A 115343-nucleotide genomic window follows, 5' to 3' on the forward strand; every position below is an offset into this window, starting at 1 on the left:
CCAAAATATCTCTAATATAAACTAAGTTAACCCCAGCTTGTAACAGATGCATTGCCTTACTATGCCTAAGACTATGACAGCTTATTTTCCCCTTCATTAACGTGGGATGAAGTAGCTTTGCCTTTTTGATGTATCTATCCAGTATATTCGCCACCCCTGCTCTTGTCAGCTTTTCGCCCCAACAGTTTGTAAATAGCGGATGTTGTAGACATTCTGATCTCAACAATCCATTCTCTTTCATATATATTTTCAGTATATCCAACTGTTCTTCAAGCATTGGTACAACTCTATTTTTATTCCCTTTTCCCGTGATTATTACAGTATATGGTTCATCTAATCGAACACATTGCGGAGTTAGGCTTATTACTTCTGACACTCTACACGCTGTATCATACATAAGTGACAATAACGCCAGATCCCTACGACCTTTAGGTTTGGTCGTATCTGGTTGTTGCAGAAGAATCTTCATCTCTTCTACCGTTAGATAGTTCATAATAGGCTTGACACTCTTTTTATTATTTATAGCCATTATTTCTTGATATTCGTATAGATGGTCTGAACTCTGATATTGGAGGTACTTAAAAAATGATTGTATGGCAGCAAGGCGAAGATTACGTGTTGATGTACAGCAACTTCTTTTTGTTTCCAACCAATCAAGGAAGGACAAGATATTCTCTTTTGTTATACTTTCCATTGTCAGTTTTTCAGCTTTTACACCTTTACTTTCCATGTATACCAGATATAAGGTAAATGTGTCCCTGTATGAATGGATCGTATTAGTACTTGCTCCTCTTTCATGGGGCAAATACCGGAGAAGGAAGTCTGTTAGATATTTTGAAAAATTTGTAGGTTTCATAAATGTCACATTTTAGGGAAAATATCAAAACCAATGATATCTATTTTTCTAATTAATTCGGGATACATCTCTGACGTAAGCCGAACATAGTTATTCGTCGCCCGCAAAGATTGATGTCCAAGGTAAGTTGATAGGATCGGCAAAGAACAATATAAATCCATACCTTCTTCAGCCATTTTAGCAAGAGAGTGAACGGCAAATGTATGTCTCAAGTCATGCAGACGTATGCGGTCTTTGGGAATGTTTGCTTGAATGAGTATTTTGCAAAATCGACGATATATGCTATCCCTGTCACAAGCCCTTCCTTTAAGTGTGATAAAAAAGGGAGTAGTATCTGATATCTTTACGGGTAATCTGTTTCTATGTACAACATAATCTTTAAGAACCTCTGCTAAAGAAGTGGAAAATGGGACAATCCTGTCTTTGCCGTTTTTTGTATCTCGTAAAATGAAGTATTCTTCCTCAAGATTAATATCTTCATTGAGCAGAGACAAGGCTTCACCTATGCGTATTCCTGTTCCGTATAACATGCGAAGCAGTGAAGGCATTATAAAAAAAGAGGATCTCATATCATTATTTCCACTTTGCATATTATCACATGTCGTAAAAATTCGTTCTATCTCTTTTGATGAAAAGATATGAGGGATAAAGGTATTTCTCAATGACGGGGTTCTTGGTATATATGAGCGGATTCCTTTTTTGTTAAGAAACGAAGAGAAAGCACCTAAAATATAGCACCTACGATAATGGTAACTATTGGATTCATTGTCACGTTCCTTGCACCATGCATCTGACAACTCCTTGGTAATACCTATTGCAGTCTCATTTCTTTCAATAGTAAATCTATCAAATAAAGTCAGGACAAACTCTCCCCCAATATACTTAAATCCCATACTGCGCTTCAAGCTCACAAACTCTCTTATCAATGAGGCGTAAATGCCTTTAAAATTTCTATTCATAAAAATAGCCTCCTTTCTGGGTATAAAAGTTTTCACATACAGGTGATACATCAAGGGAGCATTTTTTCAGTGATTGGATATCTATTCTTAGATAATAACTTGTTGATTCCGTGTTCTCATGCCCTAAAACTTCGCTTATAACAGGGAGCTTTACCTGCTCTTCTAAAAGAAGTGTCGCTAAGGAATGTCGAAGGGCATGTGCGCCATGATGCTTGTTCTTTATATTTACGTTGGCTTTAAGAAAATATTTCTTGGCTATCTGGGATATGACCGGTTGGTTTATGTGAGTATAGGGAGAACGTGCCAAGAGAAATATATATGATGACTGGGACTTTGGACGTCCATACCGTAGATATTCAATAATAGCATTGCCTATTTCCGGTAGAAGTGGCAGTTCTAATTCCTTATTTGTTTTATGCTGGATTAAACGTATGGCATTATCCTCCCACAATATATTTTCAAACTTTAAATTTGCTATATCAGAAGCCCTCAAACCAAGCATTGTGGCTAATAGAATAATTGAGTAATTACGTTTTCCTGTAGTCGTACTTCTATCCACAGAAGACACTATCTTTTTTATTTCTTCAGAAGTGTAAGCTGACGGTAGCTTAGGCTGTTTCTTATAATTATCTTTTGGAATAAATGCCGCTAAATCCATATCTATAATTTTGTGTTCATATAGATATCGGAAAAAGTTACGTAGAATATGGATGGATATACTTGCTACAGATTTATATTTAGTACCAATGGTATTAAGATATTTAATGATGTGGGTAATCTCAACTTGTTCTATGGAGGCTACTTTTGCAGATGTTAGAAAATCAAGGAAACGATGGAATATTTGTTTGTGATTGTAGATAGTGTGTCCGGACAAGCGTTCTTGACTTCGAGATAATATATATTGCATCATCAAACTGCCAATCTCTCCTTTCAATTCTACCGGAACTTTTCTTGGAATAACTTGGCCTGTAATGAGGTAATTTTTCAGGAGTAAGATAGCGGATAAAAATTTCTTGTCACCAGATTTTAATGAAGTTAAATCTTTAGAACCATAAAGAGAAGATAAAAAATCATCGCAGACTTTAGGGGTGAGGGAATGCAAATCATTGTTCTCCATGAACTGCCTTAATTGATTCCATTTCCATGCATAGCCTTCCAATGTACTATCTGTACGAGAAAAATCCTCTTTTAAGATTTTCAGCATAGAGGATGTGACTGCTTCAAAAGTTGTTGAGTGATCATTCATACGTCATTAATTTAAGTTGTGGCAATATCACCGCACTTAAATTAATGAAATTCTTATGTAAAGAAATAAATGATTATATTTTTATAATTACTTTTGTAGCTGCGATTTAGTTTAAGTCACTTTGCATAATAAATTTGTTGGCATAAGAGTTTGAGTATGGATATGACATAGACGTGCTGACGAATGACGTGCGTGATAAACTGGACATGGTGAGCTCCATGCTGCCCGATGAGGTCGAAACTCCCATCATCTTCAAGTTCAGTACGGACATGATTCCTATCCTGCTGCTCTCCGTGCAGGCGGAGGAGAGCCAGCCGGCTCTTTACAAAATATTGGATGACAACGTGGCGAATCCCTTGGCGCGTGTGCCCGGTGTGGGTACGGTGTCCATTTCGGGTGCCCCCAAGCGTGAGGTCAATGTATATTGCGACCCCAATAAACTGGATGCCTACAACCTTTCTGTAGAAACTATCAGCTCTATTATCAGTGCCGAAAACCGGAATACGCCGGGCGGTACGTTCGATGTGGGTAGCAATACCTATTCGCTGCGTGTGGAAGGTGAGTTCAAGGATCCCAAAGAGATGGAGAACATCGTGGTAGGTACGCACAACGGTGCTTCCGTCTATCTGCGCGATGTGGCAAAAGTTGTGGACTCTGTGGAGGAACGTGCACAGAAGACGTATAGCAACGGTGTGCAGGGCGCCATGATTGTGGTGCAGAAACAATCGGGTGCCAATTCTGTAGCTATTTCGCAGAAGATAATTGATATGTTGCCGCAGTTGCAGAAGTCACTGCCGAGCGATGTGAAGCTGGGGATCATTGTCAATACTTCCGATAACATCTTGAATACAATAGACAGCTTGGAGGAAACCATTATGTACGCTATGCTGTTCGTTATCTTGGTGGTGTTCGTTTTTTTGGGGCGTTGGCGTGCCACGGTCATTATTTGTATCACCATACCGATGTCACTGGTTGCCTCGTTCATCTATCTGGGTATCATCGACGGCGGTTCACTGAATATCATCTCGCTCTCTTGTCTCTCTATTGCTATTGGTAACGTGGTGGACGACGCCATTGTGGTACTCGAGAATGTAACGACCCATATTGAACGGGGTTCCGAACCGAAGCAGGCAGCGATACATGCCACGAACGAGGTGGCCATCTCCGTAATTGCATCTACGCTGACTATGATTGCGGTATTCTTCCCATTGACGATGGTAAGTGGTATGTCCGGTGTGTTATTCCGTCAGTTGGGATGGATGATGTGTGTGATTATGACGGTTTCCACAGTTTCAGCCTTGTCATTCACCCCGATGATGTGTGCGCAGCTTCTGCGTTTGCAGAAAAAGCAGAGTAAGATGTTCGTTACGCTCTATACGCCGATTCAGCGTGCGCTGGACGGTCTTGACGTGTGGTATCAGAACCGGTTGAACTGGGCTGTGCGCCATCGTCTGACGGTTATGGCAGGCTGTGCCGCATTCTTTGTGGCAAGTCTGTTCTGTGCCAAGTACATCGGTACCGAGTTCTTCCCGGCAGCAGACAATAGCCGCATCGGTATCAACCTTCAGTTGCCCATCGGGGCCCGTGTGGAGCGTGCGGAAGCATTGGCTTCGGAACTGACAAACAAGTGGATGACGCGCTACGGAGATATGATGAAAGTTTGCAACTACACTGTGGGGCAGGCGGACTCTGACAATACGTTTGCTTCCATGCAGGACAACGGTAGTCATATCATTAGTTTCAATATCAGTCTGGTGAGTCCGGGAGACCGTGACGTGACACTGGAAACCGTTTGCGACGAAATGCGTGAGGACTTGAAGGGGTATCCTGAATTGGACAAGGCGCAGGTTATTCTGGGCGGTAGCACAGGCGGCATGAGCGCCCAGGCAAGTGCCGACTTTGAGGTTTATGGTTACGACTTCACCGCGACGGACAAAGTGTCAGCCGAACTGAAAGAGAAATTGTTGCAGGTGAAAGGTGTGAGTGAAGTGAACATCAGCCGTCAGGATTATCAGCCCGAATATCAGGTGGACTTTGACCGTGAGAAGCTGGCATTGCATGGCTTGAATCTTTCTACTGCCTCCAACTATCTGCGTAATCGTGTAAATGGTGCTTTGGCATCTTATTATCGCGAAGATGGTGACGAGTACGACATCCGTGTGCGTTACGCTCCCGAATTCCGTACAAAGATTGAAGATTTGGAGAACATCCTTATTTATACGCCTTCCGGTGAGGGTATTCGCGTGAAAGACCTCGGCAAAGTAGTCGAGCGTTCTGCTCCTCCTACCATCGAACGTAAAGACCGTGAGCGTATTGTTACTGTATCTGCGGTTATTTCGGGAGCACCTTTGGGCGATGTGGTGGCCGATGGTAATGCTATAATTGATAAGATGGACCTACCAAGTGGTGTTTCTATCCAGATTTCGGGTTCGTATGAGGACCAACAGGATTCATTCTCCGACTTGGGAACGCTGGCTGTATTGATTGTTATTCTCGTATTCATTGTGATGGCAGCTCAGTTTGAGTCTTTGAGTTATCCGTTCATCATCATGTTTTCCATTCCATTTGCATTCAGCGGTGTGTTGATGGCATTATTCTTTACGGGAACCAATTTGAATGTGATGTCGCTTTTGGGTGGAATCATGTTGATTGGTATTGTGGTGAAGAACGGTATCGTACTCATCGACTACATCACGCTTTGCCGCGAACGTGGTCAAGCGGTGCTTCACTCTGTAGTCACGGCAGGCCGCAGCCGTTTGCGTCCGGTATTAATGACTACACTGACCACTATCCTCGGTATGGTGCCGATGGCTGTAGGGCAGGGTGAAGGTGCCGAGATGTGGCGTCCGTTGGGGGTTGCCGTAATTGGCGGTCTGACGGTATCTACCATTCTGACATTGATTCTTGTCCCTGTACTCTATTGCTCGTTTGCAGGTGTTGGTATTCGGCGCACACGTAAGAAGATTAAGAAAGACCGTGAGCTGAATGATTATTACCAGTTGCATAAGGAGAAGATGACGAAACCACGTAAACAATGATTAATCATTATCCGTTAATCATTAAACATTAATCACTAAACATTATATAGCGTGAAATCAGTATTTATAACATTCGACCAAGCGTTCTTTGAACGTATCATGGCATTGCTTGATCGTCACAACTGCCGCGGCTTCAGCTATTGGCAGCAAGTACAGGGGCGTGGCAGTAAGACGGGAGAACCGCACTATGGCAGCCATGCCTGGCCCAGTATGTGTTCCGCCATCATCACTATCATAGATGAGGCTAAGGTGGCTCCGCTGCTCGAAGCGCTCCATCGGATGGACAAGGAGACCGAGCAACTCGGACTCCGTGCTTTTGTTTGGAATATCGAACAGACCATTTAATCGGGTCTGCTCTGTCTATAACCGTTATCCCCGGAGAAAAAATCTTGTTTCTTCGGGGATAATTCTTTTTTGTCCGGAGAGATTTTTTCAACCTATATCTATATCTTTGCGGCCACATTAGGTATGGAAAAGAATTCATTGAAATATACGGGTCTGTTGGCGTTTATCGTATGGGGTGCATTGTTGCTGATGCATCTGTTGCCAAGTATTACGATGGGTGGCCGTGTGCTGAGGCGTGTGGATATCTTGGGGGACGTGCGTCGTCCTTCCAAGCCGGTGAGTGAGCCGGACAGCCTGCTGCCTCCGCCCCCGAAGGTGAAGCCCGCCTTTGTGGACACCTGCCGTGCGGGCATGACGTGCATTGAAGATTACAGCGATTCTACCATGCGTGGCATGACGCGGTTCTATCAGGCACTCGACGAGCTTGCCAAAGCACCCCGTCCGGTTCGTATCGCCTACTTCGGCGACTCCTTTATCGAAGCGGATATTCTGACGGCTGATTTACGCGAGATGCTTCAGCAGAAATATGGCGGTTGCGGAGTAGGTTTTGTCACCATTACGTCCATGACCAGTGGCTTCCGCCCTACAGTGCGTCATTCCTTCAGCGGATGGGAGAGTCATTCTGTCATGGACTCCGTGTTCTTTGACCGTAGCAAGCTGGGAGTCTCCGGACATTACTTTATTCCGAATACCGGTGCTTATGTGGAACTGCGGGGGCAGAAGAACTATGCCTCCCGTCTGGACACCTGCCAGCGTGCCAGTATTTTTTTCTATAACCGTGGCACAACCACCCTTTCTGTCCGCGTCAATCGTGGCGAAGCAACTACTGAGACTTTTGAGCCGATTGATGATTTGCAGGAGATGACGGTAGAGGGAAATATCGGTTCTGTCCGTTGGACGGTGGAAAGTGCGGACTCCACCTTGTTTTATGGCCTTGCCATGGACGGTACTTCCGGCATTGTGCTGGATAACTTCTCACTGCGTGGCAGCTCCGGCCTCTCCCTCCGTTCTGTTCCCGTGTGGATGATGCGCGAGTTCAACGAACAGCGTCCTTACGATTTGATAATCCTGCAGTACGGACTGAATGTGGCTACAGAGCGCGGACGGAATTACGACAAGTACATTGCCGGCATGCAGACAACGGTGCAGCATCTCAAGGAGGCCTTTCCGCAAGCAGCCATCCTCATAGTCAGCGTGGGCGATAGGGACTATAAGACCGAAGAAGGGGAGCTGCGTACCATGCCTGGCATCAAGAATCTGGTTCGTTATCAGCAGAATCTGGCAGCGGATGAGGCTGTCGCTTTCTGGAACATGTTCGAGGCCATGGGTGGGGAAGGCAGCATGGCAGACATGGTGCATGCCAAGCCGTCACTGGCCAATTATGATTATACGCACATCAACTTCCGTGGTGGAAAGCATCTTGCGGGATTACTTTATGAGTCTTTGATTTATGGCAAGGAACAGTATGACAGAAGGAGGGCCTACTATGAAGAGGAGCCATAAGGAGGATTTACGATTGTACGATTTACGATGTATGATTTGCTGCGCGGTGCTGGTACTGATTGCGGCGATACGGCCGCTCCATGCACAAGACATACTGCCAGGCAGCCTTTCGTGTCATACCGGTGGAGCGGATTGTGATACTCTCTGCCTCTATTCCCAACGTACGGATACGGTGTCTGTCCCTTTGATAACTTTTCCCGCCGCATTCCGGCAAATGAAGGAGAATGTACTTACCGACAGTCTGGGTATTCTTAATCCTTTCTGGGAGAAGTTGCGTCTGTCCCGGCTGGGCGCTTCCGCTGATACGCTTCGCATCGTACATGTGGGCGACAGCCATATACGCGGCCATATCTTCCCCCGTACCACCGGTGCGTTGATGCAGGACACTTTCGGGGCAGTCTCTTATACCGATGTAGGTATCAACGGTGCATTTTGTACTACTTTCACCCGTCCGGACCGTATTGCTGATATTGCGGCTCTACATCCCGACCTGCTTATTCTTTCCTTCGGGACGAACGAAAGCCATAACCGCCGTTACAATACAATGCTGCACTATCGCCAGATGGACGACCTTGTACGCATGCTTCGCGAGAAACTGCCGAATGTACCGATGTTGATGACCACTCCTCCGGGCTCTTACGAGAGTTTCCGGCAGCGTCGCCGTCGTCGGACCTATAAGATTAATCCGCGTACTGCCGTTGCCGTGCAGACCATCCGCCGCTATGCCGATGAAAACGGATTGGCGGTATGGGACATGTACGAAATACTTGGCGGTACCCACCGTGCCTGCCTCAACTGGCAGGAAGCCGGATTGATGCGTCCGGACCATGTACATTATTTGCCGGACGGTTACCGCCTGCAAGGCGAGCTGTTCTGCCAGGCCTTGTTAAAAGCTTATAACGATTATGTGGAATATTGAAGAATTTTTATCCGGATTGAATATAGACTTGGACCGTTTGCGCGATGTCTTCACTTATGACCCGCAAGCCCCGATGATATTCAGCAGTGGTATTTTCCTCTGGCTGTTTGTCGCTTTTATATTGGTTTATCTGTTGTTGCAACGCCGGACGACGGCGCGTTTGCTGTTTGTCACCTTGTTTTCCTATTACTTCTATTATAAAAGTAGTGGCACTTATTTCTTCCTGCTTGGACTGGTGACGGTCTGTGACTTTTTCATTGCACGTTTGATGGCACGCGAGGCTATTCCCTGGCTACGTAAGGCATGGGTTGTGTTGAGTCTGTTCATCAATTTGGGATTGTTGTGTTACTTCAAGTACACCAATTTCCTGGGCGAAACTTTTGCCTCGCTGACGGGAGGAACGTTCACGGCAATGGATATTTTCCTTCCGGTGGGCATCTCTTTTTTCACTTTTCAGTCGTTGAGCTATACGATAGATGTGTATCGTCGCCAGATAACGCCTCTGGGCAGTTTATTGGATTATGCTTTTTATGTTTCCTTCTTTCCCCAGTTGGTGGCGGGGCCTATTGTACGTGCCCGTGATTTCATTCCGCAAATCCGCCGTCCACTGTTTGTCTCCAGGGAGATGTTCGGGCGTGGAATCTTCCTCATCGTGAGTGGACTCTTCAAGAAAGCGGTCATATCGGACTATATCAGTGTCAACTTCGTAGAGCGTATCTTTGATAATCCTACTCTTTATTCGGGGGTGGAGAATCTGATGGGTGTCTATGGCTATGCCTTGCAGATTTATTGCGACTTCTCCGGTTACAGTGATATGGCTATTGGCATTGCCTTGTTGCTGGGTTTCCATTTCAATATCAACTTCGATTCTCCCTATAAGTCCGCTTCCATTACGGAGTTCTGGAGGCGGTGGCACATCTCGCTTTCCAGTTGGTTGCGCGACTATCTTTATATCTCTTTGGGAGGCAACCGGAAGGGGAAAATCCGCCAGTACGCCAATCTCATCATTACCATGTTCCTGGGTGGCTTGTGGCATGGAGCTTCGTGGAATTTTGTCCTTTGGGGGATGATGCACGGTGTTGCGCTTGCAGCCCACAAGTGCTGGCTGACGCTCACCGGACATAAGAAAGGTGCGGAAAGCCGTGGCATTCGCCGGTTCTTCGGGGTGCTTATTACTTTCCATTTTGTTTGTTTCTGCTGGATATTCTTCCGTAATGCGGAGTTTTCCACATCAATGGATATGCTGAGGCAGATATTCACTACTTTCCGTCCGCAACTCTTCCCGCAGTTGGTGGCAGGCTATTGGGAAGTGTTCGCATTGATGGCATTGGGATATTTCCTGCATTTTGTGCCCGACAGTTGGGAACGTGCCTGCACAAAAACAGTAATCCGCCTTCCCTTGTTGGGAAAGGCGGTACTGGTGCTTGCTGTAATCTATCTGGTCATTCAGATGAAAAGTTCGGAGATACAGCCGTTTATTTATTTCCAGTTCTGATTACTTCTTCTCGGTAGCAGTGGAGTCTGCCTGCTGTCGGAAGGGTTCCCGGTAGTTGAGCCCGTCTCTCCGGTAGAGGCTGATGAGTCCGGCCAGTCGGGTAGTAAAGTTTGTATAATCTTTCTTTTCCTGTTGTGTCCATTGTACTTCGGCAAGGGCGGCCATACGGGGGAGAACCATATACTCTACCTGCTCGCTGGTCGGGATGTATTCTGTCCAAAGGTTGGCTTGTGCGCCGAGTATGTGCTTGGCTTGTTCTTCGGTCAGTGAGGCGGTAGGATTCAGACTGTATACTTTTTCCAATGGGACAAAGCCTCCGATGGCAAATGGTTCGTGCCGGGTATCCTCACTTTGGTAATAATCAAAGTAGCAATAGTCGTTGGGTGTCATTATCACGTCGTGTCCCAGTTGGGCCGCTTTGATTCCTCCTGCCGAGCCACGCCATGACATAACAGTTGCGTTAGGAGCGACGTCGCCTTCCAGAATCTCATCCCAGCCGATAATCCGGCGTCCTTTACTATTGAGGAACTTTTCGATACGTGTCATGCAATAACTCTGCAGACGGTCTTCGGCTGTATGGTTCTTGTCGGATTTCAATTTTTCGGTTCTGATACGCGCCTGGCATTTGGGACACTTTTCCCAACGGGTGCGGGGAGCTTCGTCACCGCCGATGTGGATGTATTTGGAAGGGAATATGTCAATGATTTCGGCCATGACATCTTCGAGGAACTGCATGGACTTTTCGTTGCCGATGCACAGCACATCTTCGAATACTCCCCAACGTGGACACACTTCATACGGTCCACCGGTGCATCCCATTTCGGGATAGGCGGCCAGTGCGGCAAGCATGTGTCCGGGCAGGTCTACTTCGGGGATGACCGTGATATAGCGCTCCTCGGCATATTTTACGATTTCCTTGGCTTGTTCCTGCGTATAGAAACCGCCATATCGGGTATTGTCATACTCTTCGGTATTCCGGCCGATGACGGTACGGTCGCGCCAGGCGCCAATTTCCGTCAGCTTGGGATATTTCTTTATTTCTATTCTCCAGCCTTGGTCTTCGGTGAGGTGCCAGTGAAAGGTATTCATATTGTGAAGTGCCAGTAAATCTATGTATTTCTTGATGAACTCAATGGGGAAGAAGTGGCGGCCCACATCGAGGTGCATGCCTCGGTAGCTGAAGCGGGGTTCATCCTGGATGCTGCCGGCAGGCAATAGGATAGAGGTGGCTTTGGTTTCGGCAGGGATTGATTTACGCAGGGTTTGTATACCGTAGAACACTCCGTTCTCGGTCTGGCCGTTTAGGGTCACCCGGTCGGCTTTGACGGTCAGCACATAGCCTTCCCGGTTGCGGATAGCCGGATCCAGTCCTAATGTGATGGCGCCTTTGGGCGCTTCGCTCCCCGGGGCAAGGGCTTCTGTCTGGAGGGTGTGGCCGGTGGACTGGCTGATATATTCAGCCAGAAACTCAGCATTACGTTTCAAAAGTTCATTGTTTTCGGGGTAGGCGATGATGGTACCGGCATTCAGGTTGAAGGGAGATTCCTGACTCAAGGCAACTTCCTGGGGCAGGGGGATGACTTGATAGTTGGCTGTTGTTTCTACCCCGCATGAAGAGCAGGCCAGGACGAGGGTACCTGCAAGGAGCATGTGTGTAAGTTTTCTCATGGCATTGAATTGATTAAATTAGTGTCTGACAAATATACGCAAAAAATACTAAAGAGGTAGAGGATAAGGGGGATTTATGTATGCTTATGCTTCAGTTCTCTTTGCTCTATACTCCTTGGGTGACATTCTCGTGTGTTTCTTGAAATATCGTCCGAAAAAAAACTGGTCGGGAAAACGGTATTTGTCGGCAATCTCTTTCAGTATTAGCTGTCGCCGGCTTGGTACTGACCAGTTGCGGCATCTATACCAAATACCAGCGCCCGGAGGACATCACAACCGATGGACTTTATGAACACGATTTGGACGGGCAAAGTTTGGATAGCCTGAGTCTGTTTGCGGCATCGGACACTGTCTCCATCGCCTCCCTTTCCTGGCTCGAGCTTTTTACGGACACGCAATTATAGTCGCTCATCGAGCAAATCTTGCAAGGCAACACCGACTTGCTTTCCGCCCAGCAATGCATCAGGGAGGCAGAAGCCACGCTGATGTCGGCCAAACTTTCGTACCTGTCTTCGTTTATGCTCACTCCGCAGTGTGGCGTCAGCAGTTTCGACAATTCCAAAGGTTCGTGGACCTATTCCGGTATTGCCTCGGCAAGTTGGAGAGTCGATATTTGGGCTAATTTGACCAGTGCCATGCGCTGCTCCAAAGCGCTCTACCTTCAAAGTTTGGAGTACGAACAAGCCGTCAGCACTTCGCTGATAGCTATGTGGCCAACCTTTACCTTGCTGATACTTGACGAGCAATACCGCATTTCCGAAGAAACAGCCGCCAGTTGGCGCGAAAGTGCACGCACCATGCGAGCCATGATGGCTGCAGGCATGACGAACGAGGCGAGTGTTTCGCAATCCGAAGCCAACTGTCGCCCAGGTGGAAGCTTCGCTGCTCGACCTCCGGCAGCAGGTAAGGGAAATGCCGCCCGTTCTGCTTTCTACCCCTCCATCACCCTGAGCGGTACAGCTGGCTGGACCAACTCGGCAGGAAGCATGATTGTCAATCCCGGAAAACTTCTTCTGTCTGTCATCGACTCGCTGACACAACCCTTGTTCAACAAAGGGCTGAACGTGGCACAGCTCAAGATGCCAAAGCACAGCAGGAAGAAGCCAGGCTCGCTTTTCAGCAAGTTTTGCTTAATGTCGGCAGCGAAGTGAACAATGCTCTGACCCAAGTGCAGGTAGCCCGTGGAAAGACGGAGCTCTGCACAAGGCAGATAACTTCACTGGAAACTACCGTCCGCAGCACCCGGTTACTGATGCGGCACGGCACCTCCACCTATCTGGAAGTGCTCACTGCCCAGCAGGGGCTACTCTCTGCCTAACTGACACAGGTAGCCCACCGCTTTGATGAAATACAAGGTATCATCAACCTCTATCAAGCCCTCGGTGGAGGGCGGGAGTAAAATATACTCTTTCTCATCTTCATTCTCTTGCTCCTCTATCAATCCGGCATTTCCTTTTTTGTGGAAATCCGGCGGTAGAGGAACTTTCATATAAGCGGGCTATGGCAAAAAAACTACGGTCTCCTGCCGTCAAACCGGGACAAACTTTATAACTTTGCGGCATACGACATAAAAATCTATTGATTATGAACTGCAAATCCTTGTTTTTTCTGGCTATTTTCTCCCTGCCCCTTATATCAGGGGTGTTTGCTCAAAAGAAAGTTTCTATTCTTGGCGATTCCTATTCCACTTTTTACGGTCATGTCTCTCCTGCCGCCAATCTCTGCTGGTATGGAGTTCCCGGCGAAAAGAAAGAGAATGATGTGACAAAGGTGGAGGAAACCTGGTGGTACCGTTTCATCCATGAGCACGGCTTTCAGTTGGAACGCAACAATTCCTATTCCGGCTCCACCGTCTGTCATACCGGTTACGAGAAAGCCGATTACTCCGACCGTTCTTTTATCACCCGTATTCACAACCTCGGCACCCCCGACATAATCCTTGTTTTTGGCGGTACCAATGACAGCTGGGCAGGTGCCCCCATTGGCGCATACCAATATGATGGCTGGACGAAAGCCGATTTGTATAGCTTCCGTCCTGCCTTTTGCTATCTGCTTGCATCTCTCAAGCAGCTCTATCCTGCGGCCAGGATTTATAATATTACCAATTCTGAATTATCCGAAGAGGTAACTGATTCCATGGATGAAATTTGCCGGCACTATGGCATCGAGAATATTCGTTTGCACGACATTGATAAACAATGGGGGCATCCTTCTGTGCAAGGAATGCAGAGTATTGATGCTCAGGTTTGGGAGTCTGTCTCCCCGATATTGGAGGCTTCTGTTTCTTTGCCTGCCAAGAACTAAAGACAGACCCATTGGGAGTTATCCTTTTCTATCCTAGATGCTAATCTTTCCACTGCCGTATTCTTTTCTTTCCACAGCTGTGGAAAGAAAAGAATACGGCAGTGGAAAGAAAGTAAAATCCTTGTGGCAAGAAAAATAATTAGTACCTTTACTGCCAGCTTCTGCCGATTTCGAGAACATTTCTTCCCCAAGTTTGCTGCAAGTTTCCCTCAATTCTCTATAAACCATTAATTTAAATTATTTTATGAGTGCTTATTATGACCTTTATGAAACGCCCGTCCCCGAAGGCGAGGAACCGAAGTCGCTACATGCCCGTGTCTGTTCCAAGGGAACCATTTCCGGTAAAGAGTTCATGGAACGGGTTTTTCGTGAAGAACATATGCCCCACGCCATGGTTGTGGGTATTGTGCAAGCTATCACCACTACGCTTGGAGACTGGCTGGCAAAGGGCTATACGGTGGAGATAGAGGGACTTGGCTTCTTCAGCACCACGCTGAAGTGTACCCATCCGGTGATGAATAAGAAAGAAGTACGTGCGGAGTCGGTCAAGATGTCCACGGTGAAATTCCGTCCCAGCATCGAATTCAAACGTTATGTGGCAGGTAAGATGGAGTTGGAACGTGCGGATAAACGCTTCTTTCCGGATAAACCGAAAGCAATGGGCGACATGGCTGCCCGTGAAAAAAGCATGATGGACTTTCTGGAGGCTAATATCTGTATCACTCGTGCAGAATATTCCCGCCTTGTCCACGTCACCGCCCGCCGGGCTTCGAGGGATTTGCAGACATTTATCGATTCCGGCGTGATTCGCAAGCGCGGTGCCGGCCGTTCAGTGGTCTATGTCAAGGTATGAATTGGAGCTTGTATTGCGCGCGCGTATATATATAATGTGTCCCTTCCTTTCCTTATCCCAGTTTCCTTTAAAAAACATGCTTTAAAACATATCTATCAATCAGTGAGTTATGAAAAAGTTCATGGAATCTCTCAAAAAAAACCGTGTATAAATTTTGCAGATGTCCATAAAAGGCCTACTTTTGCATCCGCTTTCGGGAACGAAGGCGGCGATGTTTTGACATTCTGACAGTAAAACGGAGCGGTAAGCTTCCATTTTTCTCTTCTTTGCCATCGGTTTCTTCCGGAACTTCGGCCTTGGAAAAGAAAAATGAAAAAAAAACTTCTGAAAATATTTGGAAGTTATGCTTTAAAGTTCTTACCTTTGCACCCGCTTTTGAAAATGAAAGCAGCGCGAGTTGACATTCTTTTAAAAGAAACGGTGCCTGGTTCTTCTTTCTTTTTCTTTTTGCCTCCCTTTCGACAAGAGAGACGACGAGGAAAGAGAAAAGAGAGAAAAAAAAGAAAAAAAACTTCCGAAAATATTTGGAGGATATACTTAAAAGTTCTTACCTTTGCATCCGCTTTCTGAAAAGAACAGCAATCGTGAAACGAGCGATCTTTGAACAGATTTACATAAACAATACAAGTAGTACAAGAGCAAGGCTTTTTTATCAATGGGGAATTGCCTTGGGTAAAACAAGAGAACCGTCAATACTTATTTTATATAGGTAAAGATAAACTTTTGAATTCGAGCGTCCTGAACAGATAACAAGCTGTCGCATTTTGATTTTTTTAATTTGCGCAGTCACGATACTTTTACAATGAAGAGTTTGATCCTGGCTCAGGATGAACGCTAGCTACAGGCTTAACACATGCAAGTCGAGGGGCATCAGGAAGAAAGCTTGCTTTCTTTGCTGGCGACCGGCGCACGGGTGAGTAACACGTATCCAACCTGCCGATGACTCGGGGATAGCCTTTCGAAAGAAAGATTAATACCCGATGGTATATCTGAAAGGCATCTTTCAGCTATTAAAGAATTTCGGTCATTGATGGGGATGCGTTCCATTAGGTTGTTGGCGGGGTAACGGCCCACCAAGCCATCGATGGATAGGGGTTCTGAGAGGAAGGTCCCCCACATTGGAACTGAGACACGGTCCAAACTCCTACGGGAGGCAGCAGTGAGGAATATTGGTCAATGGACGAGAGTCTGAACCAGCCAAGTAGCGTGAAGGATGACTGCCCTATGGGTTGTAAACTTCTTTTATACGGGAATAAAGTTAGGCACGTGTGCCTTTTTGTATGTACCGTATGAATAAGGATCGGCTAACTCCGTGCCAGCAGCCGCGGTAATACGGAGGATCCGAGCGTTATCCGGATTTATTGGGTTTAAAGGGAGCGTAGGCGGATGCTTAAGTCAGTTGTGAAAGTTTGCGGCTCAACCGTAAAATTGCAGTTGATACTGGGTGTCTTGAGTACAGTAGAGGCAGGCGGAATTCGTGGTGTAGCGGTGAAATGCTTAGATATCACGAAGAACTCCGATTGCGAAGGCAGCTTGCTGGACTGTAACTGACGCTGATGCTCGAAAGTGTGGGTATCAAACAGGATTAGATACCCTGGTAGTCCACACAGTAAACGATGAATACTCGCTGTTTGCGATATACAGTAAGCGGCCAAGCGAAAGCGTTAAGTATTCCACCTGGGGAGTACGCCGGCAACGGTGAAACTCAAAGGAATTGACGGGGGCCCGCACAAGCGGAGGAACATGTGGTTTAATTCGATGATACGCGAGGAACCTTACCCGGGCTTAAATTGCAAATGAATGTTCTGGAAACAGATCAGCCGCAAGGCATTTGTGAAGGTGCTGCATGGTTGTCGTCAGCTCGTGCCGTGAGGTGTCGGCTTAAGTGCCATAACGAGCGCAACCCTTATCGATAGTTACCATCAGGTTATGCTGGGGACTCTGTCGAGACTGCCGTCGTAAGATGTGAGGAAGGTGGGGATGACGTCAAATCAGCACGGCCCTTACGTCCGGGGCTACACACGTGTTACAATGGGGGGTACAGAAGGCAGCTACACGGCGACGTGATGCTAATCCCTAAAACCTCTCTCAGTTCGGATTGGAGTCTGCAACCCGACTCCATGAAGCTGGATTCGCTAGTAATCGCGCATCAGCCACGGCGCGGTGAATACGTTCCCGGGCCTTGTACACACCGCCCGTCAAGCCATGAAAGCCGGGGGTACCTGAAGTGCGTAACCGCGAGGAGCGCCCTAGGGTAAAACTGGTGATTGGGGCTAAGTCGTAACAAGGTAGCCGTACCGGAAGGTGCGGCTGGAACACCTCCTTTCTGGAGTGACGTCTCGACTCGATCGTTGGTTCTTGAAGTTATGCTTCCATAAGAACCTCTTGTACTGCGCGTACTTGTTTATTAAAATATACGAGAAAAGTAGAAGCCGAGCCGTAAGGCGAGGGTTTGACTGACAGTCCTATAGCTCAGTTGGTTAGAGCGCTACACTGATAATGTAGAGGTCGGCAGTTCAACTCTGCCTGGGACTACTTCTCAGTTGGTGACCGACCGGTTACGATTTAGCGGGTCTTTCATCAATGGTGAAGGGGGATTAGCTCAGCTGGCTAGAGCACCTGCTTTGCACGCAGGGGGTCAACGGTTCGAATCCGTTATTCTCCACTTCTCAAGATTAGGCATTATTTTAAATTCTTAATTCCTAATCCTTGACAACGATCTTTGACATGATGTGACCAAAAAAAGTAAAGTTGAAAGCTGAAAGTATATATCGACCATACGTGATCGGTAAGACAAAAAGTAAGTAAGGGCACATGGCGGATGCCTTGGCTCTCGGAGGCGATGAAGGACGTGATAAGCTGCGATAAGCCGCGGGTAGGTGCAAATGACCTTTGATCCGCGGATTTCCGAATGGGACAACCCGATATCCTGAAGGGATATCATCCCGCAATGCGGGAGGCTAACGCAGGGAACTGAAACATCTTAGTACCTGCAGGAAAAGAAAATAAATAATGATTCCCCCAGTAGTGGCGAGCGAACGGGGAACAGCCCAAACCATCCATGTTACGGCATGTGTGGGGTTGTAGGACCACGTTGTGGCAAGAAAGTTGGTGAGCAGAATGTTCTGGAAAGTACAGCCATAGAGCATGATAGCTGCGTATGCGAAGCCAACCGAAGCCTAGTGGTATCCTGAGTAGCGCGGAGCACGAGGAATTCTGCGTGAATCTGCCGGGACCATCCGGTAAGGCTAAATACTCCCGAGAGACCGATAGTGAACCAGTACTGTGAAGGAAAGGTGAAAAGCACTTCGAACAGAAGAGTGAAATAGTTCCTGAAACCATGTGCCTACAAGCGGTCGGAGCACTTTTAGTGTGACGGCGTGCCTTTTGCATAATGAACCTACGAGTTACTTTTTCCGGCGAGGTTAAGGATCTCAGATCCGCAGCCGAAGCGAAAGCGAGTCTGAACAGGGCGTATAGTCGGAAGGAGTAGACGCGAAACCAAGTGATCTACCCTTGGGCAGGTTGAAGGATGGGTAACACCATCTGGAGGACCGAACCAATAAGCGTTGAAAAGCTTCTGGATGACCTGAGGGTGGGGGTGAAAGGCTAATCAAACTTGGAGATAGCTCGTACTCCCCGAAATGCATTTAGGTGCAGCCTTGACTTATACTGACATGAGGTAGAGCGACTGATAAGATGCGAGGGCTTCACCGCCTATCAAGTCTTGACAAACTCCGAATGCGTGTCAGTTCTATGTCAGGAGTGAGGGCATGGGTGCTAAGGTCCATGTCCTAAAGGAGAACAATCCGGACCAACAGCTAAGGTCCCGAAATGAATACTAAGTTGAACTAACGAAGTCAGATTGCTAAGACAGCTAGGATGTTGGCTTGGAAGCAGCCATTCATTTAAAGAGTGCGTAACAGCTCACTAGTCGAGGAGTTTGGCGTGGATAATAATCGGGCATAAGTATTCTACCGAAGCTTTGGGATGAGAAATCATCGGTAGGGGAGCATTCCACTCAGCGTCGAAGGTAAGGCGTGAGCCTTGCTGGAGCGTGTGGAAAAGCAAATGTAGGTATAAGTAACGATAAAGGGGGTGAGAAACCCCCTCGCCGAAAGACTAAGGTTTCCTGATCAACGCTAATCGGATCAGGGTAAGTCGGGTCCTAAGGCTCAGCCGAACGGCGAGGCCGATGGCAGAACCGGTTAATATTCCGGTACTACCTTAAGGAGTGACGTGGAGACGGAGTCGTGACAGCGCCGCGGACTGACGGAATAGTCCGTTGAAGGGTGTAGATGTTGATTGTTCCAGGCAAATCCGGAATGAGAGTCGAACCTGACAGTATGGAGCGTCCTTCTGGACAATCCAATAGTGCGTGTAATCATACTTCCAAGAAAATCCGCTAAACTTAATCCTTACGGTACCCGTACCGCAAACGGACACACGTAGTCGGGTTGAATATACTAAGGCGCTTGAGTGATTCACGGTTAAGGAACTAGGCAAACTGACCCTGTAACTTCGGGATAAAGGGTCCTCAAGCAATTGAGGCGCAGAGAATAGGTCCAGGCAACTGTTTAACAAAAACACAGGGCTGTGCAAAATTGAAAGATGAAGTATACAGCCTGACACCTGCCCGGTGCTGGAAGGTTAAGAGGAGACGTCATCGCAAGAGAAGCGTTGAATTGAAGCCCCAGTAAACGGCGGCCGTAACTATAACGGTCCTAAGGTAGCGAAATTCCTTGTCGGGTAAGTTCCGACCTGCACGAATGGTGTAATGATCTGGACGCTGTCTCAACCGTGAGCTCAGTGAAATTGTAGTATCGGTGAAGATGCCGATTACCCGCGATGGGACGAAAAGACCCCGTGAACCTTTACTATAGCTTAACATTGAATTTGGGTAATTGATGTGTAGGATAGGCCGGAGGCTTTGAAGCGGGCACGCCAGTGTTCGTGGAGCCGCTGTTGAAATACGGCCCTTTGATTATTTGAGTTCTAACCCGCTGTTGCGGGGACACTGTTTGGTGGGTAGTTTGACTGGGGTGGTCGCCTCCAAAAGCGTAACGGAGGCTTCTAAAGGTGCCCTCACGACGATTGGTAACCGTCGGCAGAGTGTAATGGCATAAGGGCGCTTGACTGGGAGACTCACAAGTCGATCAGGTAGGAAACTAGAGCATAGTGATCCGGTGTTTCTGTATGGAAAGGACATCGCTCAAAGGATAAAAGGTACTCCGGGGATAACAGGCTGATCCCTCCCAAGAGCTCATATCGACGGAGGGGTTTGGCACCTCGATGTCGGCTCGTCACATCCTGGGGCTGGAGAAGGTCCCAAGGGTTGGGCTGTTCGCCCATTAAAGTGGCACGCGAGCTGGGTTCAGAACGTCGTGAGACAGTTCGGTCTCTATCTATCGTGGGCGCATGAAATTTGCGTGGCTCTGACACTAGTACGAGAGGACCGTGTTGGACTGACCTCTGGTTTACCGGTTGTGCCGCCAGGTGCATTGCCGGGTATCTAAGTCGGGATTGGATAAGTGCTGAAAGCATCTAAGTACGAAGCCAGCCACAAGATTAGATTTCTCAGGGTCGTTGTAGACTACAACGTTGATAGGACGCAGGTGTACAGGCAGCGATGTCATAGCCGAGCGTTACTAATTGCCCGTTCACTTTTTGCCTTGCCTTGTATGGAGGTATATACGTTCAGCCATAAATGAATGCTTTGCTTTTTTCGCATCATGTCTACCTTATTCAGGTGACTACAGCACCGGGGTTCCACCTCTTCCCATTCCGAACAGAGAAGTTAAGCCCGGTCACGCCGATGGTACTGCGTAACAGTGGGAGAGTAGGTAGTCGCCGTTTTTCAGAAGAAGCCTCCGTGTCTGATAAGGATACGGAGGCTTCGTTCGTTTTAGATACCTCTCTTTTAATATTCCGTTTCTACCACTAATCACTATTTATTATATATAATTATTCATCAGATTAACTCCTGAATTAAGGTGCTAAATAAATGATTAAAAGTGTTTAAAATCAGCGTTTTATATATTATTCCCACTTTCGTATTTCATATATTCTTCGTACCTTTACAGTGTATTAAAAGGTATAGTAAATCCTTTAATCAGTGAACAATTTAATCTTTTTACAAAAGAAAGTAATATAGTTGTAAAACAAATAAGAGAGACATCTGTTATTTATTGTAGAATCATTAGACGACATGAAAACAACTGTAAAGACATTCTGGATATGCATGCTACTAATGTTGACTTGCAGCATTAGCGGTAAAGCCATTGGCCTGGTGCAGGTGGATGACAGAATGGCAGGAACTGCCGAAGTTTCCGCTTCTTTATCTTCATGTTCTTCCACTTCCGACAATAGCATTGACAAGAAGAATTCATTGTTCACGAATACCAAGTTCACATGGACTACAGATGTCGAACTGGGAAACAAACCGGTTTCTGAAACTTACTCTTCTCATCAACAGCGTTTGCGCAGGGTGATTGAAGACAATCTTTTCCTCAGAAACATTCTTCTGATGTTATCCAACTACGAGGATCTACTCGTGCAAGGCCGTTCTAAATTATACTACTCAGATAAAGCCCCCTACTATGCATTGACGGGCAGTGATTACTATATCTATACGCTTCGGCGGATTTTGATTTAGCCAACTTTTCTTCTTATTGATTTCCCCCCTTTTCTCCTTCTTGTCTTGAAGAGACTGAAAGCAGGCGACCTTTAGTGTACATATATGCTAGCTAAGGTTGCAAGGATGATTACGCCCTATCGGTTCGTAAGCGGGAAGTCGTATCCCTATGCTTTATTTTCAAAACTCTATTTAAATACCAACAATTAAACTTTTCATCATGGAAACTACTCAAAAAAAAGCAGCCTCTTTTAAAGGCATCAGATCCGCCGGTTGGGTAATCGTAATCTGTTTTATCATCGCCGTGCTTATTTTTCACTTTGTGTTGGGAAATCCCTCCAACTTTATGAACAACGACCCGAACAACCATCCGTTGCCGGGTAACTTCCTCGGTACCATCTATAAAGGTGGATTCATTGTTCCTGTAATTCAAACGCTTTTGCTGACTGTCATCGCACTGAGTATTGAACGTTATATTGCCATTGGCGCTGCCTTTGGTAAGGGGTCATTGGTGAAATTCGTAGCTAACATCAAAGCAGCCTTGGCTGAAGGTGATATGAAGAAGGCACAACAAATCTGCGATTCACAACGTGGTTCTGTAGCCAATGTGGTAAATGCCACTTTGAAGAAGTATGCCGAGATGGAGAATGACACAGAGCTGTCCAAAGACCAGAAACTGCTTGCCATCCAGAAGGAATTGGAAGAAGCCACTGCGCTGGAACTGCCGATGATGGAGCAGAATCTTCCTATTATTGGTACCATCACGACTTTAGGTACATTGATGGGATTGCTCGGTACAGTTATCGGTATGATCCGTTCATTTGCCGCCCTTGCAGCCGGAGGTTCAGCCGACTCCATGGCTCTGTCGCAAGGTATTTCTGAGGCTTTGATTAATACTGCCTTCGGTATCTTGACCGGTGCATTGGCCGTTATCTCCTACAACTATTATACAAACAAGATTGACAAGTTGACTTACAGCCTCGATGAGGTTGGTTTCTCCATCGTGCAGACTTTTGCAGCTACCCATAAATAGTTGACTGCTGATAGTTGGAGCTGCGCTGTGACGTAGGCTTCTATTATCTATTCAACGAATGAATTCTCAATTTTAATTTTCAATGAAACGATTATGGGCAGAGCGAAAATAAAAAAGAAAAGTACGTTCATCGATATGACGGCGATGAGTGACGTAACTGTACTGCTGCTGACCTTCTTCATGCTGACTTCTACGTTCGTGAAGAAAGAGCCGGTACAAGTAACGACTCCCGCCTCTGTATCCGAGATTAAGATTCCGGAGACAAATGTACTCCAGATATTGGTCGATCCGAGCGGAAAAGTATTTATGAGTCTGGACAAGCAGTCCGACTTGCGCGAAGTGCTGGAAGCTATGGGGCAGGAGTATGGAGTGACTTTCACTCCGGAGGAAACTAAAAAATTCATGCTGGCGTCTACCTTTGGTGTGCCGATGAAGAGTATGAAGAAATACCTCGACTTGCCGCAAGACCAGCAAGATGCTGTATTGAAGAATGAGGGGATACCGACAGACAGTATTGACAATCAGTTCAAGGCCTGGGTACGCAACGCCCGTGCAGTGAACAGTGATTTGCGCATTGCCATCAAGGCAGATGCCAATACTCCTTATTCCGTAATAAAAAATGTGATGAACTCACTTCAGGACCTCAGAGAGAACCGGTACAACCTGATTACTTCTCTGAAGACCACAAGTGAGGAGTGACAAGCTACGAGTTACAAGTAGAACAAGAAAGGAAACATTATGGCTGAAATACAAGAAAGCGGCAACAAGAAAGGTGGAAAAAGCAAGCAGAAGAAAATGACTGTCAGGGTGGACTTTACACCTATGGTGGACATGAACATGTTGCTGATTACCTTCTTTATGCTTTGTACCTCACTGAGCAAACCTCAGACCATGGAGATAAGCATGCCGAGCAATGACAAGACCATCACCGAGGAGCAGCAGACCAAAGTCAAGGCTTCCCAAGCCATCACGCTGTTGCTGGGGGATGACAACAAGTTGTATTATTACGAAGGGGAACCTAACTACAAGGACTATACTTCACTGAAGGAAACTACCTATCAGGCGGATGGTCTGCGGGCAATGCTTCTGCAACGTAATAGAGTTGCTGTGAACGAGGTGAACAGACTGAAGCAGCAGAAACTGGATCTTAAGATATCAGAGGATGACTACCGGAAACAGCTTTCCGAGATAAAAAGCGGAAAGGATACGCCGACAGTCATCATCAAGGCTACCGATAAGTCTTCGTACAAGAATCTGATTGATGCTCTCGATGAAATGCAGATATGTAATATAGGTAAGTATGTGATAACGGATATTGCCGAAGCCGACGAGTTCTTGATGAAGAACTACGAAAGCAAGGGCGAATTGTCCCAGAACATTGCTGAATGATGTGTAACACCCAAAGAAAGGAAAGAATATGGCTAAAGTAGATTTAAGCTCCCAAGCATGGTGTGACCTCGTGTTCAGTGGTAAGAACAAAGCATATGGAGCCTATAAGATGCGTGAGACCTCTCCCAGACGGCACAACATTGCCGTGATACTGGTAATTGTAATTGCATTGATAGGTTTCAGTATCCCTACGCTGATAAAGATGGCTACCCCCAAACAGAAAGAGGTGATGACCGAAGTGACTACCCTTTCGCAGCTGGAAGAACCGGAAGTGAAGCAGGAAGAGATGAAGCGGATAGAGCCCGTGGCCCCACCGCCGCCTGCATTGAAAAGCTCCATTAAGTTTACCGCTCCCGTCATCAAAAAGGATGAGGAAGTGAGGGACGAGGATGAAATAAAAAGCCAGACAGAACTGACGGAAACGAAAGTTGCCATCTCCATTGCCGACGTGAAAGGTAATGACGAGGAACACGGCAAGGACATCGCCGACTTGAAACAAGTGGTGACGCAGGCCGAACCGGAACCTGAAAAGGTTTTCGATATGGTAGAGCAGATGCCCCAGTTCCCCGGTGGTCAGGCCGAGATGATGCAGTTCATCAGCAAGAATATGAAGTATCCGACCATTGCCCAGGAAAACGGTACGCAAGGGCGTGTAACCTGCCAGTTTGTGGTAGGTGCCGACGGCAAGGTGCGTGATGTGAAAGTGCTGAGAGGTGTAGACCCCTATCTGGATAAAGAAGCTGTCCGTGTGATTATGTCCATGCCCAAATGGATTCCCGGCAAGCAGAATGGTAAGGCCGTATCGGTGAAATATACGATACCGGTGATGTTTAGATTACAATAAGTGTGTGTGTTATGAAAACGGTGAAACAACTTCAGCTTTCAGGCTTGCTGGTGCTGCTGACTCTGCTGTCTGCCTGCCAAAGCAAGCCCAAGGACGGACAAACGGATACGTATACCTCCGGTGTGATTGCAATTGCTGCGGACGAAAGTTTCCAGCCTATTGTGCAGGAAGAAATTGACGTGTTCGAAGGACTGTTCCCCTTGGCAGGAATTGTGCCCCGTTATGTGACGGAAGTCGATGCCGTCAACCTCTTGCTCAAGGACAGTCTGCGGTTGGCAATAACCAGTCGCAGACTGACTCCCGAAGAGATGAATTCCTTCAATAGCCGGAAGTTTTTTCCGCAGGAGATAAAGATTGCTACGGACGGGCTGGCATTGATAACCCATCTTGGCAATCCGGATTCATTGATTAGTGTGAAGGACATCCGCCGCATCCTGACGGGTGATGCGAAGCAGTGGAAAGATATCTATCCGGCTTCCCGTCTGGGGGATATCAGTCTTGTGTTTGACAACAAGAACTCCAGTACCGTACGTTTTGCTGTCGATTACATCTGTAAGGGTGTACCGCTTTCCAGTCAGTTGAAAGCGTTGAAAACCAATAGGGAGGTGATTGACTACGTGGCCCGCACGCCTGATGCCATCGGTATTATCGGCGTGAACTGGCTGAGCGACCGGAATGACAGTACGGGGCTCTCTTTCAGTAAAGAGGTGCGGCTGATGTCCGTCAGTGCTGCTGACAAGGCCATGCCGGACAACAGTTACAAACCCTATCAGGCGTATTTGTATTACGGTGATTATCCGTTGGCACGCAGCATCTATGCCTTGTTGAATGATCCGCGGAGCGCACTTCCGTGGGGATTTGCCTCTTTCCTCGCTTCCGACCGGGGACAGCGGATTATATTGAAGTCGGGATTGGTCCCCGCCACCCAACCGGTGCGCGTGGTGAACGTCAAGGATGAATAACTAAAATGAATGCTAACATGAAACGTAGATTTGTATTTTGTTTGGGAGCGATGCTGTTTGCAGGTACGCTCGCCGCACAAACGCCGGTGCCCGAATGGCAGGCGGGGGTGGATAAAGTAAAAAGTCTGATAAAGACGAATCCGGAGCAGGCTTCCGACGCAGCCGGAGAACTGCTGAAGGGCAAGAACAAGAAAAATGTGGAGCTTGTGACTTCCGTGGCCCGTGCCTATCTGGATGTAGGACAGCTGAAAGAGGCGGAAACCTATCTGGAGATGGCAAGAAAGGCCGACAACAAGGCTCCGGCAGTTTCTGTACTCGAGGGTGACATCGCTTTTGCCCGGAAAGATATCGGAAAGGCATGCCAGCTTTATGAGCAAGCCATCTATTTTGATTCGAATTATAAGGATGCGTATCTGAAATATGCGCAGGCATACAAGTCTGCCAGTCCTTCGCAGGCCATAGAGAAGCTGAACCAGCTGAAGGCCATAGCTCCGGATTGCCTGGAAGCAGACAAGGAGCTGGCGGAAGTGTATTACGCCACCAACCGTTTTGGCAAGGCTGCCGACACCTATGCCAAGTTCATCGATACTCCCGTGGCTACGGAAGATGACATCCTTAAATATGCTTTTGCACTATTCCTGAACCACGACTTCGAGAAATCCTTGGCGGTGGCGCAGAAAGGTTTGCAGAAGAATGCCCGCCATGCCGCATTCAACCGGCTTGTGATGTACAACAATGTCGACCTCAAGCGTTATGACGAGGCAGAGAAGGCTGCCGATGCTTTCTTCAATGCTTCGGATAATGCCGATTATTCATGCTTGGATTACCGCTATCACGGTGCTCTGTTGAGTGCTCTGAAGAAATATGACCAGGCCATTGAGGAATATGGTAAGGCATTGGAGAAGGATGAGAGTCAGGTGGATTTGTGGCGTGAGATTGCCGATGCTTATGAATTGAAAAACGACTATACCCAAGCCATTGCTGCTTATAAAAAGTACTATGACTCGCTGGCACAAGATAAAAAGACGTCCGAAAACTTATTCCAGTTAGGGCGTCTGTACTACGGAGAGGGTACGTCCTCGGACACTCTCTCCGTTCAGTCTGCCGACCGCATGGCGGCATTGCAGGCTGCCGACTCTGTGTTCGCACTTGTTGCCGAACAAGCTCCCGACAGTTATTTGGGAGATATGTGGCGCGCCCGCACACACTCTGCCATGGACCCCGAAACTACAGAGGGATTGGCGAAACCTTATTACGAGAAGGTGGTGGACGTACTGCTTGCCAAAAACGAACCGAGGTACAACTCTGCATTGATAGAGTGTTACAGTTATCTGGGCTACTACTATCTGTTGAAGAGTGACTATGCTACTTCGAAAGAGTACTGGAATAAAATTCTGGCTATCGACCCCACCAATGCCACAGCAAACAAGGCATTGGACGGCATCAAATAGCAATAATTTTAGTTGTTTGTCGTGTCGGGAGGAGTGGAGAGTGATTCTTAGCTCCTCCTTTTTTTTGAACCTTCGTACGTATTTCCTTTTTTCTCAAATCTCTTGTTATTCTAAAAAAAATGCCTATGTTTGCAGTGTACTATTATACTAATACACATAAACAATAAGATATTTAATTCATCCAAGCGTATGTTACAAGTAGAAAACATTTCATTTAGTTATCGCAAGGGGCGGAAAGAAGTCCTGAGTGATTTTTCACTTTCGCTGGAAGCCGGCCGGGTTTACGGTCTGTTGGGTAAGAACGGAGCCGGCAAGTCTACGTTGCTCTATCTGATGAGCGGTTTGTTGGCTCCCAAACGTGGGAGAGTGATGTATCATGATACCGACATGCGCCGCCGGTTGCCCGTCACGTTGCAGGACATGTTTCTGGTACCCGAGGAGTTCGAGCTGCCTCCTATTTCCTTGGTCAGCTATATTGAACTGAACAGTAAGTTCTATCCCCGTTTCAGCAAGGAAGACATGGTGAAGTACCTACATTTCTTCGAGATGGATATGGATGCTGATTTGGGAGCCTTGTCCATGGGGCAGAAAAAGAAAATCTTCATGAGTTTTGCGCTGGCCACCAATACTTCCCTGCTGCTGATGGATGAGCCTACCAATGGACTGGATATTCCGGGAAAGAGCCAGTTCCGCAAATTTCTGGCTTCGGGTATGTCGGACGACAAGACGATTGTCATTTCCACCCATCAGGTGCGTGACATTGACAAAGTACTGGACCATGTGCTGATTATGGACAACAGCCGCGTATTGCTGGACGAATCCACTGCCAGCATTTGCAGTAAGCTGTTCTTCTTGGAGAGTGACGACCGGGAGTTGGCTGCGACTGCCTTGTACACGCTTCCCTCCGTACAAGGCAATTTCTTGATGCTGCCCAATACGGAAGGTGAGGAATCGGAGATTAATCTTGAACTGCTGTTTGGCGCCGTACTTGCAGAGCCTGGGAAGATAGCGGAAATGTTTCACACTAAAACAAATGAATAATGATACGCGATACCTTTTTTAGTTTGCATCGCTTTGTGAACGTATGCCGCAAAGAGATGGTGGAGAATTGGAAGACCTATATACTCCGCTCGGTGATGGTCTACGGAATGTTGGCCATAGTCTTTGTCTGGAATGGATACTATCAGTATCACAATCTGGAAGCGGGAGCTGTGGGCATGGACCCTATCTGGGAGTTTGAGTCCAGATTCTTTCTTTGGGGACTTGTCATTTGGGGATGCATTAGCGCCTCGTTTGCCATGGAAAGGATGAAAAGCAAGACGAGTCGTACCGTTGTGCTCATGACACCTGCCACCATGTTCGAGAAATTCTTTGCCCGCTGGCTGGTGGCTACCTGCGGCTTTATCTTGGTCTTTCTGATAGCTTTCAAGCTGGCGGACTTGACAAGAGTCGTCTTCTATCTTCTGGCCTACCCGGAGCTGCATGTCGTTCACTCCTTTCCGTTGTGGGAATTCTGCTGTAACACGAACTGTTTCTATGAGACGATAGGAAGCGGACCGGCTGTGGTGGGGATATTCCTGAGCTGCTACTTTTTCCTACAGTCTTTCTTCCTGCTGGGTAGTACGGTCTGGCCCAAAAATGCACTTATCAAGACTTTTGCGGCCGGTGTCTGCATCTTCGTTTCATATATCCTGATAGCTGTATTGTGCCTGAAGGCCATTCTGCCTAATAACTTCTTCATGACTGAGCCCTATATTGACAGAGAGGCATCGGGCGGCTGGCTGATTTTTATAACTTCGTTTTTCGCCCTTTTCAACTGGGTGCTTGCCTATTTCCGTTTCAAGGAGTCCGAAATCATTAATCGTTGGTAACTATGAACTTTAAGGAAAGTAAAGCCATCTACCTGCAAATAGCAGACCGCATTTGCGACGAGGTACTTCTCGGGCAATATCAGGAGGAAGAACGTATTCCTTCGGTACGGGAATATGCGGCTGTGGTAGAGGTCAACGCCAATACGGTGATGCGTTCGTACGACTACTTGCAGACGCAAGGAGTGATTTACAACAAGCGGGGTATCGGCTATTTTGTGTCGGTAGGTGCACGTAAGCTGATTCTTTCGTTGAGGAAAGAGTATTTTCTGAAGGAGGAAGTGGATTATTTCTTCAAGCAGATTTTCACGCTGGGCATCTCTGCCGAGGAGTTGTCCGGGATGTATCAGGAGTTTATCAAGAAACAAAAATAAAAGAAGACAGTTATGAAACGAACGACTTATATAATGATAGGAATGCTGGTTACCGGTGTGGCAATGGTATGCGGACTCATGTTCTATGTGGTGGACCGCAATGTCACTCAGAAAGATAATTTTATGGAAATCGGCGGAGAACGGAAAACGGTGCAGCTGCCCTCGTGCAGGGTGTTGAAGCTGACACAGCCTCCGGTGGTGTGGAAACAGAAAAAAGAAGGTATTGTGGAGGCAGAGCGTATGTTCTCGTTCGGGGAAGTGCCGTTGGAGGTAACTGCCGGAGACTCTTTGCAGCAGGGCAGTTTCTCCTATGCAGGGGATATGGAGGCTTTTATGTCGATGACTTCCGTTGGCGATACCCTGCTCGTCACCTTTGACTTTCCGGAGGATAAGCTGGAACAGCATCTTCAGAATGACATTTGGATAAGGGTTCGTTCAGAAGGGATGGAATTGCGGTTGCCTGCGGAGGTACAAGCGGTTGTGGTAGATGTGGAAGATATGGAAGCCAATTTCTACGGACTCCGTTGCGATACGCTCTCTTTCCGCACGCGATACCTTGCCCGGCTGGAAGATTGCCATGTCACTGCGCTTGCGGCGCAGGCGCAGAGCTTGCATTTCAACAGCGGCACAGTGCGCAACCTTTATCTGAATCTGGACGAGATAGCCGACTGGGATGTCAATACCGGTTCCTTCCATATCGATACGGAGCATCTGTCCGGCAGTCGCTATCATCGTTGTCTTTTGCAGAAGAATGAATGCCGCCGGGTGTTCTGGACACCGTTAAAGGATGATGCCTCTTTGAGTGTGGAGTTAAAACAAGCAGTTAAAATAGAAGTAGGTGAGTAGCCATAATACGAAATGACTTATCTTTGCACATGAATCAAAAAGTGTAGAGTATATGGCCTTGCAATTGGCATTCGTATTGGTAGCTATCATTATAGGCGCCCGCTTGGGCGGCATTGGACTAGGTGTAATGGGAGGGATAGGTCTGGCAATTCTGACGTTTGGTTTCGGATTGCAGCCTACATCACCTCCCATTGACGTTATGTTGATGATAGCCGCCGTCATTTCTGCCGCATCCTGCATGCAGGCGGCTGGCGGACTGGATTATATGGTAAAGCTGGCAGAACGGTTGTTGCGGAAGAATCCTTCGCAGGTCACCATCTTGAGCCCTATTGTGACCTATTTGTTTACTTTTGTTGCCGGTACGGGACATGTGGCATATTCGGTGCTTCCCGTGATTGCCGAGGTTGCCACGGAGACCAAGATTCGTCCCGAGAGGCCACTGGGCATTGCGGTGATTGCTTCGCAGCAGGCTATTACGGCAAGTCCCATTTCGGCTGCCACCGTCGCACTGCTTGGGTTGCTGGCGGGATTTGATGTCACCTTGTTTGATATTCTGAAAATAACGATTCCTGCTACCATTATCGGGGTACTTGTGGGCGCCTTGTTCTCCATGAAGGTGGGCAAGGAGTTGGCAGACGACCCGGAGTACAGAAAGAGGTTGACCGAAGGCTATCTTGATGTCAAGAAGGTGGAGATAAAGGATATACACAATAAACGGCATGCCGTCTTGTCTGTGCTTATCTTTATCCTTGCCACTGTTTTTATCGTGTTCTTTGGTTCGTTCGACAGTTTGCGTCCTGCCTTCGTGATAGACGGCGAGACGGTGAGACTCGGCATGTCCGCCATTATCGAAATCGTGATGCTCTCTGCCGCCGCCCTCATCTTGCTGCTGACTCACACCGACGGCATGAAGGCAACGCAAGGTTCCGTCTTCCCGGCAGGCATGCAGGCGGTGATTGCCATATTCGGCATTGCCTGGATGGGAGATACTTTTCTTCAGGGAAACATGCTTCAGCTGACCCAGTCCATCGAGGGAGTGGTGAGGCAAATGCCGTGGCTGTTCGGGATAGCCTTGTTTGCCATGTCGATTCTGCTTTATAGCCAGGCCGCCACTGTGCGCGCACTGATGCCTTTGGGCATCGCTTTGGGCATTTCGCCTATGATACTGGTTGCTCTGTTCCCGGCCGTAAACGGTTACTTCTTTATTCCCAACTATCCCACCGTAGTAGCAGCCATTAATTTCGACCGTACCGGAACTACCCGTATCGGCAAGTATGTGTTGAACCACTCGTTCATGCTTCCCGGACTTGTTTCGACTGGCGTTGCCATCGGGCTGGGGCTGCTTTTCATCAGGATATTATAAGGGAAACCGCTGCTTTCAATCCGTTGTATATAGGGCTTTGTTTGCTTGTGTATAGGGGAGTGCTCCCTTTTACTCATTGCCTTATCAGCGTCTAACGGTCGTGCGGCGATCTGCTGACGGCTGTTAAGCGAGTTGTTGATGGCCGTTAGGCGATTGCATCATGGCCGTTGCATGCTGTTGATTCCTTATGTCCGGTGTAATAAATACTTTCATTCTTTGAATAAAGCACAGAGGAAAACAGCATTGAAGTCTTGGCTTTGTGTGGCTGTACGCATTCGTTCTGATTGCATTTGAAGGGGGAGGAGATGGAATTAATACCGTGTTTGCAGGATATTGATTTCGTGCAGGTACGATATAAATAAGATGTGATACAAGAAATTAATAACTTGTGTTACTTCATGTTAGCTTCTTGTGTGTCAGTATTTCTGTTTGTGAAACGGTGTGGAAGCAAATTTTGCTTCCACACTTTTGAGTTGCTTCCACCGCATCTGTAATGCCGATGAATAAAGGGATGTGGAGAGGAGGTGGAAGTGTGGAAGCAATTTGCACAAACATTATTTGCGCAAACATTTTTTTCTGTCCTTGATGGGAATTAAAAAAAATGAGGATAAACGGCCTTTAAACCTTTTATCCTCATTGTAGTTGCGGAGATCCGACTCGAACGAATGACCTTTGGGTTATGAGCCCAACGAGCTACCAACTGCTCCACTCCGCGATGTTATTGTTTTGTGGGTGCAAAGGTACGGCTTTTTATTTAATATGCAAATAAAATGCATGATATTTTTGAGGTTAAGTGGATTTTAATGAGTAATATGTTGATAAATAGAACGATAATAAGCCTACTTTTTTTCTTCCTTTTTAGGGCTGTTCATTAATAAAATGAATGTTTTCTTGTAAGATATGCGGAAATGTCTTACTTTTGCTCAAATAATAAAGCAATGTGCAATTAATCTATGACCGTATCGAAGACAAAAGCTAAATTAGTGGACGTTGCCCGTCAGCTGTTTGCAAAGATGGGTGTTGAAAATACCACGATGAATGATATTGCCCTCGCTTCAAAGAAAGGTAGGAGAACGCTCTATACCTATTTTAAGAGCAAGGAAGATATCTACTTGGCTGTTGTTGAGTCGGAGCTGGATATTCTTTCGGATATGATGAAGCACGTGGTAGAGAAAGATATTCAGCCGGACGAGAAACTGATGGAAATGATTTACACTCATCTGGATGCGGTAAAAGAGGTTGTCTTTCGGAATGGTACTCTTCGTGCCAATTTCTTTCGGGATATTTGGAGAGTGGAGAAAGTGCGCAAACGTTTCGATGCTACAGAGACCCAGCTTTTCAAGGAGGTTCTGCGTGAAGGTATGGAGAAGGGCGTTTTCCAGATAGATGACTTGGATATGACTGCCGAGATTGTGCATTACAGTGTCAAAGGTATTGAAACACCTTATATCCGCGGCCATATAGGGGCCAATCTGGACGATGCGGTACGCGATACTTACGTGACCCGTCTGGTACTTGGTGCATTGGGAAAGAAGTAAGAATACATTTTATAAATAATTTTAAAATAATATGGGATTATTAGATGGAAAAACAGCCATTGTGACAGGTGCTGCACGCGGCATCGGCAAGGCTATCGCTTTGAAGTTCGCTCAAGAAGGAGCAAACATCGCATTCACTGACTTGGTGATTGATGAAAATGCCGAGGCTACGGCAAAAGAATTGGAAGCTTTGGGAGTAAAGGCAAAAGCTTATGCCTCCAATGCAGCAAACTTTGAAGACACTGCCAAGGTAGTGGCAGAAATCCATAAGGACTTTGGACGTATTGATATTCTGGTAAACAATGCCGGTATCACACGTGACGGTCTGATGATGCGTATGAGCGAACAGCAATGGGATATGGTTATCAATGTCAACCTGAAATCGGCATTTAACTTTATCCATGCCTGCACACCCATCATGATGCGCCAGAAGGCGGGTAGCATTATCAATATGGCATCTGTGGTAGGTGTTCACGGCAATGCCGGCCAGGCCAACTATTCTGCTTCCAAAGCCGGTATGATTGCTTTGGCCAAGTCTATCGCTCAGGAGCTGGGTTCTCGTGGAATCCGTGCCAATGCCATTGCTCCGGGCTTCATCATGACAGCCATGACCGATGCCTTGTCTGAAGAGGTGAAGGCTGAATGGTGCAAGAAGATTCCTTTGCGTCGTGGCGGCACACCCGAAGACGTGGCAAATATCGCTACTTTCCTGGCTTCTGATATGTCTTCTTATGTATCCGGTCAGGTTATTCAGGTAGATGGTGGGATGAATATGTAATTTAATGATTAATGATTAGTGATTAATGTTTAATGAGAAGTTGGGTGTTAGTCATTAATCATTAATCACTAATCATTAAACATTAACAACCGATGACTGTCGTATACGAAGACAATCATATCATTATAGTCAACAAGACCGCTTCCGAGATAGTTCAGGGAGACAAAACGGGTGATACACCGCTTTCGGAAACTGTAAAGCAGTACCTGAAAGAGAAGTACAGCAAGCCTGGAAATGTCTTTATCGGTGTCGCCCACCGGCTGGACCGCCCCGTGAGCGGTCTTGTTGTTTTTGCCAAGACCAGTAAGGCACTGTCGCGCCTGAACGAGATGTTCAAGAATAGCGAGGTGAAGAAGACTTACTGGGCAGTAGTGAAGAACTTACCCCGCGAGGAAGAGGGGGAATTGGTGAACTATCTGGTGCGAAATGAGAAACAGAACAAGAGTTATGCATACGACAAGGAGGTGCCGGGCAGCAAGAAAGCGATTTTGCATTACCGGCTCATCGGGCGGTCGCAGAACTATTATCTGTTGGAAATAGATTTGAAAACCGGACGCCATCACCAGATACGTTGTCAGTTGGCAAAGATGGGCTGTCCCATCAAGGGAGATTTGAAGTATGGTTCGCCCCGCTCCAATCCTGACGGCAGCATCTGTCTGCATGCGCGGTATATCCGTTTTGTGCATCCGGTGTCCAAAGAACCGATAGAAGTGGAGGCTCCCGTCCCTCCCGGAAATTTATGGAATGGTTTTGAAACGATTTAATCTTACAGTAATGAAGAAAATCACAGTTTTGTCGGGTTTGCTGCTCCTTGCGGGATTGGCTGCCCAAGCTCAGGAAAGAGTTGCTGAGTATAATGTGCGTCCTGCCGTTACGGTGCGCACTCCCCTCCAGGGCGATAGTATCAACTTCAAGGGAGACAAGTTTACTACCGGCAATCTTCTGAAGACGAAGGTCAGTCTCGACTTCGACGGAGGTCGGTACGAACGTATGGTTGCTGATACGGCTGGATATGTAACTGTGGCAAAGGCAGACAAGGACAATCTGTTCTATCTGTTTGCTACCAATCTGCGTGCGGAGCGTTTCATGAAGGGCAAGCTGAATGTATATTCTCCTGCCCGTTTTGAGGTGTTTGTAAACGGTGAATCCAAGCAAGTCAAGGAGACAGCGGAGGACAGCTTGTCGCAGGTCCGTCCTACGGCTGTCAGTCTGCGTATGGACCCCGAAGCGGATTATGAGATTGTCATCAAGTTGCTTTCAAGCGCGGACGACAAGATGCAGCCGATGCTGAAATGCGAATTTGAAAAGGAAAAGGACTTTGCCGATGTAGCCTGCCGGATGGCACCGGACATGAAGAGACGTTTCTCTTTGTTCAACACCAATTTCGGCTCCCGAGCGAGCAGGGTTTCTCTTTCGCCCAACGGCAAGTATCTGCTGACCCGCTATTCGGACAATTACGACGTGAAGCGTTCCAGGACCCGTTGTGAGCTGACCGAGGTAAAGACCGGCCGGGTGATATTGCCCAATGCCAATGAAAAGATGAACTGGATGCCCAACAGCAACAAGCTCTATTATACGGTTATGGGCGAGGAGCAGAATGACCTGGTTGTGTTCGATCCCGCCACGATGCGTGAGGAAGTGCTGCTGAAGAATGTTCCCGAAGGATATTTCAGCTGGTCTCCTACAGAAGACTATCTTATCTATATGCTCACGGACGAGGGCGAAAAGGTGAGTGGCCCGTTGAAACGTCTCTTGCATCCGGACGACCGTATCCCCAATTCTCGTGACCGCTATTATCTCATGAAATACGATGTGGCGACGGGACTTTCCGAGCGCCTGACCTACGGTAGTCACAACGTCTATCTGAATGATATTTCCCCGGATGGCAAGAAACTGTTGTGCAGCACTTCCAAGCCGGACATCACTCGATGCCCTTTCTCCCTCTCTTCTCTTTTCGAGATTGATTTGACCACCTTGCAGGCAGATACGCTGGTCGCCTGGGATGCTTATCTGGGAAGTGCTTCTTACTCTCCGGACGGGAAGCAGCTTCTGGTGACGGGCAGTCCGTCTGCTTTCGGAGGCATTGGCAAGAATTGCGGTGAACATCCCATAGCCAATGACTTTGATACCCAAGCATTCATTATGGATTTGGCTACAAAGAAAGTGCAGGCTATCACGCGCGATTTCAATCCTACGGTGTCTCCCGTGCAGTGGAACCGTGTGGACGGATGTATCTATTTCGATACGACTGATGGGGATTGCAGGCATATCTACCGTTATGTTCCGAAGACGGGCGGCTTTGAAATGCTTCCGCTTGAAGAAGATGTGATTACTTCCTTCACGCTGGCGGATGACAATCCGGTTGTGGCTGCCTATGTGGGCGGAGGAAACACCAGCACGGGCGTAGCTTATACGTACGACACGAAGAAAAAAGTTTCTACCCTGCTTGCCAATCCCATGAAGCCCATCCTCGATAAGATTGAGCTGGGACAGATGGAAGAGTGGAACTTTACAGCTTCGGACGGTACGGAGATAAAGGGAATGGTTTGTCTGCCGCCGTCTTTTGACCCGAACAAGAAGTATCCGCTTATCGTATACTATTATGGAGGAACGACTCCTACAACCCGCGGTATAACTTCCCCGTACTGTGCACAGTTGTTTGCGTCACGTGACTATGTGGTTTATGTTATCCAGCCCAGTGGTGCCATCGGGTACGGCCAGGAGTTCTCTGCACGCCATGTCAATGCATGGGGTGAGCGTACGGCCGATGAGATCATTGAAGGTACGAAGAAATTCTGTGCAGCCCATCCGTTTGTCAACGATAAACGTATCGGATGCCTGGGTGCCTCTTATGGAGGATTCATGACGATGTATCTGCAGACTAAGACGGATATGTTTGCTGCCGCTGCCTCGCATGCTGGCATCAGCAATGTAACGAGCTATTGGGGCGAGGGTTATTGGGGATATTCCTATAACTCTGTTGCGGCAGCCGATAGCTATCCTTGGAATAATCCCGATTTGTTTACGAAGCATGGAGCATTGTTCAATGCGGACAAGATTAATACCCCTCTGTTGTTGCTGCATGGCACGGTAGATACGAACGTGCCTATCGGTGAAAGTATCCAGTTGTATAATGCGTTGAAGATATTGGGCAAGCCGGTGGAATTTATTACCGTGGATGGTGAAAACCATTTTGTACTTGATTATGCAAAACGTGAATTGTGGCACAATTCAATTATGGCTTGGTTTGCCCGCTGGTTGCAGGATAGTCCGGCATGGTGGAATGACCTTTATCCGGAAAGACATTGGTGATTTCTTAGTTGACAACTATCAACTATCAATTAAAAAAGCCGTTTCCCAGAATAGACAAGGAGGAAACGGCTTTTTGTTGTAGTGTGCTTACTGTTATTGGGCCACTTTTGCTGTGTCTTGGACGTTCTCGGCTTTCTGCAAAGTATCCGTTACCACAGTGTCGTTAGACAAGGTTGTTGTCTTACTCGGCTGTTCTACCGGAGCCTTAGCTTGAGCCAAGAACGTTCCGCCACAAACAAACATAAACAGGGCTGCTACTAATACTAATTTTTTCATAATTCATTTGCTTTTAGGTTGCTATATCTTATTGTTAAGTCTAAGTGCTTGTTTGTTGTAGCGCTTGTTGCTTGTACTTAATACAAGTCAAATGGTGTGCCAAAAGAATTGTTTGTTGGGTAATGCTTTGATAACTAGATGTATATGTTTTTATGCAAAGTGTAGTATAATGTGGAAAAGTGGGGAATGTGTGGAGAGGAGTGTGGAATTATTCCACATCTTTTAGTCGGATATGTTATAAAGCTTCAACTTGTTGTACAGCGTTTTGCGGTCAATGCCCAACAGTTGTGCAGCGCGGCTCTTGTTGTTTCCCGTCTGCCGTAGGGCTTCGATGATTTGACGCTTCTCTGCCTCCTCATTGCGGAGAGGGATGCCGATGATGGCCGATGCAGGTTCTTTCAGTTCACTTAGTTCGTTGATAGTAATGAATTTGCCTTGTGCCAGCAGGGTTGCACGGCGTACCATATTCTTCATTTGTCGCAGATTGCCAGGCCAGGGGTATTCCAATAAGGCGCGGGATGCTTTGTCATCAAAGCCGGTCAGTTGCTTGTCCATTTCGCGGTTGGCCTGGTCCAGAAAGAAATTGGCAAAGAGCAAGATGTCTTCACGGCGGTCTTTGAGTTGCGGCATGCGCAGGGTGAATTCATTGATACGGTGATATAAATCCTCACGGAACGTTCCTTTTTCGATGGCTTGCTCCAGATTTTCGTTGGTGGCGGATACCAGACGTATGTCCACGCTTATCTCTTTGTTTGAACCAACCGGACGTATCTTGCGTTCTTGCAAAGCACGCAGCAGTTGTATTTGCACTTCATAGCTCAGATTGCCTATCTCATCCAGGAAGATGGTACCGCCGTTGGCTTCGACGAAAGCGCCCGTTTTGTCGGTCAGTGCGCCGGTAAAGGCGCCCTTTATATGCCCGAAGAATTCCGAAGCGGCCAATTCTTTGGGGATAGAACCGCAATCGATGGCTACAAACGGCCGGTCGGCACGCTTGCTGAGCTGGTGGATGCGATGGGCTACGTATTCTTTGCCCGTTCCGCTGGCACCATTGATGAGTACGGACATATTGGTAGGTGAAACCAGTTTCACATAATTGTAGAGTTGTTTGGCTGCGTCGCTCTCTCCTTCGAGGAAGTCGGAGGAAGACAATGAGCCTTCTGCACTCTTCTGAGACTGATTTTTCATCTTGTCGGAATGCATCGTCTGTTTAGGCGAGACGGATGGTCTGTTTGGGGTAAACGCGTCATCTGTTCGGGACGGATGCATCATCTGTTTCAAAGCGGAGGATGATGCATTCAAGGCTTCGCCTATTTTTTTCAGTAATTCGTCCGGATTCACAGGCTTGGCAATGTAATCGCAGGCTCCCAGTTTCATGGCTTGGACGGCCGACTGTATGTCAGCGTATCCCGTCATGATGATAAGCGGTATTTGCAGGCCGTGTTCGCCCAGCCATTTCAATAAGTCAATGCCATCCTTGTCGGGCAGGCGTAGGTCAGACAAAATCAAGTCCACGGTTTCCGACTCAATATGTTTTTGAGCACGGGCAATGCTGCTGGTGGAGGTTACTTGGAAACCTTTTTTGCCGAGCCATGTTTTTAGCATCATGCCGTAAGTAATATCATCTTCTACAATTAATATGGATGTCATTGCTTTTGCCTTTTATCTCTTTTATGTAGGCAAAGGTAAGTGCTTTTGTCTGATTTTAGTATATTTGCAAACTTAAATTAAATAAAAAACAAAATGAAAAGGAATCTAATTGTATTATTAACTATACTGGTTTGCGGTTTGACTGCTTGCAAGCCGGGACAAAAGAAAGAGGAAAATATGGAAAAAGAAACGAAGCTGAAGATTGAAACAAGTGCGGGTGACATCACCGTGAAACTGTATAATGAAACCCCGAAACATCGTGATAACTTTATTAAGCTGGTGAAAGACGGCACGTATGAAGGTACGCTGTTCCACCGTGTCATCAAGGACTTTATGATACAAGCAGGTGACCCGGAATCGAAAAAGGCTCCAAAAGGCAAGATGCTGGGGGCAGGCGACGTAGGTTATACTGTTCCTGCCGAATTTGTTTATCCGAAGTATTTTCACAAAAAAGGTGCTTTGTCGGCTGCACGCCAGGGTGATGAGGTGAATCCCGACAAGGCATCATCCGGCTGCCAGTTCTACATTGTGACTGGAAAAGTGTATAATGACTCTACCTTGCTGGGGATGGAACAGCAGATGAATCAGATGCGCCTGAACAATGCTTTCAATGCATTGGCCCAGAAGCATATGAAGGAAATCTACAAGATGCGTAAGAATAATGACCAGGACGGTCTGATGGATTTGCAAGATTCTTTGATTGCGCAGGCAGAGGCTCAGGTTGCCAAGGAACCGGAGTTCAAGTTTACTCCCGAGCAGGTGAAGGCTTATACTACCATGGGTGGTACTCCGCATTTGGACGGTGCATATACCGTATTCGGTGAAGTGCTGGAAGGTATGGATATAGTTGATAAAATACAGAAGGTCAAGACTGATCGTAACGACCGTCCTGAAGAGGATGTGGTTATTAAAAAAGTGACAGTGATAGATTGATGATAGATTCTGTCATTCTATTTTATGAAGATAAACAAAAAGATATTTGACAACGGTCTGCGGTTGGTGCACAATGAGGATACCAGCACGCAGATGGTTGCCTTGAATATTGTTTATGACGTAGGTGCCCGTGACGAGCATCCCGAGCATACGGGCTTTGCCCATTTGTTTGAGCATCTGATGTTTGGAGGTTCGGTGCATATTCCTGATTATGACGCTCCTTTGCAACTGGCAGGTGGGGAGAATAATGCATGGACCAATAATGATATTACCAATTACTACCTGACGGTTCCAAAATCGAATGTGGAAATCGGCTTCTGGCTGGAGTCCGACCGTATGCTGGAACTGGCATTCAGTGAGCAAAGTCTTGAGGTGCAGCGTGCAGTGGTGATGGAGGAGTTCAAGCAACGTTGCCTGAACCAGCCGTATGGTGATGTGGGGCATCTGCTTCGTCCTTTGGCTTATCAAACGCATCCTTATCGCTGGCCTACTATCGGGAAAGACCTCTCTCACATTGCCAATGCCACGCTGGATGAGGTAAAGGAATTCTTTTTCCGTTTTTATGCACCTAATAATGCAGTTCTGGCCGTTACCGGAAATATTTCGTGGGAAGAAACGATTAGGCTGACTGAAAAATGGTTTGCTCCTATTCCCCGTAGGAATGTGCCTGTAAGACAATTACCGCAAGAAGTTGTACAGACGGCGGAACGCCGGCAGACGGTGGAACGGAATGTTCCTCTGGATGCTTTGTTCATGGCTTATCACATGTGCAGTCGTGAAGATGCCGATTATTATGCCTTCGATATTCTGTCGGATATTCTGAGCAATGGACGTTCCAGTCGCTTGACCCGCAGGCTGGTGCAGGAGCAAAAGCTCTTTTCCAGTCTCGATGCCTATATCTCCGGTACACGGGATGCCGGACTGCTGCATATCAGTGGAAAGCCATCTGCTGGCGTATCTTTGGAGCAAGCCGAGGCTGCTGTCCGGAAAGAGTTGGAAGAGTTGAAATCCGGGTTTGTTGGAGAGCAGGAATTGGAGAAAGTAAAGAACAAGTTTGAGTCTACACAGATATTCGGCAACATCAATTATCTGAATGTTGCCACGAACCTTGCCTGGTTTGAACTGACCGGGCAGGCGGAAGACATAGACCGTGAAGTGGACAATTACCGCTCTGTGACGGCAGAACAGCTTCATAGGGTAGCCCAACAGACCTTCCGCGATGAAAATGGGATTGTGCTTTATTACCAAAAAGAAAACCTTTAGTATGAGAAATTTATTTGATACGTATAAGCAACACTACAAAGCATTGCTTCTCCTGGGACTACCCATTGTGGTGGGGCAGTTGGGAGTCATTGTGCTGGGGTTTGCCGATACGCTGATGATTGGGCATCATAGCACGGAAGAGCTGGGTGCCGCTTCTTTCGTAAACAATCTGTTTACTCTCTGTATTATTTTCAGTACGGGGTTCAGCTACGGGCTGACCCCGGTTGTGGGAGGCTTCTACGGTAACCGCCGTTTTGCCGAAGCCGGACAAGCGTTACGGTGCAGTCTGGTGGCCAATGTGCTGGTAGCTTTATTGCTGACTCTTGTCATGGCTGTTCTGTATTTCAATGTGGAACGGCTGGGGCAGCCCGAAGAATTACTGCCTCTGATTAAGCCTTATTATCTAGTGCTGCTTGCTTCACTGGTTTTTGTCATGTTGTTCAACGGCTTTAAACAGTTTACGGATGGCATCACCGACACCAAGACGGCCATGTGGATTCTGCTTGGAGGGAATGCGCTTAACATCGTAGGAAACTATATTCTGATCAATGGAAAATTGGGTTTCCCGGAGATGGGATTGCTTGGCGCGGGTGTAAGTACCTTGTTCTCTCGCATTGTGATGGTCGTGGTCTTTGCGGTGATTGTGCTTCGTAGTCGCCGTTTTATCCGTTATAGACTCGGATTCATGAGGCTGGGATGGTCGACACCGATGTTTAGGAAACTCAATGCTCTGGGCTGGCCTGTCGGTATGCAGATGGGAATGGAGACCGCTTCCTTCAGCCTCAGTGTTGTCATGGTGGGGTGGCTGGGGACACTTGCTCTGGCATCACATCAGATAATGCTCACTGTCTCTCAGTTCACCTTCATGATGTATTATGGCATGGGTGCTGCAGTTGCTGTGCGTGTCAGTAACTTTAAGGGGCAGGGCGACGGGCAGAATGTGCGCCGTTCGGCGTATGCTGGCCTTCACGTCATCTTATGCATGGAAGTGGTGCTGTTGAGTATTGTCTTTGCACTTCGCGGTCAGGTCGGAGGATGGTTTACAGATAATATGGAAGTGTCCGGTATGGTAGCCGCTCTCTTCTTTCCGTTCCTGATTTACCAGTTCGGTGACGGATTGCAGATTAATTTTGCCAATGCCCTGCGTGGTATCTCGGATGTGAAACCGATGATGATTATTGCATTTATATCCTATTTTGTTATATCTTTGCCCGTAGGTTACCTCTGCGGTTTCATCTTCGGCTGGGGACTGACGGGGGTCTGGATGGCTTTCCCGTTTGGACTGACCAGTGCAGGGGTGATGCTGTGGCTGAGATTCCGTAGACAGACCAGGGAAAGGATTTGATAATATGAACAGTGTCTCCAAAGTAAAGATTGCCGTAGGCTACACTTTGTTGCTGGCGGTATTGTTTTTTTCCTTGTTCTTCGTACACCGGGAGATGGAGAACCTTATTCTTACCGATGACCGCGATGTACAATGGACAGACAGCGTACTAGCTTTGATACGCGAGAAGGATACCAATACGATAAGAATGCTGCGTACGCTGAGTGAGGCGAATGACAGCATGGTATCCACCAGTGACATTGAGCAGATAATTGCCCAGCAGGACTCAGTAGTGACCCAGCAACGTGTGCAGCACCGTATCATTACACATCGGGATACCGTCGTGACACGCCCTCGGAAGAAGGGTTTTTTCCGTCGTTTGGGTGAAGTGTTTGTCCCCCCAAAGAAAGATACGGCTATCCAGGTGAAGACCTCCCTCGAATTTGCGACGGATACGGTGATTGAACCTTATAATCCGGCCGATTCTTTGCATGAGAAACTGCGTGCTGTGGCCCAGCAGAAAAAAGCTGTAAACACTGTTATACAACGACGTAAACGCTATCTGCAACGCTTGGACCATATGCTGACCGCTCGTATTGACAGTTTGCTGAAAGATTATGAGACGGAAACTCTGCTGCGTGCACGGACGGAAGCCGAGTATCAACAGGCGGTCCGACGCCGTTCGGCCAAGATTATCAGTGGCATTGCCGTAGGTGCGGTATTGCTTTCCGTTTTTTTCCTTATTATCATCGGTCGCGACATAACTCGAAGCAACCGTTACCGCCGTGAGTTGGAAGAGGCCCGCCGTCGTGCCGAAGATTTACTTGCTGTCCGTGAAAAACTGATGCTTGCCATTACCCATGATTTCAAAGCCCCGCTCGGTTCTATCATGGGCTATGCCGATTTGCTTTCCCGTCTGACGGTGGATGAGCGCCAGCGGTTCTATCTGGACAATATGAAAACCTCATCGGAGCATCTGCTGAAGCTGGTCGTTGATTTGCTCGACTTCCATCGTCTTGATTTGAACAAGGCTGAAGTCAACCGGGTCACTTTTCATCCTTCCCGCCTGCTTGAAGAGATACACGTAAGTTTTGAACCGCTTACGGCTGCCAAAGGGCTGGCGCTTCATTGCGACATTGCCCCGGAGCTGGACGGTACCTATATTTGTGACCCCTTGCGTCTGCGTCAGATTATCAACAATTTGCTGTCCAATGCCGTGAAGTTTACGGACCAAGGCGGTATTACCATGACTGCCCGTTACGAGGACCGTCGACTGGTAGTTGCCATTGCTGATACGGGTAGAGGTATGGAGCCTGCTGACCGTGAGCGTATCTTCCAGGAATTCACCCGATTACCGGGTGCTCAGGGTAAAGAAGGGTTCGGACTCGGACTTTCCATCGTCCGTATGTTGGTACAGTTACTTGAAGGTACGATTGATGTAGACAGTGTACCAGGTAAGGGAAGCACTTTCACGATATATATTCCTATCTATCCCGTAAGGAGCGAAAGGCGTAGAATGAAGGATGAAGAATTGGGCTGTGTTGTCACGCCGGAGGGCAATTCTTCATTCTCCGTTCCTTGTTCTTCATTGAAGAATGTCCTCCTTATCGATGATGACCGTATTCAACTTACCCTTACTGCCGCCATGCTTCAGCAGAGTGGTATAAATTCTGTTTCTTGTTTACAACTGGATGAATTGCTGGATGCCTTGCGCACTGCAACCTTTGATGTTCTGCTTACTGATGTGCAGATGCCTGCTATTAATGGTTTTGATTTACTGAAACTGCTGCGTGCTTCGAACATACCGCAGGCACAGTCTGTTCCGGTGATTGCTGTCACTGCTCGCAGTGACATGCAGCGTGAGGAATTTACGGCGCATGGCTTTGCCGGATGCCTGCATAAGCCGTTTACCGTCAGTGAATTGCTGCATGAATTGAATGTGGAGGACAAAGGGAAGGAGGTTACAGAAGTTTCGGAAACTTCGGCTTGCCCGGGGTATAAATTCTCTTCGCTCACCGTTTTTTCGGTCGATGACCCCGAGGCCGCAAAGTCCATTCTGGAAAGTTTTGTGGCTGAAACCCGTCTCAATGCGGAGCGTTTGCAGAAGGCTGTGGAGAATGAGGATGTGGACGAGATGGCTGCTGTCTCCCACAAAATGATTCCCCTCTTTACGTTGATTGGAGCTACGGAACTGGTTGCATTGCTGAAACTGTTGGAAACTTCGCATGGAGTGCCTTTTACCGGAGAGTTGAAAGAGCACGCCCTTGCCGCCCTCGTTTTGATAGAGGATGTCATTACTCAGGCAACAGCTTTTCCGTAATGGGGGAACAGAGAAGAATACATGATTTTTCTCTATCGGGAACCAAATGTCGAAAGAAATTGTTTACTTTGTAGGACTTTTAAATACGATGAAAGATTGACGTTCCGATGAGAAGAAAATGGTTGAGAATAGCACTGTGGGTGCTGCTTACTCCTATTATACTGTTTATAATATTGATGATACTGCTCTATGTGCCTCCCGTACAGAATTTGATACGGAAGCAGGCTACAGCAATTGCATCAGATGCTACGGGTATGGACATATCTGTGGAGCGGATTGACCTTCGCTTTCCTTTGAATTTGTTGGTTCGCGGTGTATTGGTGGTACAGCCTGCCGACAGTGCTGTTGAGGTGCAGCATCCCGATACTTTGCTGAATCTTGGAAGTTTGAACGTGCGGGTGCAGGCATGGCCTTTACTCAAAGGGAAAGTGGAGGTGGATGACATTACCCTGAAACAAGTTGCTGTTAACTCTTCCAATTTAATGGAAGGTATGTGCATCAAAGGGGTACTGGGGCATTTCTTTTTCGAAAGCCATGGCATAGACCTTACAAAAGAAGATGCTATTCTCAATAATATAGAATTGAGCGATACCCATGTGCAGGTAATGCTTGCAGATACCACTGAGACTCCCAAGGACACTACTGACACTGCGTTAAACTGGAAAGTCACACTCCATACCCTGAAGTTGAAGAACGTCTCGGTCGATTTACAGATGCCATTGGACTCCATGGGGCTGAAAGCCCATATCGGAAATGCTGAGATTGCGGACGCTGCTGCCGACCTGAAACACCAGTTCTATGGCTGGAGAAAATTCCTGCTGACTGGAACTTCTGTCAATTATGATACCGGCGGCCCGGGGAGTGCGATAGGTTTCGACCCCTCGCACATTGCTCTTCACGACATTCGTATGGGCATTGATTCTGTGATGTACTACGGTAGAGATATGAATGCCGTTATCCGGGAATTTTCCATGTATGAGCGTTCCGGTTTGAGTGTAACTTCCCTGACCGGGCGGTTGTTTGCCGACTCTACCGTTATCCGTATCCCTTCTTTGAAGTTGCTGACACCTCATAGTGAGATGAATCTTACGGCACAGACTTACTGGGAACTGATAAATATACCTACCACCGGCCGTTTGACAGCCCGTTTCAATGCCCGTATCGGCAAACAGGATGTACTGCTTTTTGCCGGTGGCCTGCCGGAAACTTTCAAGGAAGCCTATCCGTTCCGTCCGTTGGTGATTCATGCCGGTACGGAAGGAAACCTGAAGCAGATGCAGATTTCCCGTTTTACGGCTGAGCTGCCCGGAGCCTTTTCGTTGAGTGGGGGAGGAGAATTCTGGAACCTGGCCGACAGTGTGAAACGCAATGGAAACATGGACTTCGAGATGCATACGCAGAACTTGAACTTCCTGACCGGACTAGCTGACATTGCTCCCGATGGCTCCGTCATCGTGCCGGACAGTATGCACCTTGCGGCACGTGTCGGTATGGAGGGGGCGCAGTGCACTGCCGCCCTGAAACTGCAGGAGAAGGAAGGCGCCTTGAATCTGGATGCCGCCTATAATCTTGCTACGGAAGCCTACCATGCCGACCTTGCCATCAACAACTTGCAGGTGCATCACTTCCTGCCCAAGGACTCTATTTATACTCTTACGGTAAAGATGTCCGCTAAGGGACAAGGGGTGGATGTGGCATCACGAAAGACTGTGGCTGCTTTGAATGCCTCCTTGGAAAAACTACAGTATGGCCATTGGGACATTTCCGGTGTGGATGTGCATGCCGGACTCAAGTCATCCGTTGCTACTGTCCGTCTTGCCAGCGATAATGTTCTTCTCAAGATGCAGGGAAATGCAGATATGCGTCTTGACCGCAGCTATCTGGATGGCGCTTTGGATTTGAATGTGGAAGAGGTGAATCTGCACAAGCTGGGGTTGGTGCCCCGACCGTTGAAACACCCATTTGCCTTTACAATGGGAGCGGAGGCACGTCATGATTCTCTCGAGTTGAGGCTTGATGCCGGTGACTTGAATCTGCGTTTCCGCGCTCATAGCACGTTGAAGAAGTTGATGGAACAGTCGGATAAATTTGTCTCTATCCTGACAAAGCAGATTGATGAACGGCGTTTGGACCATGCCGCTTTGCGACAAGTCCTTCCTTCAGCCGGCATGCATCTGGAAGCCGGTAACCAGAATCCCGTCAGCTATTTCCTGGCTGCAAAGGGTATTTCCTATAATGATTTCAAACTGAGCTTCGGATTTACTCCGCAAGTCGGCATCAATGGGCGTACAGCTGTTCACGGATTGCGCATGGACTCCTTGCAGCTCGATACAATATTTTTTACAGTAAAGCAGGATACTGCCCGCATGAAGTTGCAAGGTGGTGTCATAAACGGTCCCAAGAACCCGCAGTTTGTGTTCCGCAGTACACTGACGGGTGAAGTCCGTAATGAAGATGCGGAGCTGACTGTGGATTATGTGGATGGAAAAGGGCAGACCGGTGTGCTGTTCGGTATTAACGCCCGTCCGTTGACCGAAGGACATGGTCGCGGTGATGGTGTGCTGCTGAACCTTATTCCTGCCGAGCCGATTATCGCTTTCCGTAAATTCCACTTTGCGGACAATAGTAACTGGATTTATCTGCATAAGAATATGCGCGTCTATGCCAATATTGATATGGACAGCGACGATGGTCTGTGTTTCCGTATGCAATCCGACAAGAATGATACCCTTTCCTTGCAGAATATAAACGTAGAACTGAGCCGATTGCGCCTGGATGAACTTACGGAGGTACTTCCTTATATGCCTCGGCTTACGGGATTGTTCTCCGCCGAAGCAAATTATATACAGACTGCCACTTCCCTGCAGGTGTCCGCCGAAGCCAATGTAGAGAAACTGACCTACGAACGCCAACCGGTTGGAGATATAGGTCTGGGGGCTACCTGGTTGCCGGGCGACAAGAATACGCACTATTTGAATACCTATTTTACACATGATAACGAAGAAGTGATGACCGCCGACGGTATCTTGACGCAGAAGAACGGAAAGGATACTCTGGAAGTGTCCACTCGTTTCGAGCATTTCCCATTGAAGATGGCCAATGCATTCATCCCTGACCAAATGGTGGCCTTTACCGGAGATATTGATGGAGGGCTTTATATTTACGGTTCGCTGGATAAGCCTCAAATGCATGGTGATATTGTTTTGGACAGTGTGTCTGTCTATGCACGCCAGGCGGGAGCACGTTACTGGTTCGACAACCGTCCGGTGCAGATAAAGGACAATCAGTTGATATTCGATAAGTTTGCCATTTATACCACCAGCAAGAATCCGTTTACGATTGACGGTAAGGTTGATTTCCGGAATATGGAGCGTCCTACTGCCAACCTCAATCTGCTGGCAGAGAACTATACGTTGCTGGATGCACCGCGTACCCGCGAAAGTCTGGTATATGGAAAGGTGTTCGTTGACTTGCATGCCACGGTGAAGGGACCGCTTGACGGGCTCACGATGCGTGGAAACATGAATCTGCTGGGCAATACCAACGTAACCTACGTGTTGACCGATTCCCCTTTAACGGTGGAAGACCGTCTCAGTGGGCTGGTCACCTTTACCTCATTCACCGATACGACGTCGGTAAAGGCGGATGAAGTTCCTGCCATGTCGTTGGGAGGATTGGAAATGTATATGTCCGTCCATATTGACGATGCTGTCCGTCTTCGTGCCGACTTGAGTCCCGACCGCAGCAAATACATCGAACTGGAAGGTGGCGGTGATTTGAATATGCAGTATACTCCCCAAGGGGATATGAGCCTTACCGGACGCTATACCCTTTCGGGTGGCGTCATGAAATATTCGCTGCCTATCATCCCCTTGAAGGAGTTTCAGTTCAATCCCGGCAGTTATGTGGATTGGCGAGGGAATATTATGAATCCTACGCTAAGCCTAAAGGCTACGGAACGTATGCGTGCTTCTGTGGCCGACGGTGACGGGGACGGTTCGCGCATGGTGAACTTCGATGTTTCCATTTCCATCAAGAACAGGCTTGACGCTCCCGATCTTATATTCGATATTTCGGCGCCCGAAGATGGCACAGTAGAGAATGAGCTGCAGGCAATGGGGGCAGAAGAGCGTAGTAAGCAGGCTATTGCGATGCTTGCTACGGGTATTTACTTGAATAGCGGCGCCAAAGGAGGAGGTTTGTCAATGGGAGCCGCCTTGAACTCAGTGCTTCAGAGCCAGATAAACTCCTTGGCGGGAGGTATAAAAGGTGCCAATATCAGTGTAGGTGTGGAAGACCGTACCTCTGCTGAAACGGGCGACACGCAGAAAGACTTCAGTTTCCGTTATTCCCAGCGTTTCTTCAACGATCGCGTACAGATAGTCATCGGTGGAAAAGTATCCACCGGGGCCAATGCGACGAACGATGCGGAATCATTCATTGACAATATATCGCTGGAATACCGTCTTGATGCGTCGGGTACCCGATATGTCCGTGTATTCCATAATAAGAACTACGAAAGCATACTCGACGGTGAGATAACCGAAACGGGTGTTGGCCTTGTGCTGCGCCGGAAGATGGACCGGTTGGGTGAACTCTTCATCTTCAGGAAGAAAAAGATAAAACCGGAGGCTGAAAACAGCGATATGAAAAAGTAGGAATGTGATATGAAACGACTGATATTATATATTGCAGGATTGATATTTCTGGCAGGTTGCTCCACCACGAAGCACTTGCCCGAGGGGGAGATACTCTATACCGGACAAAAGCCGATGATTGTATTGAACCGCAGTGAAACGTCTGTTGGCGAGATTGCCATGGAAGAGGTGGAAGCCGCCCTTGCTACGGCACCGAACAATTCGTTGCTGGGGAGCTCTACTATCCGCTATCCCTTTCCTTTCGGACTGTGGATTTACAATGGTTTCCAGAAGTATGAGAAGGGACTCGGAAAGTGGATATTCAATAAATTTGCCGCCACTCCGGTGCTTCTGTCTACGGTGAATCCCGATATACGTCAGAAGGCGGCGGTTAACTTGCTGCGCGATTACGGCTATTTCAACGGAAGCGTCAGCTACAAGACATTTATCGACCCGAAAGACTCGCTGAAGGCAAAGTTGCAATATACGGTGAACATGCGTAATCCTTACTTTATAGATACGGTGTACTATCGTGGTTTCAACCAACGTACCACTCGCATTATGGAGCTGGGGCGCCGACGTTCCCTTATCAGTCCGGGAGAACAATTCAATGTGGCTGATCTGGATGGGGAGCGTACCCGTATCAGTACCCTGCTGCGTAATGTGGGCTGTTATTATTTCCGTCCCGACTACCTAACCTATCAGGCCGATACCATGATGGTTCCCAATGGGCATGTCCAGATGCGCTTGATTCCCGTTCCCGGTATGCCAAAGGTAGCCGAGAAGCAGTTTCGTGTGGGGCGTAAATCCGTCTATCTTCTTGGAAAGCAGGGGCAGGAACCCAATGACAGCATGGATTACAAAGGCTTGACCATACATTACTACAACAAACCACCGGTACGTCCCAACATGCTTTACCGTTGGTTGAACTATCAAGGTTATCGGCGGAAACGTCAGATACAGGACAGCGCAGGTATTGCCCGCCAGCGTTCTATGCAGAGTTTGTATAGCTTATATCGTCAAACCCGTATTCAGGAGCGCCTGGCAAGCGTCGGTATTTTCCGTTATGCGGAGATGCAGTATATACCGCGTGATACGGCATTTGTGTCTGATACATTGGATGTGAAGGTCATTGCCGCGCTCGATAAACCCTACGATGCGGAATTGGATTTTAATGTCACTATGAAGAGCAATAATCAGACGGGACCGGGTGCCGCTTTTACGGTGACGAAGAATAATGTCTTCGGTGGCGGTGAAAGCTGGAATGTGAAGTTGAACGGTTCGTACGAATGGCAGACGGGCAAGGCAAGCTCTTCTCTGATGAACAGCTATGAACTGGGTATCTCCACTTCGCTTATCTTTCCGCGCGTGGTGTTTCCCAGGATGGGCGACCGTGAGTATGACTTCCCGGCTACAACGACTTTCCGTTTGTATGCCGACCAGATGAACCGTGCCAAGTATTATAAGCTGTTGGCTTTTGGCGGTAATGTCACTTATGACTTCCAGCCCAAATCGACTTCCAGGCACAGTATAACTCCTTTCCGGTTGACATTCAATGTACTGCGCAATCCTACTGCCGCTTTCGATACACTGCGTGCCGAGAATCCGGCACTCTACGTTAGTTTGCGCGACCAGTTCATTCCTGCCATGGAGTACACCTATACTTATGACAACGCTTCCGTGCGCGGCAAGCGTAACCCCATCTGGTGGCAGACCACCGTTGCGTCGGCCGGTAACCTGACTTCTGCTGTTTACCGTATTTTCGGCAAGCCGTTCAGTGAGGAAGGGAAGAAGCTTTTCGGTGTACCTTTTGCACAGTTCTTGAAGCTGAACTCGGAATTCAGGTACCATTACCGGATAGACAAGAACCAGATGATTGCTTCGCGTATTGCGGGAGGGGTAATATGGTCGTATGGCAACGCTACGACCGCACCTTATACGGAACAGTTCTATATCGGTGGTGCCAACAGTGTGCGCGCCTTTTCTGCACGCAGTATAGGTCCGGGCGGTTATCCTCCCGAGACGGATAGGAAATATACCTATATCAACCACGTGGGTGATATTCGCATGGAAGCCAATATCGAGTATCGCTTCCGTATGATTGCCGACTTGCATGGAGCCGTATTCTTGGATGCCGGCAATGTATGGCTGATGCGTAAAGATGAAAACCGCCCGAATGGTGAATTTACGTTGAAGAATTTCCCGAAACAGATTGCTTTGGGCACGGGATTTGGCTTGCGTTACGATTTGGACTTTCTTGTTTTTCGTCTGGACTTGGGTATCGGGCTGCATGATCCGTATGATACCGGGAAGTCGGGGTATTATAATATTCCCAAGTTCAAGGACAGCATGGCGTTGCATTTTGCCATCGGTTATCCGTTCTAAATGTACCTTTTTGAACGGATAGTGGTAAAGAATGAACTAAAACTCCCTTCTGTCAGCCATAAATTTTTGTACATTTGCAGCCGTTATCAACTGTGATATACTAACCTTTTTAAATAATAACTAAATATGAAACCAACTTTATTCTTATTGGCAGCCGGCATGGGCAGTCGTTATGGTGGCTTGAAACAATTGGACGGACTGGGCCCGAATGGCGAAACTATCATGGATTATTCTATTTACGATGCCATCAATGCCGGTTTTGGAAAGCTCGTTTTCGTAATCCGTAAAGATTTTGAGCAGGATTTCCGCGACAAGATTATTTCCAAATACGAAGGCCATATCCCCTGCGAACTGGTATTCCAGTCCATCGATGACCTTCCCGAAGGCTTCACCTGCCCCGAAGGCCGTACCAAACCTTGGGGAACCAACCATGCTGTAATGATGGGTGCCGATGTAATAAAGGAACCGTTTGCTGTTATCAACTGCGACGATTTCTACGGTCGTGATTCCTTCCAGGTAATGGGCAAATTTCTTGCAGCCCTTCCCGAAGGTTCCAAAAATGTATATTCCATGGTAGGCTTCCGCATCGGTAATACATTGAGCGAAAGCGGTACCGTATCCCGTGGTTTGTGCGGAACGGATGCAAACAACTTGTTGACTTCTGTAGTAGAGCGTACCCAGATTCAGCGTATGGACGGCGAGGTGAAGTACATCGATGATAACGGTGAATGGACTGCCACTCCCGAGACGACTCCGGTCAGCATGAACTTCTGGGGCTTTACTCCCGATTACTTTGCTTACAGTGCAGAGTTTTTCAAGAGCTTCCTGAGCGACCCGAAGAATATGGAGAATCTGAAAAGCGAATTCTTCATCCCGCTGATGGTGGATAAGCTGATTAACAATGGCACTGCTACCTGCGAAGTGCTCGATACAACCAGCAAGTGGTTCGGTGTGACTTATCCCGAAGACCGTCAGAGTGTAGTCGACAAGATTCAGGCTTTGGTGGATGCGGGTGAGTATCCTGCGAAGCTGTTCTAAAGTAAGACGGAAGGATAACTTGATTCGCATTAATTTATTGGGTAAAAGAACAAAAGGACAAATATGGGGAAGGCGTTTGCCAGAGCTATATTTGTTCTTCTGTTTTCTGTTCACGAGGTGTCTGGTGCAAGCATACTGAAATGTTGGAACAGAACCCTGCATTGGGCTTACCGATATTGGAACCTTTGAAATCAGATTACTCCAAGTATGTCCGGAACAGCGTAGGGAATTGGTTAAATGATGCAAGTAAGACGCAATCCGGATTTGTAAGGAAGCTTTGCAGGCGTTAGGAAAGTGAAACGAAAGAGACCAAGTATATCGTTAAGAAAGCGCTGAGGACTGTCGGTAAATGAGTGTCTGTTCCAAGGTATGGGGTGAGTTTTGGGCTTACTGAATCGATGTGCGGGAAAAGGGGCATTATATCCTCAAACATAAATCGTTATAACCAAGTGATGAAACAATTAATTGCATGTTGCGGGTTGGATTGCGAAAATTGCGCCGCCCGTATAGCCACTGTCAATAATGACGATGAGCTGAGAGAGAAAACTGCCAAAGAGTGGAGTGTGCTGAACAATACGCCGGAAATTACGCCGGAAACCATCCATTGTATGGGGTGCCGTGCAGACGGGGTGAAGTTTGCCTATTGCAGCGATTATTGTGCTATCCGCAAATGTGTGTACGAAAAAGGTTTCAATACTTGCGGCGACTGTAAGGAACTGGATACTTGCCAGGTGGTAGGTGCGGTTCTTCAGCATGCGCCCGGTGCAAGGGAAAATCTTTATTAACCGTAAAATCTTTGATTAAATAAAATATTGCTTATCTTTGCAGTATGACAAAGACATTTAAATCGGATTTGGTTTTGTAAACAATCTGTGTTCCCTGCACAGATTGTCCCCCCTTCGTTTACTCTCGGATAACTTCTTTCGAGAGTGTTTTCCTATTGTTATAATTCAAGTTTAATCCGCATATTATGCTGAAGGTATTGTGATACTTTCCGTATATGCAAAATATAGTAAGAAAATGAGTAACGAAAATAAAACTATCCACGATTTCGAACTTAATTTAATCTGTGACTTTTTCTCCAATATGGAACGACAAGGCCCTGGCAGTCCTGAAGCGACGTTGAAGGCATTGAGCTTTGTAGACGGTCTTACCGATGAATCCTTTATTGCCGATATCGGCTGTGGAACGGGTGGCCAGACAATGGTAGTAGCTGGCCATGTGCCGGGGCGGATTACAGGAATTGACCTTTTTCCCGGCTTTATTGATATCTTCAACCGTAATGCAAGGCAGTTAGGCTTGCAGAACAGAGTAAAAGGAATTGTCGGTTCAATGGATGCCCTTCCTTTCGGTGAGGAGGAGCTGGATATGATTTGGTGTGAAGGTGCTATCTATAACATTGGCTTTGAACGTGGCTTGAAGGAGTGGCGTAAGTATCTGAAACCGGGAGGGTATATTGCCGTCTCCGAGAGTTCATGGTTTACGGACGAACGCCCTGCGGAAATCAATGACTTCTGGATGGACGCTTACTCTGAAATGGATACACTTCCCAATCAGGTGACCAAGTTGTACAAGGCAGGTTATCTTCCCGTTGCTACATTCATTTTGCCGGAGAATTGCTGGACAGAGCATTACTTTGCTTCAAAGGTTGCGGCTCAGGAGATTTTCCGTAAGAAATATGCCGGTAATAAAATTGCCGAAGAGTTCAGCTTACTCCAAATGATTGAGGATGAACTGTACGGCAAGTATAAGGAATTTTACGGTTATGTGTTCTTTATTGCCAAGAAGGTAGGCTGATGACGGACTTCTCTTATTGAGGAATGCGGGTATTCTCAGGACAGAATATCCGCATTTTGGGTTTTGAGTAGATTTTATTGTTTTGAGGATGTACGGAACTTCTGAGGAGGTATTCCCGTATGACGTTTAAAGAATTTGTTGAAGAAGGCCGCATTATTAAAACCTAGACTCACGGCTATATCCTTTATCGGAGTGTTGGCGGTACAAAGCTGTGCTTTGGCATCCATGATGATAGTATTGTTGATGATTTCCATGGCTGTATGTCCTGATTCCTTTTTGACAAGGCGGCAAAGAGCTGCCGGCCTCATATTCATTTTCAATGCATAATAGGACACTTGATGCTCCCGGACATAGTCTGTGTGTACCAATCGGATAAAAATGCGGTATTGGTTGAAATGCCTGCTGCCCGGAGTTTCTTTTATCCTAGGGTGTTCCGGACAGAGTTCGGATATGCCTTGTAACAGATATGCCAGTAGAGTTTGCAATGAAACTAGACTTGAGGGGCTTTCTGTTCTTTGATAGAGGTGTGACAAATAGGTCATGAACTCAGCATAAAGCTGGAAGTTCTTTTTCGATAGAGGAAAAATATAGTGTTTACCTATAATGTGAAACTTATCCATCATGACCTTACCGACTCCTGCACTTTGGATAAGTTGTTTGGAAAATATGACGACATATATTTCAGTATCGTCTGACGTGTGTAGTAATTGTACGAAGGTCTCAGGAGGAATAGCTAGGAGAACGTTAGCTTCAACCTTGAATTGGGTATGGTTTATGATGGTTTTCAGAACTCCTTTGATACACAAAACGAAGATACTGGCCTTGGTGTGGTATGGCTTTTTCACTAGCGGATTCAGTTCACTGGTTGTGATATGATTGCAGGCAATGAACTCGTCATTTATATTGAATTCGGATATATTCATGTTGGAGATTTTAAGACGCAAAAATGGGGGATAATAATGTATAAATGACAGAGGTAACAGTTAAAATCAATATTACGCTCAACTTATCTCTGTTAAATAAGGTAAAGTTGTGAATAATAGAATATATACATATTAAAATGGAATATTGATTTATAAGGGTTTGTTTGTGGTATAAGCATTTTAACCCGAACTTTGCTTCTTGTATGATAAACCAATTCTGATGAATCCGAATGTTCCTCAAGAAGTACGTATAATAAATGCCATCTCCGAGCAGTTGTTCAACTCATGGCCCGTCAGCATTATTATGATTGATTTGGAAGATTGTATCTGGCGTCTGAATCAGCAGGTGATGAATGAACTCCAATTGAATGAGTATGTGATAGGGCGGCGTATCACTGACTTATTGGAGGTGGTATGTGATAAAAAGAATGTGTTAGAAGACCTTTTGCTGCAACTTCGGGAGAGGGATGTGCGGATTATTCCCTTAGATACCAATTGCTTTATACGTGAATTGAAGAGTGGTATAAGTTTTCTGATACAAGGTGCTATGGTGGGAATTCATGAAGATGGACAATTGGTGAGGATTGTACTCTATTTCAGGAATGTGTTGGAAGAACGGACACAGAAGCATTTGCTGAATATTGCGCTGAGTCGTACCCAGATATTTCAATGGTCTTTCGACATGGAACATAATCTGATGATTATAGAACCGCGTTATTTTGAATATTTGGGGATTCCTACGCGTGACTATACGCTGACGCCTGAGGAATTCGCATTTCTGATTCATCCGGACGACCGGAAGGGAGTGTTTGATGCTTTGGCTTTACAGTTGCATGGTAATTTGTACGAATGCCCAGTGGAATACCGTTTACGGCGGGGAGACGGCAAGTGGGAGTGGTTTGAGGCGCAATCTACCTATGTGGGGCAATTGACGGATTTGCCGTTCCGTATCATCGGTATTTGCATGAGTACGCAGAAATACAAGGATACGGAGAATAAATTGAACGAGGCTTTGCAGAAAGCGCAACGTAGCGATGAGTTGAAGAGCGTATTTCTTGCTAATATGAGCCACGAGATACGTACGCCGCTAAATGCCATTGTGGGCTTCTCTACACTACTGGCTTGTGGGGATGCCGACTTGTCACGGCAGGAGATTATGGAATTCACGTCTTTGATTGAAAAGAACAGCCAGTTGTTAATGGTGTTGATTTCAGATATTCTGGATTTGTCCAAGATAGAATCGAACACAATGGAGTTCCATTTTGAGAAGGTTTCTTTAAATGGCATATTGGAAAGCATTTACAGTGCGCAGAAGATGAATCTTCGGAAAGGAGTGGAGTTACTGCTAGACCTTCCGGACCGGGCAGCAGTTATCTATACAGATCCTACGCGTTTGGGGCAAGTTGTCAACAATCTTATCAATAATGCGGTGAAGTTCACTGCTGAAGGACGCATAACCATAGGGTATAGGCTGAAGGACTTTGCTACATTGGAAGTCTTTGTGGAAGATACGGGAACTGGCATGTCGGAAGAAGTTCTGGCGCACATTTTTGAACGTTTCTATAAGGGAGATGCTTTTGTGCAGGGCACGGGATTGGGATTGGCCATTTGCAGGACTATCGTTGAAAGGTTTCATGGAAAAATAGAAGTGGCCTCATCTCTTGGCAAGGGGAGCCGCTTTGCAATTGTCCTTCCGCAGGAAATGCGGGAGTAGTGTTCTCTTTCTTGGATATTTGATGTAATTATGTGAGCGTATGATATTGTATAACGTTGAAAATCGCTACCTTTGCAGTCTTGAACGATAAATTCATTGACACTATGATATCTGTAGAAGGACTGAAGGTAGAATTTAATGCCACTCCTCTGTTCGAAGACGTCTCTTATGTTATCAATAAGAAAGACCGTATAGCTCTTGTCGGCAAGAATGGTGCCGGTAAGTCCACCATGCTCAAGATATTGGCTGGCATTCAGCAGCCCACTGCCGGCATTGTTGCCGTTCCTCGCGAATGTACTATCGGGTATTTGCCCCAAGTGATGATACTCAGTGACAAGCGCACCGTGATGCAGGAGGCTGAACTTGCCTTCGAGCATATTTTTGAGATGCAGGCGGGCATCGAACGCATGAATCAGCAACTTGCCGAACGTACCGACTACGATAGTGAGGATTACCAGAAACTGATTGACCGCTTCACCCACGAAAACGAACGTTTCCTTATGATGGGAGGCACCAACTACCGTGCCGAAATAGAGCGCACGCTCCAAGGACTGGGCTTTAGCCGCGAGGACTTTGACCGCTCTACAAGCGAGTTTTCCGGTGGTTGGCGTATGCGTATAGAGCTTGCCAAGCTGTTGCTTCGTCGTCCGGATGTGTTGCTGCTCGACGAGCCTACCAACCACCTTGACATCGAGAGTATCCAGTGGTTGGAGAACTTCCTTTCCACCCGTGCCAATGCGGTGGTGCTTGTCAGCCACGACCGCGCCTTTTTGAACAATGTCACTACGCGTACCATCGAAATAACTTGTGGACGCATTTACGACTATAAAGTGAAATACGATGAGTTCGTGGTGCTTCGCAAGGAGCGCCGGGAGCAGCAACTGCGTGCTTACGAGAATCAGCAGAAGCAGATACAAGATACGGAAGACTTTATCGAGCGTTTCCGGTACAAAGCTACCAAGGCTGTGCAGGTGCAAAGTCGCATCAAGCAACTTGAAAAGATAGAACGTATCGAGGTGGATGAGGAAGACAACTCCTCTTTGCGCCTGAAGTTTGTTTGCAGCAGCCGTAGCGGTAATTATCCCGTCATCTGCGAGGATATGGAGAAATCCTACGGTGAGCACATTGTTTTCCATGATGTGAATTTGACCATCAACCGAGGAGAGAAGGTTGCTTTTGTCGGTAAGAACGGCGAAGGAAAGTCTACGCTTGTAAAGTGTATTATGGGTGAGATTACGGATTATACCGGAAAACTTACACTGGGACATAATGTGCAGATTGGATATTTTGCCCAGAACCAGGCACAACTTTTGGATGAGAACCTAACTGTATTCGATACGATTGACCACGTGGCCGTAGGGGATATCCGCCTCAAAATTCGTGATATTCTGGGTGCTTTCATGTTCGGCGGTGAGGCTTCGGATAAAAGGGTGAAGGTGCTCAGCGGTGGAGAGCGTACCCGGCTTGCCATGATAAAACTGTTGTTGGAGCCGGTGAATTTTCTGATTCTCGACGAACCTACGAATCATCTTGACATGCGTTCCAAAGATGTACTGAAGGAAGCTATCCGCGATTTTGACGGGACGGTGATAATAGTCAGTCATGACCGTGATTTTCTGGACGGACTTGCGACTAAAGTATACGAGTTTGGTGGCGGACTGGTGAAGGAACATTTGGGAGGAATTTATGATTTCCTGCAAAAGAAGCAGATAGAGAGCCTGAATGAGTTACAGAAATCTCCTTCACTTTCCGCTTCGCCCACTGCCGGTAAGGCGGCATCAGGAAATGCTGGTGCAGAACCGGCTCAGCCCTCGGCTGCCAAGCTCTCCTATGAGGAGCAGAAGGAGCTTAACAAGAAACTTAAGAAGCTGGAACGCCGCGTTGCCGATTGTGAAGCGGAGATAGAGCAGACGGAGGCTGCCATTGCCATTCTTGAGGCTAGGATGGCTACACCGGAGGGTGCTTCGGACATGTCGCTTTATGAGCAGCACCAAAAACTGAAAGAGCAGCTTGACCGTGTGATGGAAGAGTGGGACGCGGCTACTGTAGAGTTGGAGAATCACTAACTATTATATTTTATATATTTATGAAAGCAAATCATTTGTTACCCATTGCAGCATTCTGTCTGATGACGGCATCCTGCAACACCGGCAAGCAGCAGGCTGAACTTACAGCAGGCATCCAGCTCGCCAATCTTGACACAACGGCTCTACCCGGAACTGACTTTTACCAATACGCATGTGGCGGTTGGATGAAGAACAATCCGATTCCTGCTGAATACTCACAGTACGGTTCTTTCACTATCCTTGCAGAAAACAACCGCAAGCAGATTCAAGGACTGATTGAAGAACTTGCCGCCACCCAGCACGAAGCCGGCAGCGTGGCACAAAAAATCGGTGACTTGTACAAAATCGTAATGGACAGCGTGAAGCTGAACAAGGACGGTGTGGCCCCCATCAAGGCTGAACTCGACCAGCTGGCTGCTTTGAAGGACAAGAAAGAGCTTTATGCCTTGCTGGGCGATATGCAGAAGAAAGGTATCATCGTCTACAACGTGCTGTATGTTGGCGCTGACGAAATGAACAGTAGCATGAATGCCGTACAGACCTATCAGACCGGGCTGAGCATGGGCGAACGTGAATACTATCTGGAGAATGATGAGGCTACTGCCAAAATTCGTGATGCTTTCCGTACACATGTACAGAAGATGTACCAGTTGGCTGGTTTCGACGAGGCTACTGCCAAGAAAGGTATGGAGGTGGTGATGGATGTGGAAACACGTCTTGCCAAGGCTTTCCGCTCTCGTACGGAGTTACGTGACCCACATGCCAATTATAACAAGATGAGCATGGAAGAGTTGAAGAAGAATTATCCTACTTTCGATTGGGATGCTTATTTGTCTGCCATGGACTTGAAGGATGTGAAGGAAATCATCGTAGGCCAGCCCGCTTCACTGAAAGCTGCTGCCGATATCCTGGATACGCTGCCCATTGAACAGCAGAGCCTTTATTTGCAATGGAAATTGATTGATTCTGCCGCAAGCTTGCTGAACGATGCTATGGCAGAACAGAACTTCGACTTCTACAGCCGCACTATGAGCGGTACACAAGAGATGCAGCCCCGCTGGAAGAGAGCGGTAAGCACTGTAAGCAGCGCGCTGGGCGAAGCTGTAGGTCAGATGTACGTGGAGAAATATTTCCCTGCTGCTGCCAAGGAGCGTATGGTTACTTTGGTGAAGAACTTGCAGGAAAGCCTGGGCGAACGTATCAAGAATCTTGCCTGGATGGGTGATTCCACTAAGGTGAAAGCTCTGGAGAAACTGGCTACCTTCCATGTGAAGATTGGTTATCCCGACACTTGGAAAGACTACTCCACACTGGAAATCAAAAACGACTCTTACTGGGCAAACATGGAACGTGCCAACGAGTGGAGCCATGCCGAAATGATAGCCAAAGCCGGCAAGCCGGTGGATAAGGATGAATGGCTGATGACTCCGCAGACCGTCAACGCATACTATAACCCGACTACGAACGAAATCTGTTTCCCCGCCGGTATCCTGCAATATCCTTTCTTCGATATGAATGCGGATGACGCCTTCAACTACGGTGCCATCGGTGTGGTAATCGGTCATGAAATGACTCACGGATTCGACGACCAGGGTCGCCAGTACGACAAGGACGGTAACCTGAAAGACTGGTGGACTGCTGAAGATGCCAAGAACTTTGACGAGCGTGCCCAGGTGATGGTGAACTTCTTCGATAGCATCGAGGTTGCTCCGGGCGTATATGCCAACGGACGCATGACATTGGGTGAGAATATTGCCGACCACGGTGGTCTGCAGGTTTCTTATCAGGCATTCAAGAAAGCTACGGCTGCCAATCCGTTGCCGGTGTTGGATGGTCTTACTCCCGAACAACGTTTCTTCCTGGCATACGCAGGTGTATGGGCCAATGATATTCGTCCCGAAGAAGTGCTGAACCGCACGAAGAGCGATGTGCATTCATTGGGCGAATGGCGTGTAAACGGTGCATTGCCGCAAATCGGTGCTTGGTATGAGGCATTTAACGTGACAGAAAAAGACCCGATGTTCTTGCCGGTAGAAAAACGTGTCTCTATTTGGTAAACCAACAAAATAACCCTTAAAAAAAGGCGGCAGACTGGAAACAGATGCCGCCTTTTTTAATTATACCTAATTTATTGTGTATGAATGTATGTATGAATAAACAAAATTTGTAACTTTGCGCATCAAATACTAATATACGCATACTTTAATACGCAAATCCATGTCTGAAACAAAAAGAATCAAAACAGCTCTGGTATCTGTTTACCATAAGGAAGGTTTGGACGAAATCATTACCAAACTGCATGAAGAAGGTGTAGAGTTCCTCTCAACCGGTGGAACACGTCAGTTTATAGAATCTCTGGGCTATCCCTGCAAGGCAGTGGAAGACCTCACTACATACCCTTCCATCCTGGGCGGACGCGTAAAGACTTTGCATCCGAAGGTTTTTGGAGGTATCCTTTGCCGCCGCGGATTGGAGCAAGACATGCAACAGATTGAAAAATATGAAATTCCCGAAATAGACCTCGTCATCGTTGACCTCTATCCGTTTGAGGCTACAGTTGCCAGTGGTGCCGAAGAACCTGCCATCATCGAAAAGATTGACATAGGCGGTATCTCCCTGATTCGTGCCGCTGCCAAGAATTACAACGACGTGGTTATCATCGCTTCGCAAGCACAATACCAGCCGTTCCGCGACATGCTGATGGAACACGGAGCCACTACTACCATCGAAGAACGCCGTTGGTTTGCCAAAGAGGCGTTCGGAGTGTCTTCACACTATGATTCTGCCATCTTCAACTATTTTGACGGTGAGGAAGGTTCCGCTTTCCGTTGCTCTGCCAATAGCCAGAAGACTTTACGCTATGGCGAGAATCCGCACCAGAAAGGTTATTTCTATGGCAATCTGGATGCTATGTTCGACCAGATTCACGGTAAGGAAATCTCTTATAACAACCTGCTCGACATCAATGCTGCCGTTGATTTGATTGACGAATTCAAGGATACTACTTTCGCTATCCTGAAACATAATAATGCTTGTGGACTGGCTTCACGTCCCACTGTGCTCGAAGCATGGAACGATGCGCTTGCCGGTGACCCGGTATCCGCTTTTGGTGGTGTGCTCATCACAAATGCCGTGATTGACAAGGCTGCTGCCGAAGAAATCAATAAAATATTCTTTGAGGTAATTATCGCTCCCGATTACGATGTGGATGCGTTGGAAATCCTCGGTCAGAAGAAGAACCGTATTATCCTGGTTCGCAAGCCGGCAGCTCTGCCTAAGAAGCAGTTCCGTTCTTTGCTGAATGGCGTATTGGTCCAGGATCGCGACCTTAAGGTGGAAACTCCTGAAGAATTGAAGACTGTAACCACGAAGGCTCCCACTGCACAGGAAATCGAGGACATGCTCTTTGCAAACAAGATTGTGAAGAACTGTAAGTCGAATGCCATTGTATTGGCAAAAGGAAAGCAGTTGTTGGCAAGCGGTGTAGGCCAGACCAGCCGTGTGGATGCTTTGAAACAGGCTATCGAGAAAGCCAAGAACTTTGGTTTCGACTTGAATGGTGCTGTAATGGCGAGTGACGCATTCTTCCCCTTCCCCGACTGCGTGGAAATTGCCGGCAATGAAGGTGTAACAGCCGTCATCCAGCCGGGTGGGAGCATCAAGGATGAACTCTCGTTTGAATATTGCAACGAGCATGGCATTGCCATGGTAACTACTGGGTTCCGTCACTTTAAACATTAAGGTCATTTACTATTTGACGATTTACTATTTACTATTTGCCGGGAGGCGTCATTGTAGGTGGAGGTCGTCAGATAGCAGATCTGCCAAATAGTAAATAGTAAATCATTTAATAGTAAATCAATAGATGGGATTATTCTCTTTTACACAAGAAATAGCGATGGACCTTGGCACAGCCAATACCATCATCACCACGAATGGTAAGATTGTGGTGGATGAGCCTTCGGTGGTGGCTTTGGATCGTCGTACCGATAAGATGATTGCCGTGGGTGACAAGGCAAAGATGATGCACGAAAAGACCCACGAAAACATACGTACCATCCGTCCGTTGCGCGACGGTGTGATTGCTGACTTCTATGCTTGCGAGCAGATGATACGCGGACTTATCAAGATGGTGAACAACCGTAACCGTCTTTTCTCTCCGTCACTCCGCATGGTGATTGGTGTTCCTTCGGGCAGTACCGAAGTGGAACTGCGTGCCGTGCGCGACTCTGCCGAGCATGCCGGCGGGCGCGACGTTTATTTGATTTTCGAGCCGATGGCTGCTGCCATCGGTATCGGTATCGATGTAGAGGCTCCCGAAGGCAACATGATTGTTGACATAGGTGGTGGTTCTACGGAAATTGCCGTAATCTCTTTGGGAGGTATCGTAAGTAACAACTCCATCCGCATTGCCGGTGACGACTTGACTGCCGATATTCAGGAATACATGAGCCGCCAGCACAACGTGAAGGTCAGCGAGCGTATGGCTGAGCGTATTAAGATTAATGTGGGTGCTGCCTTGACGGAACTCGGTGAGGATGCTCCTGAAGACTATATCGTTCATGGTCCGAACCGCATCACGGCATTGCCCATGGAAGTGCCGGTATGCTATCAGGAAGTGGCGCACTGCCTGGAGAAGTCTATCTCTAAGATTGAGACAGCCATCTTGAGTGCATTGGAAAATACGCCTCCCGAATTGTATGCCGACATTGTTCACAACGGCATCTACCTTGCCGGTGGCGGTGCATTGCTTCGTGGACTGGATAAGCGTTTGACTGATAAAATAAACATACCGTTCCACATTGCGGAAGACCCCTTGCATGCCGTTGCCAAAGGTACGGGCGTGGCATTGAAGAACGTTGACCGCTTCTCATTCTTGATGCGGTAATGCGGAATTTATTAAACTTTCTCATTAAATATAATTACTGGTTCCTCTTTCTACTGTTAGAGGTTGCCAGTTTTATTTTATTATTTCGCTTCAATCATTACCAGCAGAGTGTGTATTTCACCTCTGCCAATGGCGTGGCAGGGAAGGTTTATGAAATATCGGGTGGCATCACTTCTTATTTCCACTTGAAGACGGCCAACGAAGACCTGCTCGACCGCAACATGTGGCTGGAGCAGCGGCTTTCGTTTCTGGAAAATGTTTTGAAGGAGAAAGGATTGGACTCCGCCAGGTTGTACAGCATGGAACGGCTTGCTCCTACGGAGTATCAGATATTCAAGGCGAATGTCATAAAGAACAGCTTGAACAAGGCTGACAATTATATCACTTTAGACCGTGGAACAACAGAAGGTATCCGTCCTGAGATGGGAGTTGTAGATGCCAATGGCGTGGTGGGTATTGTGTATAAGACCTCTCCCCATTATTCGTTGGTCATTCCGTTGCTGAACAGCAAGTCGAGCATCAGCTGTAAGATTGTGGGTAGTGATTATTTCGGTTATTTGAAGTGGGAGGGAGGTGATTCCCGTTTTGCCTATCTGAAGGATTTGCCCCGGCATGCCGAATTCAATCTGGGAGATACAGTAGTGACCAGCGGCTATTCCACCGTGTTTCCAGAAGGTGTTATGGTGGGGACGGTGGATGACATGTCCGACTCGCACGACGGGCTTTCGTATCTGTTGAAGATAAAGCTGGCTACAGACTTTGGAAAGGTGAGTAATGTGCGCGTCATTTCCCGCAACGGGCAGGATGAACAAAAGACATTGGAGTCGAGGGCGGACGAGAAGTGACTAAGAAATTAGGGATTAGGGGTTAAGGATTAATCATCTTTATATCTTATAACTTATACACTCAATAACTTGTAACTCGTAACTTATAACTCATTAGCGTTGTTAATTAATTATCTGCATAAAATAGGATGGTTCATAGGCTTGGTACTGTTGCAGGTGCTGATATTGAACAATGTGCATATTGCAGGATATGCCACTCCATTTCTGTATATCTACTTGATACTGAAGTTTGAGTCGGACACTCCCCGCAATGCGTTGATGTTGTGGGCATTCTTTTTAGGGCTGGCTGTCGACGTCTTTTCCGACACACCGGGGATGAACGCTGCCGCTACGGTGTTGCTGGCTTTCTTGCGCCCCACTTTCTTGCGGCTGTTCGTGCCTCGTGACACGCTGGATACACTGGTTCCGGCCATCCGTACAATGGGGATTCTTCCTTTCCTGAAATATCTGGTTGTGAGTGTGCTGATACATCACGGCTTGTTGCTTACCCTCGAATTCTTCTCTTTTGCCCATATCGGTACGCTGTTGTTGAGAATTGCGGCAAGTACCCTGCTTACTGTGACTTGTATTATGGCTGTTGAGGGAATAAGAAAGAAAGGATAAAGGGATTAAGGATTAGGAATTGATGAAAGACTATACACTGGAAAAGCGGAAATATGTAATTGGAGCGGCGGCTATTGTCATCGTTCTTATTTACGTGTTCCGGCTGTTCGACCTGCAAATCATGACTGATGACTACAAGAAGAACGCGGACAGCAACGCTTTTCTGAACAAGATACAATATCCATCACGGGGGGCTATCTACGACCGTAACGGTAAGTTGCTCGTGTTTAACCAGCCTGCCTATGATATTACGTTTGTGCCTCGGGAGGTGACGCAGCTGGATACACTCGACCTTTGCAGTGCCTTGAACATTACCCGTGAACAGTTTGACAAACGGATGAAGGACGTCAAGAACCGCAGGATGAACCCCGGTTATTCCAAATACACCCATCAGGTGTTCATGACGCAGCTTTCTGCCGAAGAGTGCGGTGTGTTTCAGGAGAAGCTGTTCAAATTTCCAGGTTTCTATATTCAGCGGCGTACTATCCGCCAATATACCTATAACTCTGCCGGCCATTTGCTGGGGGACATCGGCGAAGTGTCCAAGAAAGACATTGAGAACGATGACTATTATATTCGTGGAGACTATATAGGCAAGCAAGGCATTGAGAAATCCTATGAAAAGTATCTGCGTGGAGAGAAGGGGGTGGAGATTCTGCTTCGTGACGCTCACGGGCGCATCCAGGGACACTACATGGACGGACAGTTGGACCGTTCCTCCGTACCCGGCAAGAACCTGACGTTGGGCATCGACATTGACCTTCAGATGTTGGGAGAACGACTGCTTCAACACAAAATCGGTGCCATTGTGGCCATCGAACCGGCTACGGGTGAGATACTATGCATGGTTTCCTCGCCTACCTTTGACCCTCATCTGATGATAGGGCGCCAGCGGGGAAAGAACCACCGCCTGCTGCAGATGGACAAGCGGAAGCCTTTGTTGAACCGTGCCATCATGGGAGCTTATCCGCCGGGCTCCACCTTCAAGACGGCGCAGGCACTGACTTTCCTTCAGGAAGAGATTATCCACGAAGATTATCCGACTTTCCCTTGTGCGCATGGTTTCAATCATAAAGGCCTTCATGTGGGATGTCACGGACATGGTTCGCCTCTGTCGCTGATTCCTGCCATCGCTACCTCTTGTAATTCCTATTTCTGTTGGGGATTGTATCGCATGTTCGGTGATAAAAAATACGGTTCGCCGCAGAATGCCATTACCGTATGGAAAGACCACATGGTATCGCAGGGCTTCGGCTATCGGCTCGGTACCGACCTCCCCGGCGAGCAGCGTGGCCTCATACCGAATGCCAAGTTTTACGACAAGCCCTATCGGGGCTCGTGGAACGGTCTGACGGTTATCAGTATCGCTATTGGACAGGGAGAGATTCTTGCTACACCCTTGCAGATAGCCAATCTGGGTGCCACCATTGCCAACCGGGGGCATTTCATTACTCCGCACATCGTGAAGGAGATAGAAGACAATGAACTGGACAGCATCTATCGCAATCCCCGTTATCCCACCATCGACCGCGAATATTATGAAATGGTGGTGAAAGGTATGCGTGCCGCTGTAGACGGAAGTACGGGTAGCGCCACTTGCCGCATGGCGGGAGCTATCCTGCCGGGTGTGGAGGTCTGCGGAAAGACGGGTACGGCACAGAACCGCGGCAAGGACCATTCTGTCTTTATGGGCTTTGCCCCGATGGACAACCCTAAGATAGCCATTGCCGTCTATGTGGAGAACGGTGGTTTCGGTGCCACGTATGGCGTACCTATCGGTGCCATGATGATGGACCAGTATCTGCATGGAAAGCTGTCGCCCGAGAATGAGATACGGGCGGAAGAATTCAGTAACCGGGTGATACTTTACGGAGATGAGGAGAGATGATGATTAGGGGTTAGGGATGAACGGTGAGTGACTTCAATAGTAAATAGTAAATCGTAAAATTGTAAATAAATTGGTGACGAGGAGAGATAGCATATGGAAATCATTGGACTGGGTGACGATTGTCGTTTACCTGCTGCTGATTGTATTCGGCTGGTTCAGTGTTTGTGGAGCAAGTTATGATTATGGTGACCGTGACTTTCTGGACTTCTCTACGCGTGCCGGCAAGCAGTTTGTCTGGATTATATGTTCCTTCGGGTTGGGGTTTGTGCTGCTGATGCTGGACGATTCCCTCTATGACATGTTCTCCTACCTTATATATATAGGGCTGATGCTGTTGCTGATTGTCACGATATTCATTGCGCCCGACACGAAAGGGTCGCGGTCGTGGCTCATCCTGGGGCCGGTCAGTTTGCAGCCGGCGGAGTTTGCCAAGTTTGCCACGGCGCTGGCGCTTGCCAAGTATATGAGCGCCTACTCGTTTACGATGAAGAACTGGAAAAGCTCCCTTATGCTGGCTTTCCTGATTCTCTTCCCCATGTTGCTGATTATCCTGCAGCGGGAGACGGGTTCGGCATTGGTGTACTCTGCATTTTTCCTGATGCTTTATCGGGAGGGAATGCCGGGCGTGGTACTGTTCTCGGGTATATGTGCAGTGGTCTACTTTGTGGTGGGCATCCGTTTTGATGCGGTGATGATTGCCGATACGCCGACGCCTATCGGAGAATTTGCCGTGTTGCTGATGGTACTGCTTTTTGCCGGAGGAATGGTATGGGTTTATAAAAAGCGTTGGGAACCCACGCGGAATATTATCGGCGGTTCGCTGGGAGTGCTGCTCGTGGCTTATCTGATTTCGGAATACGTGGTACCCTTCAACTTGGTGTGGGTGCAGTGGGGGCTTTGTGCACTTGTTGTCGGGTATCTTGTCTTTCTTTCTTTAAGCGAGCGCCATTTATCTTATTTTCTGATTGGGCTGTTTGCTTTGGGTTCGATAGGTTTCCTCTACTCCAGCGACTACTTCTTCAATAAAGTGCTGGAGCCCCATCAACAGATACGTATCAAGGTGGTGCTCGGTATGGAAGAGGACCTTGCTGGTGCCGGCTATAACGTGAACCAGTCGAAGATAGCCATCGGTTCCGGGGGGCTGACCGGCAAAGGTTTCTTGAACGGTACGCAGACAAAGCTGAAGTATGTGCCGGAGCAAGATACGGACTTCATTTTTTGCACCGTGGGTGAGGAGGAAGGATTCGTAGGGTCTACGGCTGTACTGTTACTGTTCCTTATTCTTATTTTACGGCTGATTGCCGTGGCCGAGCGGCAGCAATCTCCCTTTGGCCGGGTGTATGGTTACTCTGTGCTTAGTATATTCTTGTTCCATCTATTCATCAATATAGGCATGGTGCTGGGACTGACCCCCGTCATCGGTATCCCGTTGCCTTTCTTCAGTTACGGAGGTTCTTCTCTTTGGGGATTCACAATCCTGCTGTTTATTTTCCTGCGGATTGATGCGGGACGTAATCGCCGAATTTAGTTATGACCGTTTCCTTGTGGGACATACGAATGGACTTGATTATCATTACATTGCATTTGCACATTGTTGACATCGTAATGTAAAGGCTGTTACATCGCATTGTAACGTCCTTTACGCTGTATTGTAACGACCTTTACACTATATTGTAACGCCCTTTACATGCTGGTGTAACGGCCGATACATTCTGGCGTAAAAGACGTAACGCTATGAGGTAAGAGGGCAAGTTATGATACCCCGCCCGTTTCCGCTTCAAGGAGACGTGAGTGGGAGACTGAGATGGTTGTTAGAAGAAGGTGATAAAGAACAATAGGGAGTTCCTATCTCTTCAGTTTGATGCCGATGTCATTGATTCCTTGCAGCCTTTCGTCCGGTAGCGTATAGGCCACTTTAAAGAGGTAGGTGCCGGGTTTGCCGATTTGAACGCTTCCTGCGGAGACGGCAGTCTGATAGAGACCTCCCCAGCCGTCACCTTTCCAGATCCCTTCTTTGTCCGCCAGGATTAGCTGTATGGTGTCTGCGGGGGAAGGGATGGAATCTGCGGTGGTGTAGCAGATGGATAGAGGTAGATTCTGATAGGGGTAGTTGCTTCGGTTACGAACTTCCAGAGACAGTTTGTAGTAGGTCAGTGAGTCGGTGACCTTCACGTCGAAAGAGAGCGTGTCTTCGCGCGGCCAGCCTTCGGTGGGGAGGGATTGGAAGGAATGGTATACGGTCTGTTTGTCGCAAGCGCTCAGCAGGCTTGCGACAAACAGTAGTATGATACCTTTCAGGCAGAGATTCCTATTCTTGAGCCGGTTTGTCATTTTGGGCAGGTCTTTCACCTTGAGGTTTGGGCTTATTGTTACGGGGCGGACGACGGTTGTTATTGTTCCGTTGTTGACGTTCGCCTTGTTGCTGTTCACCTTGTTTGGGTACTTGCCGGTCTTGTTTCTGTCTCGGTTGCCGGTCTTGCCTGGATTGTTCTCTCTGGTTGTTGGATTGGGGAGCACCCTGCTCACCTCCTTGCGGACGACCGTTCCCACTCTTTTTCTTTCTCTTGTTACGGCTGTTGTTGCTGTTCTCGTTACCGTTGCTGTCACCGCCACTCTTGCCTTTCCGGCTGCGGTCAAAGCGTGTGAGGCTCTCTTGTTCCAGCAAGTCCACCGGCTTTTTGGGTTCGGAGCGATGGGCTTCTTCTATCAAGCTGTCGGGCTTGATGCCACGTTTGTTCAAACCGATAATCTCGAAGGCGCGTCTGCCGCTGATGGTCACCAGGTTGGCAGGGATGTTCTTGTCGCTTGAGTAGGTTATCTGGTTGCTCAGAATGTCGGCTTTGAAGAAGAAGAACTCGCCGTCTTTGGTTTCCAGGGTAATCTCGCGTGAGGGCAGGCGTTTCTGTGCTTCCACGTAGCAGTCCACTTCGTAGTTGAGGCAGCACTTCAGCTTGGCGCATTGTCCGGCAAGTTTCTGCGGATTCAGTGATATGTCCTGGAAGCGTGCAGCGCTGGTAGATACCGACACGAAGGAGGTCATCCAGGTGGCGCAGCAGAGTTCGCGTCCGCAGGGACCGATGCCACCAATGCGTCCGGCTTCCTGGCGGGCGCCAATCTGTTTCATCTCGATGCGCACGCGGAAGGCGTCGGCAAGGACCTTGATGAGCTGGCGGAAGTCCACACGCTCGTCGGCGATGTAGTAGAAGATGGCTTTGTTGCCGTCTCCCTGGTATTCCACGTCACCAATCTTCATGTTGAGGTTGAGGTCCAGGGCAATCTGGCGCGAGCGTATCATGGTGGCGTGCTCGCGGGCTTTTGCTTCGTTGTACTTCTCCATATCTACGGGCTTCGCCTTGCGGTAGATGCGTTTGATGTCTGCCTCGGACTTGATATTGGCTTTCTTCATTTGCAGCGGCACGAGGCGTCCGGTCAGGGTCACCACGCCGATGTCATGTCCGGGGGTGGCTTCTACGGCTACGATGTCGCCTTTCTCCAGGGGTATCTTGTTGCTGTTGCGGAAATATCCCTTGCGGGTATTCTTGAACTGAACCTCTACCAGCTCGCTCTCATCAGCATTGCCCGGAATGTCTGCCAGCCAGTCGTAGGTGTTCAGTTGCTTGTCCTGCCTGCCGCAACTCTTGCAGCAGAGACCTCCGCTTCCGTTATGTAGTTTAAATTCCATCATCTGTTTATTTACTATTTGACTATTTACTATTTACGATTTGATACTTTGCATTTCATTATCTTGCCACTTTTCATTGTTTCAATAAAACAATCATTTTGAGGGAGAAGTCGAAGAACACCATGCGGGCGTTCACGTTCTGCTCGATGTGGCGCTGCGCTTCACTCAGTTCGTCCATGATGCCCACGACGTTACGCTCGTTGACAAAGGGGGCGAAGCGGGTGGCGAAGTTCTGTTCGGGCAACGTCATGTAGTTCATCTCCTTGCGGTGCAGGTTGTAGATGAAGTTCTCGCGGGTCATACGCTGGCAGTAGTCCAGGAAGTTCTTCTGCCGTTCGCGTCCCATGGCGGCAAGCTGCTCGCTCCATTGTTTCATTTCCCGTATCTTGCGCTGGTAGGAGAGTCGCATCAGGCTGACAAAGAGATTGAAGAACAGTTCGTTCTCCTCGTTCAGATGGATGGTCTCCAATGCTTTGATAAAGTCTCCGTTTGCCAGGTGGGCTATGGTCTCGCTGTCGCGGGGCTGCACTCCGTACTTCTGCTGTAAGGCTCCTGCTATGTCAACTTCTTCAATCTTGGGGATGTTGAAGCGTTGCGTGCGGCTGAGGATGGTGGGCAGTATCATTTCCGGAGCTTCGGAAATGAGGAGGAATATCGTTTTCTCGGGCGGCTCTTCCAGCAGCTTCAGCAGCTTGTTGGCGCAGACTTCGTGCATTTTTTCGGGCAGCCATACGATGGTGACTTTGTAACCTCCTTCGCTGGATTTCAGACTGAGCTTGCGGGTTATCTCGTCGCTTTCTTTGGCATAAATGATGGCTTGCCCGTTTTCGGCATCCATCTCGTTCAGCCAATGATTCAGTCCGAAGTAGGGGCTGTTCAGCAGCAGGTGCCGCCAGTTGGTGATATAGTCGTCGCAGACTTCCTTTTTCCCTTTGGCACTCTTGACGATAGGGTATACGAAGTGTACGTCCGGGTGCACCAGCTTGTTCCATTTCACGCAGGAGGGACAAGTACCGCAGGCATCGGTTTCCGTCCGGTTGGGACAGCAGATGTAGCGGGCATAGGCAAGTGCCAATGGGAGTTTTCCTACTCCGGCAGGGCCACAGAAGAGTTGTGCGTGGGGGATACGTCCTTCCTGCACTTCTTGTATCAGCCTTTGCTTGGCTGGCTCTTGGCCTATTATGTCCTTGAAACTGAACACGGGGTAATGAGTTATAAGTTATGAGTTATTACTTGTGATACTATCATTTGTCAATTATCAATTGTTCAGTATATTTGTTTGGCTACTTCCTTGATGCTGTCTGTAGCTCCTACCGAGTAGAAGTGGAGGCTTGGGACGCCATGGGCTATCAGCTCTTTGCACTGCTGCACGCACCATTCGATGCCTACTTGCTGGGCTTCTGCGTCGGTGTTGCACTTCAGAACCTCTTGGGTCAGTTCCTTGGGCAAATCTACTTTGAACGTCTTGGGTATCATGCTGAGTTGTGACAGCTTCTTGAAGGGCTTGATGCCCGGGATAATCGGGATGGTGACACCGGCTTGGCGGGCGCGTTCCACGAAGTCGAAATATTTCCGGTTGTCGTAGAAGAGCTGGGTCACGGCATACTCTGCACCCATTTCCATTTTCTTCTTCAGCCAGTAGATGTCTGTATCCATGTTGGGGGCTTCTTCATGCTTTTCCGGATAGCAGGCTACGCCGTACGAAAATGGGGTATTGGTAACTTTCATCTCGGAGCCGTCCACAAAGATGCCTTTATTGAAGTTGTTGATTTGTTCTTGTAGTTCGACGGCGTGGTGGTAACCGTTGCCTACGGGGATAAACGAAGATTCGTGCTTTGCCTTGTCGCCACGAAGCACCAGCAGGTCGGTGATGCCGAGGAATTGCAGGTCGAGCAGCACGTACTCCGTCTCCTCGCGGGTGAAGCCGCTGCAAAGGATGTGCGGCACCATGGTGATGTTGTACTTGTTCTGGATGGCAGCAGCTACGGCTACGGTGCCGGGGCGGCGGCGCAGGCGGTTTCGCTGGAACAATCCGTTGCCGAGGTCTTTGTACACGTACTCGCTGCGGTGCGTGGTGATGTTGATGTATTTGGGGTCGAATTCCCGTAACGTATCTATGGTCTGATACAGCTTTTCGATGCCCGTACCTTTCAGTGGTGGCAATATTTCAAAGGAAAAAGCTGTTTTTTCGTTACTGTTTATCAGGTCGATTACTCTCATTTCTCTTTCGTTATCTTTGTCCGATTGGCAAAAATCTTGCACATTGGGAACAAAAATACAAAAAAGAAATGAGAAATGTCGAAATTGCCGGCTATTCTTTTATACAGCGGATGGAAAGAGCTTTATAGTAGGGCTTGCCGGTGACATGGGCGGCGCTTGAGACAAACTCGTCGCTTTCGCCGAGAAAATAAATGGTGCTTTCCGAAAGGGTATGCTTTGTATGATCCCAACTCCAGAAGGCGGTCATTTTGTTTGGACTGTTGTGCCCCTTGTTGTACCACATTCCTACGGGAAAAGCATTGAACCGGGTATAGTTGTTGACGGGGGCTACTTCACCGGATACCATTGTCTGCCATTCTCCGGCTTTTAGTATGGAGCTGTCGTTGCCGGTATAGCTTTTCAGCTGTTCCCAGTCTGCATCCGATGGTATTTTCCAGCCTTCGGGTACCAGCTCTCCTGCCAGTATGGCTTCTCCATTGTAAAAATAAATATCATACTTATCCGGCTTGTAATATCCGGCTTTGTCTGTTCCCAAATCAATCTGTTTTTTCAAGGGAGTTCCGTCACGGTAGGTGGTGGCATGGAGTTCTTTACCCATCCAGTATTGGGCTCCAATCTTGACAATGGGGTATTCGGTAGACACTCCTTTTCTGATGTCTCGAAGGGTGTAGCATGCCACATTCACCTTGATGGCGTTTTCCGGCTTTTCCAGAAGTAGTTTATGGCTGTTGTCTATATAGAGCTTGTCTATGCCGGTATATTCCCCTTTAGTGTAGGTAAATCCATAGTCGTCTGTATTCCAGCTTATTCTTCCTCCGCAGATGGTGTCTTTACGGTCCGCAAGCTGTAGGATGACGCCATTGCTCAGGTCGGCCTTTTCATTTTTACCTATGGGATAGGCTATAACGGCTCTGGAAGTCAATGACGCTGATTTGAGATATTCCTTGCAGACTTCTGCAATGGGTATCCCTTCGTGATAAATTCTGTACACATTTGAAAGAGAAAAGGAGAGAGCGGAAATATGTATGGCAGTGTAATCTTCCATATTGTCGGTGTCGATGGGAGGGAGGCTGCTCCATTCCTTGATTTTGCCGGCAAAGCTACTCAGGACGTTGCTGTTGCTCTGCATGGCTGATATGTTGATGATACATTGCGTGCTGCTACTCATTTCCACTTCGGGTATTGCACAACTGTATATACGTCCGCTCCACTCCATAATGAAGGATTGCTTGCCATCATTTATCGTTTGGGGTATGATAATGAATTCCTTGCCGGTAAGTTTGTTGTCTTTGACACTCCATTCACCGGAGGCTATGATGTCTTGTGTCCCCGTAAGATTACTGAAAGTCCCGTCTTCCAGATTATAATCGGCCGAGGTCTTGAGCCCGGTTGCGATGATACGCGGATTGGCTTTCAGCAAATCATTGGCAGAGTTGCTTGTGTCGGGTGTCAGAGAGATTGCCAGTTTGGACAGCTTGTGTTGGAACTCCAGGGTTACAGATTTGGTTTTATTGGTGATTCCTTGCGCTTTAGCTACCAAGAAGTCACTTTGTGCGCGGTTTTTCTCATTGCTTTGGTCTATCTGTACAGATACGGGAAGAACGGGTGTACCGGCAACTACCCCTTCGGTTTGGTAAGGGTGGTAACTGATAAAGTCCAGTGGCACATCTCCTTCCGGATAGAATACTGTCTTTTGGGGAATCAGTGTAGAGCCTTCCGTATATTCCAGAGCCAGATTGTCAATATACCGTTTCCCCTTGATAGAGCCGGAGGAAGTGGTTGCAAACAAGCCCATTTTGTCTCCTTTTTCAAAGGCGGTGTTTGTGACCTTGGTACTGGCCTTTTCTATTTTGATAGAGAACGTGATAGGCGTCGTCCCTTCCTCGATTTCCGCTTCTGATTCTTCGTCAATCCGGTTCACACAAGCTGTATTCCCTAAGGACACGCAGCAGAATAAAGAGGCAGCTAAGACTCCTCTTGCAAGAATAAGTTTTTTCATTATATTATTATTGCGGGGCAACGGTTTTTCCGCTTTCCCAGTTATACTCAATGAACCTTGTCTTAAAAATGTGGATTTAGCAGAGCTATAACCGGTATGGAAAAGTCTTTTACGCTTTTGGATGCTAATTATCAGTATCACGCTTGATGCCGCAGTGCTTTTTAACCTTATTTTTTAATAACTTTTAATAGGTTTCGGGTACAAATGTAATTAAACGTGTTAAATGAAGAGGGATAAATCGATAAAACTTTTATAATTTATTTATCACACTCTGATTTTTTGCCTAACTTTACACGCTAAAATAGTAGACAGTAATAAGTTAAACCATAGATATAAACTCATGCCTTTAAATTTACCCGATAAACTACCCGCTATCGAGTTGCTGAAAGAGGAGAATATTTTTGTCATTGATAATTCCCGGGCAACCCAGCAGGATATCCGTCCGCTGCGTATCGTGATTCTGAACTTGATGCCGCTAAAGATTACAACGGAAACGGACTTGGTGCGTCTGCTTTCCAATACTCCGCTTCAGGTGGAAATCTCGTTCATGAAGATAAAAAGCCATACTTCCAAGAACACTCCGATAGAACACATGAAAACATTCTATACGGATTTCGACAAGATGCGCGGTGAAAAGTACGATGGCATGATTATCACCGGTGCTCCGGTAGAGCAGATGGATTTTGAGGAGGTGACTTATTGGGATGAGATTATTGAAATCTTCGACTGGGCGCGTACGCATGTCACCTCTACGCTCTACATCTGCTGGGCGGCGCAGGCAGGGCTCTATCATCATTATGGAGTGCCGAAGTATGCACTGGATAAGAAGATGTTCGGTATCTTTGAACATCGTACCTTGCAACCGTTGCATCCCATTTTCCGTGGATTTGATGATATATTCTATGTGCCGCATAGCCGCCACACGGAAGTGCGCCGGGAAGATATACAGAAGGTTCCGGAATTGACGCTGCTTTCCGAGTCGGAGGATGCCGGTGTATATATGGCGGTGGCCCGTGGAGGGCGTGAGTTCTTCGTGACCGGCCATTCGGAATACTCTCCGTTGACGCTGGACACAGAGTATCGCCGTGACTTGAATAAGGGCCTGCCCATCGAGATACCCCGTAACTACTATGTGGACGATGACCCGGACAAAGGAGTGTTGGTGCGTTGGCGTGCCCATGCCAATCTGTTGTTCTCCAATTGGCTGAATTATTTTGTATATCAGGAGACACCGTATAATATTAATGATATAGAGTGAGTAGCGTGTCACTTGTCACTCGTAATTGAACAATGATAAAACAACGTAAAATAGAGCTGCTGGCTCCTGCCAAGAATTTGGAGTGTGGCATAGAAGCTGTGAATCATGGAGCGGATGCGGTCTACATCGGTGCACCCAAGTTCGGTGCGCGTGCTGCTGCTGTCAACTCTTTGGAGGATATTGCCGCTTTGGTGGAGCATGCCCATCTGTATAATGCCCGTATCTATGTGACGGTCAATACCATTCTGAAAGAAGAAGAGCTGAAAGAGACAGAGAGGATGATTTGGGAATTGTACCGTATCGGTGTGGATGCGCTGATTGTACAGGACATGGGGATTACGCGGCTGAATTTGCCGCCCATCCCGTTGCATGGCAGTACACAGATGGATAACCGTACGCCGGAGAAAGTACGTTTCCTTGCCGATGCCGGTTTCCGTCAGGTGGTGTTGGCACGCGAACTTTCTTTGCAGGAGATACGCGGTATCCATGAGGCGTGTCCCGACGTGCCGCTCGAAGTCTTTGTACACGGGGCTCTTTGCGTCAGTTATAGCGGGCAGTGCTATGTCAGCCAGGCTTGTTTCGGACGGAGTGCCAACCGGGGGGAATGTGCGCAATTCTGCCGTTTACCCTTCAGTCTGGTAGATGCCGATGGCAAGACCATTGTGCGTAATAAGCATTTGCTTTCTTTGAAAGACCTCAACCAAAGTGAGGTGTTGGAAGAACTGCTGGATGCCGGAGCCACTTCCTTGAAGATAGAAGGCCGCTTGAAGGATGTGACGTACGTGAAGAATGTGACGGCGGCTTACCGTAGGCGACTCGATGCTATTTTTGCCCGTCGCAAGGAATATGCCCGTGCCTCTTCGGGCACTTGCCGTTTCGATTTTCAGCCACAGTTGGACAAGAGTTTCAGTCGTGGTTTCACTCATTACTTCCTGCAAGGAAGGGGAGGGGAGATCACTTCGTTCGATACGCCCAAATCTTTGGGAGAGGAGATGGGCACTTTGAAGGAACAGCGCGGGGGCTATCTCACGGTGGCAGGCATAAAGCCTTTCCACAACGGAGACGGTGTCTGCTTCTTGGATGAGCAAGGACGTTTGCAAGGTTTCCGTATCAACCGGGTGGATGGCAACAAGCTCTATCCGGCAGGGGAAGTGCCCCGTATTAAACCACGTACCCGGCTTTATCGTAACTTCGACCAGGAATTTGAACGTATCCTTACCCGTAAATCCTCCGAACGCAAAATCGGTGTTTGTTGGGAGTTGGCAGATAATTCTTTCGGATTTAGCCTGACGGCTGCGGACGAAGATGATAACCGCGTGACACTTTCTTTCCCTTATCCGAAGGAGTTGGCACGTACACCGCAGGCGGATAACCTGCGCAGCCAACTGGCTAAGTTGGGAAATACACCTTTCGAGGTAGCCGGGCATTTATCAGAAGAGGCGTCGGGTATCAGGCTCAATCTTTCTGCGAATTGGTTCATTCCTGCTTCTGTGGTGGCAGACTGGCGCCGGCAGGTGATAGATAAGCTGATTGAGGCTCGGCGTGTTACTTATCGTCGTGAGCTGGCTGTTTGGAAACCGACCAGCCATGCTTTCCCAGCTACTTCGCTGACCTATCTGGGCAATGTGATGAACAGTGCTGCCCGGAGTTTTTACCGTGAGCATGGACTCTCGTCTATAGCGCCTGCCTATGAGGCACAAGCGGTTCCAGAGGCTGTGCTCATGTTCTGCAAACATTGCCTGCGTTTCAGTATGGGATGGTGTCCCACCTATCAGAAAGGACATTCTCCCTATAGGGAACCTTATTATTTGGTTGGGACGGACGGCAAGCGTTTCCGCTTGTCGTTTGATTGTAAGAATTGCCAGATGAAAGTCATTGCTCATGAAGAGCCGCTTTAATGAAGGACGAAGAATGAGGAATTACTAATAAAGACTTGAAAATGAGGAGTGAGGAACGGGCACATAATGAAAGGCTGGCAAATGACCGGTACCGGGAAGCGGGCAGGGACAAACATCCTTTGCGTTCACTGCGTTCCCTCCTATTCTGCATTCTTTATTTTTTATGCTTCATTGCTTTAGTTTCCTGTCATTATTCCCGTCCTAATCTTGAAGATGAACATCTGTCTAAGGAGACGCGTGATTCGCTGACCTATCTTTTTGAACGGCATTATACTTGGAATACCAATCTGGAAGTGCTGGCAGATTCTGTGAATTTGGCTTGTCTGCCCGTGAAGGACTGTTATAATATGCTTTATCGGGGAGACCGCGTGGTGGTTGCCGAGTTCGCCATCCATCCTGCCGACAGTGTGGATAGTGTATGGGTGAAGCTTGCCCATTCGCAGGAAGTGCAGGGCTGGTTGCGGGAGTCCGAAATGATGCATGCCTTTGTTCCTACAGACAGCATTTCGCAGGCCATCTACTTGTTCAGTGATACCCATGCCTCTTATTTTATCATTATTTTTGCCTTGTTTGTGACAGTCTGGCTGTTCCGGGCTTTTCGGCGCAAGCAGCTAAGGATGGTGTACTTTAATGATATAGACAGTCTCTATCCGTTGTTGCTATGTCTGTTGATGGCGTTCTGTGCCACTATTTACGAATCTATACAAGTGTTTGCGCCGGAGACGTGGCAACACTTCTATTTTAATCCTACCTTGTCGCCGTTCAAGGTACCGTTTGTGCTTTCTGCTTTTCTGATGGGATTCTGGCTGTTTATCGTGGTGTTGCTGGCGGTACTCGACGATTTGTTCCGCCAGTTAAGTCCGGCGGCGGCCGTATTCTATCTGTTGGGGCTGGCCTCCTGCTGCATCTTCTGTTATTTCTTCTTTATCCTTACTACATCTATCTACGTCGGATACTTGTTTTTGGCTGCTTTTGTATGGGTATTCCTCAAAAGGCTTCGTATTTCGCTGCTGGCTTCACGCTATCGTTGCGGCAGATGCGGGCAGAAATTAAGGGAGAAGGGAGTCTGCCCGCATTGCGGAGCTATCAATGAATAAGGAAATCAGAATCTGCATCGTAGTTCTATCCCTGCTTGCACGGGACGTCCTTTCTGCATAAATCCGTTTCCCATACTCTTGAAGTAGAAGGAGGCGTAATCCTTGTTGAGGGCATTGCGCACCCAGAAGTCAATTTGTCCATGTCCTTTCTGGAAGCTGATGCGTCCGTTCAGCGTGCCGTAGAAGGCTTGGCTCACGGTATTTTTCTCGGTCCAGTAGATGCGCCCGGCACCGGTGTAGTTAGCATTCAGCTGGATGCGGTCCAGCCAGTACCCCGGACGGATGCGGAAGATGTACTGACCGCCCACGTTCATGGTATGCTTGGGAACAAAAGGTACATACTTGCCATTGTAGCTGATTTCCTGAAGCTCACCATTTACTTTTTCGTTGGTGATGTAGTCCTTAAAGATGGCACGAGTATAGCCATAACTTGCATTCAGCGTGAAATCCGTAGTAACGGCAGCTGTCAAGGCAATCTCTGCCCCTTGGCTGCGGCTTTTACCGGCATTTGCCGTTTCACGTCCCAGTCCACTTGGGGCGAAACGTGAAATCTGTTGGTCGCGGGTTTCCAGCCAGAAGATGGAGGCGTCGGCATGCAGACGTCCGTCAAACAGATTCAGGTGAGTTCCTATTTCGTAGTTCCAGGTTTGTTCGGGTTTATAGACAGTGGCAGATTTTGCATCCGGATTCTCTCCTGCATCGGGGAAGTATTTGCTCACCAACTCTTTGTAGGCATCCGGTACGTTGGACATAATCGCCTCTTTGCTTTGCCGCATCATGTCGTTTTTCAAACTGGATTGCAGCAAGTCGGAGAACATCTGCACGTTGTAGCCTCCCGAACGGTAACCTTTGCTGACCGTAGCGTAAATGTTTCCTCTGTTTCGCGCAAAGTCATACTGCAAAGCAAACTTGGGCAACAGCTGAAGATAATCTTTGTCGATACTTCCCAGGTAGCGAGACTCTACGGTCAGCGCTGTCTCCGGCATCATCTCTATTTCGCGGATGACGACATCGCCTCGCTTCATTTCTCCCTTGATGCCCACCTTGTACTCCAGGCTGGTGCCGGAGTTGTAATCCATGTTCATACGTTCATAATCCAAACGTAGCCCGGCGGTGAAGGACACTCCTTTCAGCCCGAATAAATCTCTGAAGGTGGATTGATGAAAGAGCGCCCCATTCAGCAGCGGAGTGTCGAAACTGCCTTCGATGGGCATAGCCCGGCTGATGATGCCCAGTGAGGGCAGGATATTCATGCTCATGGACGGACCCATCTCTATTTGTATTTGTGATGGAATGACACTACCCAACATCTGGTTCAGCATCCCCATTCCGGCTTCTTTGAAGGTTACGGGAGCTTCCGTATTCAGCCATTGGTAGAAGCCGAAGGCACCGGTGGTCCATTGCCAGCGGTTGCCGCTTTTACTCTTCAAGATGATTTCCTCGCTCAGTGCGTGGGAGCATTGTTTCTGTTGCAAGGTATAGATGTCGTTGGCGGTGAAGTCTTGGTCTATGTCCATGCAGTCCTTTAGAAACTGGTAGCCGGTGACCATGCTCAACGTGAAGTGCTGTGCCTGGTATTCCAGGTTCAGACCGGTGTTCAGCAGGTTGCGGTAATAGTTGCTTCGGGCATTGTTGGAGACCTTTCCAATGTAGGGTTTCATCGCCTCGCTCTGTGCTTCGGGGGCCAGGCTACCTTGATAGAAATACGGGTATCCTCTCTGGTCGCTGTATTCGTAGTTGATGTTCAGGTCCACCTTCCAGTTGTCCGAAGGGAGGTAAATGGCGCGGATGCGTCCGCCTGCCGATTGCCCCTTGTCCGCTTTCTCGTCCCTCACCGTGTTGCGGAAGAATCCTCCTTGATAATCGTAAAACCCTCCGGTGGAAAAGGCGAACCGTTCCGAAAGCCGATGATAGTGGGTCAGCGAGGTATTATAGGCATTGTGCGTACCTGCCCCCATGCGGAAGTCCGTTCCCTGGTAGGAGAAGGGAGATTTGGTGTGTACCTTAATCAATCCGCCCATAGCATTGCGCCCGTAGAGCGTGCCTTGCGGACCGCGTAGCACGTCGATGCGCTCTACGTCGGCATAGCTGAAGTCGAAGGCTGACTTGTCTATATAAGGTATATTGTCTACATAAAGTCCTACGGAGGGAGTGTTGATGCGTGAACCTATGCCGCGGATATAGACAGCCGAAGTCAGTCGAGATCCGTAGTCGGGGATAAATATATTGGGCACTACGGATGTCAGATTCTTGATGGAGTTTACTTGTGCGTTCTGCATGTCCTGTTGCGAAAGCAGGGTGACGGCAGTGGGCTGCTCGCGCAGTTTCCGGTTTTCTTTTGGGGTAGCAATGACGGTTATTTCCTCTACGTCTACCACTTTCAAAGTGTCTGCCTCTTCGGCAAGTACATTGCCGGTTGCCAAAAGGCAGAAGATGCCGGCTAAAATTCTATATCTGTTCATAAACTGTTTTTTTGTACCTGCAAAGTAAGGGGATTCTTGCGGAAGGGGCAATCCTCATTTATTAGGATTTCGTTCTTGGAGTGCTAATCTTAAATCGTTCTATCATGTGGAAAATATCGTTCCATCGTGGAGTAAAAATCGTTCCACCATGGTGGAACGATTTTTACTCCACGATGGAACGATTAAACTTTGGCATACAAGTACACTGATTAGGGCGGAGCCTTTCTGAAAAACTCCGCTTCTGATGTGTTCCGGTTGCAGGATTATATTCTGTCGGCTTCCACATATCCGTGCATGACTGCATAGATAGTCAGCCCGGATACGGACTTGATGCCCAGCTTCTCGGTGATATTCTTGCGGTGTGAGATGACGGTGGTCAGGCTGATGTTCAGTTTGTCGGCAATCTCCTTGTTGATGAGGCCTTTGGTAATCAGCACCAGCACTTCTATTTCTCGGGCGGAAAGGTCGTGGCTGGTGGTGTCTGGTGCCATGTTTGCGTGTCCGGCAGACTCCGGTCTGCCTTGGTGCAGGTGGTATTGGTCTCCGTATTGACGCAGCTGCAGAATGTTCTTTGCCAGGTTCTGTTCGTCCTGATAGATGTTCAACGTCGGCACGCTCGACAATTGGGGAACGGTTTCACCGTTGACCAGCACAATGGTTTTGGGTTTGCGCTCCAGAAAGAAAGCGGTATGCTCGAAGTAAATCTGCGAGGAGATGAAGTAATGCACATACATGTCAGGCGTATCATCCATCAGCTCACCAAAGGAACGGAAAGAGCGGATGACGGCTGTCGGGATGATTTCCTCCAGCAAGTTCTGCAGTCCCAGGCAGGAGAGGGTGTTGGAGTCGACGATTGCTATTTCAGGAGTCATTCTCGTTTTTTGTTTCTGCAAAAATACGGATAATTTTTTAGGGTTTGGCTGTGTGGGGCTGCAAAATGAAAAATTCTCCTATGCAGAACTATTCTCCCTCTCCTTTGGGGGAGCGGGGAGTGTCTCCTTTCGCATATTGGCTGGGGCTGACATTGAAATACTTCTTAAAGACTTCCCGGAAGTATTTCCCATCGCAGAAACCGGTTCTTTCTGCGACTTCGGTAATAGAATATTTTCCCTCTTTTAGTAAATTGGCAGCGTGTTTCAAACGAATATTCCGTACGAAATCTGCCGGGGCCTGGGCGGTTAGCGCTTTCAGCTTGTTGTAGAAACTGGTGCGACTCATGTTCAGGAGAGAACATAAGGTGTCTACTGTGAAATCGGGATTATCTATGTTATCTTCGATGTTCTTCTTTACATTGGACATGAATATCCAATCAAGGCTATTGGAACAAGTAGCTGTAGGAGGTTCCTCTTCTGCTGCATTGATTTCCAAATCTGCATACTTCTTACGTAGCAATGCACGGTTGGCAAGCAGATTGGCTATACTGGCTTTCAGTATGTTTATGCTGAAGGGTTTTACAATATATTCGTCAGCACCGATCTGGAGACCTTCAAGAATGTTTTTTTCATCTCCCAGTGCCGTCAGCAGTAGTATCGGGATATGGGAAGTTTCGATGTCGCTCTTGATGGCTGTACATAATTCGTCTCCTCGCATTTCCGGCATCATGATGTCGGAAAGAATCAGTTCTGGCCAGAATTGTTTTACAATAGCAAGCGCTTCTTTGCCGTTACCGCATACTTGCACGTTGTAATTGGGGGAGAATGACTGGAGCAGATAGTTTCGTAGCTCGTCATTGTCCTCTACAATCAAGATACGTTGCAGTTTGTCCTTGTCTTCGGTCAGGAAAGAGTCGGTACGTTCCGAAGGAGTAATGGGAACGTCCAGTTCATAGGCAGACTTCTTCTCTTTGATTGCCAATGTGAAGTGCTTGAACTGTTCTTTATCTTTGGGCAGGGTGATTCTGATAGTAGTGCCTTGATGTTCGGTACTTTCAATGTGTATTTTGCCATTGTGCAGGTTTACCAGTTTCCGTACCAGCATTAAACCGATGCCACTCCCCGTGGTCTTGGAGTTAATGGCGTTTGTACCACGGAAGTGCATCTTGAATAATTTCCTTTGTTCTTTGGCTGGAATCCCTATGCCATTGTCTTTGATCTCCAGTCTCCACGTATTTCCAATGTCATATACGGAAATGAGTATGTCACCTTTTTCAGGAGTATATTTCAAGGCATTGGATATGACGTTCTTCAGGATGGAGTCCATTTTCTCTTTATCGAACCACACATTCATGTAACTGAAGTTACTTTCATATCTGAAAGAAATGTGCTTTATGGCAGCGTATGTACGGAAAATATTGTATATCTCCTTTATATAAGTATTCAGTTCATATTCTGCTATGTACAGATGGGAGGAATATACTTCTGCCCGTTCGAAGTTTATCAGATTGGTGGTCATGTGCAGGAGTGAATTGACATTTCTCAGTGCCATGTACATATTGTTGGTCTCGGCTTCGTTCAATGTCTTGTTTTCAAGCATTTCTTCCAGAGGTGCCTTTATCAGTGTCAATGGCGTGCGGATATCATGTGCGGTATTGACAAAGAAGCGGGTTTTCTCATCGGATATCTTTTTTTGTTTTCTCAGTGCTATGATACGAAAACCGGTAATGAACATCAATGCCGCCAATAAAACATAGCAAGCTATAGCCCAAAAACTGAACCAGACGGGACGCGCAATGCTGATGTCGATACTTCGCTCTTCAAAATAGAGATACGGCTCTTCCTTGGATACCGCCCGTATGCAAAGCTTGTAATCGCCCGAGGCAAGATTGGTGAAGCGGAGATGCCCTTCTTCACTCAGTCGGTTCCAGTCATCGTAAAATCCTTCCAATTTCCAGTAGAAAGTGACATTGTCCGGTGCGTCATAATTAATGGATGAAATGTTGAGAGAGAAAGTGTTCTGGTTATATTTCAGCTTTAACCGGTCTGTCTGGTTGATGTTTTCCTTCAAGGGGGAATTCATACTGCCGGGAAAGACTGTCTGATAGAATATCTGAAAATCGCTGAGTATCATGGGGGAGTAGATGTACTTGGGAAGACGGGTTCCTTCGGGGAATTCGATGGCTCCGTCTGTGCTGCCAAAGACAAAACCCTTGTTCTTGCGTAGCGTTCCGGAAGAGGCGCTGAAGCAGGAGGACATCAGCCCTTGCTCTTTGGTCCAGTTGTGGAATATCTTCTCCGCAGGGTGGAAACAGCTGATCCCGTTTTCAGTGCTCATCAGGATATGCCCGTCCGACTCGGGGAGTATGGTGTAGATGTTGTTTGAAATCAAGGCACAATTGTCCTTATGATAATGCTTGAACGTACTGTCCTTTGCGTTGTATACAACCACTCCGGAGCCGTTTGTTCCTATATATAGAGAGAGGTCTTCCGCTTGGTAAAGTGTGTTGATATAGGTCGCCTCTTCCTGCAAGGCGATATATTGGAATCTGCCTGACTCTCTGTCCAACAGATATAGTCCGGTACTTGTCCCAATCCACATGTGTCCGTCGTCCTTTTCTGTAATGGCGGTGATGGAATTTATTCCGGGATACAGACGGACAGAATTCAGGGACAAATCGAAGCACTTCAGATTGTAGAACCCTCCGGACCAGATATATCCTTTGGAGTCTTTTACAATGTCGCGGATATACTTGTCAGGACGAATGTTGTCCGGATTGAGCAGGTAAGGGGAGAAATATTCTACCGAGAGTGTCCTTTTATTTATTTTGTATACTCCCGAAGTATATCCTCCTGCCCAAATAATGCCGGGTGATACCTCGCATAGCGTAATGAAGATGTGGTTCTTGTCTTTCAGTTGATGGTCGAAAGAGCTCAGGAATGAATGCCACTGCCCGGTTTTTGATTGATAAAGGCTGATTCCGTTGCTTGTTCCGAACCATAGGTCTCCGTCACTGTCTTCAATGACAGAGTGCACCTGGTCGTTGACCAGCGATTGTCTGTTTCCGATGGAATGCTTTATCCAGTTGTAGTTTTTGTACCGGTTGTCTATAATGGTAATCCCTTCCGGGTAGTTGGCTATCCATATCCGCTTTTCTTCATCAATATAAATGTCATTGATGTTATTGCTGTTCATCTCATTGTAACTTTTGTAGCTGGAGGTGATGTACGGTTCCGAGATGCACGAGTTCACATTGATTTTGTGTATGCCCATACCTTCTGTTGCTATCAATAGTTCTGTCCGGTTCAGAGGTCTGATTCGGGCGATGTTTACATCGCTCAAATCTGTATTGGAGTGTATAATTCGTTGTTGCCGTATGTCGTAGGCAAAGACTCCTTTTTCAAAAGTACCGATGAAAAGTCTTTGTGACTCTTGGTGGAAATAGAGTGCACTGATTTGGGCCCGGATTTTGTCAAGAGGTTCAAGAGGGACAATCTGCAATGTTTTGTTTTCGAGTTTGACGTATCGCGCTCCCTTGCTGGTGCCCATGAAGAAGTGGTTATTGTCTATTTGTTCGATACTTGTAATGCTCCTTTTTAATTCATTGGGCATTTGATGGGTTTCTCCGGTCTTTGTGTCATAGAGAATGATACTGTATTTGCTACATAGCCAAATTCTATTATTGTGATCCATATAGCTACAGCTGATATTGACCGATGCTTTGGGCAGTTTATATATCCTGTTGAACGAATCGCGTTCTTGGTTATATTGAAAAATGCATCCGGATTTGCCTATTACCCATAATTTCCCTTGGTCTTCAAAATATAGCCAGCCAAGATGGATGGGGGAGTTTGACTTTTTATCTTCTTCAATTAATTTGTAATGTTTGATGTCTTTTCCATTGTACCGGTCTATGCCTTCGTTGGTGAGGAACCACATGTAACCTATTGAATCCTTTTGAATGTCGAAGATTCTGCGGTTACTTAATCCGTTTTCCACTCCGATGTATTTATAGGTTTGCGCTGTGGCAATGAAAGGTAAGAAAAATAGAAAGCATACAATGTTTCTGATGAATCTCATATAAATATTTCTATAAATACAATAAAACAATGTATATGTGATAATTGTTTACAAATTAAACGATAAAATAAAAATTTGAATGTAAATATTATAGCTTAATTAAAGAATGCCTTTGCCGCTTCCGCACATCGTTCGCCGTCAATTCCGGCAGAAACAATGCCGCCAGCGTATCCGGCGCCTTCTCCGCAGGGGAATAGTCCTTTTACGCGTACATGTTGTAGTGTCTCCTTATCTCTTGTTATGCGTACCGGAGCCGATGTACGGGTTTCCACTCCAATCATGACCGCCTCATTCGTCAAGAACCCCCGGCTGTATTTCCCGAATAACTGAAAACCTTTGCTCAGGCGTTCTGCAATGAAAGAAGGCATCCAGAAGTGGAGAGGCGAGGAGACCAATCCCGGTGCATACGAAGTTTCCGGCAGGTCGTAACTTAGTTTTTTCTTAGTGAAGTCTGCCATTCTCTGTGCCGGTGCTGTCTGCTTCATATTGCCTTGTTGCCAGCAGAGGCGCTCCAGATATTCTTGAAAGTACATCATGCTTAATGGGGAATTGACGGTTGGCAATTGACAATTAGCCGCGCTGTCGTGCTGCATAGAAATTGTAAATTGTAGATTGTCAATAGTAAATTGCTCTATGTCTTCCGGGCGTAGCTCTACCACCATTCCCGAATTGCTCCAACGGGAACCGCGGTTGCTGGGACTCATCCCGTTGACTACAATCTGCTCGGGACCGCTGGCGGCGGGCACAACAAAACCACCGGGACACATGCAGAAGCTATATACTCCTCGTCCGTCTACCTGGTTTACAAAGCTATATTCGGCGGCAGGCAGATATTTTCCCCGTCCGTTCCGGTTGTGATATTGTATTTGGTCTATTAAGGTGGCGGGATGTTCCAGTCGTACGCCTACCGCAATGCCTTTAGCTTCAATCTCTACATTGTTGGCGGCAAGCCAGCGGTATACATCCCGGGCAGAGTGACCGGTGGCAAGTATCACCGGACCGAGGAAAATCTTGCCGGTATTTGTTTCAATGCCTTTGACTTCATCCTTCTCTATGAGCAGAGCGTCCATGCGTGTTTCGAAGTGAACCTCGCCACCGCACTGGATGATAGTGTTCCGCATGTTTTCAATGACACGCGGCAGTTTGTCCGTACCTATGTGCGGATGTGCATCTACCAGTATAGAAGTGGAGGCTCCATGTTGGCAGAAGACGTTCAGAATCTTGTCTACATTACCGCGCTTTTTGCTGCGTGTGTACAGCTTGCCATCCGAGTAGGCTCCGGCACCTCCCTCTCCGAAGCTGTAATTGGACTCCGGGTTGACGAGTTGCTGGCGGCTGATTTGCGCCAGGTCTTTCTTGCGTTCCCGTACGTCCTTTCCACGTTCCACAATGACGGGGCGCAGACCGAGCTCTATCAGGCGCAGAGCGGCGAAGAGTCCTCCGGGACCGGCGCCTACCACTACTACTTGGTTTTTTCCTTCTACATTATTATATAAGGTATGTTGATATTCGTCCTCTTTCGGCATTTCGTTCAGATATGCCCGTACGTTGAGGTTGATATAGATGCTCCGTTGGCGGGCATCGATACTGCGCTTCAAGATGCGCGTTGCTGTTATTTCCCCTGCATTCAGTCCTTTCTCATGTACTAAGTACTCTTTCAGGCGTTGCTCGTTTGCCGCTACTTCGGGCAATACGCGCAGTTGGTATTCTTGTATCATAATGATTATCCGAATAAGGCACGGAATGCTTCTTCCACCTTCCGTACCGGTATCAATTCCATTTTAATCTTCTTCGTGTTCAGTCCTTGCATATTATACTTGGGAAGTATGAATCGCTTGAATCCAAGTTTCTCTGCTTCTCCGATACGTTGCTCTATGCGGTTCACTGGGCGGATTTCACCTGACAGACCTATTTCTCCCGCCATGCACACCTCCGGCTCTATGGCCGTGTCCATGTTGCTGGAGAGGATAGAACTGATGACGGCAAGGTCTATTGCCGGGTCGTTCACTTTCAATCCGCCGGCAATGTTGAGAAAGACGTCTTTCTGTGCCAGCTTGAAGCCTACACGTTTTTCCAATACGGCCAGCAGCATATTCATGCGGCGGATGTCGAACCCTGTGGCAGAGCGTTGCGGGTTACCATATACGGCACTGCTGACCAATGCCTGCATTTCGATGAGGAACGGTCTGATGCCTTCTATCGCGGAGGCGATGGCTATGCCGCTCATACCTTCATGGTCCTGGTTCAGCAGCAGTTCGGATGGGTTGCTCACCTGGCGCAATCCATCTTGCCGCATTTCGTAAATCCCCAGTTCGGCAGTACTTCCGAAACGGTTCTTGATGCTGCGCAGGATACGGTACATGTAGTGTTGGTCGCCCTCGAACTGGAGTACGGTATCCACGATATGTTCCAGTACCTTGGGGCCGGCTATGCTTCCTTCCTTATTGATATGCCCGATGAGGATGACCGCCGTATGCGTTTCCTTGGCAAAGCGCAGGATGGAGGCGGAACATTCCCGTACCTGGGCGATGCTCCCAGGCGACGATTCAAGGGTTTCGGTAGAAATTGTCTGTATGGAGTCGATGATGACTATATCCGGGCGAATATTTTTGATGTGGACGTAAATCTGTTCCAGGGAAGTTTCGCACACGATGAGGCAGTCACTGGAGGTGCTTGTCAAGCGGTCGGCACGCAGTTTCAATTGGCGGGTGCTTTCTTCGCCGGATACATAGAGAATACGTTTTTCCGGTATGCGGAGTACGGTCTGTAGCACCAGGGTGGATTTCCCAATACCCGGTTCGCCGCCAATCAAAACAAGAGAACCTTGTACAAGACCACCACCCAGTACCCGGTTCAGCTCGGCATCATGGAGGTCGATGCGCGGTTCGTCATCGGCTACAATCTCATGGAGGGTTACGGGTTTGGCTTTGGCGGTTTCTATGCCCGATACGGGACGCTTGTTCACCACTTCTTTCCGTACCACCTCTTCCACATACGTGTTCCACATTCCGCACGACGGACACTTGCCTACCCATTTGGGAGAGTCTTGTCCGCAGTTGCTGCATACATAAACCGTCTTTTCTTTAGCCATAGTTGCGCATTCCTTCTAAAATGATTGCCCAAAGGTACAATTTTTCAATGCAGGGCTTGCAGACTCCCATAGAGTTTTTTTATTTTTGTGAGTAGAAAACAATAACATGTTATAAAAGCCATGATAGAAGATATTCTTGCATACAACAAGCGTTTTGTTGCCGAGAAGGGATATGAGAAATACATCACGAATAAATACCCGGATAAGAAGATTGCCATCCTCTCTTGTATGGATACCCGTTTGACCGCTTTACTGCCGGCGGCCTTAGGTATCAAGAACGGTGATGTGAAGATGATAAAAAATGCGGGTGGAATCATTTCACATCCGTTCGGTAGCGTCATCCGTAGTCTGATGGTGGCCATCTATGAGTTGGGAGTGACGGAAGTTATGGTTATTGCCCACTCCGATTGTGGTGCGTGCCATATGAGCAGTGCCCAGATGATAGAGCATATGAAGACCCGGGGTATCAAGCAGGAGACGATTGATATGATTCGTTTCTGCGGAGTGGATTTCGAGTCCTGGCTGTATGGGTTCGAAGATACGGAGAAATCGGTAAAAGGTACGGTGGAAGCCATTGTCAACCATCCGCTGATACCGGATGATGTCAATGTCAGCGGTTTCATAATAGATTCTGTGACGGGAGAACTGACCCCGGTGCAGTGATAGTTGTGCTTCACACGGTAATTTCCCCTGCCAGCGGTCGTCCCATCAGTTCGCGTATTTCGGCAGGTGGATAATCGTGCCCCAGAAGGAACATCAGCTTGGTTACGGCAGATTCCGTTGTGCTGTCATATCCGCAGACAACTCCTGCCTGCATCAGGTGGTAACCGGTTTCATAGCGCTCCATTTCAACGGTGCCGGCACTGCATTGGGTGACGTTGACAATGATGATGCCTTGTTCGCAGGCATCATGCAGGCGGCGTAGAAACCATTCCTTTCGGGGAGCGTTGCCGGAACCGTAGGTTTCGAGGACTACGGCCTTCAGTCCTTTAGTGGCAAGTATGGCTGCCACGACATTTTCCTGAATACCTGGAAAAAGCTTCAGTATGGCGATGTTGGTATCGAGCAGATAATGAGGCTCCAGTTCGCGGGGAGTGCCGTGTGTATGAATCTGTACATTATTATATTTAATATGTATACCGGCAGAAGCGAGTACCGGATAATTGAAGGAGCGGAAAGCATTGAAGTTTTCCGCGTTCATTTTGGTGGTACGGTTGCCGCGCATCAGGTGATTTTCGAAGAAGATGCAGACTTCGGGTACGATGGGCTGTCCGTTGGAGTGGCGGTCGGTGGCTATTTCGATGCTGGTCAGCAGGTTTTCCTTGCCGTCTGTGCGGAGCACGCCAATGGGCAGTTGCGAGCCGGTTAGGATGACGGGCTTGTTCAGCCCTTCAAGCATGAAGCTGAGTGCGGAAGCTGTGTAGGCCATGGTATCTGTGCCATGCAGAATGACGAAGCCAGTGTATTGGTCGTAGTTGTCGCTGATGATGCGTACCAGTTTGCGCCAGGCATCGGGGTCCATGTCCGAGGAATCCATGGGCGGGTCGAATTGATAAGTGTCGATACGGAACGCAAATCTCTGAAGCTCGGGAACATGTTTCTGCAACTGCTCGAAGTTGAAGCTTTCCAGGGCGCCGGTTTCTGCATTCTCTATCATTCCGATAGTTCCACCGGTGTATATTAGCAAAACGGAAGTGTTTTCTGGGTTCATGCGCACTTTTCTTTCATGTTTTCCATGCAAATATAATGATATATCTTGATAATGATAGCAAAATGTTAGAAAAGAATAAACGGATATACAGAAAAAAGGTATGGAAAGTGTGAAAGTGTAAGCCGTAAGTTGTGCATATTTCTTGCCTTTTTAAAGGCTTTCTGTATTTTTATCGCAAAAAAGTCGCAAAAAGTGATAGATTGAATGTTTTTATTGTTACTTTTGCAACACTTATCATAAATGATAGAAACAAGAGACAATGAACAAGTACTATCAGCATACAGTCACATCCATGTGGACCATGACCCTTAGGGGTTAGGGATAGTATTTTGTGTTTCTACGTGTTACACCATTTTCAAGCAGTTTTTCTATTTAATTAAAGTCAATGCAAGCCGTATCAGCTTGTTTCCGACACATTGTATCAACCATCTCAACAATATAAAGAGAAATGAAAGTAATGAAATTCGGCGGAACGTCCGTAGGTTCCGTGAACAGTATTTTGAGCGTCAAGAGAATTGTAGAAGCAGTCGATGAACCGGTTATCGTGGTAGTGTCCGCATTGGGTGGTATCACGGACAAGTTGATTAACACCTCCAGAATGGCGGCAGCCGGTGATGCTTCTTACGAGAATGAGTTCCGGGAGATTGTCTACCGTCATGTGGAAATGATTAAGGAAGTGATTCCGGCAGGCGAGGCGCAGGTTGCCTTGCAGCGCCAGATTGGCGAACTGCTTAATGAGCTGAAAGATATTTTTCAGGGTATTTATCTGATAAAGGACCTTTCGCAGAAGACGTCCGATACGATTGTGAGCTATGGCGAACGGCTTTCATCTATCATCGTGGCACAACTGACGGGAGCTGAATGGTTTGATTCGCGTAAGTTTATCAAGACGGAGAAGAAACATTCCAAGCATGTGCTGGATACGGAGCTGACAAATTCGTTGGTGCGCGAAACATTCAGCAGCCTGCCCAAACGCGTATTGGTTCCGGGGTTTATCTCCACAGACAAAATGACGGGAGAGGTAACGAACCTGGGTAGAGGTGGTTCCGACTATACAGCGGCAATCATTGCTGCCGCACTGGATGCCGACAGTCTGGAAATCTGGACGGATGTAGACGGGTTCATGACAGCTGACCCGCGTGTGATTTCCAGGGCATACACTATCAATGAATTGAGCTATGTGGAAGCTACGGAGCTTTGTAACTTCGGTGCGAAAGTGGTCTATCCTCCGACAATCTATCCGGTTTGCCACAAGAATATCCCCATTCTGGTGAAGAATACCTTCAATCCGGAGGGTGTGGGAACTGTCATCAAGCGAGAGGTTTCCGACCCGCAAAGCAAGGCCATCAAGGGTATTTCATCCATCAATGATACGAGCCTGATTACAGTGCAAGGCCTTGGTATGGTAGGTGTTATCGGTGTGAACTACCGTATCTTCAAGGCGCTGGCAAAGAATGGCATCAGTGTGTTCCTTGTGTCCCAGGCTTCTTCGGAGAATTCAACGTCTATCGGTGTGCGCAATGCGGATGCTAACCTGGCTTGCGAGGTGCTGAACGAGGAGTTTGCCAAAGAAATAGAGATGGGAGAAATTTCTCCTATTCAGGCAGAAAAGAACCTGGCTACCGTGGCCATCGTAGGCGAGAACATGAAGCATACGCCGGGTATTGCCGGAAAGCTGTTCGGTACGTTGGGGCGTAACGGTATCAATGTGATTGCTTGTGCGCAGGGTGCTTCGGAAACCAACATCTCGTTTGTAGTGGACAGCAAATCATTGCGCAAATCGCTGAATGTCATCCATGATTCTTTCTTCTTGTCGGAATATCAGGTACTGAATCTCTTTATCTGTGGCATAGGAACCGTAGGCGGTAGCCTGATAGAGCAAATCCACAGCCAGCGCCAGAAGCTGATGCAGGAGAACGGCCTGCAATTGAATGTAGTGGGCATTGCCGATGCAAACAAAGCCATGTTCAGCCGCGAAGGTTTCGATTTGGGACGTTTCCGTGAAGAACTGCAGGAGAAGGGAAAGGACAGCTCTCTGGAAACGCTGCGTAATGAGATTATCGGTATGAACATCTTTAACTCTGTCTTTGTGGACTGTACGGCAAGTGCAGGCGTGGCTTCCCTTTACAAGGACTTGCTGCTGCACAATGTTTCGGTAGTGGCTGCCAACAAGATTGCCGCTTCTTCTGAATACGAGAACTATCGTGAACTGAAACAGATTGCCCGCCAACGCGGTGTGAAGTACTTGTTTGAAACAAATGTAGGTGCCGGACTCCCCATCATCAATACCATTAACGACCTTATTCATAGCGGTGATAAGATATTGAAGATTGAAGCCGTGCTGAGCGGTACGTTGAACTATATTTTCAATAAAATCAGTGCCGACATTCCTTTCAGCAAGACCATTAAGATGGCACAGGAGGAACGTTACTCCGAACCCGATCCGCGTATCGACCTCAGCGGAAAGGATGTTATCCGCAAACTGGTGATTCTGGCACGCGAGGCCGGTTACTGTTTGGAACAGAGCGATGTTGAGAAGAACCTCTTTGTGCCCGATGACTTCTTTGAAGGCTCCCTGGATGACTTCTGGAAGAAAGTGCCGAGCCTCGATGCCGATTTCGAGGCCCGTCGCAAGGTGTTGGAAGCCGAGAACAAGCATTGGCGTTTCGTAGCCAAGCTGGAAAACGGCAAAGCATCTGTCGGCTTGCAGGAAGTCGGCGCTAACCATCCGTTTTACGGTCTGGAAGGCAGCAATAACATCATCCTGCTGACCACGGCACGTTATAAGGAATATCCGATGATGATACAAGGATACGGAGCCGGTGCGGGTGTAACGGCTGCGGGGGTATTTGCGGATATTATGAGCATTGCAAACGTTTAATCCAAATCGTAATATAAAAAGATGAAACACATCATTATATTGGGTGATGGTATGGCCGACTGGCCCGTGAAGGCTCTGGGAGGCAAAACCTTGCTGCAGGCGGCTGCAACTCCCTATATGGACAAGCTGGCACGCATGGGACGTGTGGGAAGGCTGGTGACGGTGGCCGAGGGATTTCATCCCGGCAGTGAGGTGGCGAATATGTCCGTTCTGGGCTATAACCTGCCGAAGGTGTACGAAGGCCGCGGTCCGTTGGAGGCGGCGAGCATCGGTGTGGACTTGCAGCCAGGTGAGATGGCGATGCGCTGCAATATTATCTGCATCGAGGGAGACAATATCAAGAATCATTCTGCCGGGCACATCACTACAGAGGAAGCGGATGTGTTGGTGAAATACCTTCAAGAGCATCTGGGCGACGACCGCGTGCGTTTCCATACGGGCGTGCAATACCGCCATCTGCTGGTAATAAAAGGAGGGGACAAGCGCATTGACTGTACGCCGCCCCACGATGTCCCTTTGAGGCCTTTCCGTCCGTTGATGGTGAAGCCGATGGAGGGGACGGAGAATATTTCGGTCCCCGAAGGCGGTGCAGAGCTTACTCCGAAGCAGACTGCCGATTTGATTAACGATTTGATTATCCGTTCGCAAGTGTTGCTGGAAAACCATCCGGTCAACATGAAGCGGAAGTCCGAGGGTAAGGACCCTGCCAATAGCATCTGGCCGTGGAGTCCCGGTTATCGTCCGCAGATGGAGCGCCTTTCAGACAAGTTTCCGCAGGTGAGGCGCGGCGCCGTGATTTCTGCCGTGGATTTGATTAACGGTATCGGCTACTATGCGGGGCTGCGGCGTATCACCGTAGAAGGTGCGACGGGGCTTTATGATACCAACTATGAGAATAAGGTGGCTGCCGCCCTCGATGCATTGCGGACGGATGATTTTGTCTACCTGCATATCGAAGCCAGTGATGAGGCCGGTCATGAAGGAAACGTCCCCTTGAAGATTATGACGATTGAGAATCTGGACAGCCGTGCTGTAGGTCCTATCTACGAGGCTGTGAAGGATTGGGAGGAACCCGTTGCCATCTCCGTATTGCCTGACCATCCCACTCCCTGCGAGCTCCGTACGCATACGGCCGAACCTGTTCCATTCCTCATCTGGCATCCGGGTATCGAGGCTGACGAAGTACGGACATTTGATGAAGTGGCAGCCTGTGAAGGCAGTTACGGACTGATGAAAGAAGACGAGTTTATCAATGAATTCTTTAATTTTTAATTTAATATGAAATATTATAGCACCAACAAACAAGCTTCCGAAGTCACTCTTGAAGAGGCCGTGGTAAAGGGGCTTGCCGCAGACAAGGGGCTTTTCATGCCCTTTACAATCAAAACTCTGCCACAAGAGTTTTACGATAGCATCGATACACTCAGCTTTCAGGAGATAGCCTATCGCGTGGCAGATGCTTTCTTTGGTGAGGATGTTCCTGCCGATACGCTGAAACAGATTGTTTATGACACACTCAGTTTCGATGTCCCTCTGGTCCGGGTGACGGAGAATATTTATTCGCTTGAGCTGTTCCATGGTCCGACACTTGCCTTTAAGGATGTAGGCGGTCGCTTCATGGCGCGTTTGCTGGGGTACTTTATCAAGAAAGAGGGCAAGAAGCAAGTCAATGTGCTTGTGGCTACTTCCGGTGATACGGGGAGTGCCGTTGCCAATGGTTTCCTCGGTGTGGAAGGCATACACGTCTATGTGCTCTACCCGAAGGGAAAAGTCAGTGAAATCCAGGAGAAACAGTTCACTACCTTAGGGCAGAATATCACGGCCATTGAGGTTGACGGTACGTTCGACGATTGCCAGGCTCTGGTTAAATCCGCTTTTATGGACGGGGAACTAAACGAGCACCTGCAACTGACCAGCGCCAATTCCATCAACGTGGCGCGTTTCTTGCCGCAGGCATTCTATTACTTTTATGCCTATGCTCAACTGAAACGTGCCGGTAAGGGAGACAATGCCGTCATTTGTGTACCCAGTGGTAACTTCGGCAATATCACTGCCGGCCTTTTCGGCAAGCGTATGGGACTACCCGTGGAACGCTTTATCGCTTCCAACAACCGCAATGATATCTTCTTCCAATATTTGCAGACGGGCATTTATACACCGCGTCCCAGTATCGCTACCATTGCTAACGCGATGGATGTGGGCGACCCGAGCAACTTTGCTCGCATACTCGACCTTTACGGAGGCAGCCATGCCGCCATCTCTGCCGAAATCAGCGGTGCCACTTATACCGATGAGCAGATTGCCGAAACTATGCGGGAAGTGTGGAAGAAGGACCATTACCTGCTCGACCCGCACGGAGCCTGCGGCTTCCGCGCTTTGGTCGAAGGACTGAAACTCGGTGAAACGGGCGTGTTCCTTGAAACGGCTCATCCGGCGAAGTTCAAGGATACAGTCGAGAAGATTATCGGTGAAGCCGTAGAAATACCAGCCAAGCTTCAGGCCTTTATGCGCGGTGAGAAGAAGAGCCTGCCGATGTCGAAGGATTTCGCGGACTTCAAGCAATATCTGATGCATGTATAAAGAATGGGACGTCAGTAAAGAAAAACACCGGATTGCTTGACATTGCCTTTCGGATGTTGTATCTTTGTAACTGCAATCTTAGTTCAGATTCAATTTTAAATTAGCATAAAAGGAGAGGCGTCGCTTCTCCTTTTTTGTTGTGTTCTTCCGTCACTTCATTTGCTAAACCTTAGGGTTTACTCTCCTGAACCAGTGCTTTACAGATTTAATCCTCCACTTCAGCAAGCGGAATAGCGGGCATTTGCTTGGAAAATCCCAGTGGTTTTGACGAAAAGCTCGGATGTTTCGGATGATATGTTCAGCGCCGACAGATGGTGTGTCGAGGATAAACAGATGATATGTTCGGGACGGATACATGGTTTGTTCCGGCTATATGAACGGACGATAATGCGTCTGTTCCGTTAATCTTCCATAAATCTGCTCTTGACAAGATTGGCTGCTTTATTCTGTATCGGGTTCTTCCCGGATGAGGTCTATCATGCTGCCCAACTTATGATGGTTGTTCCATAGCACAAGCACTTCTATCTTCCGGAGACTGTGCCGGTAAAGAAGCGTATAGTCGGGATGCGGGATGATGTACCGTATGTTCTCTGCTTCGGTGGGCTGTCCGATAAACGGATTCAGCGTGATGCGGTACAATGCATTTTGGAATAAGGAGTACAGAACCCCGCCACACCGTTTGTTGCCATCTCTTTCTTGCGAGGAAATCAGCAGGCCCTTCAGCGCCTCTTTGGCGAGGGGCGACCATATTATTTGTTTAGCCATGCCTTCACCTCCTTACTGATTGTGACGTCCTCTTGTCCTTCTCCCTCATCCAGTTGCCGGCAGGCTTTCTTAAGGTCATGGCGTAGCCGGGTGGAGAATGCGAGGACTTGCTTTGTTTGCTGAGACGATTGTTCTTCTTTAACTTTTGCCATAGTGTTATCTCCTTTTTCTCCTAAAACATTTCAAAGTAATGAATTGTTTGAGGGGAAAAATACGAAGCTGATGAAAGATAAGAAACTGGAAGCCAATCTCAGTATGGTTGCATCGCGCGTCATGGCGGGGTTGAATATGAATGGATTGAAATTTCTGCTCCCTTTGTGGCTGGGTGCATTGACGGGTGTCACGGTGCGTTGTGTCTTTGCTGCCGTGGCATTTTGGATAACAGGCTGGTTTGTAAAGGAGGCACCGGCCACAAGGCGGCAGCGGATAGGGCTGTTCTGCCTGGGGGCTTTCGGACTCTACGGGTTCATGTTCTGCTATCTGCTGGGCATCAGTAAGACGACTCCGGTTTCCAGTGCCATCTTCAACTCCATGCAGCCCATTTGGGTCTTTCTGATATCTGTCTTTTTCCTGCACGAAAAGGCTACGCTGATGAAGATAATCGGCATAGCGCTGGGTTTTGGCGGTGCGTTGCTGTGCATCCTTACGCAAGGCAGTGATGACCTGGCGCACGATGCGTTTACGGGCAACATGCTCTGCATGGTGAGCTCGCTGGTCTTTGCCGTTTACCTGATTGTGAGCAAGAAACTGCTGGAAGAGGTCGGGGTAGTGACGATGATGAAGTACATCTTTGGCGGTGCGGCAGTAACGGGATTGATTGTGTCGTCCATTATAGGCTGGGATGCACCCTTGCTTACGGATGCCTTGCATGGGAAGTGGCACTGGGTGCCGTGGGCGGTGTTGGCGTTTGTGCTGGTTTTCCCTACTTACCTCAGTTACTTTCTGGTTCCGGTGGGCTTGAAGTATCTCAAGACGACGGTTGTATCCATGTACAGCTATCTGATATTGGTGGTGACTACCGTTGTTTCCCTCACCTTGGGGCAAGACCGTTTCAGTTGGACGCAAGCCGCTGCCATTGCCATGATTTGTATCAGCGTGTACTTTGTTGAAGTGGCGGAAGCGAAGAAGTAGTGACGAATACCAGGTATTCCCCTTCCGCCTCGATGGTGAATTCCGTACCGGTGCATTCGTTGAGTGTGCCTTGCCACCAGTTGGTGAAGTCGCTGAGAGGATAGACCAGTCCTTTGCCATGCAGACCGTGTGCAGTGAAATTGATGATGGATACTTGCTGTCCGGGATGGCTTGGGAAGGTGCGGGTACCCCGGCAGGGGATGAAGATGCCGTAATCGGTATAGGTACGTACATCGGCTCCGGCACGGAGATAGTCGATGAGCAGGCTGATATTTCCCAGTGTATGGTCTTCACGTTTGCCCGTGGCACCGATGATGGCGATGCGGCGTTTGCCTTGCGCCAGCAGGAAGTTGACGGCTTTGGTCTGGTCGTTGGTTTCCTGGTCGCTGATACGGTGCAGGATATGTCCGAACTTCCGGCGGTTTTCATCACTGAGGGAGTCGCCGTCGCCGATGATTATGTCGGGAGTATGACCCCGGCGGATGTATTCGTTCGCTCCGCCGTCGCAGCAAACCACGTATGGCGCTTCCGCCAATATCTTCAAAGGCAGGGGACCGGCAGGATATTCCCCATTCGCTAAAACTACGGCATCAATAGTTGATAATTGCTCGTTGCTCGTTGATAGTTCGTTTTTCATATCTTTCTTAATCCCTAATCTCTAATCCTTCGTCTTTGCTCATCATCTTTCTCCATTTGAAGTAGCCAAAGATAGCTATAATTGTATAAAGGGCATATAGTCCGGCTGTAAAATCAAGTCCTTTGTAGATGTACAGTCCGGCGCTGACGGCATCTACCGCAATCCATGCCCACCATTGTTCTACATATTTCCGTGCCAGCATCCACATGCCGACGATGCTCAGTGCGGTGGTGAAGGAGTCCAGCCAGGGCACATTGCTGTCCGTGAAGTTTATCAATATCCAGGCAATGCCGAGGAAGGCGGCGGTGAATACGGCAGTAAGCGGCAGCAAGTAGCGCGTCGGCATATAGGTAATGGAAAGCTCCTGCTTTTGTTCTTCTGTTCTGTTGTTCTCTCCCCTTTGTGGGGCATCTTTCCGTTTCAAGATAGTACGTCGTAGTACAGCTCTGTACTTCCACATCATCCAGCCGTAGATGGCAGCACCCAGATAATAGATGTTGATGCCGAAATCTGCATACAACCCCGCATCATAGTAGACAAAAATATAGACGGCAGGCATAATGATGCCCGCTATCCAAAGATAAATGCTTGCCCGGTACTCCAACCAGAGGTAGAGGATCCCGGTCACAGTGCCTGTAATCTCAAGAATATGTTCCATCAGAAATTGATTGCTATATGTCCCAATACATTCGTTCCCGCCTGGGCAGCGTAGCCGGCATAGTTGTAACGGACTTTTCCTCCGTTATCGTCGAGATAGTATCCGCTGCCTGCGTATCCGTTATTCTCGTATTCTTCATTGAACAGATTATAGATGGTGCACCCTATGGTTACCGACTTTACTTTAGGCAACTTGAAGGTATAGGACAGATTCAGGTTGCTTACGAAATAAGCATCCAGCGTGCACTCCTCTTGCTTGGCGTTACTCATGTATTGCTTGCTGATATATTGTGACTGTAACGAGGCTTCGAATCCTTTGAACGTATAGCCGAAGCGGTTGTTCAGTATGAAGTCGGGAGAGAATGCGATGGGGGTATCTCCGTGTTCGATGACCCATGCTTCCGACCCTGCCTCTTCGTTTTCAAAAAGTGTCTCGGTAAAGTTCTGCACACGGTTCTTGCTGAGTGTGGCATTGATGTCCCATTGCAAGCCGCAGTCCAGTTTGATGCCAGCCATCAGTTCAATACCCGTACGGTAGCTGTCGGGCACGTTGCTGGCCATGGCTTCGCCTATCTCGTTCAGCTCTCCCGTCAGTACCAGCTGGTCTTTATAGTCCATATAGTAGAAGTTGGCACCCGCATGGAGCCATGAGTTGGCGAAGGTATATCCCAGTTCGTAGTCGAACAAGCGCTCAGCCTTGGGATGTTCGGTGAAGTAGCCGTCGGTGTAGTTGTTGCGCGTAGGCTCTTTATGGGCTACGCTGAACGAACCGTATAGGCGGTGGTTGCGGTCGATTTGCCAGGACAGTCCGGCTTTCGGGTTGAAGAAGTCGAAGTCTTCGTCGATGTCCAGCTTCTGCATTCCCGGAGTGGTGGCAGTCCAGTTGTACTTGTCGTTCAGTCCGTTTATCTTGTAGTCGATGTGGCGGTATTGCAGGTCGAGGTAGGCGCTGAGGCCGCTTACCAGTTCATAATTGGCTTTCAGATAAATATTGCCGTCATTCTTTGTGGCGTTGTTGCGGTAGTAGTCGTGGTCGGGGTTCAGTTCGCCGATATAGTTCTTTACCCAAAGCACTTTTCCAAAGTGGTCGCCGTCATAGCGATTCAGTGCACCGCCTAGCGAGGCATGCAGACGGTCGGCTTTGTAGCTTACGGAGAAGATTCCACCGCCAAACCAGTTGTCCATTGCCTTCTTGCGGATAAGGTCGCTTACTTCTACCTTGCCGCCATTGTATTCGAAAGGCGACATGCCGTACTCTGTCAACGAGCGTTCGCCTTTATATTCCTGGTAGTACCCGTCGCCTTTGGTGTAATGCAGGCCGATATTCAGATTCCATTGCGAGGTGAAATTGTGGTTGAACAGCAACTGGTAATTCTTCTGCGTATAGTTGTCGGTCTGGTCGTCATAGAAATGCAGTGCACCTCCTTCGTCCGTGAGGTAATGCTTCTCGCCGTTGTCGTCTTTATAATATTCTTTGCTGTATACATGGCCGTCCCGGTCGGTGGCGTACATGAATCCGCAGGAATTGTAACGCCGTCCGTAACGTTCCATCTCCTCCTTGCTGGCATAGTTCCATGCGTGGTAAGTGCGCTCTTTGCCGGCAAAGGTTATCAGTTTGACGGAGGTATTGTCATTGTAGTATCCTCCTTGCAGATAATAGGAGTTCAGTCCCACAGATGCCCGGTCTATATACCCGTCCGTACTGATGTTGGAGAGCCGCGCATCGAACGACCAATGATTGTTGATGAGTCCCGTTCCCACTTTCACCGTCTCCTTGTGCGTATGGAAGGAGCCGTAGGAACCGTTGAATTCTGCATAGGGTTTCATGGAGAAATCACCCGTCTGCATGTTGATGCTGGCACCGAAAGCTCCTGCACCGTTCGTTGAGGTACCAGCTCCGCGTTGCACCTGCATGTCCTTGACGGAGGAGGCGAAGTCCGGCAGGTTGACCCAGAATACCGTGTGACTCTCCGCGTCGTTGATGGGAATACCGTTGGCGGTGACGTTGATGCGTGTGCCGTCTGTTCCGCGGACTCTCAGCGTGGTGTAACCCACCCCGGCACCGGCATCGCTGGTAGTAATGGCGGAGGGTGTCATACTCAACAGATACGGCAGGTCTTGTCCGAAATTCTGTTTTTTCAGTTGTTCTTTGCCTATATTGGTGAATGCCACCGGTGTGCTGTTTGTGGCACGTGTGGAGATGACTTCCACTTCCTGCAGGTTTATCACCCGCAGGCTGTCTTGTTCTTGTGCCTGCGCACAGACACCCAGTGCTGCCGTCAGGAGGCAGACCGCCATTGCATGTCTCTTCATTTGCAATTGTTTCGTTTAGATGAATACAGAAAAGGGGAACTTTTCTTCTTTTCCCTCCGCCGGCATTACCCGGATCAGGTTAATGGGTATGATCTCAGCCCGTCGTATTAGGGCACCCCTTAGTTGAAATCGGGGCAAAGGTAGGAGTTTTCGTCGAAAGTGGCAAGTTAAGTGAACGAAACTCAGAGTTATTTGTTAATTTTGTAGCATTAATTTTAAAAAAAGAATATAGTTATGTTATCATCTTTATTCATGGCAGCCTTTGCTGCCCAAGTTGCTGACGATGGTTTCAGCAAACTGCAGATATTCCTTCAGCAATTGATAGATTGGGGCGTAAGTGCCGGTGGACGTATTATTGGAGCTGTCATCATCTTTGTGGTAGGACGGTTCTTGATTTCCTTTCTTAGGAAAATGCTGGCGAGGTTATTGGCAAAAAGACATGTGGATGCCAGTATCCAGAGCTTTGTGAAAAGTTTAGTCAATATCTTGCTGACCATTCTGCTGATTATTGCCGTTATCGGCAAATTGGGAGTGGAAACTACTTCATTTGCAGCTTTGTTGGCATCTGCCGGTGTGGCTATCGGTATGGCACTTTCCGGAAACTTGCAGAACTTTGCGGGTGGATTGATTGTACTGTTGTTCCGTCCTTTCAAGGTAGGCGACTGGATTGAAAGCCAGGGAGTGTCCGGAACGGTACGTGAGATTCAAATCTTCCATACGATTCTGACCACAGCCGACAATAAGGTAATCTATATACCTAACGGTGCGTTGAGCAGTGGTACAGTGACTAATTACAGCCGTGAGGATACGCGTCGTGTAGATTGGGTGATCGGTGTAGAATATGGTGAGAACTATGACAAGGTAGAGAGCACCGTGCGTCGTATCATCTCCGAAGACAGCCGTATCTTGAATACTCCCGAGCCGTTTGTGGCTCTTCATGCCCTGGATGCCAGCAGTGTGAATGTGGTGATTCGTGTTTGGGTGAAGAGCGGAGACTACTGGGGCGTTTATTTTGATATGAACAAGAAGATTTACTCCGTATTCAACGAGGAAGGTATCGACTTCCCATTCCCGCAGTTGACGGTGCATCAGGCGAAAGACTGAGTGGGCTACAAGTTTCAATTTATTAGCTATCAGCCACTATAAGTTACGGGCTACAAGTTGTCCTGCATTATCATACTGCAGGACAACTTGTAGCCCGTAACTTAATAGTAGTCGGTAACTCCGTAGTTTATTTATAACTTAATTCTGCCTCTATTTCTTCGCAGACATCTTGTTCCAGGTTGAGCAGCTGATTGATTTCTTTTCGTTTTTCCAAATCCGTGAAATAGCTCTCCACTACTGCATAGATGTTGAAGCCGGTTGTGGAACCCGCAGCCAAATCCAATGACTCAACCATTTTCTCTACTGCTTGATGAATGCGTTTCTTACTGATAAAATGCAGTTCATTACTATGAATTAAGCTCTTTTCCATGATATTTTCTGTTTTAGTTATTGTAGTTATAACATTCTATCAAGCAAGTTAGTTCATGTAGATTGAACAGACTTGACAGTCGACCGAACGATATTTCTTTTTATATTTGCCAAAAATATAAGCGCGGCAATGAAAGAACTGTTTATAAAAATACTCCGTTTTCTGATGTTTGTACTGGTCGTAGCTTTGGGCTGCATCGGATATAACATCTATGAAGATACGTTGGCTGCTGTGTGGATACCCGTAGGGGTAGGACTTGTGGTGGCAGTCGTTACACTTCCTCTATATAAAAAATGGATATGGCTGACAACGATGGAGCAAAAGGCAGTGAATATATTGTGTCATGTGGTGTGCGTGGGTGTCATCAGTTGTTCGCTTTTTCTGGTAGGAAATTATCAGATGGCGGCTCCTGCTTCGACAAAGGAGGTGACGGTCACCGTACTTGAGAAGCTGATAAAAGAACATGAAAAGAGACGTAAAGTAGGCAAGCATCGTTATGTGTCGGACGGAGTACGTAAGGAGTATTACTTAAAGGTGGCTTTCGAGGATGGAGCGATAGAGACCTTGCATGTTTCCACAGCCACATACAACAAAGCACGAAAAGACAAACCGAAAGTCTTGACTTTGCAGAAAGGAGCTTTCGGATTGCCGGTGATAACGAAGGGGTTATAGTTCTAATTCCCCCATGCAAGACATCAGATGAGGAACAGAATGCTCTTCTTAAAGATTTCTGCGTACAAAATGTCCGTCAATCCAAATGGTGGCATGGTGCCCTTTGAATTTCAGTAATACATAATTGGGATCTGTCGGGCCTTTGCTGAAGTGTGCGCTGAACCACTCTTGCCACATTTCCTGCTTGGTGGCTTCGTCTTCTATAATCTCCACTTCACCGGTGAGCACTACGCTGTTTCCTTTTTCCTGAAAGCACAAACCTGCTTTCGGATTGGCTGCAAACTCCTTTGTTTTAAGACTGTCTTTGCCGGTTGCCAACCATACGGTGGTGGCCCCTTCCGACTTGATGTTGCTCATTGGAACGGGGCGGGGATATCCCTCTTGGTTGATGGAAGTGATGACGACGGTTTCGCATCTTGCCAAGATTTCTGCTGCTTTCTCGATTAATGTTGCCATATTGGATGTTTTTATTGATTTGATTGCTGCAAATATAGGCATGGTAATAGGAAGAGCTATTGTAAAAAATCGACTTTTATGTTTTCACATAACTCAAAGTCCCTTCTTCCAATGGAGCGGAAGTGAGAAGCTGGCTTGGCGTGTTGCCGGACATCTTCTTGATTTCTTTTGAGAGATGGGAGACATCATAATATCCTGCTTTGATGGCAACGGACAGCAGATTGTCGAAAGAGGTACTCCGCAACAAGTCTACAACATGTTTGAACTTCATAATCCGACTGTACTCTTTGGGTGTAAGTCCGGTGTGCTGCTTGAATTTCCGTTCGAAATGGCGTTGGCATAGGCAAGTCTCCTCCGCTAACCGGAGGAGTGACAAGTCACCCTTGCATCGGTTGATTTGTTGTATGGCGAACAGCATGCTCCGTTCTGCTTTTGGACTGTATCGGCATAAGGCTTGAAACAGGAAGTTTTCAATAAAGACCAGGTGCTCTTGAATGGTTCCCAGTTCGCCCAGTCTCTCTGCAAAAGAGTGGGTAAAGAGGCTTGTAAGCTCATCGGCGTTTAACCGTAAGTTGGTGAGCTCCTGCAAAGGGAGGTCCATGAAGCGAAGTATTCCGCAAGGCAGAAAACGGATTCCCAGCATATGGACTGTTACCGTATGGGTCACTAATTCGGAATATTTGGTCATGGCTCCAATGAAGTAGGTATGGTAGGGCTGCATAACGAGGCTGTCGTGTACGGCCTTAGGGGCTTCACCCAACGTGAATATAAAGTCTGTGCATCCGTCCGGCAGGATGTTGATATGCATGCCGTATCCGGGTTGTCCTTTAAACTCCCAATATTTGTCAATATAGGGGGAGAGCAGGGGGCTGGGATGATATTCTTTGTACATAGGTTGTAAAGATAGGAATAAACTTCGAAGATAGGGAAATCCCTATGTATAAATAGAGAGAATCACGGAAAAGGAGGTTTTTATCATACTACATTTGCTGTATGGATAAATACTAAAACTTTCTATTATGAAAAAGATGTCAGTTGTTTTAGGCTTGTTACTCGCTGTCTTGGTGACGGGCTGTGGCATTTATGAGAGCTACGGGTTTGATTATAAGCAGTTGAGCAGCATTGAACGTGGTATGAGCTTTAAAGAGGTGTGTACCATTTTAGGAGAGCCTGCATTTAGAGATTTGAATAAGGAGGGAGAGGCTTGGACATTCCGTGCTTATACTCCTGCGGGGTGGTCGGCTGTCAAGGTGTGGTTCAAAGACGGAAAAGTGGACGAAATGAAGAGCTATCTGGATGATACTTATCCGGTTACCACTTCGCGGGACAAGAGTTTCATGGACGAGAAAAAAGAATCTTCCGACAAGAGTAGCGAAACAAAGGTAATAGTTTCGCCGGAAGGGAAACATTACATCAAAATGGGCTCGGTAGTAGTCACTCCCGAAGGCAAGCATATAATAGTACCTTGATTATACCAGCATAATCGTTTCCGGATATAGTATAATGTGAATATACCTTTCTATAAAGTGCTGATATTTATAAAGTTCTATATTTTTTGCAGATTTTAGGTATATGTAGTTCAAAGAATGTTATCTGAAATGAAAAGAATGGGCAATGTTTGTCATTGCTCGGTCTTTATCTTATATTTGAGTAAATAATATAGGATATCATTTTAAGAAAGGAACTAATAATAAGATAATAATATGAAGAATATTGAGAAGGCGACCAATAATATGAAAATGGTATATTCCATTCTGTGCAATCTTAAGAAGTGTACAATCTTTGAATTACAGAAACTGACGAAGTTCAGGGATGTGGATTTGTGTTTGGCCTTGGGGTATCTGCTGCAGAATAACCAGATTTATCAGAAGCGTATTGATAACATGGTTTACTATGGAGTCGTCGCAAAATGAAAAGATATACAATAGGTTTACCACACATTTTGCTTACATGCTTGCATGGCGCTTTCTAATTGTTTGTTATACCGCGTTTTACGGTATGTAAGCAGACGCTATGCAAGTATGTAGGCAAACTTTGCTTGCATGCTGTTTTTTCTTGTGCAAATGGCTGGTCTTCTTTCCGCAAAGAACGGCTCTTTCTTCTACTAAAAGCTTATTAATGACTATTGTGCACGGTTGTGATGCAGTTTCTTCACTATTGTGGTACGGCTTCTTCATGCTTGTGGAGAAGCAGTACCACAATAGTGCGCATATCTAACTGTCATTTACTCAGTGGACTAAAAACCTATATTTGAGTGATGAAAAACTGATAAATAGTCTTTCATTGGCTGTGTATGTACCTTCAAAAGAGTGATATGGCAGTGGATAATGTTCATGTCTTACAGTTTTTCAGTGAAAGAAATCATGAATATTGGGATACTTGAAAAATAAGTTTCTCTTTTGCACGCGAATTAGAAAACCAAAAGAGTTTTGTAATCCTCATCGGAGGGGCGTAAAAATACCGGATAAGATGACTGGGTAAAACCAATCATTTTCATTGTGCTTCTGTTTTGTGTTCTGAAGTATCGGTATGATTATAAACTTTCCAACCAACTCATTACGTAGCAGATGCCTTTAAAAGAAAAAAGCAATTATCTATTTCAGATAACTGCTTTTCTTTGGTGAACCGCTTGGGGCTCGAACCCAAGACCCCAACATTAAAAGTGTTGTGCTCTACCTGCTGAGCTAGCGATTCAGACCTTATTGCTGTTAAGCGGGTGCAAAGATAGATACTTTTGTTTAAAAAACAAATGGATTAAGGGAAAAAGTTTTGATAACGACTTCTGCTTTTACTCTTCTTGTTGATTATCAGTCTGTTCAAACTTGTGAATTTTTTCTCTGTTTATGATGAAACGTTGATAGTAGGAGAGCATAAGGGTGGTAAGCGGAAGTGCTATAATCATACCCAGCATACCCATCAATGAGCCCCAAATTGATAAAGACAGTAGGATGATGGCAGGGTTCAGGCCCGTAATTTTCCCCATGACACGCGGTACGATGAATCCGTCTTGAATGGCTTGTACTATGATGAATACCGCAAGGGCCGATGCAATGATAATCCAGAAGTTTCCTCCCGTATCCGCTGCTTTCAGTATGGCCAGCACGATGGTAGGTATAAAGCCAATAATCTGTAAATAGGGCACTAGGTTTAAAGCACCGATGAACAAGCCGAGCCCAATGGCCAGTGGGAAATCAATAATCAGAAAGCCTATACTGAACAGAATACCGACACACAATGCCACGAATGCTTGTCCGCGGAAGTATCTGTTCATGCCGTCTTTCACATCGTTCATTACATTGATTACGAAGGGCCGGTATTTCTGTGGTACCAGGTGGGGCCACCCTTCGGAAATGCTTTCATAGTCCAGCAATATGAAGATTATATAGAGAAGAATGAGAAAGAAAGTGAAGAAACTGAACAGTAGATTGACGGATTCTGACAGCAAGGACCAGAGCCGGGGAACGGTTTCCTTGATGGCGTTCAGCATATTCTCTTCCTTGAACAATTGGGTGACAAACTGGGTGTCTATGTTCTCACGAAGGAATTCAGAGAGTGTTTTGGGCACATTGCCGTCGTGGGTTCCGTTGGAAAAGTAGTCTATTACCAAATCTTTCACCCTGACGAATTCGTCCATCATGGGAGGCACAAGCAGATAAAATGCGGTTCCTCCTACAATCAGAATACTGAATAAGGCGCAGAAGATGGATATGACCCGGTTCTTGAGCCTTAATCTGTACTGGAAAAAGGTGACCAGGGGGTATATCAGATAGGCAATGAGCCATGCGATGAAGAATGGCAGCAATACGCCGCTTAGACGCTTGAAGAGCATAAGGATGCCGATAATAATGACACCGAGTATGACACCGCGGATAAAACTGTCGAATGTAATCTTTTTGCGTTCCATAATGCTCTGTTTTTTGTATTCGTTAATGACCGCTTTCCTTTTGGTCGGCTTGGATGGCTTGCTGATAGCACTCCCGGCATAGAGGTTCGTACTCTTCGGTTTCCCCCAGCAGTACTTGTTTGTCGTTCTTGACGGTACGGTGGGAGAACGAGGCGAGTTGGCCGCATTTCACACAGATGGCATGTACTTTGGAAACTTCGTCTGCAATGGCACACAGTCCCGGCATAGGACCGAATGGAATACCCCGGAAGTCCATGTCCAGTCCGGCAACAATGACGCGTATACCATTGTTGGCAAGCTGGTTGCATACATCAATCAGGCCGCTATCAAAGAACTGGGCTTCGTCAATGCCCACTACATCTATCTCTGAAGTGAAGAGCAGAATGCTGGCAGACGAGTCGATGGGAGTGGAGGCTATGGAATGACTGTCATGCGATACTACATCGGCTTCGGAATAACGGGTGTCTATGGCGGGCTTGAATATCTCTACGCGTTGTTTGGCAAATTTTGCCCGTTTCAGTCTCCTTATCAGCTCTTCGGTTTTGCCGGAAAACATAGAACCGCAAATGACCTCAATTCTTCCCCTGCGTTTGGTTTCCTGTATATGATCTTCTGAGAATAATACCATGCTTTCGAGTGTTATATTTAAGCGCAAAAGTAACACTTTTGTTTGCTTTCCGATATTTTTTCATTATTTATTTCTACATTTGTAGCGTTAACACGGACTGTGTAAAGGATATGCAAACCTTATTAAATGACATAGAATTAGATATTCAGGAATTGAAATGTTTGATGCAAGCCATTTCAAGTGATACCAATCCGACATTGAGGATTGTGGCAAAACGGAATATCCAGCAGATGAAGGTACGCTTGGAGGCGTTGCAAGAACTGCTTGAGGAGGCGCCAACGGCTGTTGTGCCGCCCCTGAAGGACATCCCTACTGCTACTACTCCTTTGGCTGGACCGGTTTCTCCGGTTGTACCGGTCGTCCCTGATACAATGAAGATGGTATGTGAGGAACCGGAAACAGTTCATACGGCTGAAGCGCTCCAGACTGTTGTAACTTCGGCATCTCCTATTTTGGCAGAACGTATCAAGCCTGCCAAGGATTTGAGACATGCCATCAGTCTGAACGATTCATTCCGTTTTGTCCGCGAGCTGTTCGCAGGCGATGCTGCACGGATGAATGAAGTGGTACGACGTTTGGGTGAGGCCCCTTCTTTGGACAAGGCTATGGATATTTTCGTTTCGGAAGTGCAGCCGGATGAAGAGAATGAAGCCGCTGTCGATTTTATGGAACTCCTCAAAAAATATTTCAGCTAAACAACCGATAAGTATGGGAAAACTTTATGTAGTGCCTACCCCGGTAGGGAATTTGGAAGATATGACATTCCGTGCTATCCGGATTCTGAAAGAAGTGGATTTAATATTGGCTGAGGATACACGTACTTCCGGCATATTGCTGAAACACTTCGAAATAAAGAATGTGATGCAATCTCACCATAAATTTAATGAACATAAAACGGTTGAAAGTGTTGTTAATAGAATAAAGGGGGGAGAAACTGTAGCTTTGATTTCGGATGCAGGTACACCGGGTATATCCGACCCGGGCTTTCTGGTGGTCAGAGAGTGTGTGCGCAACGGCATCGAAGTGCAATGCCTGCCGGGAGCGACAGCTTTTGTGCCGGCATTAGTGGCTTCCGGATTGCCGAATGAGAAGTTCTGTTTTGAAGGTTTTCTTCCACAGAAGAAAGGAAGGATGACTCGCCTGAAGGCATTGGCCGGGGAGCGTCGTACCATGGTGTTCTATGAGTCTCCCCACAGATTGGTAAAAGCTTTGGCGCAGTTTACCGAACATTTCGGTGCCGGACGTCAGGCATCTGTTTCGCGGGAAATTTCAAAGGTGCACGAAGAAACGGTGCGTGGAACGCTTACAGAATTAATAGAACATTTCACGGCGAACGAACCGCGCGGTGAAATTGTGATTGTAGTAGCAGGAATAGACGATTAAATAACTTCATTAACCAAACGTAAAACGAAAGCGTATGAAAAAGTTAGCAGTTTTAATTGTATGCGCGGCTGTAATGGCTTCGTGTGACAGTTTCTCTGGTGGCAGTAAGAACCAGCTGAAAGCTGAAAATGATTCTTTATTGATGGAACTGACTCAGCGTAATGCTGAATTAGACGAGATGATGGGTACTTTCAATGATATTTCAGAGGGATTCCGCCAGATTAATGCGGCGGAGAGCCGTGTGGATTTGCAACGTGGCGCTGTGGCAGAAGGCTCTTTGAATGCCAAGCAGCAGATTGCGTCGGACATTGAATTTATCCGTAAACAGATGGAAGAGAACAAGGAGCAGATTGCCAAACTGCAATCTATGTTGAAGAACAGCAAAAACAACTCTGTTCAGTTGAAGAGAGCTGTAGAATCTTTGACTCAGGAGTTGGTGGCAAAGACCCAGCGTATTGAAGAATTGCAGGCTGAGCTGGCTTCCAAGAATATCCGTATCCAGGAACTGGATGCTGCCGTGACCGGCTTGTCTAGTGAGAAGGAGGAATTGACTGCCGAAAATGAGGCGAAGGCCAAAACCGTTGCCGAGCAAGATAAGGCACTTAACACAGCTTGGTTTGTGTTTGGCACAAAGAAGGAGCTGAAAGACCAGAAGATATTGACAAATACCGGGCTTTTCAAAAAAGGCCAGGTGCTGAAAGATTCTGATATCAACAAGGACTACTTTACACAAGTGGATATCCGTACGACAAAAGAGATTAAACTATACTCCAAAGATGCTGATATCTTGACCACTCATCCTGCTGGCTCTTATGCGTTGGAGAAAGATGATAAAGGACAGCTGACTTTGAAGATTACAAATCCGAAAGACTTCTGGAGTGTGTCCAAGTATTTGGTAATCCAAGTAAAATAACACTGTTATAGACTGATACAGAACGGACGCAGGTTATTGGAATTGATAATCTGCGTCTATTTTTATATATCCCTTTCCTTTAAATTATGGCATCCCAATATAAGAACCTGTTTTTTGACCTGGACGATACGCTTTGGGCATTTTCCCTTAATGCACGCGATACATTCGAAGAGATGTATCACAAGTATGATTATGACCGTTTCTTCCGGTCTTTCCAGCATTTCTATACGCTTTATCAGCATCGCAATGTAGAGCTGTGGGAAGAATACGGCAGAGGGCAGGTCAGCAAGGAAGAGTTGAACCGCCAGCGTTTTCTATATCCTCTGGAGGCAGTAGGGGCGGGGGATGCTGCTTTGGCCGAGGCTTTTTCTGATGATTTCTTTTCGGTCATTCCCACAAAAAGTCGGCTGATGCCGCATGCTTATGAGGTGCTGGAATATTTGGCGGGGAAATATAACCTCTATATCCTTTCCAACGGCTTCCAGGAGCTGCAATGTCATAAGATGCGTTCGGCAGGTATCGACCGCTTTTTTAAGAAGATTGTTCTCTCTGATGACATCGGTATCTTGAAGCCCTGGCCCGAAATCTTTCATTTTGCACTTTCTGCCACACAATCCGAGGTGCGTGATTCTTTGATGATAGGCGATAGTTGGGAAAATGATGTGATAGGAGCCAAAGGAGTGGGTATGCACCAAGTGTTTTATAATGTAACCGGGAAGGAAGAACTGCCTTTTCAACCGACTTATCATATCAGTAATCTGAAAGAATTGATGCAGATTTTGTGACATTGAAATTTTTAATTGTACTTTTGTCTGCAGAAACGTATATTATACAGCTATGGACACAATCTTACCTTTCGCTCTACTTTGTTTTACCTCCTTCTTTACGTTGACAAACCCTCTCGGCACCATGCCGGTGTTTTTGACCATGACGCATGGAATGACGGACCGTGAACGGCAGTCGGTAGTATCGCGCGCCACGTTGGTTGCCTTTATAACAATTATGGTCTTTACGTTTGCAGGGCAGTTCCTCTTTAAGTTCTTCGGTATCTCTACCAATGGTTTCCGTATTGCCGGTGGAGTTATTATCTTTAAGATTGGCTTCGATATGCTGCAAGCCCGTTATACCCCAATGAAGCTGAAAGACGAGGAAATCAAGACTTATGCCGATGATATTTCCATTACTCCTCTTGGAATTCCGATGCTTTGTGGTCCCGGTGCCATAGCCAATGCCATTGTGCTGATGCAGGATGCCCATACCATTCAGATGAAAGGAGTTCTTATAGGAATGATTGCCTTTATTTATCTGATTACCTTTTTCATATTGCGTGCTTCCACGCGGTTGGTCAAAATCTTGGGTGAGACGGGAAACAATGTGATGATGCGCTTGATGGGACTTATCTTGATGGTTATTGCCGTTGAGTGTTTTGTCAGCGGAGTGAAACCGATATTGGTGGATATATTGAAAGAAGGAGGCATACCATCACTGGCACACCTCCTCTAAACACTTTATTTATAAAAACACATTGGGAGAATTCCCAAGTTTCTTTAGGCTACTATTGATTAATAGCCTGGATTTTGTTCCATGTTCGGATTGGCATTGATTTCACCGACGGGAATCAACGGGAGCGCTTATATGTCGTTACGGATGTCTGCCGCGTCGGTCAGGTTGCCACTTTCTGCTGCCTGAATCAGACGGTTGGTGCGTGCTATGACTACATAAGTCATCTGCCATACGGCTGTTGAGGTGGTGAAATTGTCGGCAGTTGTATATTCCATATAGTAGTAGAAGTTTGCTTTTCCACTTCCACCGTTATATTCATATTGGATATCTTCCCTTCTCATGATGTAATGGTCAACTCAAAACCATAGTTCTTCAGTGAACCGATGTTTTGCGGAGTGGTATATCCGTAATCGCCATCATAATATCTGCCGACTTGTGATACGGGGAGGTCGTATATAAGGTCACTGGTTTTGCGCTGATAGTAGTCGAATGTTACGGAGATACGGTCAATGAATGAAAAGTCGAGACCGATATTCCATGTTTTGTTCTTTTCCCATTTCAGGTCCGGGTTTCGAAAGAGTTGATGTAAGAGAGCTGGGTTTGTGTATTCAGCTGGTCATTACGATTGACAATACGCTGCATGGCACCATCCGGAGCGCCGTTGTTTGAGCGTCTGTCCCAAAGAACATCATTGGTACCTTGTGCGTAATCATAAGCAAGCTTTATGGGAAACAAACTCTCTTTACTCCAATGGGGATTGCCGGACGATCCACTGCTTTGTGGCAAGTCACACGAACATTCTCGTTAATGCCACGTGCATTGCCGGAAATGTAAGGCATGTCAATGGAAGGAATCCACTATTATTATATTCCATAGATGTCATGGGAAGAACAAAATAGCTAGAATTCTGCGCTTCTATAAAAGGAAAATTCTCTTCATACACTGCC

At 47.4% G+C, this 115343-nt stretch carries 89 protein-coding genes, 4 tRNA genes, 3 rRNA genes, 4 pseudogenes and 1 riboswitch (2 of these 101 running past the window's edge); of the genes and pseudogenes, 66 read left to right on the forward strand and 34 right to left on the reverse strand.

The window, feature by feature from the left end:
- The 3 genes in view from ITJ87_RS05875 to ITJ87_RS05885 are tightly spaced (at most 5 nt apart) and all read right to left on the reverse strand, a layout consistent with a single transcriptional unit that may run on beyond the window.
- A protein-coding gene (locus tag ITJ87_RS05875) for a site-specific integrase (protein WP_008024684.1) crosses the window boundary here: on the reverse strand, positions 1-856 show its 5' portion. 161 nt of this gene lie to the left of the window's left edge; 856 of the gene's 1017 nt are visible here — the first part of the coding sequence; its start codon is at positions 854-856; its stop codon lies beyond the left edge, outside the window.
- 5 nt (positions 857-861) lie between these two features.
- Positions 862-1815, reverse strand: a complete 954-nt coding sequence (locus tag ITJ87_RS05880) for a tyrosine-type recombinase/integrase (RefSeq protein ID WP_229091420.1) — start codon at positions 1813-1815, stop codon at positions 862-864.
- Positions 1808-3061 carry a site-specific integrase gene (locus tag ITJ87_RS05885; RefSeq protein ID WP_008024682.1) on the reverse strand — a complete coding sequence of 418 codons (1254 nt, stop codon included), beginning with the start codon at positions 3059-3061 and terminating at the stop codon, positions 1808-1810. The genes ITJ87_RS05880 and ITJ87_RS05885 overlap by 8 nt, the downstream gene beginning before the upstream one ends.
- Positions 3062-3207: 146 nt before the next feature.
- Between ITJ87_RS05885 and ITJ87_RS05890 the strand changes: the two are divergent.
- The 5 genes and pseudogenes from ITJ87_RS05890 to ITJ87_RS05910 form a co-directional block, all read left to right on the forward strand.
- Positions 3208-6099, forward strand: a pseudogene (locus ITJ87_RS05890) (efflux RND transporter permease subunit); the annotation flags it as partial.
- Between the two features lie 51 nt (positions 6100-6150).
- Positions 6151-6444, forward strand: coding sequence for a PG0541 family transporter-associated protein (locus ITJ87_RS05895; RefSeq protein ID WP_005825638.1), 294 nt, complete (start codon positions 6151-6153; stop codon positions 6442-6444).
- A gap of 123 nt (positions 6445-6567) precedes the next feature.
- A complete protein-coding gene (locus ITJ87_RS05900) occupies positions 6568-7947 on the forward strand; it encodes an SGNH/GDSL hydrolase family protein (protein ID WP_117966538.1) in 1380 nt (459 codons plus the stop codon).
- Complete coding sequence (locus ITJ87_RS05905) at positions 7895-8866, forward strand: SGNH/GDSL hydrolase family protein (RefSeq protein ID WP_226791299.1); 972 nt, start codon at positions 7895-7897, stop codon at positions 8864-8866. The genes ITJ87_RS05900 and ITJ87_RS05905 overlap by 53 nt, the downstream gene beginning before the upstream one ends.
- Complete coding sequence (locus ITJ87_RS05910) at positions 8853-10361, forward strand: MBOAT family protein (RefSeq protein ID WP_117966528.1); 1509 nt, start codon at positions 8853-8855, stop codon at positions 10359-10361. Before ITJ87_RS05905 ends, ITJ87_RS05910 begins: the two co-directional genes overlap by 14 nt.
- Here the strand turns inward: ITJ87_RS05910 and ITJ87_RS05915 are convergent, their stop codons facing one another.
- Positions 10362-12029 (reverse strand): beta-N-acetylhexosaminidase, encoded by a 1668-nt coding sequence (locus ITJ87_RS05915; RefSeq protein WP_117601037.1) that lies wholly within the window; start codon positions 12027-12029, stop codon positions 10362-10364.
- A gap of 84 nt (positions 12030-12113) precedes the next feature.
- Positions 12114-12236: pseudogene (locus ITJ87_RS18650) on the reverse strand (AraC family transcriptional regulator); the annotation flags it as partial.
- Between the two features lie 11 nt (positions 12237-12247).
- Between ITJ87_RS18650 and ITJ87_RS18965 the strand changes: the two are divergent.
- The 22 genes and pseudogenes from ITJ87_RS18965 to ITJ87_RS06020 all read left to right on the forward strand — a co-directional run bounded on the left by ITJ87_RS18965 (position 12248) and on the right by ITJ87_RS06020 (position 31950).
- A complete protein-coding gene (locus ITJ87_RS18965) occupies positions 12248-12433 on the forward strand; it encodes a hypothetical protein (RefSeq protein WP_370293083.1) in 186 nt (61 codons plus the stop codon).
- Positions 12434-12460: 27 nt separating this feature from the next.
- A pseudogene (locus ITJ87_RS05920) lies at positions 12461-13428 on the forward strand (TolC family protein); the annotation flags it as partial.
- Between the two features lie 185 nt (positions 13429-13613).
- A complete protein-coding gene (locus ITJ87_RS05925) occupies positions 13614-14333 on the forward strand; it encodes an SGNH/GDSL hydrolase family protein (RefSeq protein ID WP_117601038.1) in 720 nt (239 codons plus the stop codon).
- A gap of 244 nt (positions 14334-14577) precedes the next feature.
- Complete coding sequence (locus tag ITJ87_RS05930) at positions 14578-15186, forward strand: HU family DNA-binding protein (protein ID WP_117966530.1); 609 nt, start codon at positions 14578-14580, stop codon at positions 15184-15186.
- A 309-nt stretch (positions 15187-15495) separates the two neighbouring features.
- Positions 15496-15756: a hypothetical protein gene (locus ITJ87_RS05935; protein ID WP_196096316.1), complete on the forward strand. Its 261-nt coding sequence runs from the start codon at positions 15496-15498 to the stop codon at positions 15754-15756.
- 229 nt (positions 15757-15985) lie between these two features.
- Positions 15986-17512 (forward strand): 16S ribosomal RNA (locus ITJ87_RS05940).
- A 135-nt stretch (positions 17513-17647) separates the two neighbouring features.
- Positions 17648-17721 (forward strand) — tRNA-Ile (locus tag ITJ87_RS05945).
- 56 nt (positions 17722-17777) lie between these two features.
- A tRNA-Ala gene (locus tag ITJ87_RS05950) sits at positions 17778-17851 on the forward strand.
- A 129-nt stretch (positions 17852-17980) separates the two neighbouring features.
- Positions 17981-20858 (forward strand): 23S ribosomal RNA (locus ITJ87_RS05955).
- A gap of 73 nt (positions 20859-20931) precedes the next feature.
- Positions 20932-21042, forward strand: a 5S ribosomal RNA gene (rrf, locus tag ITJ87_RS05960).
- Together the 16S, 23S and 5S rRNA genes with 2 tRNA genes alongside form the textbook arrangement of a ribosomal RNA operon.
- A gap of 352 nt (positions 21043-21394) precedes the next feature.
- Positions 21395-21841: a hypothetical protein gene (locus ITJ87_RS05965; protein WP_117966289.1), complete on the forward strand. Its 447-nt coding sequence runs from the start codon at positions 21395-21397 to the stop codon at positions 21839-21841.
- A gap of 199 nt (positions 21842-22040) precedes the next feature.
- Positions 22041-22853, forward strand: coding sequence for a MotA/TolQ/ExbB proton channel family protein (locus tag ITJ87_RS05970; RefSeq protein ID WP_005828650.1), 813 nt, complete (start codon positions 22041-22043; stop codon positions 22851-22853).
- Between the two features lie 93 nt (positions 22854-22946).
- Positions 22947-23552 carry a biopolymer transporter ExbD gene (locus ITJ87_RS05975; protein ID WP_005828648.1) on the forward strand — a complete coding sequence of 202 codons (606 nt, stop codon included), beginning with the start codon at positions 22947-22949 and terminating at the stop codon, positions 23550-23552.
- Positions 23553-23591: 39 nt separating this feature from the next.
- A complete protein-coding gene (locus tag ITJ87_RS05980; RefSeq protein ID WP_005828642.1) occupies positions 23592-24242 on the forward strand; it encodes a biopolymer transporter ExbD in 651 nt (216 codons plus the stop codon).
- A gap of 28 nt (positions 24243-24270) precedes the next feature.
- The gene (locus ITJ87_RS05985; RefSeq protein WP_005828639.1) at positions 24271-25086 is read left to right on the forward strand and encodes an energy transducer TonB; all 816 of its coding nucleotides are present in this window, start codon (positions 24271-24273) and stop codon (positions 25084-25086) included.
- A gap of 11 nt (positions 25087-25097) precedes the next feature.
- On the forward strand, positions 25098-26048 hold the full coding sequence (locus ITJ87_RS05990; RefSeq protein ID WP_117966382.1) for a PstS family phosphate ABC transporter substrate-binding protein: 951 nt from the start codon (positions 25098-25100) through the stop codon (positions 26046-26048).
- Positions 26049-26053: 5 nt separating this feature from the next.
- Positions 26054-27499, forward strand: coding sequence for a lipopolysaccharide assembly protein LapB (locus ITJ87_RS05995; protein WP_009037282.1), 1446 nt, complete (start codon positions 26054-26056; stop codon positions 27497-27499).
- A gap of 189 nt (positions 27500-27688) precedes the next feature.
- A complete protein-coding gene (locus ITJ87_RS06000; protein WP_005828621.1) occupies positions 27689-28540 on the forward strand; it encodes an ATP-binding cassette domain-containing protein in 852 nt (283 codons plus the stop codon).
- Positions 28540-29370 (forward strand): hypothetical protein, encoded by an 831-nt coding sequence (locus ITJ87_RS06005; protein WP_009037280.1) that lies wholly within the window; start codon positions 28540-28542, stop codon positions 29368-29370. The genes ITJ87_RS06000 and ITJ87_RS06005 overlap by 1 nt, the downstream gene beginning before the upstream one ends.
- 2 nt (positions 29371-29372) lie before the next feature.
- On the forward strand, positions 29373-29741 hold the full coding sequence (locus ITJ87_RS06010) for a GntR family transcriptional regulator (RefSeq protein ID WP_005828614.1): 369 nt from the start codon (positions 29373-29375) through the stop codon (positions 29739-29741).
- A 12-nt stretch (positions 29742-29753) separates the two neighbouring features.
- Positions 29754-30587, forward strand: a complete 834-nt coding sequence (locus ITJ87_RS06015) for a hypothetical protein (RefSeq protein ID WP_005828612.1) — start codon at positions 29754-29756, stop codon at positions 30585-30587.
- A gap of 52 nt (positions 30588-30639) precedes the next feature.
- On the forward strand, positions 30640-31950 hold the full coding sequence (locus ITJ87_RS06020) for an anaerobic C4-dicarboxylate transporter family protein (RefSeq protein WP_117966292.1): 1311 nt from the start codon (positions 30640-30642) through the stop codon (positions 31948-31950).
- A gap of 642 nt (positions 31951-32592) precedes the next feature.
- Here the strand turns inward: ITJ87_RS06020 and ITJ87_RS06025 are convergent.
- Positions 32593-32665, reverse strand: a tRNA-Met gene (locus tag ITJ87_RS06025).
- Between the two features lie 238 nt (positions 32666-32903).
- Between ITJ87_RS06025 and ITJ87_RS06030 the strand changes: the two genes are divergently transcribed.
- The 4 genes from ITJ87_RS06030 (at position 32904) to ITJ87_RS06045 (ending at position 37578) form a co-directional block, all read left to right on the forward strand.
- Positions 32904-33488: a TetR/AcrR family transcriptional regulator gene (locus tag ITJ87_RS06030; RefSeq protein WP_005828604.1), complete on the forward strand. Its 585-nt coding sequence runs from the start codon at positions 32904-32906 to the stop codon at positions 33486-33488.
- A 31-nt stretch (positions 33489-33519) separates the two neighbouring features.
- Positions 33520-34266 (forward strand): 3-oxoacyl-[acyl-carrier-protein] reductase, encoded by a 747-nt coding sequence (gene fabG, locus ITJ87_RS06035; RefSeq protein WP_117588701.1) that lies wholly within the window; start codon positions 33520-33522, stop codon positions 34264-34266.
- A gap of 92 nt (positions 34267-34358) precedes the next feature.
- A complete protein-coding gene (locus tag ITJ87_RS06040) occupies positions 34359-35030 on the forward strand; it encodes an RluA family pseudouridine synthase (RefSeq protein WP_008665938.1) in 672 nt (223 codons plus the stop codon).
- A gap of 10 nt (positions 35031-35040) precedes the next feature.
- Positions 35041-37578: a prolyl oligopeptidase family serine peptidase gene (locus tag ITJ87_RS06045; protein ID WP_057253232.1), complete on the forward strand. Its 2538-nt coding sequence runs from the start codon at positions 35041-35043 to the stop codon at positions 37576-37578.
- A 93-nt stretch (positions 37579-37671) separates the two neighbouring features.
- Here the strand turns inward: ITJ87_RS06045 and ITJ87_RS06050 are convergent, their stop codons facing one another.
- Both ITJ87_RS06050 and ITJ87_RS06055 read right to left on the reverse strand, forming a co-directional pair.
- Positions 37672-37854 (reverse strand): hypothetical protein, encoded by a 183-nt coding sequence (locus ITJ87_RS06050; RefSeq protein WP_005828596.1) that lies wholly within the window; start codon positions 37852-37854, stop codon positions 37672-37674.
- A 222-nt stretch (positions 37855-38076) separates the two neighbouring features.
- Positions 38077-39504: a sigma-54 dependent transcriptional regulator gene (locus tag ITJ87_RS06055; protein WP_117599216.1), complete on the reverse strand. Its 1428-nt coding sequence runs from the start codon at positions 39502-39504 to the stop codon at positions 38077-38079.
- Positions 39505-39597: 93 nt separating this feature from the next.
- On the opposite strand from ITJ87_RS06055, the gene ITJ87_RS06060 reads away from it, so the two are divergent.
- The 9 genes from ITJ87_RS06060 to ITJ87_RS06100 all read left to right on the forward strand — a co-directional run bounded on the left by ITJ87_RS06060 (position 39598) and on the right by ITJ87_RS06100 (position 55201).
- Positions 39598-40437 carry a peptidylprolyl isomerase gene (locus ITJ87_RS06060; protein ID WP_117966295.1) on the forward strand — a complete coding sequence of 280 codons (840 nt, stop codon included), beginning with the start codon at positions 39598-39600 and terminating at the stop codon, positions 40435-40437.
- A gap of 24 nt (positions 40438-40461) precedes the next feature.
- Positions 40462-41700 (forward strand): pitrilysin family protein, encoded by a 1239-nt coding sequence (locus ITJ87_RS06065; RefSeq protein ID WP_117599218.1) that lies wholly within the window; start codon positions 40462-40464, stop codon positions 41698-41700.
- 1 nt (position 41701) lies between these two features.
- The gene (locus tag ITJ87_RS06070; RefSeq protein WP_117599219.1) at positions 41702-43045 is read left to right on the forward strand and encodes an MATE family efflux transporter; all 1344 of its coding nucleotides are present in this window, start codon (positions 41702-41704) and stop codon (positions 43043-43045) included.
- Between the two features lie 4 nt (positions 43046-43049).
- On the forward strand, positions 43050-45344 hold the full coding sequence (locus ITJ87_RS06075) for a hybrid sensor histidine kinase/response regulator (RefSeq protein WP_117599220.1): 2295 nt from the start codon (positions 43050-43052) through the stop codon (positions 45342-45344).
- 107 nt (positions 45345-45451) lie between these two features.
- The gene (locus ITJ87_RS06080; protein WP_117966301.1) at positions 45452-50002 is read left to right on the forward strand and encodes a translocation/assembly module TamB domain-containing protein; all 4551 of its coding nucleotides are present in this window, start codon (positions 45452-45454) and stop codon (positions 50000-50002) included.
- Positions 50003-50011: 9 nt separating this feature from the next.
- Positions 50012-52366 carry a BamA/TamA family outer membrane protein gene (locus ITJ87_RS06085; protein ID WP_117966304.1) on the forward strand — a complete coding sequence of 785 codons (2355 nt, stop codon included), beginning with the start codon at positions 50012-50014 and terminating at the stop codon, positions 52364-52366.
- A gap of 126 nt (positions 52367-52492) precedes the next feature.
- Entirely contained in the window at positions 52493-53404 is a 912-nt protein-coding gene (locus ITJ87_RS06090; protein ID WP_117966307.1) for a nucleotidyltransferase, read from the forward strand.
- A gap of 452 nt (positions 53405-53856) precedes the next feature.
- Positions 53857-54189 carry a DUF3795 domain-containing protein gene (locus tag ITJ87_RS06095; RefSeq protein WP_034528899.1) on the forward strand — a complete coding sequence of 111 codons (333 nt, stop codon included), beginning with the start codon at positions 53857-53859 and terminating at the stop codon, positions 54187-54189.
- A 235-nt stretch (positions 54190-54424) separates the two neighbouring features.
- Positions 54425-55201: a class I SAM-dependent methyltransferase gene (locus tag ITJ87_RS06100; RefSeq protein WP_165853618.1), complete on the forward strand. Its 777-nt coding sequence runs from the start codon at positions 54425-54427 to the stop codon at positions 55199-55201.
- Positions 55202-55275: 74 nt separating this feature from the next.
- On the opposite strand, the gene ITJ87_RS06105 is transcribed toward ITJ87_RS06100, so the two are convergent.
- Positions 55276-56124 carry an AraC family transcriptional regulator gene (locus tag ITJ87_RS06105; protein ID WP_117966310.1) on the reverse strand — a complete coding sequence of 283 codons (849 nt, stop codon included), beginning with the start codon at positions 56122-56124 and terminating at the stop codon, positions 55276-55278.
- 220 nt (positions 56125-56344) lie between these two features.
- Here ITJ87_RS06105 and ITJ87_RS06110 point away from each other — a divergent pair, with 220 nt between their 5' ends.
- The 9 genes from ITJ87_RS06110 (at position 56345) to rodA (ending at position 69656) form a co-directional block, all read left to right on the forward strand.
- Entirely contained in the window at positions 56345-57838 is a 1494-nt protein-coding gene (locus ITJ87_RS06110) for an ATP-binding protein (protein ID WP_117966313.1), read from the forward strand.
- Between the two features lie 104 nt (positions 57839-57942).
- The gene (locus ITJ87_RS06115; protein WP_117966387.1) at positions 57943-59904 is read left to right on the forward strand and encodes an ABC-F family ATP-binding cassette domain-containing protein; all 1962 of its coding nucleotides are present in this window, start codon (positions 57943-57945) and stop codon (positions 59902-59904) included.
- Between the two features lie 20 nt (positions 59905-59924).
- A complete protein-coding gene (locus tag ITJ87_RS06120; protein WP_117966316.1) occupies positions 59925-61961 on the forward strand; it encodes a M13 family metallopeptidase in 2037 nt (678 codons plus the stop codon).
- A 160-nt stretch (positions 61962-62121) separates the two neighbouring features.
- A complete protein-coding gene (gene purH, locus ITJ87_RS06125) occupies positions 62122-63645 on the forward strand; it encodes a bifunctional phosphoribosylaminoimidazolecarboxamide formyltransferase/IMP cyclohydrolase (protein ID WP_117966320.1) in 1524 nt (507 codons plus the stop codon).
- Positions 63646-63769: 124 nt separating this feature from the next.
- Positions 63770-64792: a rod shape-determining protein gene (locus tag ITJ87_RS06130; RefSeq protein WP_005828544.1), complete on the forward strand. Its 1023-nt coding sequence runs from the start codon at positions 63770-63772 to the stop codon at positions 64790-64792.
- Positions 64792-65637, forward strand: coding sequence for a rod shape-determining protein MreC (gene mreC / locus ITJ87_RS06135; protein WP_117966322.1), 846 nt, complete (start codon positions 64792-64794; stop codon positions 65635-65637). The genes ITJ87_RS06130 and mreC overlap by 1 nt, the downstream gene beginning before the upstream one ends.
- A 99-nt stretch (positions 65638-65736) precedes the next feature.
- Positions 65737-66240: a rod shape-determining protein MreD gene (mreD, locus tag ITJ87_RS06140; RefSeq protein ID WP_005828540.1), complete on the forward strand. Its 504-nt coding sequence runs from the start codon at positions 65737-65739 to the stop codon at positions 66238-66240.
- Between the two features lie 19 nt (positions 66241-66259).
- Positions 66260-68128: a penicillin-binding protein 2 gene (gene mrdA, locus ITJ87_RS06145; protein WP_196096317.1), complete on the forward strand. Its 1869-nt coding sequence runs from the start codon at positions 66260-66262 to the stop codon at positions 68126-68128.
- A 70-nt stretch (positions 68129-68198) separates the two neighbouring features.
- The gene (rodA, locus tag ITJ87_RS06150) at positions 68199-69656 is read left to right on the forward strand and encodes a rod shape-determining protein RodA (RefSeq protein WP_061412063.1); all 1458 of its coding nucleotides are present in this window, start codon (positions 68199-68201) and stop codon (positions 69654-69656) included.
- 317 nt (positions 69657-69973) lie between these two features.
- Here rodA and ITJ87_RS06155 read toward each other — a convergent pair whose 3' ends face one another.
- The 5 genes from ITJ87_RS06155 to ITJ87_RS06175 form a co-directional block, all read right to left on the reverse strand.
- Positions 69974-70459: a gliding motility lipoprotein GldH gene (locus tag ITJ87_RS06155; RefSeq protein WP_117966327.1), complete on the reverse strand. Its 486-nt coding sequence runs from the start codon at positions 70457-70459 to the stop codon at positions 69974-69976.
- Positions 70437-71810: a regulatory iron-sulfur-containing complex subunit RicT gene (locus ITJ87_RS06160; protein ID WP_181980950.1), complete on the reverse strand. Its 1374-nt coding sequence runs from the start codon at positions 71808-71810 to the stop codon at positions 70437-70439. The genes ITJ87_RS06155 and ITJ87_RS06160 overlap by 23 nt, the downstream gene beginning before the upstream one ends.
- A 73-nt stretch (positions 71811-71883) precedes the next feature.
- Complete coding sequence (locus ITJ87_RS06165; protein WP_117966333.1) at positions 71884-73011, reverse strand: DNA polymerase III subunit delta'; 1128 nt, start codon at positions 73009-73011, stop codon at positions 71884-71886.
- Positions 73012-73076: 65 nt separating this feature from the next.
- Entirely contained in the window at positions 73077-74030 is a 954-nt protein-coding gene (metF, locus tag ITJ87_RS06170) for a methylenetetrahydrofolate reductase [NAD(P)H] (protein ID WP_117599230.1), read from the reverse strand.
- Positions 74031-74121: 91 nt separating this feature from the next.
- Positions 74122-76029, reverse strand: a complete 1908-nt coding sequence (locus ITJ87_RS06175; RefSeq protein ID WP_117599231.1) for a fimbrillin family protein — start codon at positions 76027-76029, stop codon at positions 74122-74124.
- Positions 76030-76369: 340 nt separating this feature from the next.
- Between ITJ87_RS06175 and metA the strand changes: the two genes are divergently transcribed.
- From metA to ITJ87_RS06190, 3 genes are read left to right on the forward strand one after another with little or no spacing between them, the layout of a single operon-like run.
- On the forward strand, positions 76370-77287 hold the full coding sequence (gene metA, locus ITJ87_RS06180; RefSeq protein ID WP_117599232.1) for a homoserine O-succinyltransferase: 918 nt from the start codon (positions 76370-76372) through the stop codon (positions 77285-77287).
- A 32-nt stretch (positions 77288-77319) separates the two neighbouring features.
- A complete protein-coding gene (locus ITJ87_RS06185; RefSeq protein ID WP_117966336.1) occupies positions 77320-79185 on the forward strand; it encodes a U32 family peptidase in 1866 nt (621 codons plus the stop codon).
- Positions 79186-79226: 41 nt separating this feature from the next.
- Complete coding sequence (locus ITJ87_RS06190) at positions 79227-80282, forward strand: hypothetical protein (protein ID WP_117599234.1); 1056 nt, start codon at positions 79227-79229, stop codon at positions 80280-80282.
- A gap of 5 nt (positions 80283-80287) precedes the next feature.
- Here the strand turns inward: ITJ87_RS06190 and ITJ87_RS06195 are convergent, their stop codons facing one another.
- The 5 genes from ITJ87_RS06195 to radA all read right to left on the reverse strand — a co-directional run bounded on the left by ITJ87_RS06195 (position 80288) and on the right by radA (position 90788).
- Positions 80288-82744 carry a TonB-dependent receptor gene (locus ITJ87_RS06195; protein WP_117966390.1) on the reverse strand — a complete coding sequence of 819 codons (2457 nt, stop codon included), beginning with the start codon at positions 82742-82744 and terminating at the stop codon, positions 80288-80290.
- Between the two features lie 263 nt (positions 82745-83007).
- A complete protein-coding gene (locus tag ITJ87_RS06200; protein WP_117599236.1) occupies positions 83008-83616 on the reverse strand; it encodes a LuxR C-terminal-related transcriptional regulator in 609 nt (202 codons plus the stop codon).
- An 88-nt stretch (positions 83617-83704) separates the two neighbouring features.
- Complete coding sequence (locus ITJ87_RS06205) at positions 83705-87697, reverse strand: hybrid sensor histidine kinase/response regulator transcription factor (RefSeq protein ID WP_117966339.1); 3993 nt, start codon at positions 87695-87697, stop codon at positions 83705-83707.
- 95 nt (positions 87698-87792) lie between these two features.
- Complete coding sequence (locus ITJ87_RS06210; protein ID WP_117966342.1) at positions 87793-89415, reverse strand: NAD(P)/FAD-dependent oxidoreductase; 1623 nt, start codon at positions 89413-89415, stop codon at positions 87793-87795.
- 5 nt (positions 89416-89420) lie between these two features.
- A complete protein-coding gene (radA, locus tag ITJ87_RS06215; RefSeq protein ID WP_117966345.1) occupies positions 89421-90788 on the reverse strand; it encodes a DNA repair protein RadA in 1368 nt (455 codons plus the stop codon).
- 120 nt (positions 90789-90908) lie between these two features.
- Here radA and ITJ87_RS06220 point away from each other — a divergent pair, with 120 nt between their 5' ends.
- Positions 90909-91451 (forward strand): carbonic anhydrase, encoded by a 543-nt coding sequence (locus tag ITJ87_RS06220; protein WP_117599240.1) that lies wholly within the window; start codon positions 90909-90911, stop codon positions 91449-91451.
- Between the two features lie 10 nt (positions 91452-91461).
- Here the strand turns inward: ITJ87_RS06220 and ITJ87_RS06225 are convergent, their stop codons facing one another.
- Positions 91462-92499, reverse strand: coding sequence for an asparaginase (locus ITJ87_RS06225; RefSeq protein WP_117966348.1), 1038 nt, complete (start codon positions 92497-92499; stop codon positions 91462-91464).
- 448 nt (positions 92500-92947) lie between these two features.
- Between ITJ87_RS06225 and thrA the strand changes: the two genes are divergently transcribed.
- The 3 genes from thrA to thrC are packed head-to-tail and all read left to right on the forward strand — an operon-like array spanning position 92948 to position 97960.
- The gene (thrA, locus tag ITJ87_RS06230; protein ID WP_117966350.1) at positions 92948-95380 is read left to right on the forward strand and encodes a bifunctional aspartate kinase/homoserine dehydrogenase I; all 2433 of its coding nucleotides are present in this window, start codon (positions 92948-92950) and stop codon (positions 95378-95380) included.
- Between the two features lie 21 nt (positions 95381-95401).
- On the forward strand, positions 95402-96652 hold the full coding sequence (locus ITJ87_RS06235; protein WP_117599243.1) for a cofactor-independent phosphoglycerate mutase: 1251 nt from the start codon (positions 95402-95404) through the stop codon (positions 96650-96652).
- Positions 96653-96658: 6 nt separating this feature from the next.
- Complete coding sequence (gene thrC / locus ITJ87_RS06240; protein ID WP_117599244.1) at positions 96659-97960, forward strand: threonine synthase; 1302 nt, start codon at positions 96659-96661, stop codon at positions 97958-97960.
- Positions 97961-98401: 441 nt separating this feature from the next.
- Here the strand turns inward: thrC and ITJ87_RS06250 are convergent, their stop codons facing one another.
- Together ITJ87_RS06250 and ITJ87_RS06255 are read right to left on the reverse strand one after the other, a co-directional pair.
- Entirely contained in the window at positions 98402-98725 is a 324-nt protein-coding gene (locus ITJ87_RS06250) for a type II toxin-antitoxin system RelE/ParE family toxin (protein ID WP_117966352.1), read from the reverse strand.
- Positions 98710-98877: a hypothetical protein gene (locus ITJ87_RS06255; protein WP_016274202.1), complete on the reverse strand. Its 168-nt coding sequence runs from the start codon at positions 98875-98877 to the stop codon at positions 98710-98712. The genes ITJ87_RS06250 and ITJ87_RS06255 overlap by 16 nt, the downstream gene beginning before the upstream one ends.
- Before the next feature lie 70 nt (positions 98878-98947).
- Between ITJ87_RS06255 and ITJ87_RS06260 the strand changes: the two genes are divergently transcribed.
- Entirely contained in the window at positions 98948-99856 is a 909-nt protein-coding gene (locus ITJ87_RS06260; RefSeq protein WP_117966355.1) for a DMT family transporter, read from the forward strand.
- Here the strand turns inward: ITJ87_RS06260 and ITJ87_RS06265 are convergent.
- From ITJ87_RS06265 to ITJ87_RS06275, 3 genes are read right to left on the reverse strand one after another with little or no spacing between them, the layout of a single operon-like run.
- Positions 99816-100493, reverse strand: a complete 678-nt coding sequence (locus ITJ87_RS06265; protein WP_117599246.1) for a thiamine diphosphokinase — start codon at positions 100491-100493, stop codon at positions 99816-99818. The two genes, ITJ87_RS06260 and ITJ87_RS06265, sit on opposite strands and share 41 nt — an antisense overlap.
- A 7-nt stretch (positions 100494-100500) precedes the next feature.
- Positions 100501-101151 (reverse strand): nicotinamide riboside transporter PnuC, encoded by a 651-nt coding sequence (gene pnuC / locus ITJ87_RS06270; RefSeq protein ID WP_117599247.1) that lies wholly within the window; start codon positions 101149-101151, stop codon positions 100501-100503.
- Positions 101151-103463, reverse strand: coding sequence for a TonB-dependent receptor (locus ITJ87_RS06275; protein WP_117599248.1), 2313 nt, complete (start codon positions 103461-103463; stop codon positions 101151-101153). The genes pnuC and ITJ87_RS06275 overlap by 1 nt, the downstream gene beginning before the upstream one ends.
- A 33-nt stretch (positions 103464-103496) precedes the next feature.
- Positions 103497-103593, reverse strand: a riboswitch (TPP riboswitch).
- Positions 103594-103697: 104 nt separating this feature from the next.
- Here ITJ87_RS06275 and ITJ87_RS06280 point away from each other — a divergent pair.
- A complete protein-coding gene (locus tag ITJ87_RS06280; RefSeq protein ID WP_034528887.1) occupies positions 103698-104567 on the forward strand; it encodes a mechanosensitive ion channel family protein in 870 nt (289 codons plus the stop codon).
- Positions 104568-104694: 127 nt separating this feature from the next.
- Here ITJ87_RS06280 and ITJ87_RS06285 read toward each other — a convergent pair whose 3' ends face one another.
- Positions 104695-104937 carry a hypothetical protein gene (locus ITJ87_RS06285; RefSeq protein WP_005828479.1) on the reverse strand — a complete coding sequence of 81 codons (243 nt, stop codon included), beginning with the start codon at positions 104935-104937 and terminating at the stop codon, positions 104695-104697.
- 129 nt (positions 104938-105066) lie between these two features.
- Here ITJ87_RS06285 and ITJ87_RS06290 point away from each other — a divergent pair, with 129 nt between their 5' ends.
- Positions 105067-105609 (forward strand): hypothetical protein, encoded by a 543-nt coding sequence (locus ITJ87_RS06290; RefSeq protein ID WP_117589786.1) that lies wholly within the window; start codon positions 105067-105069, stop codon positions 105607-105609.
- A 48-nt stretch (positions 105610-105657) separates the two neighbouring features.
- Here ITJ87_RS06290 and ITJ87_RS06295 read toward each other — a convergent pair whose 3' ends face one another.
- Both ITJ87_RS06295 and ITJ87_RS06300 read right to left on the reverse strand, forming a co-directional pair.
- Entirely contained in the window at positions 105658-106065 is a 408-nt protein-coding gene (locus ITJ87_RS06295) for a pyridoxamine 5'-phosphate oxidase family protein (protein WP_005835009.1), read from the reverse strand.
- Positions 106066-106141: 76 nt separating this feature from the next.
- Positions 106142-106957, reverse strand: a complete 816-nt coding sequence (locus ITJ87_RS06300) for a helix-turn-helix transcriptional regulator (protein WP_117599249.1) — start codon at positions 106955-106957, stop codon at positions 106142-106144.
- Positions 106958-107084: 127 nt separating this feature from the next.
- Here ITJ87_RS06300 and ITJ87_RS06305 point away from each other — a divergent pair, with 127 nt between their 5' ends.
- A complete protein-coding gene (locus ITJ87_RS06305; protein WP_117966358.1) occupies positions 107085-107534 on the forward strand; it encodes a hypothetical protein in 450 nt (149 codons plus the stop codon).
- Between the two features lie 234 nt (positions 107535-107768).
- Entirely contained in the window at positions 107769-107978 is a 210-nt protein-coding gene (locus ITJ87_RS06310; RefSeq protein ID WP_005835016.1) for a winged helix-turn-helix domain-containing protein, read from the forward strand.
- A 705-nt stretch (positions 107979-108683) separates the two neighbouring features.
- Here ITJ87_RS06310 and ITJ87_RS06315 read toward each other — a convergent pair.
- The 3 genes from ITJ87_RS06315 to ITJ87_RS06325 form a co-directional block, all read right to left on the reverse strand.
- Positions 108684-108759: transfer RNA gene (locus ITJ87_RS06315), tRNA-Lys, on the reverse strand.
- A gap of 94 nt (positions 108760-108853) precedes the next feature.
- Positions 108854-109969, reverse strand: a complete 1116-nt coding sequence (locus ITJ87_RS06320; protein ID WP_008665790.1) for an AI-2E family transporter — start codon at positions 109967-109969, stop codon at positions 108854-108856.
- A 22-nt stretch (positions 109970-109991) separates the two neighbouring features.
- A complete protein-coding gene (locus ITJ87_RS06325) occupies positions 109992-110597 on the reverse strand; it encodes a thymidine kinase (RefSeq protein WP_005828444.1) in 606 nt (201 codons plus the stop codon).
- A gap of 110 nt (positions 110598-110707) precedes the next feature.
- On the opposite strand from ITJ87_RS06325, the gene ITJ87_RS06330 reads away from it, so the two are divergent.
- From ITJ87_RS06330 to ITJ87_RS06350, 5 genes are all read left to right on the forward strand, one after another.
- Positions 110708-111292: a hypothetical protein gene (locus ITJ87_RS06330; RefSeq protein ID WP_117966393.1), complete on the forward strand. Its 585-nt coding sequence runs from the start codon at positions 110708-110710 to the stop codon at positions 111290-111292.
- A 13-nt stretch (positions 111293-111305) separates the two neighbouring features.
- Positions 111306-111980, forward strand: coding sequence for a 16S rRNA (cytidine(1402)-2'-O)-methyltransferase (rsmI, locus tag ITJ87_RS06335; protein ID WP_005828441.1), 675 nt, complete (start codon positions 111306-111308; stop codon positions 111978-111980).
- 34 nt (positions 111981-112014) lie between these two features.
- A complete protein-coding gene (locus tag ITJ87_RS06340; RefSeq protein WP_005828438.1) occupies positions 112015-112893 on the forward strand; it encodes a hypothetical protein in 879 nt (292 codons plus the stop codon).
- Between the two features lie 86 nt (positions 112894-112979).
- On the forward strand, positions 112980-113678 hold the full coding sequence (locus tag ITJ87_RS06345; RefSeq protein ID WP_117966361.1) for a YjjG family noncanonical pyrimidine nucleotidase: 699 nt from the start codon (positions 112980-112982) through the stop codon (positions 113676-113678).
- Positions 113679-113730: 52 nt separating this feature from the next.
- A complete protein-coding gene (locus ITJ87_RS06350) occupies positions 113731-114396 on the forward strand; it encodes a MarC family protein (protein WP_008665785.1) in 666 nt (221 codons plus the stop codon).
- 128 nt (positions 114397-114524) lie between these two features.
- Here ITJ87_RS06350 and ITJ87_RS06355 read toward each other — a convergent pair whose 3' ends face one another.
- From ITJ87_RS06355 to ITJ87_RS06365, 3 genes and pseudogenes are all read right to left on the reverse strand, one after another.
- Positions 114525-114737 carry a hypothetical protein gene (locus tag ITJ87_RS06355; RefSeq protein ID WP_229135029.1) on the reverse strand — a complete coding sequence of 71 codons (213 nt, stop codon included), beginning with the start codon at positions 114735-114737 and terminating at the stop codon, positions 114525-114527.
- A pseudogene (locus tag ITJ87_RS06360) lies at positions 114737-115146 on the reverse strand (TonB-dependent receptor domain-containing protein); the annotation flags it as partial. The pseudogene ITJ87_RS06360 and the gene ITJ87_RS06355, both read right to left, overlap by 1 nt.
- A 37-nt stretch (positions 115147-115183) precedes the next feature.
- A protein-coding gene (locus tag ITJ87_RS06365) for a hypothetical protein (RefSeq protein ID WP_117966364.1) crosses the window boundary here: on the reverse strand, positions 115184-115343 show its 3' end. Its footprint extends 332 nt past the window's final position; the window shows 160 of its 492 coding nt (coding positions 333-492); the start codon falls outside the window, past its right edge; its stop codon occupies positions 115184-115186.

The sequence above is a fragment of the Bacteroides sp. HF-162 genome (assembly GCF_015679285.1).
Taxonomy (GTDB): domain Bacteria; phylum Bacteroidota; class Bacteroidia; order Bacteroidales; family Bacteroidaceae; genus Bacteroides; species Bacteroides uniformis.

Coding starts and splice junctions, on each gene's coding strand:
- ITJ87_RS06045 (WP_057253232.1), top strand. CDS start 35,041: ATGAAGAAAATCACAGTTTTGTCGGGTTTGCTGCTCCTTGCGGGATTG.
- ITJ87_RS06160 (WP_181980950.1), bottom strand. CDS start 71,810: ATGGAATTTAAACTACATAACGGAAGCGGAGGTCTCTGCTGCAAGAGT.
- ITJ87_RS06090 (WP_117966307.1), top strand. CDS start 52,493: ATGAAACCAACTTTATTCTTATTGGCAGCCGGCATGGGCAGTCGTTAT.
- ITJ87_RS06050 (WP_005828596.1), bottom strand. CDS start 37,854: ATGAAAAAATTAGTATTAGTAGCAGCCCTGTTTATGTTTGTTTGTGGC.
- ITJ87_RS05910 (WP_117966528.1), top strand. CDS start 8,853: ATGTGGAATATTGAAGAATTTTTATCCGGATTGAATATAGACTTGGAC.
- ITJ87_RS06300 (WP_117599249.1), bottom strand. CDS start 106,957: ATGTACAAAGAATATCATCCCAGCCCCCTGCTCTCCCCCTATATTGAC.
- ITJ87_RS05995 (WP_009037282.1), top strand. CDS start 26,054: ATGAATGCTAACATGAAACGTAGATTTGTATTTTGTTTGGGAGCGATG.
- ITJ87_RS06205 (WP_117966339.1), bottom strand. CDS start 87,697: ATGAGATTCATCAGAAACATTGTATGCTTTCTATTTTTCTTACCTTTC.
- ITJ87_RS06120 (WP_117966316.1), top strand. CDS start 59,925: ATGAAAGCAAATCATTTGTTACCCATTGCAGCATTCTGTCTGATGACG.
- ITJ87_RS05915 (WP_117601037.1), bottom strand. CDS start 12,029: ATGAGAAAACTTACACACATGCTCCTTGCAGGTACCCTCGTCCTGGCC.
- ITJ87_RS05905 (WP_226791299.1), top strand. CDS start 7,895: ATGGCAAGGAACAGTATGACAGAAGGAGGGCCTACTATGAAGAGGAGC.
- ITJ87_RS06055 (WP_117599216.1), bottom strand. CDS start 39,504: ATGACATCCATATTAATTGTAGAAGATGATATTACTTACGGCATGATG.
- ITJ87_RS06330 (WP_117966393.1), top strand. CDS start 110,708: ATGCAAACCTTATTAAATGACATAGAATTAGATATTCAGGAATTGAAA.
- ITJ87_RS06185 (WP_117966336.1), top strand. CDS start 77,320: ATGATAAAACAACGTAAAATAGAGCTGCTGGCTCCTGCCAAGAATTTG.
- ITJ87_RS06305 (WP_117966358.1), top strand. CDS start 107,085: ATGAAAAAGATGTCAGTTGTTTTAGGCTTGTTACTCGCTGTCTTGGTG.
- thrA (WP_117966350.1), top strand. CDS start 92,948: ATGAAAGTAATGAAATTCGGCGGAACGTCCGTAGGTTCCGTGAACAGT.
- ITJ87_RS06290 (WP_117589786.1), top strand. CDS start 105,067: ATGAAAGAACTGTTTATAAAAATACTCCGTTTTCTGATGTTTGTACTG.
- ITJ87_RS05965 (WP_117966289.1), top strand. CDS start 21,395: ATGAAAACAACTGTAAAGACATTCTGGATATGCATGCTACTAATGTTG.
- ITJ87_RS06260 (WP_117966355.1), top strand. CDS start 98,948: ATGAAAGATAAGAAACTGGAAGCCAATCTCAGTATGGTTGCATCGCGC.
- pnuC (WP_117599247.1), bottom strand. CDS start 101,151: ATGGAACATATTCTTGAGATTACAGGCACTGTGACCGGGATCCTCTAC.
- ITJ87_RS06200 (WP_117599236.1), bottom strand. CDS start 83,616: ATGACTCCTGAAATAGCAATCGTCGACTCCAACACCCTCTCCTGCCTG.
- ITJ87_RS06020 (WP_117966292.1), top strand. CDS start 30,640: ATGGCCTTGCAATTGGCATTCGTATTGGTAGCTATCATTATAGGCGCC.
- ITJ87_RS05985 (WP_005828639.1), top strand. CDS start 24,271: ATGGCTAAAGTAGATTTAAGCTCCCAAGCATGGTGTGACCTCGTGTTC.
- ITJ87_RS06080 (WP_117966301.1), top strand. CDS start 45,452: ATGAGAAGAAAATGGTTGAGAATAGCACTGTGGGTGCTGCTTACTCCT.
- ITJ87_RS06155 (WP_117966327.1), bottom strand. CDS start 70,459: ATGACAAACCGGCTCAAGAATAGGAATCTCTGCCTGAAAGGTATCATA.
- ITJ87_RS06070 (WP_117599219.1), top strand. CDS start 41,702: ATGAGAAATTTATTTGATACGTATAAGCAACACTACAAAGCATTGCTT.
- ITJ87_RS06115 (WP_117966387.1), top strand. CDS start 57,943: ATGATATCTGTAGAAGGACTGAAGGTAGAATTTAATGCCACTCCTCTG.
- ITJ87_RS06280 (WP_034528887.1), top strand. CDS start 103,698: ATGTTATCATCTTTATTCATGGCAGCCTTTGCTGCCCAAGTTGCTGAC.
- ITJ87_RS06030 (WP_005828604.1), top strand. CDS start 32,904: ATGACCGTATCGAAGACAAAAGCTAAATTAGTGGACGTTGCCCGTCAG.
- ITJ87_RS06015 (WP_005828612.1), top strand. CDS start 29,754: ATGAAACGAACGACTTATATAATGATAGGAATGCTGGTTACCGGTGTG.
- ITJ87_RS05975 (WP_005828648.1), top strand. CDS start 22,947: ATGGGCAGAGCGAAAATAAAAAAGAAAAGTACGTTCATCGATATGACG.
- mreC (WP_117966322.1), top strand. CDS start 64,792: ATGCGGAATTTATTAAACTTTCTCATTAAATATAATTACTGGTTCCTC.
- metA (WP_117599232.1), top strand. CDS start 76,370: ATGCCTTTAAATTTACCCGATAAACTACCCGCTATCGAGTTGCTGAAA.
- ITJ87_RS06105 (WP_117966310.1), bottom strand. CDS start 56,124: ATGAATATATCCGAATTCAATATAAATGACGAGTTCATTGCCTGCAAT.
- ITJ87_RS06325 (WP_005828444.1), bottom strand. CDS start 110,597: ATGGTATTATTCTCAGAAGATCATATACAGGAAACCAAACGCAGGGGA.
- ITJ87_RS06130 (WP_005828544.1), top strand. CDS start 63,770: ATGGGATTATTCTCTTTTACACAAGAAATAGCGATGGACCTTGGCACA.
- ITJ87_RS06210 (WP_117966342.1), bottom strand. CDS start 89,415: ATGATACAAGAATACCAACTGCGCGTATTGCCCGAAGTAGCGGCAAAC.
- ITJ87_RS05930 (WP_117966530.1), top strand. CDS start 14,578: ATGAGTGCTTATTATGACCTTTATGAAACGCCCGTCCCCGAAGGCGAG.
- thrC (WP_117599244.1), top strand. CDS start 96,659: ATGAAATATTATAGCACCAACAAACAAGCTTCCGAAGTCACTCTTGAA.
- ITJ87_RS05970 (WP_005828650.1), top strand. CDS start 22,041: ATGGAAACTACTCAAAAAAAAGCAGCCTCTTTTAAAGGCATCAGATCC.
- ITJ87_RS06095 (WP_034528899.1), top strand. CDS start 53,857: ATGAAACAATTAATTGCATGTTGCGGGTTGGATTGCGAAAATTGCGCC.
- ITJ87_RS06000 (WP_005828621.1), top strand. CDS start 27,689: ATGTTACAAGTAGAAAACATTTCATTTAGTTATCGCAAGGGGCGGAAA.
- ITJ87_RS06350 (WP_008665785.1), top strand. CDS start 113,731: ATGGACACAATCTTACCTTTCGCTCTACTTTGTTTTACCTCCTTCTTT.
- ITJ87_RS06225 (WP_117966348.1), bottom strand. CDS start 92,499: ATGAACCCAGAAAACACTTCCGTTTTGCTAATATACACCGGTGGAACT.
- ITJ87_RS06320 (WP_008665790.1), bottom strand. CDS start 109,969: ATGGAACGCAAAAAGATTACATTCGACAGTTTTATCCGCGGTGTCATA.
- ITJ87_RS06065 (WP_117599218.1), top strand. CDS start 40,462: ATGAAGATAAACAAAAAGATATTTGACAACGGTCTGCGGTTGGTGCAC.
- ITJ87_RS06220 (WP_117599240.1), top strand. CDS start 90,909: ATGATAGAAGATATTCTTGCATACAACAAGCGTTTTGTTGCCGAGAAG.
- ITJ87_RS06235 (WP_117599243.1), top strand. CDS start 95,402: ATGAAACACATCATTATATTGGGTGATGGTATGGCCGACTGGCCCGTG.
- purH (WP_117966320.1), top strand. CDS start 62,122: ATGTCTGAAACAAAAAGAATCAAAACAGCTCTGGTATCTGTTTACCAT.
- ITJ87_RS05925 (WP_117601038.1), top strand. CDS start 13,614: ATGAACTGCAAATCCTTGTTTTTTCTGGCTATTTTCTCCCTGCCCCTT.
- ITJ87_RS05990 (WP_117966382.1), top strand. CDS start 25,098: ATGAAAACGGTGAAACAACTTCAGCTTTCAGGCTTGCTGGTGCTGCTG.
- radA (WP_117966345.1), bottom strand. CDS start 90,788: ATGGCTAAAGAAAAGACGGTTTATGTATGCAGCAACTGCGGACAAGAC.
- ITJ87_RS06075 (WP_117599220.1), top strand. CDS start 43,050: ATGAACAGTGTCTCCAAAGTAAAGATTGCCGTAGGCTACACTTTGTTG.
- fabG (WP_117588701.1), top strand. CDS start 33,520: ATGGGATTATTAGATGGAAAAACAGCCATTGTGACAGGTGCTGCACGC.
- ITJ87_RS06310 (WP_005835016.1), top strand. CDS start 107,769: ATGAAGAATATTGAGAAGGCGACCAATAATATGAAAATGGTATATTCC.
- ITJ87_RS06010 (WP_005828614.1), top strand. CDS start 29,373: ATGAACTTTAAGGAAAGTAAAGCCATCTACCTGCAAATAGCAGACCGC.
- ITJ87_RS05980 (WP_005828642.1), top strand. CDS start 23,592: ATGGCTGAAATACAAGAAAGCGGCAACAAGAAAGGTGGAAAAAGCAAG.
- ITJ87_RS06295 (WP_005835009.1), bottom strand. CDS start 106,065: ATGGCAACATTAATCGAGAAAGCAGCAGAAATCTTGGCAAGATGCGAA.
- ITJ87_RS06345 (WP_117966361.1), top strand. CDS start 112,980: ATGGCATCCCAATATAAGAACCTGTTTTTTGACCTGGACGATACGCTT.
- ITJ87_RS06340 (WP_005828438.1), top strand. CDS start 112,015: ATGAAAAAGTTAGCAGTTTTAATTGTATGCGCGGCTGTAATGGCTTCG.
- ITJ87_RS06195 (WP_117966390.1), bottom strand. CDS start 82,744: ATGAACAGATATAGAATTTTAGCCGGCATCTTCTGCCTTTTGGCAACC.
- ITJ87_RS06085 (WP_117966304.1), top strand. CDS start 50,012: ATGAAACGACTGATATTATATATTGCAGGATTGATATTTCTGGCAGGT.
- metF (WP_117599230.1), bottom strand. CDS start 74,030: ATGAGAGTAATCGACCTGATAAACAGTAACGAAAAAACAGCTTTTTCC.
- ITJ87_RS05935 (WP_196096316.1), top strand. CDS start 15,496: ATGAAAAAAAAACTTCTGAAAATATTTGGAAGTTATGCTTTAAAGTTC.
- rsmI (WP_005828441.1), top strand. CDS start 111,306: ATGGGAAAACTTTATGTAGTGCCTACCCCGGTAGGGAATTTGGAAGAT.
- ITJ87_RS06110 (WP_117966313.1), top strand. CDS start 56,345: ATGAATCCGAATGTTCCTCAAGAAGTACGTATAATAAATGCCATCTCC.
- ITJ87_RS06100 (WP_165853618.1), top strand. CDS start 54,425: ATGAGTAACGAAAATAAAACTATCCACGATTTCGAACTTAATTTAATC.
- ITJ87_RS06265 (WP_117599246.1), bottom strand. CDS start 100,493: ATGAAAAACGAACTATCAACGAGCAACGAGCAATTATCAACTATTGAT.
- ITJ87_RS06060 (WP_117966295.1), top strand. CDS start 39,598: ATGAAAAGGAATCTAATTGTATTATTAACTATACTGGTTTGCGGTTTG.
- ITJ87_RS05900 (WP_117966538.1), top strand. CDS start 6,568: ATGGAAAAGAATTCATTGAAATATACGGGTCTGTTGGCGTTTATCGTA.
- ITJ87_RS06250 (WP_117966352.1), bottom strand. CDS start 98,725: ATGGCTAAACAAATAATATGGTCGCCCCTCGCCAAAGAGGCGCTGAAG.
- ITJ87_RS06175 (WP_117599231.1), bottom strand. CDS start 76,029: ATGAAAAAACTTATTCTTGCAAGAGGAGTCTTAGCTGCCTCTTTATTC.
- ITJ87_RS06275 (WP_117599248.1), bottom strand. CDS start 103,463: ATGAAGAGACATGCAATGGCGGTCTGCCTCCTGACGGCAGCACTGGGT.
- ITJ87_RS05885 (WP_008024682.1), bottom strand. CDS start 3,061: ATGAATGATCACTCAACAACTTTTGAAGCAGTCACATCCTCTATGCTG.
- ITJ87_RS06255 (WP_016274202.1), bottom strand. CDS start 98,877: ATGGCAAAAGTTAAAGAAGAACAATCGTCTCAGCAAACAAAGCAAGTC.
- ITJ87_RS06040 (WP_008665938.1), top strand. CDS start 34,359: ATGACTGTCGTATACGAAGACAATCATATCATTATAGTCAACAAGACC.
- ITJ87_RS05880 (WP_229091420.1), bottom strand. CDS start 1,815: ATGAATAGAAATTTTAAAGGCATTTACGCCTCATTGATAAGAGAGTTT.
- ITJ87_RS06190 (WP_117599234.1), top strand. CDS start 79,227: ATGAGGAGTGAGGAACGGGCACATAATGAAAGGCTGGCAAATGACCGG.
- ITJ87_RS06005 (WP_009037280.1), top strand. CDS start 28,540: ATGATACGCGATACCTTTTTTAGTTTGCATCGCTTTGTGAACGTATGC.
- ITJ87_RS06285 (WP_005828479.1), bottom strand. CDS start 104,937: ATGGAAAAGAGCTTAATTCATAGTAATGAACTGCATTTTATCAGTAAG.
- ITJ87_RS06355 (WP_229135029.1), bottom strand. CDS start 114,737: ATGAGAAGGGAAGATATCCAATATGAATATAACGGTGGAAGTGGAAAA.